Source organism: Streptomyces flaveolus (assembly GCF_044765825.1).
In the GTDB taxonomy this organism is placed as follows: domain Bacteria; phylum Actinomycetota; class Actinomycetes; order Streptomycetales; family Streptomycetaceae; genus Streptomyces; species Streptomyces flaveolus.
The window spans coordinates 1-115,343 of record NZ_JBIWKU010000011.1 but is presented as its reverse complement, the minus strand read 5'-3'; the positions used below and the strand labels follow the sequence as shown (position 1 = coordinate 115,343).

At 71.9% G+C, this 115,343-nt stretch carries 97 protein-coding genes, 2 pseudogenes and 2 riboswitches (1 of these 101 running past the window's edge); of the genes and pseudogenes, 36 read left to right on the top strand and 63 right to left on the bottom strand.

Annotated elements, in window-relative coordinates; translation table 11 throughout:
* The 4 genes from ACIRG6_RS29105 to ACIRG6_RS29090 form a co-directional block, all read left to right on the top strand.
* Nucleotides 1-2,013 carry the 3' portion of a sensor histidine kinase gene (locus ACIRG6_RS29105; RefSeq protein WP_403325002.1) on the top strand. The gene continues 1,266 nt to the left of window position 1, outside the view, so 2,013 of the gene's 3,279 nt are visible here — the last part of the coding sequence; the start codon falls outside the window, past its left edge; it ends in the stop codon at nt 2,011-2,013.
* Nucleotides 2,014-2,023: 10 nt separating this feature from the next.
* Nucleotides 2,024-2,437, top strand: a complete 414-nt coding sequence (locus tag ACIRG6_RS29100) for a roadblock/LC7 domain-containing protein (RefSeq protein ID WP_004983065.1) — start codon at nt 2,024-2,026, stop codon at nt 2,435-2,437.
* Nucleotides 2,438-2,531: 94 nt separating this feature from the next.
* On the top strand, nt 2,532-3,104 hold the full coding sequence (locus ACIRG6_RS29095; RefSeq protein ID WP_239763194.1) for a DUF742 domain-containing protein: 573 nt from the start codon (nt 2,532-2,534) through the stop codon (nt 3,102-3,104).
* Nucleotides 3,085-3,666 (top strand): GTP-binding protein, encoded by a 582-nt coding sequence (locus ACIRG6_RS29090; protein WP_026243582.1) that lies wholly within the window; start codon nt 3,085-3,087, stop codon nt 3,664-3,666. The genes ACIRG6_RS29095 and ACIRG6_RS29090 overlap by 20 nt, the downstream gene beginning before the upstream one ends.
* A 264-nt stretch (nt 3,667-3,930) precedes the next feature.
* Here the strand turns inward: ACIRG6_RS29090 and ACIRG6_RS29085 are convergent, their stop codons facing one another.
* The 3 genes from ACIRG6_RS29085 to ACIRG6_RS29075 all read right to left on the bottom strand — a co-directional run bounded on the left by ACIRG6_RS29085 (nt 3,931) and on the right by ACIRG6_RS29075 (nt 8,235).
* Nucleotides 3,931-4,128 carry an acyl-CoA carboxylase subunit epsilon gene (locus ACIRG6_RS29085; protein WP_318214568.1) on the bottom strand — a complete coding sequence of 66 codons (198 nt, stop codon included), beginning with the start codon at nt 4,126-4,128 and terminating at the stop codon, nt 3,931-3,933.
* 17 nt (nt 4,129-4,145) lie between these two features.
* A complete protein-coding gene (locus ACIRG6_RS29080) occupies nt 4,146-5,729 on the bottom strand; it encodes an acyl-CoA carboxylase subunit beta (protein ID WP_364679893.1) in 1,584 nt (527 codons plus the stop codon).
* Between the two features lie 154 nt (nt 5,730-5,883).
* Nucleotides 5,884-8,235 carry a polysaccharide lyase 8 family protein gene (locus ACIRG6_RS29075; protein WP_403325045.1) on the bottom strand — a complete coding sequence of 784 codons (2,352 nt, stop codon included), beginning with the start codon at nt 8,233-8,235 and terminating at the stop codon, nt 5,884-5,886.
* A gap of 160 nt (nt 8,236-8,395) precedes the next feature.
* Between ACIRG6_RS29075 and ACIRG6_RS29070 the strand changes: the two genes are divergently transcribed.
* Nucleotides 8,396-9,022, top strand: coding sequence for a YceI family protein (locus tag ACIRG6_RS29070; RefSeq protein ID WP_403325001.1), 627 nt, complete (start codon nt 8,396-8,398; stop codon nt 9,020-9,022).
* Here ACIRG6_RS29070 and ACIRG6_RS29065 read toward each other — a convergent pair.
* Nucleotides 9,009-9,584 (bottom strand): cysteine hydrolase family protein, encoded by a 576-nt coding sequence (locus tag ACIRG6_RS29065; RefSeq protein ID WP_364679888.1) that lies wholly within the window; start codon nt 9,582-9,584, stop codon nt 9,009-9,011. The two genes, ACIRG6_RS29070 and ACIRG6_RS29065, sit on opposite strands and share 14 nt — an antisense overlap.
* 228 nt (nt 9,585-9,812) lie before the next feature.
* On the opposite strand from ACIRG6_RS29065, the gene ACIRG6_RS29060 reads away from it, so the two are divergent.
* Nucleotides 9,813-10,982 carry a Cmx/CmrA family chloramphenicol efflux MFS transporter gene (locus ACIRG6_RS29060; protein ID WP_403325000.1) on the top strand — a complete coding sequence of 390 codons (1,170 nt, stop codon included), beginning with the start codon at nt 9,813-9,815 and terminating at the stop codon, nt 10,980-10,982.
* Nucleotides 10,983-11,241: 259 nt separating this feature from the next.
* Here ACIRG6_RS29060 and ACIRG6_RS29055 read toward each other — a convergent pair whose 3' ends face one another.
* The 6 genes from ACIRG6_RS29055 to ureA form a co-directional block, all read right to left on the bottom strand.
* The gene (locus tag ACIRG6_RS29055; protein ID WP_403324999.1) at nt 11,242-12,585 is read right to left on the bottom strand and encodes a hypothetical protein; all 1,344 of its coding nucleotides are present in this window, start codon (nt 12,583-12,585) and stop codon (nt 11,242-11,244) included.
* A gap of 60 nt (nt 12,586-12,645) precedes the next feature.
* The gene (gene cimA / locus ACIRG6_RS29050) at nt 12,646-14,250 is read right to left on the bottom strand and encodes a citramalate synthase (RefSeq protein ID WP_364679881.1); all 1,605 of its coding nucleotides are present in this window, start codon (nt 14,248-14,250) and stop codon (nt 12,646-12,648) included.
* Between the two features lie 309 nt (nt 14,251-14,559).
* A complete protein-coding gene (locus ACIRG6_RS29045; RefSeq protein WP_364679878.1) occupies nt 14,560-15,162 on the bottom strand; it encodes a TetR/AcrR family transcriptional regulator in 603 nt (200 codons plus the stop codon).
* A gap of 10 nt (nt 15,163-15,172) precedes the next feature.
* Nucleotides 15,173-16,192 carry an agmatine deiminase family protein gene (locus ACIRG6_RS29040; RefSeq protein WP_364679875.1) on the bottom strand — a complete coding sequence of 340 codons (1,020 nt, stop codon included), beginning with the start codon at nt 16,190-16,192 and terminating at the stop codon, nt 15,173-15,175.
* A gap of 16 nt (nt 16,193-16,208) precedes the next feature.
* A complete protein-coding gene (locus ACIRG6_RS29035; RefSeq protein ID WP_364679872.1) occupies nt 16,209-17,921 on the bottom strand; it encodes an urease subunit alpha in 1,713 nt (570 codons plus the stop codon).
* A complete protein-coding gene (ureA, locus tag ACIRG6_RS29030; protein ID WP_364679870.1) occupies nt 17,918-18,622 on the bottom strand; it encodes an urease subunit gamma in 705 nt (234 codons plus the stop codon). Before ureA ends, ACIRG6_RS29035 begins: the two co-directional genes overlap by 4 nt.
* 144 nt (nt 18,623-18,766) lie before the next feature.
* Here ureA and ACIRG6_RS29025 point away from each other — a divergent pair, with 144 nt between their 5' ends.
* Nucleotides 18,767-20,221 (top strand): cytosine permease, encoded by a 1,455-nt coding sequence (locus ACIRG6_RS29025; RefSeq protein WP_403324998.1) that lies wholly within the window; start codon nt 18,767-18,769, stop codon nt 20,219-20,221.
* 197 nt (nt 20,222-20,418) lie between these two features.
* Here the strand turns inward: ACIRG6_RS29025 and ACIRG6_RS29020 are convergent, their stop codons facing one another.
* The 3 genes from ACIRG6_RS29020 to ACIRG6_RS29010 form a co-directional block, all read right to left on the bottom strand.
* Nucleotides 20,419-21,507: a branched-chain amino acid aminotransferase gene (locus ACIRG6_RS29020; RefSeq protein ID WP_318214555.1), complete on the bottom strand. Its 1,089-nt coding sequence runs from the start codon at nt 21,505-21,507 to the stop codon at nt 20,419-20,421.
* Nucleotides 21,508-21,767: 260 nt separating this feature from the next.
* Nucleotides 21,768-22,811, bottom strand: a complete 1,044-nt coding sequence (locus tag ACIRG6_RS29015) for a 3-isopropylmalate dehydrogenase (RefSeq protein WP_318214554.1) — start codon at nt 22,809-22,811, stop codon at nt 21,768-21,770.
* Between the two features lie 87 nt (nt 22,812-22,898).
* A complete protein-coding gene (locus ACIRG6_RS29010) occupies nt 22,899-23,030 on the bottom strand; it encodes a hypothetical protein (protein ID WP_302898735.1) in 132 nt (43 codons plus the stop codon).
* A gap of 327 nt (nt 23,031-23,357) precedes the next feature.
* Here ACIRG6_RS29010 and ACIRG6_RS29005 point away from each other — a divergent pair, with 327 nt between their 5' ends.
* The gene (locus tag ACIRG6_RS29005; RefSeq protein WP_239763153.1) at nt 23,358-23,564 is read left to right on the top strand and encodes a DUF5988 family protein; all 207 of its coding nucleotides are present in this window, start codon (nt 23,358-23,360) and stop codon (nt 23,562-23,564) included.
* 64 nt (nt 23,565-23,628) lie between these two features.
* On the opposite strand, the gene pruA is transcribed toward ACIRG6_RS29005, so the two are convergent.
* Both pruA and ACIRG6_RS28995 read right to left on the bottom strand, forming a co-directional pair.
* Nucleotides 23,629-25,260, bottom strand: a complete 1,632-nt coding sequence (gene pruA / locus ACIRG6_RS29000) for an L-glutamate gamma-semialdehyde dehydrogenase (protein ID WP_239763150.1) — start codon at nt 25,258-25,260, stop codon at nt 23,629-23,631.
* A gap of 46 nt (nt 25,261-25,306) precedes the next feature.
* On the bottom strand, nt 25,307-26,233 hold the full coding sequence (locus ACIRG6_RS28995) for a proline dehydrogenase family protein (RefSeq protein ID WP_364679862.1): 927 nt from the start codon (nt 26,231-26,233) through the stop codon (nt 25,307-25,309).
* A gap of 164 nt (nt 26,234-26,397) precedes the next feature.
* Here ACIRG6_RS28995 and ACIRG6_RS28990 point away from each other — a divergent pair, with 164 nt between their 5' ends.
* Nucleotides 26,398-27,636 (top strand): PucR family transcriptional regulator, encoded by a 1,239-nt coding sequence (locus ACIRG6_RS28990; protein WP_364679860.1) that lies wholly within the window; start codon nt 26,398-26,400, stop codon nt 27,634-27,636.
* On the opposite strand, the gene ACIRG6_RS28985 is transcribed toward ACIRG6_RS28990, so the two are convergent.
* On the bottom strand, nt 27,617-28,207 hold the full coding sequence (locus ACIRG6_RS28985; RefSeq protein ID WP_364679858.1) for a TetR/AcrR family transcriptional regulator: 591 nt from the start codon (nt 28,205-28,207) through the stop codon (nt 27,617-27,619). The genes ACIRG6_RS28990 and ACIRG6_RS28985 overlap by 20 nt on opposite strands.
* An 83-nt stretch (nt 28,208-28,290) precedes the next feature.
* On the opposite strand from ACIRG6_RS28985, the gene ACIRG6_RS28980 reads away from it, so the two are divergent.
* Entirely contained in the window at nt 28,291-29,838 is a 1,548-nt protein-coding gene (locus ACIRG6_RS28980) for an MFS transporter (RefSeq protein WP_403324997.1), read from the top strand.
* A gap of 8 nt (nt 29,839-29,846) precedes the next feature.
* Here ACIRG6_RS28980 and serA read toward each other — a convergent pair whose 3' ends face one another.
* The 6 genes from serA to ACIRG6_RS28950 all read right to left on the bottom strand — a co-directional run bounded on the left by serA (nt 29,847) and on the right by ACIRG6_RS28950 (nt 38,531).
* A complete protein-coding gene (gene serA, locus ACIRG6_RS28975) occupies nt 29,847-31,436 on the bottom strand; it encodes a phosphoglycerate dehydrogenase (RefSeq protein WP_364679853.1) in 1,590 nt (529 codons plus the stop codon).
* 267 nt (nt 31,437-31,703) lie between these two features.
* On the bottom strand, nt 31,704-32,702 hold the full coding sequence (ilvC, locus tag ACIRG6_RS28970; protein WP_189234139.1) for a ketol-acid reductoisomerase: 999 nt from the start codon (nt 32,700-32,702) through the stop codon (nt 31,704-31,706).
* 118 nt (nt 32,703-32,820) lie between these two features.
* Nucleotides 32,821-33,345: an acetolactate synthase small subunit gene (gene ilvN, locus ACIRG6_RS28965; protein ID WP_239763114.1), complete on the bottom strand. Its 525-nt coding sequence runs from the start codon at nt 33,343-33,345 to the stop codon at nt 32,821-32,823.
* 21 nt (nt 33,346-33,366) lie between these two features.
* Nucleotides 33,367-35,214, bottom strand: coding sequence for an acetolactate synthase large subunit (locus ACIRG6_RS28960; protein ID WP_403324996.1), 1,848 nt, complete (start codon nt 35,212-35,214; stop codon nt 33,367-33,369).
* A gap of 243 nt (nt 35,215-35,457) precedes the next feature.
* Nucleotides 35,458-37,605 carry a putative bifunctional diguanylate cyclase/phosphodiesterase gene (locus ACIRG6_RS28955; RefSeq protein ID WP_403324995.1) on the bottom strand — a complete coding sequence of 716 codons (2,148 nt, stop codon included), beginning with the start codon at nt 37,603-37,605 and terminating at the stop codon, nt 35,458-35,460.
* Entirely contained in the window at nt 37,515-38,531 is a 1,017-nt protein-coding gene (locus ACIRG6_RS28950) for a 2-hydroxyacid dehydrogenase (RefSeq protein ID WP_403324994.1), read from the bottom strand. Before ACIRG6_RS28950 ends, ACIRG6_RS28955 begins: the two co-directional genes overlap by 91 nt.
* A gap of 74 nt (nt 38,532-38,605) precedes the next feature.
* Here ACIRG6_RS28950 and ACIRG6_RS28945 point away from each other — a divergent pair, with 74 nt between their 5' ends.
* Both ACIRG6_RS28945 and ACIRG6_RS28940 read left to right on the top strand, forming a co-directional pair.
* Nucleotides 38,606-39,604, top strand: coding sequence for an aldo/keto reductase (locus ACIRG6_RS28945; RefSeq protein WP_364679846.1), 999 nt, complete (start codon nt 38,606-38,608; stop codon nt 39,602-39,604).
* A gap of 57 nt (nt 39,605-39,661) precedes the next feature.
* Entirely contained in the window at nt 39,662-40,861 is a 1,200-nt protein-coding gene (locus ACIRG6_RS28940) for a PQQ-dependent sugar dehydrogenase (protein WP_403324993.1), read from the top strand.
* A 10-nt stretch (nt 40,862-40,871) separates the two neighbouring features.
* Here ACIRG6_RS28940 and ACIRG6_RS28935 read toward each other — a convergent pair whose 3' ends face one another.
* The 6 genes from ACIRG6_RS28935 to ACIRG6_RS28910 all read right to left on the bottom strand — a co-directional run bounded on the left by ACIRG6_RS28935 (nt 40,872) and on the right by ACIRG6_RS28910 (nt 48,147).
* Entirely contained in the window at nt 40,872-41,087 is a 216-nt protein-coding gene (locus ACIRG6_RS28935) for a DUF6191 domain-containing protein (protein ID WP_403324992.1), read from the bottom strand.
* A 37-nt stretch (nt 41,088-41,124) separates the two neighbouring features.
* Nucleotides 41,125-44,241 carry a helix-turn-helix transcriptional regulator gene (locus tag ACIRG6_RS28930; RefSeq protein WP_403324991.1) on the bottom strand — a complete coding sequence of 1,039 codons (3,117 nt, stop codon included), beginning with the start codon at nt 44,239-44,241 and terminating at the stop codon, nt 41,125-41,127.
* A gap of 104 nt (nt 44,242-44,345) precedes the next feature.
* Nucleotides 44,346-44,531, bottom strand: coding sequence for a hypothetical protein (locus tag ACIRG6_RS28925; protein ID WP_318214540.1), 186 nt, complete (start codon nt 44,529-44,531; stop codon nt 44,346-44,348).
* A 199-nt stretch (nt 44,532-44,730) separates the two neighbouring features.
* Complete coding sequence (locus tag ACIRG6_RS28920) at nt 44,731-45,312, bottom strand: hypothetical protein (RefSeq protein WP_381686110.1); 582 nt, start codon at nt 45,310-45,312, stop codon at nt 44,731-44,733.
* Between the two features lie 35 nt (nt 45,313-45,347).
* Complete coding sequence (locus ACIRG6_RS28915; protein WP_403324990.1) at nt 45,348-45,923, bottom strand: GNAT family N-acetyltransferase; 576 nt, start codon at nt 45,921-45,923, stop codon at nt 45,348-45,350.
* Nucleotides 45,901-48,147 (bottom strand): MMPL family transporter, encoded by a 2,247-nt coding sequence (locus ACIRG6_RS28910; protein WP_365020769.1) that lies wholly within the window; start codon nt 48,145-48,147, stop codon nt 45,901-45,903. Before ACIRG6_RS28910 ends, ACIRG6_RS28915 begins: the two co-directional genes overlap by 23 nt.
* A 207-nt stretch (nt 48,148-48,354) precedes the next feature.
* Here ACIRG6_RS28910 and ACIRG6_RS28905 point away from each other — a divergent pair.
* Nucleotides 48,355-48,645 (top strand): annotated as a pseudogene (locus ACIRG6_RS28905) (SAM-dependent methyltransferase); the annotation flags it as partial.
* A gap of 111 nt (nt 48,646-48,756) precedes the next feature.
* On the opposite strand, the gene gatB reads toward ACIRG6_RS28905, so the two are convergent.
* The 10 genes from gatB to ACIRG6_RS28855 all read right to left on the bottom strand — a co-directional run bounded on the left by gatB (nt 48,757) and on the right by ACIRG6_RS28855 (nt 60,597).
* Nucleotides 48,757-50,268 (bottom strand): Asp-tRNA(Asn)/Glu-tRNA(Gln) amidotransferase subunit GatB, encoded by a 1,512-nt coding sequence (gene gatB / locus ACIRG6_RS28900; protein WP_364823487.1) that lies wholly within the window; start codon nt 50,266-50,268, stop codon nt 48,757-48,759.
* A gap of 15 nt (nt 50,269-50,283) precedes the next feature.
* The gene (locus ACIRG6_RS28895; protein WP_043504295.1) at nt 50,284-50,523 is read right to left on the bottom strand and encodes a hypothetical protein; all 240 of its coding nucleotides are present in this window, start codon (nt 50,521-50,523) and stop codon (nt 50,284-50,286) included.
* The gene (gatA, locus tag ACIRG6_RS28890) at nt 50,520-52,013 is read right to left on the bottom strand and encodes an Asp-tRNA(Asn)/Glu-tRNA(Gln) amidotransferase subunit GatA (RefSeq protein WP_318214536.1); all 1,494 of its coding nucleotides are present in this window, start codon (nt 52,011-52,013) and stop codon (nt 50,520-50,522) included. The genes ACIRG6_RS28895 and gatA overlap by 4 nt, the downstream gene beginning before the upstream one ends.
* A gap of 5 nt (nt 52,014-52,018) precedes the next feature.
* On the bottom strand, nt 52,019-52,315 hold the full coding sequence (gene gatC, locus ACIRG6_RS28885) for an Asp-tRNA(Asn)/Glu-tRNA(Gln) amidotransferase subunit GatC (RefSeq protein WP_070023066.1): 297 nt from the start codon (nt 52,313-52,315) through the stop codon (nt 52,019-52,021).
* 81 nt (nt 52,316-52,396) lie between these two features.
* Entirely contained in the window at nt 52,397-52,915 is a 519-nt protein-coding gene (locus ACIRG6_RS28880; protein WP_350722699.1) for a cupin domain-containing protein, read from the bottom strand.
* A gap of 514 nt (nt 52,916-53,429) precedes the next feature.
* Nucleotides 53,430-55,649: a putative bifunctional diguanylate cyclase/phosphodiesterase gene (locus tag ACIRG6_RS28875; protein ID WP_364679823.1), complete on the bottom strand. Its 2,220-nt coding sequence runs from the start codon at nt 55,647-55,649 to the stop codon at nt 53,430-53,432.
* Between the two features lie 260 nt (nt 55,650-55,909).
* A complete protein-coding gene (gene ligA / locus ACIRG6_RS28870) occupies nt 55,910-58,105 on the bottom strand; it encodes an NAD-dependent DNA ligase LigA (RefSeq protein WP_403324989.1) in 2,196 nt (731 codons plus the stop codon).
* Between the two features lie 15 nt (nt 58,106-58,120).
* Nucleotides 58,121-59,134, bottom strand: a complete 1,014-nt coding sequence (locus ACIRG6_RS28865) for a methionine synthase (protein ID WP_364679817.1) — start codon at nt 59,132-59,134, stop codon at nt 58,121-58,123.
* A gap of 206 nt (nt 59,135-59,340) precedes the next feature.
* Complete coding sequence (locus ACIRG6_RS28860) at nt 59,341-60,030, bottom strand: SDR family oxidoreductase (RefSeq protein WP_318214531.1); 690 nt, start codon at nt 60,028-60,030, stop codon at nt 59,341-59,343.
* Between the two features lie 27 nt (nt 60,031-60,057).
* Entirely contained in the window at nt 60,058-60,597 is a 540-nt protein-coding gene (locus tag ACIRG6_RS28855; RefSeq protein ID WP_239763039.1) for an LOG family protein, read from the bottom strand.
* 95 nt (nt 60,598-60,692) lie between these two features.
* Between ACIRG6_RS28855 and ACIRG6_RS28850 the strand changes: the two genes are divergently transcribed.
* Both ACIRG6_RS28850 and ACIRG6_RS28845 read left to right on the top strand, forming a co-directional pair.
* Complete coding sequence (locus ACIRG6_RS28850) at nt 60,693-61,016, top strand: DUF427 domain-containing protein (protein ID WP_364679813.1); 324 nt, start codon at nt 60,693-60,695, stop codon at nt 61,014-61,016.
* Between the two features lie 37 nt (nt 61,017-61,053).
* The gene (locus ACIRG6_RS28845; protein ID WP_403324988.1) at nt 61,054-61,833 is read left to right on the top strand and encodes an alpha/beta fold hydrolase; all 780 of its coding nucleotides are present in this window, start codon (nt 61,054-61,056) and stop codon (nt 61,831-61,833) included.
* Between the two features lie 13 nt (nt 61,834-61,846).
* On the opposite strand, the gene mnmA is transcribed toward ACIRG6_RS28845, so the two are convergent.
* Nucleotides 61,847-62,977 carry a tRNA 2-thiouridine(34) synthase MnmA gene (gene mnmA / locus ACIRG6_RS28840; protein ID WP_364679808.1) on the bottom strand — a complete coding sequence of 377 codons (1,131 nt, stop codon included), beginning with the start codon at nt 62,975-62,977 and terminating at the stop codon, nt 61,847-61,849.
* Nucleotides 62,978-63,037: 60 nt separating this feature from the next.
* On the opposite strand from mnmA, the gene ACIRG6_RS28835 reads away from it, so the two are divergent.
* Complete coding sequence (locus ACIRG6_RS28835) at nt 63,038-63,739, top strand: N-acetylmuramoyl-L-alanine amidase (RefSeq protein ID WP_364679805.1); 702 nt, start codon at nt 63,038-63,040, stop codon at nt 63,737-63,739.
* Between the two features lie 17 nt (nt 63,740-63,756).
* Here the strand turns inward: ACIRG6_RS28835 and ACIRG6_RS28830 are convergent, their stop codons facing one another.
* The 3 genes from ACIRG6_RS28830 to ACIRG6_RS28820 all read right to left on the bottom strand — a co-directional run bounded on the left by ACIRG6_RS28830 (nt 63,757) and on the right by ACIRG6_RS28820 (nt 65,504).
* Nucleotides 63,757-64,920, bottom strand: coding sequence for a cysteine desulfurase family protein (locus ACIRG6_RS28830; RefSeq protein ID WP_364679802.1), 1,164 nt, complete (start codon nt 64,918-64,920; stop codon nt 63,757-63,759).
* Nucleotides 64,921-65,011: 91 nt separating this feature from the next.
* Nucleotides 65,012-65,278: a DUF4190 domain-containing protein gene (locus ACIRG6_RS28825; protein ID WP_403324987.1), complete on the bottom strand. Its 267-nt coding sequence runs from the start codon at nt 65,276-65,278 to the stop codon at nt 65,012-65,014.
* Nucleotides 65,279-65,336: 58 nt separating this feature from the next.
* A complete protein-coding gene (locus tag ACIRG6_RS28820) occupies nt 65,337-65,504 on the bottom strand; it encodes a hypothetical protein (RefSeq protein ID WP_225634833.1) in 168 nt (55 codons plus the stop codon).
* Nucleotides 65,505-65,619: 115 nt separating this feature from the next.
* On the opposite strand from ACIRG6_RS28820, the gene ACIRG6_RS28815 reads away from it, so the two are divergent.
* On the top strand, nt 65,620-66,246 hold the full coding sequence (locus ACIRG6_RS28815; protein ID WP_364679799.1) for a TetR family transcriptional regulator: 627 nt from the start codon (nt 65,620-65,622) through the stop codon (nt 66,244-66,246).
* An 87-nt stretch (nt 66,247-66,333) separates the two neighbouring features.
* Here the strand turns inward: ACIRG6_RS28815 and ACIRG6_RS28810 are convergent, their stop codons facing one another.
* The 10 genes from ACIRG6_RS28810 to ACIRG6_RS28765 form a co-directional block, all read right to left on the bottom strand.
* Entirely contained in the window at nt 66,334-67,221 is an 888-nt protein-coding gene (locus ACIRG6_RS28810; protein WP_364679797.1) for a thioesterase family protein, read from the bottom strand.
* Nucleotides 67,222-67,303: 82 nt separating this feature from the next.
* Nucleotides 67,304-67,963 (bottom strand): trimeric intracellular cation channel family protein, encoded by a 660-nt coding sequence (locus ACIRG6_RS28805; RefSeq protein WP_239763022.1) that lies wholly within the window; start codon nt 67,961-67,963, stop codon nt 67,304-67,306.
* Nucleotides 67,964-68,034: 71 nt separating this feature from the next.
* Nucleotides 68,035-69,666 carry an ABC transporter ATP-binding protein gene (locus ACIRG6_RS28800; protein WP_403324986.1) on the bottom strand — a complete coding sequence of 544 codons (1,632 nt, stop codon included), beginning with the start codon at nt 69,664-69,666 and terminating at the stop codon, nt 68,035-68,037.
* Nucleotides 69,663-70,760 (bottom strand): ABC transporter ATP-binding protein, encoded by a 1,098-nt coding sequence (locus tag ACIRG6_RS28795; protein ID WP_225634837.1) that lies wholly within the window; start codon nt 70,758-70,760, stop codon nt 69,663-69,665. Before ACIRG6_RS28795 ends, ACIRG6_RS28800 begins: the two co-directional genes overlap by 4 nt.
* Entirely contained in the window at nt 70,757-71,764 is a 1,008-nt protein-coding gene (locus ACIRG6_RS28790; protein ID WP_161163154.1) for an ABC transporter permease, read from the bottom strand. The genes ACIRG6_RS28795 and ACIRG6_RS28790 overlap by 4 nt, the downstream gene beginning before the upstream one ends.
* A gap of 69 nt (nt 71,765-71,833) precedes the next feature.
* Nucleotides 71,834-73,585, bottom strand: a complete 1,752-nt coding sequence (locus tag ACIRG6_RS28785) for an ABC transporter substrate-binding protein (RefSeq protein WP_450152415.1) — start codon at nt 73,583-73,585, stop codon at nt 71,834-71,836.
* Nucleotides 73,586-73,644: 59 nt separating this feature from the next.
* Complete coding sequence (locus ACIRG6_RS28780) at nt 73,645-74,643, bottom strand: ABC transporter permease (RefSeq protein ID WP_350722732.1); 999 nt, start codon at nt 74,641-74,643, stop codon at nt 73,645-73,647.
* A gap of 356 nt (nt 74,644-74,999) precedes the next feature.
* Entirely contained in the window at nt 75,000-75,797 is a 798-nt protein-coding gene (locus tag ACIRG6_RS28775) for an enhanced serine sensitivity protein SseB C-terminal domain-containing protein (RefSeq protein ID WP_364679787.1), read from the bottom strand.
* Between the two features lie 169 nt (nt 75,798-75,966).
* Entirely contained in the window at nt 75,967-76,767 is an 801-nt protein-coding gene (locus ACIRG6_RS28770) for an enhanced serine sensitivity protein SseB (RefSeq protein WP_364679784.1), read from the bottom strand.
* Nucleotides 76,768-76,847: 80 nt separating this feature from the next.
* Nucleotides 76,848-77,513: an AAA family ATPase gene (locus ACIRG6_RS28765; RefSeq protein ID WP_364679781.1), complete on the bottom strand. Its 666-nt coding sequence runs from the start codon at nt 77,511-77,513 to the stop codon at nt 76,848-76,850.
* A gap of 179 nt (nt 77,514-77,692) precedes the next feature.
* Nucleotides 77,693-77,787, top strand: a riboswitch (glycine riboswitch).
* A riboswitch (glycine riboswitch) is annotated at nt 77,788-77,904 on the top strand.
* 43 nt (nt 77,905-77,947) lie between these two features.
* On the opposite strand from ACIRG6_RS28765, the gene gcvT reads away from it, so the two are divergent.
* The 7 genes from gcvT to ACIRG6_RS28730 all read left to right on the top strand — a co-directional run bounded on the left by gcvT (nt 77,948) and on the right by ACIRG6_RS28730 (nt 85,029).
* On the top strand, nt 77,948-79,066 hold the full coding sequence (gene gcvT / locus ACIRG6_RS28760) for a glycine cleavage system aminomethyltransferase GcvT (protein ID WP_239763006.1): 1,119 nt from the start codon (nt 77,948-77,950) through the stop codon (nt 79,064-79,066).
* 114 nt (nt 79,067-79,180) lie between these two features.
* Nucleotides 79,181-79,558, top strand: coding sequence for a glycine cleavage system protein GcvH (gene gcvH / locus ACIRG6_RS28755; protein WP_189234100.1), 378 nt, complete (start codon nt 79,181-79,183; stop codon nt 79,556-79,558).
* A 14-nt stretch (nt 79,559-79,572) separates the two neighbouring features.
* Entirely contained in the window at nt 79,573-80,835 is a 1,263-nt protein-coding gene (gene glyA / locus ACIRG6_RS28750) for a serine hydroxymethyltransferase (RefSeq protein WP_364823463.1), read from the top strand.
* An 89-nt stretch (nt 80,836-80,924) separates the two neighbouring features.
* The gene (locus ACIRG6_RS28745) at nt 80,925-82,292 is read left to right on the top strand and encodes an L-serine ammonia-lyase (protein WP_318214514.1); all 1,368 of its coding nucleotides are present in this window, start codon (nt 80,925-80,927) and stop codon (nt 82,290-82,292) included.
* 127 nt (nt 82,293-82,419) lie between these two features.
* A complete protein-coding gene (locus tag ACIRG6_RS28740) occupies nt 82,420-82,815 on the top strand; it encodes a hypothetical protein (RefSeq protein ID WP_403324985.1) in 396 nt (131 codons plus the stop codon).
* Between the two features lie 113 nt (nt 82,816-82,928).
* Nucleotides 82,929-84,341 (top strand): MFS transporter, encoded by a 1,413-nt coding sequence (locus ACIRG6_RS28735; RefSeq protein ID WP_364679772.1) that lies wholly within the window; start codon nt 82,929-82,931, stop codon nt 84,339-84,341.
* 130 nt (nt 84,342-84,471) lie between these two features.
* Nucleotides 84,472-85,029 carry a glycoside hydrolase family 25 protein gene (locus ACIRG6_RS28730; RefSeq protein ID WP_318214511.1) on the top strand — a complete coding sequence of 186 codons (558 nt, stop codon included), beginning with the start codon at nt 84,472-84,474 and terminating at the stop codon, nt 85,027-85,029.
* A gap of 7 nt (nt 85,030-85,036) precedes the next feature.
* Here the strand turns inward: ACIRG6_RS28730 and ACIRG6_RS28725 are convergent.
* The 3 genes and pseudogenes from ACIRG6_RS28725 to ACIRG6_RS28715 form a co-directional block, all read right to left on the bottom strand.
* A pseudogene (locus ACIRG6_RS28725) lies at nt 85,037-85,714 on the bottom strand (NADPH-dependent F420 reductase); the annotation flags it as partial.
* A 202-nt stretch (nt 85,715-85,916) separates the two neighbouring features.
* Nucleotides 85,917-86,129, bottom strand: a complete 213-nt coding sequence (locus tag ACIRG6_RS28720; RefSeq protein ID WP_077799447.1) for an EF-hand domain-containing protein — start codon at nt 86,127-86,129, stop codon at nt 85,917-85,919.
* A 59-nt stretch (nt 86,130-86,188) separates the two neighbouring features.
* Nucleotides 86,189-87,103, bottom strand: a complete 915-nt coding sequence (locus tag ACIRG6_RS28715) for a helix-turn-helix domain-containing protein (RefSeq protein WP_364679768.1) — start codon at nt 87,101-87,103, stop codon at nt 86,189-86,191.
* Nucleotides 87,104-87,152: 49 nt separating this feature from the next.
* Here ACIRG6_RS28715 and ACIRG6_RS28710 point away from each other — a divergent pair, with 49 nt between their 5' ends.
* Nucleotides 87,153-87,845, top strand: a complete 693-nt coding sequence (locus tag ACIRG6_RS28710; RefSeq protein WP_364679765.1) for a GNAT family N-acetyltransferase — start codon at nt 87,153-87,155, stop codon at nt 87,843-87,845.
* Here ACIRG6_RS28710 and ACIRG6_RS28705 read toward each other — a convergent pair.
* The 7 genes from ACIRG6_RS28705 to ACIRG6_RS28675 form a co-directional block, all read right to left on the bottom strand.
* A complete protein-coding gene (locus ACIRG6_RS28705; RefSeq protein ID WP_364679762.1) occupies nt 87,799-88,410 on the bottom strand; it encodes an ADP-ribosyltransferase in 612 nt (203 codons plus the stop codon). The two genes, ACIRG6_RS28710 and ACIRG6_RS28705, sit on opposite strands and share 47 nt — an antisense overlap.
* Before the next feature lie 95 nt (nt 88,411-88,505).
* Nucleotides 88,506-89,687, bottom strand: a complete 1,182-nt coding sequence (locus ACIRG6_RS28700) for a YncE family protein (RefSeq protein ID WP_403324984.1) — start codon at nt 89,685-89,687, stop codon at nt 88,506-88,508.
* A complete protein-coding gene (locus ACIRG6_RS28695) occupies nt 89,687-90,466 on the bottom strand; it encodes a polysaccharide deacetylase family protein (protein WP_403324983.1) in 780 nt (259 codons plus the stop codon). Before ACIRG6_RS28695 ends, ACIRG6_RS28700 begins: the two co-directional genes overlap by 1 nt.
* Nucleotides 90,467-90,588: 122 nt before the next feature.
* Nucleotides 90,589-91,092, bottom strand: coding sequence for an ATP-binding protein (locus ACIRG6_RS28690; protein WP_318214505.1), 504 nt, complete (start codon nt 91,090-91,092; stop codon nt 90,589-90,591).
* A 272-nt stretch (nt 91,093-91,364) separates the two neighbouring features.
* A complete protein-coding gene (locus ACIRG6_RS28685) occupies nt 91,365-92,132 on the bottom strand; it encodes an enoyl-CoA hydratase/isomerase family protein (RefSeq protein WP_189234086.1) in 768 nt (255 codons plus the stop codon).
* A gap of 172 nt (nt 92,133-92,304) precedes the next feature.
* Complete coding sequence (locus ACIRG6_RS28680) at nt 92,305-93,564, bottom strand: L,D-transpeptidase (RefSeq protein WP_403324982.1); 1,260 nt, start codon at nt 93,562-93,564, stop codon at nt 92,305-92,307.
* Nucleotides 93,565-93,708: 144 nt separating this feature from the next.
* Nucleotides 93,709-94,947, bottom strand: a complete 1,239-nt coding sequence (locus tag ACIRG6_RS28675; protein ID WP_403324981.1) for a L,D-transpeptidase — start codon at nt 94,945-94,947, stop codon at nt 93,709-93,711.
* A 163-nt stretch (nt 94,948-95,110) separates the two neighbouring features.
* Here ACIRG6_RS28675 and glgX point away from each other — a divergent pair, with 163 nt between their 5' ends.
* From glgX to ACIRG6_RS28625, 10 genes are all read left to right on the top strand, one after another.
* The gene (gene glgX / locus ACIRG6_RS28670) at nt 95,111-97,369 is read left to right on the top strand and encodes a glycogen debranching protein GlgX (protein ID WP_403324980.1); all 2,259 of its coding nucleotides are present in this window, start codon (nt 95,111-95,113) and stop codon (nt 97,367-97,369) included.
* 171 nt (nt 97,370-97,540) lie between these two features.
* Complete coding sequence (locus ACIRG6_RS28665) at nt 97,541-97,636, top strand: putative leader peptide (protein WP_351141556.1); 96 nt, start codon at nt 97,541-97,543, stop codon at nt 97,634-97,636.
* Nucleotides 97,637-97,687: 51 nt separating this feature from the next.
* A complete protein-coding gene (locus tag ACIRG6_RS28660) occupies nt 97,688-99,088 on the top strand; it encodes a sulfatase family protein (RefSeq protein WP_364679743.1) in 1,401 nt (466 codons plus the stop codon).
* A 130-nt stretch (nt 99,089-99,218) separates the two neighbouring features.
* Complete coding sequence (locus ACIRG6_RS28655; RefSeq protein ID WP_403324979.1) at nt 99,219-101,174, top strand: ABC transporter ATP-binding protein; 1,956 nt, start codon at nt 99,219-99,221, stop codon at nt 101,172-101,174.
* The gene (locus tag ACIRG6_RS28650) at nt 101,171-103,039 is read left to right on the top strand and encodes an ABC transporter ATP-binding protein (RefSeq protein ID WP_364679737.1); all 1,869 of its coding nucleotides are present in this window, start codon (nt 101,171-101,173) and stop codon (nt 103,037-103,039) included. The genes ACIRG6_RS28655 and ACIRG6_RS28650 overlap by 4 nt, the downstream gene beginning before the upstream one ends.
* Entirely contained in the window at nt 103,036-104,844 is a 1,809-nt protein-coding gene (locus tag ACIRG6_RS28645) for an ABC transporter ATP-binding protein (protein WP_403324978.1), read from the top strand. Before ACIRG6_RS28650 ends, ACIRG6_RS28645 begins: the two co-directional genes overlap by 4 nt.
* Entirely contained in the window at nt 104,841-106,643 is a 1,803-nt protein-coding gene (locus ACIRG6_RS28640) for an ABC transporter ATP-binding protein (protein ID WP_403324977.1), read from the top strand. The genes ACIRG6_RS28645 and ACIRG6_RS28640 overlap by 4 nt, the downstream gene beginning before the upstream one ends.
* Before the next feature lie 297 nt (nt 106,644-106,940).
* Complete coding sequence (locus tag ACIRG6_RS28635) at nt 106,941-108,968, top strand: M4 family metallopeptidase (RefSeq protein WP_403324976.1); 2,028 nt, start codon at nt 106,941-106,943, stop codon at nt 108,966-108,968.
* A 327-nt stretch (nt 108,969-109,295) separates the two neighbouring features.
* Nucleotides 109,296-110,945 carry a M4 family metallopeptidase gene (locus tag ACIRG6_RS28630; RefSeq protein ID WP_364679726.1) on the top strand — a complete coding sequence of 550 codons (1,650 nt, stop codon included), beginning with the start codon at nt 109,296-109,298 and terminating at the stop codon, nt 110,943-110,945.
* 81 nt (nt 110,946-111,026) lie between these two features.
* Entirely contained in the window at nt 111,027-111,536 is a 510-nt protein-coding gene (locus ACIRG6_RS28625) for a DUF1990 family protein (RefSeq protein ID WP_318214496.1), read from the top strand.
* Between the two features lie 28 nt (nt 111,537-111,564).
* Here ACIRG6_RS28625 and ACIRG6_RS28620 read toward each other — a convergent pair whose 3' ends face one another.
* Entirely contained in the window at nt 111,565-114,183 is a 2,619-nt protein-coding gene (locus tag ACIRG6_RS28620) for a glycosyltransferase family 1 protein (RefSeq protein ID WP_350722784.1), read from the bottom strand.
* 453 nt (nt 114,184-114,636) lie between these two features.
* Between ACIRG6_RS28620 and ACIRG6_RS28615 the strand changes: the two genes are divergently transcribed.
* Nucleotides 114,637-115,343: maltotransferase domain-containing protein (locus ACIRG6_RS28615; RefSeq protein ID WP_403324975.1), on the top strand; the 707-nt coding region annotated here is incomplete at its 3' end.

Genomic DNA, 115,343 nt, shown 5'->3' with positions numbered 1-115,343 from the left:
CGGCTGCCGATGCTGGTCGACCAGCTCTCCCGCACCGACCCCGGCCGGGTCGACACCCGGGTGGCCCCGATCCCGATCAGCTCCACCGACGAGATCGGCGAAGTCGCCCGCGCCTTCGACCAGGTGCACCGCGAGGCGGTCCGGCTCGCCTCCGAGCAGGCCCTGCTGCGGGGCAACATCAACGCGATCTTCACCAACCTGTCGCGCCGCAACCAGTCGCTGATCGAGGGCCAGTTGAGCCTGATCACCGACCTGGAGAACAACGAGGCCGACCCCGACCAGCTGGAGAACCTGTTCCGGCTGGACCACCTCGCCACCCGCATGCGCCGCAACGGCGAGAACCTCCTGGTTCTCGCCGGTGAGGAGCCCGGCCGCCGCTGGGACCAGCCGGTCCCGCTGGTGGACGTGCTGCGCGCGGCCTCCTCCGAGGTGGAGCAGTACGAGCGCATCGAGCTGTCCGGCGTGCCGGAGGCCGAGATCCACGGCCGGGCCGTGACCGACCTCGTGCACCTGCTCGCCGAGCTGCTGGAGAACGCCACCACGTTCTCCTCCCCGCAGACCAAGGTCCGCGTCACCGCGACCCGGCTGCCCGACGGCCGCGTGATGGTCGAGATCCACGACAAGGGCATCGGCCTGACCGCCGAGGACTTCGCGGACATCAACCACAAGCTGGCCAACCCGCCGACCGTGGACGCCGCGATCTCGCAGCGCATGGGCCTGTTCGTGGTCGGCCGGCTGTCCGACCGGCACGGCATCCGGGTCCAGCTGCGCCCCTCCGGCGAGCAGGCGGGCACCACCTCGCTGGTCATGCTCCCGGACGCCATCACCCACGGCGGTGGCGGCGAGCAGCAGCCGCAGCGCGACGAGTTCACCGTCTCGCAGATCATCCCCGAGCAGAACTTCCAGGGCGAGAGCTTCGGCCAGGTCGGCCAGCCCATGCGGACCGCCGCGGAACTGGGCTTCGACGACAGCCGCTACACCGAGGTCCCCGACGACATCCGCGAGCTCGACCCCGTCGGCCGCTCCCTGATGCGCGAGGAACGCCGTGCGGCCCTGGAGGCCCAGGCGCAGCCCGAGCTGCCCGGACCGGCGGACTCCGACGGCCACGAGCGCGCCGAGGCGGCCGGGTACCCGGACCAGTTCACCGGGCAGCAGCCGGTCTACGGCCAGGGCCAGGGCGGTTACCAGGAGCAACAGACCGGCGCGTACGACCAGCAGTCGGCGTACGCCGATCAGCAGCAGGCGTACGAGGAGCCGCAGCAGGCGTCGTACGAGGAGCAGTACTACGCGCCGAACGGCGGCCTGCCCCAGGGCGACGGCTACGCGCCGAACGGCGGCTACGCCGACCCCTCCTACGCGCAGCCGGGCCCGAACGGGCACCAGCCGGCCGGATCCGGCGCCCAGGAGCCCTACTCGGCCTTCGAGCAGCGGCGCTACCAGGACGACTGGCCCCAGCAGGACGGCTACCGGAACGGCTACCAGGACCAGTACCCTGCGGAAGCCCCCGAGGCGGAATCCGCGCAGGCCGCTGACGTGGCCGACGCGGACCGCGTAGGCTTCGACCGTCCGGGACCGGCCCCCTCCGCCGCCCACCGGCTCACCGACGCCGGCCTTCCGCGCCGCGGTTCCACCGCGAGCGGCCCCGGCGACGCAAGGCCCGTGGACCACGAGGCACCGGCTTCGGCGCCGGCGGCGGGCGGCCCCGGCGACTGGCGCTCGGCCAACGACGAGCGCTGGCAGCAGGCCTCACAGCTGCGCAAGCCGAAGGCGGGCGGGGTGACCTCCTCCGGCCTGCCGCGGCGGGTTCCCAAGGCCAACCTGGTCGAGGGCGCCGCCGAAACCACTCCCCAGGGGGGCCCACAGGTCTCCCGCGCCCCGGAGGACGTCCGGGGCAGGCTGAGCAACCTGCGACGCGGTGTGCAACGTGGCCGCACCGCAGGCAGTGAAACGAACGGCCAGGACACAAGGAATGAACACCGTGGTCCTGACAGCACCTACAACCAGGAGCGTTAGTGTGAGCCCGATGAGCCAGGCGGCACAGAACCTGAACTGGTTGATCACCAACTTCGTGGACAACACCCCGGGGGTGTCCCACACGGTGGTGGTCTCCGCCGACGGACTCCTTCTGGCGATGTCCGAAGGGTTCCCGCGCGACCGCGCCGACCAGCTCGCGGCCGTCGCCTCCGGTCTGACCTCGCTGACCGCCGGTGCCTCGCGCATCTTCGAGGGCGGCAGCGTGAACCAGACGGTTGTGGAGATGGAGCGGGGATTCCTCTTCATCATGTCCATCTCCGACGGTTCCTCGCTCGCGGTTCTCGCACACCCGGAGGCGGACATCGGCCTCATTGGGTACGAGATGGCCCTTCTGGTGGACCGTGCCGGCACGGTCCTGACGCCCGATCTGCGGGCCGAGCTCCAGGGCAGCCTTCTCAACTAAAGGACAGACGGTGCGTTTTGGCGTCCCGTGGCCGTAAAGTTTCGGGACGCGGCTCCACAGTGATGGGTGCCAGGCACAGTCGGAGGAGGAGAAAGTGGCAACACCCCCAGGCGGTCCGTCTTCGGGCAACTGGTCGTACGGCCCTGCGCAGGGCCAGAACGACGGCTCGGCGAACGGGTACGGCTTCCCCTCCGCCCCGAGCCACCGGCAGCCGTACGCGCCGCAGGGCCCCGGCCCTTCGCCGTACGACCAGCCGCACGCTCCGCGCATCCAGCCCGTGCAGCCGCAGCGCCGCACCCCTGAGCCGGCGCCCGCGGGCGCGTCGAACAACCCCCTGGTGCGTCCGTACGCCATGACGGGCGGCCGCACCAGGCCGCGGTACCAGCTCGCCATCGAGGCACTGGTGCACACCACCGCGCAGCCGCACCAGATGCAGGGCCAGCTGCCCGAGCATCAGCGGATCTGCAACCTCTGCCGGGAGATCAAGTCGGTGGCCGAGATCTCGGCCCTGCTGACGATCCCTCTCGGCGTGGCCAGGATCCTCGTCGCCGACTTGGCGGAGGCGGGCCTGGTCGCCATCCATCAGCCCGGCGGCGACGAGAACGCCGGCGGCCAGCCAGACGTGACACTGCTCGAAAGGGTGCTCAGTGGACTTCGCAAGCTCTAGCGGAGGGCCTTCCCGCTCCACCACGTCCGCGAAGATCGTGGTGGCGGGCGGTTTCGGCGTGGGCAAGACCACGTTCGTCGGCGCCGTCTCGGAGATCAACCCGCTGCGCACAGAGGCCGTGATGACATCCGCGTCCGCGGGCATCGACGACCTCACCCACACGGGGGACAAGACGACCACCACGGTCGCCATGGACTTCGGCCGCATCACGCTCGACCAGGACCTGATCCTGTACCTGTTCGGCACGCCCGGCCAGGACCGCTTCTGGTTCATGTGGGACGACCTGGTGCGGGGCGCCATCGGCGCGGTCGTGCTGGTCGACACGAGGCGTCTGGCCGACTGCTTCCCGGCCGTCGACTACTTCGAGAACTCCGGGCTGCCGTTCGTCATCGCCCTCAACGGGTTCGACGGGCAGCAGCCGTACAACCCGGACGAGGTCCGGGAGGCGCTGCAGATCGGTCCCGACACGCCGATCATCACGACGGACGCTCGGCACCGGGCCGACGCGAAGTCGACGCTGATCACTCTCGTGGAGCACGCGCTGATGGCGCGCCTCCGCTAGACCCCGGCGCGCGCCTGCGGGACGTCCCGGCGCCGTCCTGCGTCTCTGCCGCCTGAGGGGCGGCACGGGTGGGCGCAGGCGGCACCCCGTTACGCCGGGTTGCGACATGCCCCCTGCGGCCACTGGGCTGCCGGGGGCTGTTGTGTGCCGGGTGCGGGTGCTTCGTGGCTGGTCGCGCAGTTCCCCGCGCCCCTGGGGGGTTGTCCCTGGGGACGTTGCGAAGAGGCCCCCTCCTGGTGGAGGGGGCCTCTTCGTGGTCGGGGGTCAGCGCCAGCTGTGCGGGGCTCGGAAGCCCGGCTCGCGCTCCAGACGGCGCCAGCCCGCGCGGACGCGGCCACCGCCGTGGGTCGGGGCGATCTCGACGGGGCGGGCGGCGGCGCGGGCCACCAGGAGGGCCGTGATGGCGGCGACCTCCTCGGGCCCGGCGGTGCCCTTTTCGACGCGGATGTCGGGAGTGGTCATGGGAGTGGCTCCTCGGGTCACTGCGGCGGGTTGCCGTGTTTGCGGGAGGGCAGGTCGGCGTGCTTGGTGTGGAGCATCGCCAGGGAGCGGATGAGGACCTCGCGGGTCTCGGCGGGGTCGATGACGTCGTCCACGAGGCCGCGTTCGGCCGCGTAGTAGGGGTGCATCAGCTCGGTCTTGTACTCCTTGACCATGCGGGCCCGCATGGCCTCGGGGTCCTCGGCCTCGGCGATCTGGCGGCGGAAGATGACGTTGGCCGCGCCCTCGGCGCCCATGACGGCGATCTCGTTGGTCGGCCACGCGTAGGTCAGGTCGGCGCCGATGGACTGGGAGTCCATGACGATGTAGGCGCCGCCGTAGGCCTTGCGCAGGATCAGCGAGATCCGGGGCACGGTCGCGTTGCAGTAGGCGTAGAGGAGTTTGGCGCCGTGGCGGATGATGCCGCCGTGCTCCTGGTCGACGCCCGGCAGGAAGCCGGGCACGTCGAGGAAGGTGACGATGGGGATGTTGAAGGCGTCGCACATCTGCACGAACCGGGCGGCCTTCTCGCTCGCCTCGATGTCCAGGACGCCGGCCAGGGCCTGCGGCTGGTTGGCGACGATGCCGACGACCTGCCCGTCCAGGCGGGCCAGCGCGCAGATGATGTTGCGGGCCCAGCGCTCGTGGACCTCGAGGTACTCGCCGTCGTCGACGATCTCCTCGATCACCTTGGTCATGTCGTAGGGCCGGTTGCCGTCCGCCGGGACGAGGTCGAGCAGGACGTCGGAGCGGCGGTCGGCGGGGTCGGCCGAGGCGGTCTGCGGCGGGTTCTCGCGGTTGTTCTGCGGCAGCATCGACAGGAGGTAGCGCACCTCGGCGATGCAGGTCTCCTCGTCGTCGTAGGCGAAGTGGCACACCCCGGAGGTCTCGGCGTGCACGTCGGCGCCGCCCAGCCCGTTCTGGGTGATCTCCTCGCCGGTGACCGCCTTGACCACGTCCGGGCCGGTGATGAACATCTGCGAGGTGTCACGGACCATGAACACGAAGTCCGTCAGCGCCGGGCTGTAGGCCGCGCCGCCCGCGCACGGGCCGAGCATCACCGAGATCTGCGGGATGACCCCCGACGCCCTGGTGTTGCGCTGGAAGATGCCGCCGTAGCCGGCCAGCGCGCTGACACCCTCCTGGATCCGGGCACCGGCACCGTCGTTGAGGGAGACCAGCGGCGCACCGGCCGCGATGGCCATGTCCATGATCTTGTGGATCTTCGTGGCGTGGGCCTCGCCCAGCGCACCCCCGAAGATGCGGAAGTCGTGCGCGTAGACGAAGACCGTACGGCCCTCCACCGTGCCCCAGCCGGTGATCACACCGTCCGTGTACGGCTTCTTGGCCTCCAGGCCGAAACCGGTCGCCCGGTGCCGGCGCAACTGCTCGACCTCCCGGAAAGAACCCGGGTCCACGAGCAGCTCGATCCGCTCACGCGCCGTCAGCTTGCCCTTGGCGTGCTGCGCCGCCGTCGCCTTCTCGCTCGGCCCGGCCAGCGCCAGGGCACGGATCTCGTGCAGTTCGGCTACTCGCCCGCGCGCGTCCGTCGGCTCACCCGGCGCCTCATCCAAAACGGTCATGTAGCGACTCTACGAAGCGGACCGAGGAAAGCGAGCCGTCGACTCCGTACAGTCTCCGACGTGTTTTCCTGGTACCACTGAACAGAACCTGGAGAACATGCAGCCGTTTCGACTGCTCAGAGGGCCTGGGCCTTGTAGGGGTCGTACAAAGCCGTCAGCTGAGAGTCACCTCACATTCGTGGGTGGTACATACCACCCCTGGAGTGACACGGAGGTGCAGTCGGCGGCCGGTGGACACGATCCCGACCGTCTCGTCGGCCCTCACGACGCCCCGCACCGGATGGTCCCAGACGATCTCCAGGGGCGCGCCCGTGCGCGGCGGCTCGCTCACGCAGAGCGTAGCGGTACGGCCCCGGCGGCGGACCAGCACGCTCGCCCCCGCCGTCGCGGTGAGCGGACCGGCCGTGCCGGGCTGCCAGAAGTTCGCCGCCGTCAGGCCCAGCGAGGGTACGGCGACGGCCTGGCACCGGCCGTCGTTGGCGAGGACCGTCATCCATCCGCGGTCGGCGGCGCGTCCGGCGACCGTCCGGCGGGAGGCCCCCGGCATGACGACGTAGACGTACCCGGCGCCGTCGGGGTCCGTGCCGTGGTCCAGCCAGAGCGTCTGCCAGCGGCGGGTGCGGCGCTCGGTGGTGCTGGTGGTGTTGATGTCCGACCAGGCGCCGGTGCGGTCCTCTCGCAGGGTCCGCAGGCCGCCGTCGGGCACGATCCAGCCCCCGTGGCCCTCCAGGTGGGCCCAGTCCCGGCCGCGGGTGAGGGCCCCGGTGCCGCCCTCCCCGAGGTTGCGGTTGTCGACGACCGTCTCGACGGGGACGCCGTCCGCGCAGGTGATGCCGGCGCCCAGGCAGACCACGGCGTCGGCGAGGAAGTACCAGGACTTGCGGGCTTCGAGGGTGGAGCCGAGCCCCTTGAGGTGCTGGCCGACGGCGGCGTACTCGCCGTCGGTCGCCCCGCCGACCCAGCGCACGTCGGGCTTGGGCTCGCCCCACTCGCCGCCCGCCCGGTCGGGGAGCCGCCGGGTGGAGACGGTGGTGCCGGGCAGGCGGTACCAGTCGACGGTCGGCCAGAACCAGTCGGTGTACTGGTCGGACCGGCTTCCGTCGGCCCACCAGGTGAGCATCCCGGAGCCCGTGTGCCAGCCGCGGGGGTTCTCGCCGTTGCCGCACTCGTAGTGGGCGATGCGGTCGCTTGCCATGGCGAGGCCCGCGGTGAAAGCGGGCCGGCGGTGGACGGCGCGGTCCATGGCGGCGTAGAGGTGGTGTCCGGTGGGCTCGGGCGCGGCCTCGACGGGCGCGTCGGCGATGGCCCGCAGCCGGGCCAGGTCGGCCACTCCGAACTGGGGTGCGGTGAGGACGGGCGTGACGGTGTCGCGTGCGATCCAGCCCTTGATCCGCGCGTGCCAGCGGTCGCACTCGGCCTCGCTCGCGCCGCCCGCGAGGACCGCCATGGCCGCGATGAGCTGCTGCCCGTGGAAGTGGTCGCTGCGCATGACGTGCAGGTCGTCGCTCGCGAGGTAACCGCGGCTGATGGCGCGCCCGTTGACGCCGTCCATGACCAGCCCGTCGTGGATGAGCGGCGCGTAGGCGCGCTCGACGCTGTCGAGGACGGTCTGCCTGCCCGGATCGGTGACCTCCCACTCCGATCCGGCGAGCAGGGCGAACAGGCGGCCCAGCCCGTCCAGCATGACCTGGCCGTACGTTCCCGAGTAGGCGACCCAGGTGTGCTGGACGAACGACCCGTCGGCGTAGAGGCCGTCGCCCTCGGTGACGTACGGGAAGACGGGCGAGAGGGCATCGCGGGCGAGGGCGATCTTGGCCGGGGCGCGGCCCAGGATGCCGCGCAGGGCGACGGATCGGCACAGGTCGACGCGGTTGGCGCCGGTGGAGGTGCCGGTGTAGTCGCCGAGCATGGTGTCGGGGACGAAGTGGTCGACGGCGGCGCAGGCCGCGGTGACGCGCTCGGGGCCGAGGTGGTCGTACAGGGCGGCCGCGATGTCCATGAGCAGGCGCGGGCTGCCGATCTGCCACTCCCACCAGTTGCCGTAGCGGGTGGTGGCGGGGTGGTAGACGGTGGCGGAGAGGTGGTCGAGGCCGCGCAGGACGTCGGCGAGAAGGGCCGCGTCGCCGGTGGATCCGGTGCCTTGCTGTACGTACGCCTGCGTCATGGTCCACAGCCGGCCGTAGCCGAAGGTGATGCCGGCGGGCGGGTCGAAGGAGTGGCCGGGCCAGAGTGACGTGGGGGTGGGCGCCATGGTGGCGCGGAAGGCGCGGGCGCGTGCGCCGGTCTCGGCGAGGCGCGAGGCGTACGGTTCGGCGGCCGGGTCGTAGCCGGTGCCGAGGGCGATGTCGAGCCAGCGTCGCCGGAGCGTGGCGTAGGCGTCGTCGGCGGCTGCGGCGGGGGCGGTGAGCGCCGGGGGGAGGCCGGCGGCCAGGGCCGCGGCGAGCAGGACGGTGCGTCGGGTGGGAGAGGCGGGGGTCCGGTGCGCGCGGTGCCACGGAGAGGTCATGCTCATGCCGTCTATCACGTCCCCGACTGACGGGGAAGCACGCCGTGCGTGGTGATCCTTCCGAGAAACATCGCGGATGATGTTGAAGATTGAACGGAATAGGTCTACGGTCGTTCTCGTTGGACTGATTGAACATTCAACGAAAACCAAGGAGAACGTCATGGGCCTCTTCGGCAACAAGTCCGCCGCCCCCGCCGCCGCCCCCGCCGCCACCCCCGCCGCCACCCCCGCCGCGGCCAACCCGGACCTCGCCGCCCTCACCGGCGACTACGCGATCGACCCGTCCCACACCACGATCGGTTTCGTCGCCCGGCACGCCATGGTCACGAACGTCAAGGGCAAGTTCCTCGACTTCACCGGCACGCTGCACCTGGACGGCACCGCCCCGGCCGAGTCCACGGCGTCCCTCGACATCACGATGGACAGCATCGACACCGGGTCCGCCGACCGCGACGGCCACCTGAAGAGCGCGGACTTCTTCAAGACGGACGAGTTCCCCAAGATGACCTTCCGCTCCACCAAGGCGGAGGCCCTCGGCGGTGGCGACTACCGCATCACCGGTGACCTGACGATCCTCGGCACCACCAAGCCGATCACCATCGACCTGGAGTTCAACGGCGCCGCCAAGGACCCCTTCGGCAACGAGCGCGTCGGCTTCGAGGGCAAGGCGGAGATCCTGCGCTCCGAGTGGGGCCTGACCTGGAACGCGGCCCTGGAGACGGGCGGCGTCCTGGTGTCCGACAAGATCAAGCTGAACTTCGACATCTCGGCGATCAAGCAGGCGTGAGGCCCCCGCCCCCCTCGGGGGCGGTGAAGTCCACGTCGGCGGCGGCCCGGACCCGGATACGGCGGCCGGGCCAGCCGATCGTCCGGTAGATCGCGTTGCACTGGGCGATCGAGCGGTCCGCCGGGACGAGATCGGCGTCCGCCTCACCGCGCAGCGAGGTGGTGTGTCCGTCGGCCACGACGACCAGGTCGTAGCCCCGGCTCAGCGCCTGGCGCGCCGTGGTGTCCACGCAGACCTCCGTGGCGAAGCCGGTCACGATCAGCTCGGTGACGCCGAGGGTCTTGAGCGTCCTGTCGAGATCGGTGTCCAGGAAGCTGTCGGGCGTTCTCTTGTCGACGACGGCCTCGCCCTCGCGGGGCGCCAGCTCCGGCACGACCCGCCACCCCTCGGTGCCGGGCACCAGTTCCTCGTCCCCCTGCCGCACCGTCACCACGGGCACACCGGCGGCCCGGGCCCGTTCGCTCAGCCCCGCGATCGCGGCGACGGTCTCCGCGGGCCGGTGGGCGATGCCCATCAGCGCGTTCTGCATGTCGATGACGAGGACGGCGGAGGAGTGCGGCATGGGGTCACGTTAATCGCTCGTGCCGCGGCGGGAAACGGGATAGCCTTCCCTCCGTGAACAGCCCCGAAGCGTCCAGACTCCGGCCACCGGTTCTCCGGTGGCTGTTCGTGATGTCGGACTGAGGGGCGCGCTCCGCGCGTACCCGGAGCCGTCGTTGTCGTGACCGCCGCCGGACAGCCGTCCGCCGTGTCGTGTTCGATGTCGACTTCCGGGGTGCGGAGTTTTTTCATGCCGTTCGCTCTTCTTCTGCTGGGCCTTGCCGTGTTCGCCCAGGGAACGTCCGAGTTCATGCTGTCCGGGCTGGTGCCGGACATCGCGAGAGATCTACAGGTCACCGTCCCCGCGGCGGGGGCCCTGACCTCCGCCTTCGCGGTGGGGATGGTCGTCGGGGCGCCGCTGATGGCGGGCCTCGCACGGCGGTGGTCGCCGCGCGGGGCCCTGCTCGGGTTCCTGGCCGTCTTCCTCGCCGCCCATGTGGTCGGTGCCGTCACCGACAGCTTCGGGACGCTGCTCGTCACCCGCGTGGCCGGTGCGCTCGCCAACGCCGGGTTCCTGGCCGTCGCCCTGGTGACCGCCGCCGGCATGGTGCCGCCGCACGCCAAGGGGCGGGCCACGTCCATGCTGCTGGGCGGGGTGACGCTGGCCTGCGTGGTCGGGGTGCCCGCCGGGGCGCTCCTCGGGCAGGTGTGGGGCTGGCGGTCGGCCTTCTGGGCCGTGGCCCTGCTGTCGGTGCCCGCCGTGCTCGCCGTCGCCCGGTCGGTGCCGGCCGGGGCCGCCGATGCCGCCGCTCCCCCGCTGCGGGGTGAGCTGGAGGCCCTGCGCAGCCCGCGCCTGTCGGCCACGCTGCTGCTGGGGGCGCTGGTGAACGGGGCGACCTTCTGCACCTTCACCTACCTGGCGCCCCTGGCCACCGAGGTCGGCGGGCTGGACGACGCGTGGACGCCCGGGGTGCTCGCGCTGTTCGGTGCGGGGTCGTTCGTCGGGGTCAGCGCCGGGGGACGGCTCGCCGACCGGCGCCCGGGACCGGTGGTGACGGCCGGCGGGGTCGCGCTGTGCGCCGGGTGGGCCCTGCTCGCGCTCGGCGCCGGGCACCCGGTTCTCGTGCTCGGGCTGGTGTTCGTCCAGGGTGCGCTGTCCTTCGGCGTCGGGTCCACGCTGATCGCGCAGGCCCTCTACGCGGCGCCGGGCGCGCCCACGCTGGCGGGCGGCTTCGCGACGGCCGCGTTCAACGTGGGCGCGGCGCTGGGTCCGTGGGCCGGGGGTACGGCGATCGGCGCGGGATTCGGTTACCGGTCGCCGGTGTGGGTGAGCGCGGGCCTCGCGGCATGCGCCGTCGCCCTCGCCCTCGCCGCCCCGGTCGGGGACACGGCCCGCTCGTGGCGCCCGAGGCGCGCCTGACCGGGCCACCGCCGGCCTACGCGGTGGGGTGAACGCGGGCCCGCGGCTGACGCCATCCCCCTCACCGCCCCGGCCACGGGCACGGGTCCGGTCGTGGCGCCCGAGGCGCGCCTGACCGGGCCACCGCCGGCCCACGCGGTGGGGTGAGCGGGGCCCGCGGCTGCCGCCCCCGCCCCCGGTCGGGGCCACGCCCCGGTCGTGGCATGCGAGGCAGGGCTGATCGGGTTACCGCCGATCGGGACGGTGGGGGCGGGCTGTGTCAGAAGCCCCCGCCGAAGTCCCCTCCGCCGCCTCCGCCGCCGAAGTCGCCGCCGCCGAAACCGCCCCCGAAGTCGCCGGGGTCGAAGTTGCCGCCGGACACGTCACCCCCGTCGTACCCGCCGAAGTCGCCGTACCCGGCGCCGTAGTCGGCCGCGTAGGCCGGGGTGGCCATCATGCTGCCCAGCACCGTGCCGACCAGCAGGCCGGGCAGGATGCCGCCGCCGAAGTAGCCGCCCGCCCAGGGGCCGTAGGCCGGGCCCGCGTCCCAGTACGGACGGCGGCCGTAGTCGGTGTCCACCTCGCGGACCATGGGATCCCGGCCGTCGGACAGGCGGGCCCGGTCGGCCGCGCAGACCGGCACCTCGCGAGTGGCGCCGCCCGGCGGGGTCCAGGAGGCGTCGGCGACGGACGGACCGTGGCGCGGGTCGAAGAAGCAGGGCGGGCGGCGCTCGGGCAGGGGCCTGCCCTCGCGGCGGGCGGAGAGCTGCGCGAGGGAGAAGCGGCCGTCCTCCAGGGACTCGGTGACGGCCCGGACGTCCTCCGGCCGGCGGGCGTCGGCCATGTACGTCTTCGCCTGGTCGTAGGAGTCCAGGGCGCGTTCGTAGTCGGCGCGCATCGCGTCGTCCGCGCGAGGCTCGGCGGGGTGGAAGTCCAGGCGGTCCAGTTCCTCGCCGAACGCCGTGATGTCCTCGTCGACCACCACCCGCAGCCGCTCCAGCGCCGCCCGCTGCTCCTCCTCGCGGCGGTGCCGGTTGCGCCGCACCAGCGCGTAGGCCCCCGCGCCGCCGACCACCACGACCGCGCCGGCGCCGATCAGCGCGCCCGTCGAGACCCCGGAACCGCCCGCGTCCCAGGAGGCGGGGGCCGAGCCGCGCACGCTGCGCAGCGCGTCGTCGACGAAGTCGTTCAGCTGGGCCTTGGGGTCACCGGCCCCCTGCACGGCCGTGACCAGGTTGTTCACTCCCTGCCGGCTCAGCACACTGCTGTCGGCGCGCGCGTCGAAGCGGTCGCCGAGGCGGATGCCGTACAGACCGGTGATGCCGGTCTCCGTGCGGAGGTTCTGGAAGAGGTTCTGCGTCGGGTAGTCCGCCGGCAGGACCACCACGAAGACCGGCTCGTCAGCGCTCTTGATCTTGTGGGCGAGCGCGTCGGCGTCCGCAGCGGACAGCAGGTCGGAGGCGGCCGGGTCCACGTACACGGGACTCTCGCGCAGGGCCGCGCCGATCTCGGACACGTCCGTGGCCGCGCGGGCGCCGGGCGCACCGGCCATCAGCACCGCGAGGGCGGCAACGACCGGCACGACCAGCAGGCGTATGAGGACTTGCATGCGGACGTCCTTCATACGTTCGAAAATACCCGAATCCCCCTCAATGAGACATCAGTGAGGAGCGGCGGACCCCGCTCATCGGGCCGGTGCGACTCCCGCGCGCAGCAGGCCGTACGTGTACGCGTCCTCCAGCGCCTGCCAGGACGCGGCGATGACGTTCTCCGCGACGCCGACCGTGGACCACTCGCCCGCCCCGTCGGACGTGGAGATGAGGACCCGGGTCGTGGACTGGGTGCCGTGCACGCCCTCCAGGATGCGGACCTTGTAGTCGACCAGGTCGAGCTTGGCGAGCTCCGGATAGATCTTCTCCAGGGCGACCCGCAGGGCGCGGTCCAGGGCGTTGACCGGGCCGTTGCCCTCGGCCGTGGCGACGATGCGTTCGCCCTTGGCCCACAGCTTCACGGTGGCCTCGTTGGCGTGGGTACCGTCGGGGCGGTCCTCGACGATCGCGCGCCAGGACTCGACCTCGAAGTACTCCAGTTTCCGGCCCTCGGCCTCCGTGCGCAGGAGGAGTTCGAAGCTGGCGTCCGCGGCCTCGTACGTGTAGCCCTTGAGCTCGCGCTCCTTGACCCGCTCGACGACCCGGCCGACCAGCTCCCGGTCGCCGCCGAGGTCGATGCCGAGCTCCTTGCCCTTGAGCTCGATGGAGGCGCGGCCGGCCATGTCGGAGACCAGCATGCGCATGGTGTTGCCGACCAGCTCGGGGTCGATGTGCTGGTACAGGTCCGGGTCGACCTTGATCGCGGAGGCGTGCAGGCCGGCCTTGTGCGCGAAGGCGGAGACGCCGACGTAGGGCTGGTGGGTGGAGGGGGTGAGGTTGACGACCTCGGCGATGGCATGGGAGATCCGCGTCATCTCGCGCAGCCGGCCCTCGGGCAGCACCTTCTTGCCGTACTTCAGCTCGAGGGCGGCCACGACGGGGAACAGGTTGGCGTTGCCGACGCGCTCGCCGTAGCCGTTCGCCGTGCACTGGACGTGGGTCGCGCCCGCGTCGACCGCCGCGAGGGTGTTGGCGACCGCGCACCCGGTGTCGTCCTGGGCGTGGATGCCGAGCCGGGCGCCGGTGTCGGCCAGCACCGTGGCGACCACGGCCTGGATCTGCGCCGGGAGCATGCCGCCGTTGGTGTCGCACAGGACGACGACGTCGGCGCCCGCGTCGGAGGCGGCGCGGACGACGGCCTTCGCGTACTCGGGATTGGCGCGGTAGCCGTCGAAGAAGTGCTCGCAGTCGACGAAGACCCGGCGGCCCTGGGCCTTCAGGTGGGAGACGGTGTCCGCGACCATGGCCAGGTTCTCGTCGAGCGTGGTGCGCAGCGCCAGTTCGACGTGCCGGTCGTGGGACTTGGCGACCAGCGTGACCACCTGGGCCCCGGACTCCAGCAGGGCCCTGACCTGGGGGTCCTCGGCTGCGGTCGTTCCGGCGCGGCGGGTGGAGCCGAAGGCGACCAGCTGGGCGTGCTGGAAGTCGATCTCCTGCTGGGCGCGGGCGAAGAACTCGGTGTCGCGGGGGTTCGCGCCGGGCCAGCCGCCCTCGATGAAGCCCACACCGAAGTCGTCCAGGTGCCGGGCGATGGCCAGCTTGTCCGCGACCGTGAGGTTGATGCCCTCGCGCTGCGCGCCGTCGCGCAGGGTGGTGTCGAAGACGTGGAACGAATCGTCGAGTTCGCTGGTTGCGGTCATGATCTGAAGGCTCCTGTAGGGGATCTCGGTCAACCGGAATGACCGGCTCCACCGTCCATCTATGATCCCTCGCGCTCTCTTCCCGGCTGGGGGTGGGCCAGGAAAACGAAAAACCTCTCGCGGGTGCGAGAGGTCTGCGCGCGGGTCGAGGACGACGGTGTCCACCCGTACCTGGTCGTACGTGGTGGTCACTGCGGACCGGCGCGCCTGCTGCCAATAATCATGGCGAACGAGAGCACGGCGGAAGTCTGGCACAGTCCGTGCCCCTTCTCACCGTCCGTCTCAGGATGCGAGCGGAGAGCGTCCGCGTCAGGCCTTCGCGTAGAGGCCGTCGGTGAGGAACTCCCCCACGTGGCCGAGGACCTGCCCCCGGTCCGTCCCGCGCAGCCCGATCGCGACGTGGATGGCGAAACCGTCGAGGAGAGCGCGCAGCCGGGCCGCGAAACGGTCGGGGTCGACCGGGCGGAACTCGCCGCGCGAGACGCCCTCGGCGAGCAGGGCGACGAGGTCGCGGTGCCAGGCGCCCTCGATGGCGGCCTGCCGGTCGCGGGCGGCGTCGTCGGCGTTCTGCGAGCGGTTCCACACCTCCAGCCACAGCGTCCAGTGCGGGTCGCGGTGGCCGTCGGGCACATACAGGTCGACGTAGGCGTCGAGGCGTTCGCGGGCCGTGCCGGCCCGGGTGAGCAGGCGGGCGCGCTCCGCGCCGAGGCGGCCCTCGCTCCACTCCAGGGTGCGCAGCAGCAGCTCGTCCTTGGAGTGGAAGTAGTAGAGGAGATGGCCGCTGCTCATGCCGACCTCACGGCCGAGCGCCGCCATGGTGAGCTTCTCCAGGCCGCGCTCGGCGATCATCTCCATGGCGGCGGCGAGCACGTTCTCGCGCGGCGGGGCCTGCCTGCGCCCACCACCGGCCATGTCCCCGCTCCTAGATCTTCGGCTGCTGCTGTGTGATGCAGTGGATGCCTCCGCCGCCCGCGAAGATCGTACGCGCGTCCACCAGGGTCACCGTGCGCTCGGGGAACAGACGGCGGAAGATGCCCGCCGCGAGTTCGTCGTTCGGGTCGTCGAAGGCGCAGAGGACGACGCCGCCGTTGCACAGGTAGTGGTTGATGTACGAGTAGTCGACCCAGTCGCCCTCCTCGTCCTTCAGGACCGTCGGGGCGGGGATCTCGACGACCTCCAGGCGACGGCCCTTGGCGTCGGTCTGGCCACGGAGGATGTCGAGGTACATCTGTGAGCGGGCGTGGTCGGGGTGGCCGGGGTCGCGCTGGCTGTGCACGACGACGGTGCCCGGCCGCGCGAAGGCCGCGACGATGTCGACGTGGCCCTGGGTGCCGTACATGCCGTAGTCGCCGGCCAGGCCGTGCGGGAGCCAGATCGCCTTGGTGGTGCCGAGCTTGGCGTGGATCTCCGCCTCGACCTCCTCGCGGCTCCAGCCGGGGTTGCGGCCGGAACCGAGCTGGACGGTGTCGGTCAGCAGGACCGTGCCCTCGCCGTCGACGTGGATCGCGCCGCCCTCGTTGACGAGCCTGCTGCTCAGTACGGGGACACCCGCGAGATCCGCGACATGGCGGCCGATCTTGGAGTCGTGCTCCCAGCGGGCCCAGTCCTGGGCGCCCCAGCCGTTGAACACCCAGTCCACGGCGGCCAGACCGCCCTGCCCGTCCGTCACGAAGGTCGGGCCGATGTCCCGCATCCAGGCGTCGTCCAGCTCGCGTTCCACCAGGTCGACGTCGGGGCCGAGCAGCTCCCGCGCGGTGTCGCCCTGGCCGGGCCCGTGCACCATCGTCACCGGCTCGAAGCGGCGCACCGTGCGGGCGACGGACGCCCAGGCCGCCCGGGCCTCGGCCAGCTCCTCGTCGTTCGTGAACGTCGGGTTGGGGCCGGGCCAGGCCATCCAGGTGCGTTCGTGCGGGGCCCACTCGGGGGGCATGCGGAAGGTCATGGAGGTGTCCCAGGAGTCAGAGGAAGTAGAGACGGTTGAGGGAGACGGAGTCGGCCGGTTCCGAGCGCAGCGGGTCGCCGTCGAGGGTGACCAGACCGGTGCGCTGGTCGACGTCGACCTGTCCGGTACGGGAGTTCAGGCGCAGGTCGGCCGGTCCGATGCCGCGGGTGCCGCGTACGGCGACCCTGCGCCTGCGGGTCGGCATGGTGTCGTTGCCCTGGTCGAGGGCGGCCTGCGCGACGAAGGCCACCGAGATGTCGGCCGGTGTGGCGCCGTGCGCGCCGAACTGCGGGCCGAGGACGAGGGGTTCGCAGGTGTCGGTGGCCGCGTTCGGGTCGCCGACCACGCCGTAGGCCGGGAAGCCGGACTTGAGGACCAGCTGCGGCTTGGCGCCGAAGTACTCGGGGCGCCACAGGACGATGTCGGCGAGCTTGCCGGCCTCGATCGAGCCGACCTCGTGGGACAGCCCGTGGGCGATGGCGGGGTTGATGGTCAGCTTGGCGATGTAGCGCAGGACGCGTTCGTTGTCGTTGTCGTCGTCGGGGGCGCCGAACTCGGCCTTCATCTTGCCGGCCATCGCGAAGGTGCGGCGTACCGTCTCGCCGGCCCGGCCCATGCCCTGCGCGTCGGAGGAGGTGATGCCGATCGCACCCAGGTCGTGCAGCACGTCCTCGGCGCCCATGGTCCCGGCGCGGATGCGGTCGCGGGCCATGGCGGCGTCGCCCGGCAGGTCGGTCTTGAGGTCGTGGACGGAGACGATCATGCCGTAGTGCTCGGCGACCGCGTCCCGGCCGAAGGGCAGGGTGGGGTTGGTGGAGGAGCCGATGACGTTGGGGACGCCGGCCATCTTCAGCACGTTGGGGACGTGTCCGCCACCGCAGCCCTCGATGTGGAAGGCGTGGATGGTGCGGCCCTCCAGGACGCGGAGGGTGTCCTCCACGGAGAGGCACTCGTTCAGGCCGTCGCTGTGCAGGGCGACCTGGACGTCGTGCTCCTCGGCGACGCGCAGCGCGGTGTCGAGGGCGCGCGTGTGGGCGCCCATGTCCTCGTGCACCTTGAAGCCGCTGGCCCCGCCCTCGGCCAGGGCCTCGACGAGCGGCGCCTCGTGGGACGAGGAACCCCGGCCCAGGAAGCCGATGTTGACGGGCCAGGCGTCGAACGCGCCGAACGCGTGCTTCAGGGCCCAGGGCGAGTTGACGCCGACACCCCAGACCGGGCCGAACTCCTGTCCGATGATCGTCGTCACGCCGGACGCGAGCGACGCCTCCATGATGCGCGGGGAGAGCAGGTGGACGTGGGTGTCGACGGCACCGGCGGTGGCGATGAGCCCTTCGCCGGAGACGATGGACGTGCCCGTGCCGACCACGACGTCGACGCCGTCGAGGGTGTCGGGGTTGCCGGCCCGGCCGATGGAGCAGATCCGGCCCTCGCGGATGCCGATGGAGACCTTCCGGATCCCCTGCGCGGCGTCGATCACGACGACGTTGCTGATGACGACGTCGCAGGTCTCGCGGACGGCGGCGGCCTTGAGGTGGAGTCCGTCGCGGGCGGTCTTGCCGAACCCGGCGAGGAACTCGTCGCCGTACCGCTGGGCGTCGGACTCGACGCGGACGGTCAGTCCCGAGTCGCCGAGGCGGACGCGGTCACCGGCGCGGGGACCGTGGGTCGCGGCGTACTCGTACGGGGTGAGGCGGCGGGCCTCGGCGGGGTGGCCTCCTGGACGGCTCATCGCTCGACCTCCTGCTCAGGTGTTTCCGTGACGCCGAGGTAGCCGCAGGCGGCGGCCCGGCGCAGGGCCTCCTCCCTCGCGCCCGGCGCGTCCAGCGGGCCGTCGACCAGCCCGGCGAACCCGATCGCGACGCGGAGCCCGCCGATCGGCACGAGCCCGACCTCGGCGCTCTCCCCCGGCCCGAAGCGGACGGACGACCCGGCGGGCACGGCCAGGCGCATGCCATAGGCCCGTTCGCGGTCGAAGTCCAGGCGCGGGTTGGCCTCGAAGAAGTGGAAGTGGGAGGTGACGGAGACCGGGACGGTGGCGGTGTTGGTGACGGTCAGCCGGATCACCGCCTCGGGCTCGGCGTGCTGGGGGCCGGGCAGCAGCGCGCCCGGGGCCCGCTCCCCCAGGCCGCCACCGATGGGGTCGGAGACGACCGCGAGCCGGGAGCCGTCGTCGAAGACGGCCTCCACGTGCACCTCGGTGACCACGTCCGCGACACCGGGCAGCACGTCGTCGGGTCCGAGCACGGACCGGGCGCGCTCGATGGCCTCCGCGAGCCGGGCACCGTCGCGGGCCGCCTCGCAGACGGTGTCCGCGATCAGGGCCGTCGCCTCCGGGACGTTCAGCCGGAGCCCTCTGGCCCGGCGGGCACGGGCCAGTTCGGCCGCCCCGAAGAGCAGCAGCCGGTCACGTTCCGTGGGAGTCAGTCTCACGACGCGGCACCTCCTTGCCTTCCACGCATTAGAGCATCACTCTAAACGTCGAATACATGGAACGGAAACGTTGACGGACGGCCTTGGCGGACGTCACATTGAACGTCGCTCTAAACATCAGGCGGCCGTCGAAGGAGACCAGCCATGCCGATAGAACAGCGCGGTGTCGACACCATCCCCGAAGCCGAACGCACCAGCGGGCCCCGGGACCTGATCTCGATCCTGCTCGGGTCCAACCTCTGCCTGGGCGTGATCGTCTTCGGCTGGCTGCCGCCGTCCTTCGGCCTCGACTTCTGGGGCTCGGTCGGTTCGGTGGTGGCGGGAACGGTCGTCGGCACGCTGTTCACGGCCCCGCTCGCACTGGTCTCGCTGCGCACGGCCACCAACCTGTCGACGTCCTCCGGCGCCCAGTTCGGCGTGCGCGGCCGGCTGGTCGGCTCGGTGGTCGGCCTGCTGCTGGCCCTCGGCTACACCGCGCTGACCGTGTGGATCGGCGGCGACGTCATGGTGGGCGTGCTCGGCCGGCTGTTCGGACTGCCGGACGGCGGGGCCTCGTACGCCGTCGTCTACGGGCTGCTCGCGGCGGCGACCGTCGCGGGCGCGGTCTACGGCTACCGGGTGCTGCTCGCCATGTCGCGGGTGCTGGCCTTCGGCATGACGGCGCTGCTGGTGCTGGGCGTGATCGCCTACGCCCCCGACTTCACGACCGCCGCCCTGCCGGACGCGGGCGGCTATCTGCTGGGCGGGTTCTGGCCGACCTGGCTGCTGTCCGCCGTGGCCGCCGGACTGTCCGGGCCGATCGCCTTCATCACGCTGCTCGGCGACTACACCCGCTACATCTCCCCGGCCCGCTTCTCCTCCCGCCGGGTCCTGCACGCGACCTGGCTGGGGCTGCTGCTGGGCCTGCTGGTGCCGCAGCTCTTCGGCACCTTCACGGCGTACGCGGCGCGCGGCGCGCTCGACTACGCGGGCCCGCTGGTCGACGCCTCCCCCGGCTGGTACCTGGTGCCGCTGCTGCTCGCCGCCTCCGCGGGGTCGGTCGGCAACGCGGGTCTCATGCTGTACTCGATGGGCCTGGACCTGGACGCCATCCTGCCGCGCGCCTCCCGCGCCCGGGCCACCTGCACGGTGGCCGTCGTCGCCACGGTCTGCGTCTTCGTGGGCCACTACGCGTGGGACGCGCAGTCGGCGATGACGTCGTTCGTGCTGCTGCTCACGGCGATCGGCACGCCCTGGGCGGTCATCACCCTCATCGGCTTCGTCCGCTCCGGCGGACAGTACGACGCCGACGCCCTCCAGGTCTTCAACCGGCGGGCGCGGGGCGGCGTCTACTGGTACCGGGCGGGCTGGAACCTCCCGGCCACGGTCGCCTGGGCGGCGGGCGCGCTCGTCGGCGTACTGGCGGTGTCCCTGCCGACGTACGAGGGCCCGCTGCTGGCGTTCACGGGCGGGGTGGACTGCAGCTTCCTGCTGTCGGGCCTGGTGGGCGGGGTGGTGTACGTGCTGTCGACGCAGGGCGCGGTGGCGCCTGCGGCACCGGCCACCGGGGCGGCGACGCCCGCCTCCGCCCCGGCCGACTCGCGCGCCGAGCGCGCCTAGCCAACGGCCCGCCCGCGGCGCCGGAGCGGACGGGGGGCGCCCGCTTCCTGGCTCACCGAGTCGCACGACGGGCGCGGAGAGCCGACGTCCCGCCCCGCGGCCCCGCTTCCCGGCCCGCCGAGTCGGGTGGTGGGTGGGCGTAGGCCGGGGGTCCGGGGGCGGAGCCCCCGGCGGGCTCACCCCCGGCGCCCGGTGCCTTACGCCAGGCGGTGCATCCAGCCGTGCTTGTCCTCGACCGTCCCACGCTGGATGTCGAGCAGGGCCGCCCGCAGCCGCTGCGTCACCTCACCCGGCTCACCCCCGCTCTGCTGCCACTGGGCACCCTCCCGCTTCACCGTGCCGACCGGCGTGATCACGGCCGCCGTCCCGCAGGCGAAGACCTCCGTGAGGGTGCCGTTCTCCGAGTCGCGCTGCCACTGCTCCACCGAGACGCGGCCCTCCTCGGCCTCGTACCCGAGGTCGCGGGCGACGGTGAGCAGGGAGTCGCGGGTGACGCCCTCCAGGATGGAGCCGGTGAGGGACGGGGTGATGATCTTGTTGCCGTACACGAAGTACAGGTTCATCCCGCCGAGTTCCTCGACCCACTTGCGCTCGATCGCGTCGAGGTAGCAGACCTGGTCGCAACCCTTCGCCGCGGCCTCGGCCTGCGCCAGCAGCGACGCGGCGTAGTTGCCGCCGGTCTTGGCGTCGCCCATGCCGCCGGGGACGGCGCGGACGCGGTCCTCGGAGACCCAGATGGAGACCGGCTTGACGCCGCCCGGGAAGTACGCGCCGGCCGGGGAGGCGATGACGAGGAAGAGGTACTCGTTGGCCGGCTTCACGCCCAGGCCGACCTCGGTCGCGATCATGAAGGGGCGCAGGTAGAGGGACTCCTCGCCGCCGTGCTCCGGAACCCAGTCCTGGTCCTGGCTCACCAGCGCGTCGCACGCCTCGATGAACGTCTCCACCGGCAGCTCGGGCATGCCGAGGCGGCGCGAGGAGGCCTGGAAGCGCTGCGCGTTCTTCTCCGGGCGGAAGGTGGCGACGGATCCGTCGGGCCGGCGGTAGGCCTTCAGGCCCTCGAAGATCTCCTGCGCGTAGTGCAGGACCATGGTGGCCGGGTCGAGGGACAGCGGGGCGTACGGGACGAGCTGGCCGTCGTGCCAGCCGCGTCCCTCCGTCCACTTGATCGTCACCATGTGATCGGTGAAGTGGCGGCCGAACCCCGGGTTGGCCAGGATCGCCCCCCGCTCGGCGTCGGATAGCGGGTTGGCGGACGGCTTGAGCTCGATCGTGGGCGTCGTCATGGGTTGATGTCCTTCACCGGTTGTCGTGACGGGCCGCGTTCACGCCCGTACGGCCGGTGGCCGGTGCTAGGACGTCCGAGCATTCCCTCATGTCGCGGCTTCGCGTTCGATTATCGCGCGCGGGTGGCGACGGATGAAACAGGGTGAATGCGGCCCAGGATTCGATGGTCGCACCTGGCGGACGCAGGAGAAAGCCGCCGGGTGCCTTGTTTCTCGGACCCGGCGGCTTCGAAAGGTTGTGTTTCGAGTGCGCGGCCCGGTCAGCCGGCTACTCGTCCGGCGAGCGCGTCGCCGATCTCGGAGGTGCTGCGGGCGGGCTTGCCGACGCGCTCGCCGAGGTCGGCCGCGACGGCCTCCTCGATCCGGGCCGCCTCGTCCTCGTGGCCGAGATGACGCAGCAGCAGGGCGACGGACAGGACCGTGGCGGTCGGGTCGGCCTTGCCCTGGCCGGCGATGTCGGGCGCGGAACCGTGCACCGGCTCGAACATCGAGGGGAATTCGCCGGACGGGTTGATGTTCCCGCTGGCGGCGACGCCGATGCCGCCGGAGACGGCCGCGGCGAGGTCGGTGATGATGTCGCCGAACAGGTTGTCGGTGACGATCACGTCGAAGCGCTCGGGCTGCGTGACGAGGTAGATCGTCGCCGCGTCCACGTGCATGTACTCGGTGGTGACCTCGGGGAACTCCTCGGCCACCTTGTTGAAGACGTTGGTCCACAGGTGACCGGCGAAGGTCAGCACGTTGTTCTTGTGAATCAGCGCCAGCTTCTTGCGCGGGCGGGCCTGGGCGCGGGCGAAGGCGTCGCGGACGACGCGCTCGACACCGTAGGCCGTGTTGACGGAGACCTCGGTGGCGACCTCGTGCTCGGTGCCCTTGCGGATGGTGCCGCCGTTGCCCGTGTACGGGCCCTCGGTGCCCTCGCGGACGACGACGAAGTCGATCTCCGGCTGGCCGGCGAGCGGGGTGGCGACACCGGGCAGGAGCTTCGACGGGCGGAGGTTCACGTGGTGGTCGAAGGCGAAGCGGAGCTTGAGCAGGAAGCCGCGCTCCAGCACGCCGGACGGCACCGACGGGTCGCCGATCGCGCCGAGCAGGATGGCGTCGTGCGCCTTGAGGGCGTCGAGGTCGGCGTCGGTGAGGGTCTCACCGGTGGCGTGGTAGCGCCGGGCGCCGAAGTCGAACTCCTTGGTCTCCAGCTTCACATCCTGCGGAAGGACGGCGGAGAGGACCTTGAGACCTTCGGCCACGACCTCCTGGCCGATGCCGTCACCCGGGATCACTGCGAGATTGAGGCTGCGAGACATGACCGCACCCTACTCCTCGTCCCACGGGATGACATGCGGTGTCCGGCATGCGGACACCGCGGGTGCCGGCCCGGGGCTCGCCCGTCCTCAGTGGCCGGTGGAGCCGCCGTTGTCCCGGCGGTCGAGGGCGCGCTGGAGGGCGGCGGCGGCGTTCTTGCGGTCGGAGTCGCTGGTACGGGAGATGTGGCGGACTCGGCGGCGGACGGTCGTCTCGGCCATGGGGAATCGACTCCTTCGACACAGATGCGGAGTGCGGAAAAGGGGTTACGAGACGCCGGAAGGGCGGGGAGCCGTGGGCCGCAGGGATTGCCTGCACGGGGCCTGGCTCACGACCGCCATTCGCTTGATCGAGCGAGACGTTCGGCTCCTACAAAACTAGGGGAGCGGCGCGCTCCTGTCTGCACAATTACTCGGACTTCCTACTATCTGAGACGGCGGAGCGGGTCGCACGGCACCGACCTGCGATGTCGCACGAGTACGGCTCCACACGACTGATCCTCCGCACGGCGTGTGGCACAGGGCTCCGGGCGAGGGAACGGTGAGGGCATGAGCGACACGGCCAGAGCACTTCTCGAGGGCGGCCCGCAGGATCTGCCCGCCCGGGTTGTCCCGATCACGACGCCCGGAGAGGACCTGAAGATCGAGCTGCGGAACGGCTACGAGCACTTCAGGCCCACCGACCGCCACGCGGACACGTCCGAGGGCAGGCTCCGGGTGTACGAGTGGTGGGAGCGCACCGAGATGCCCGGCTAGGCCGGGAAACACGCGGACGGGCCAGGTCCGAAGACCTGGCCCGTCGGGCGTTCGCGTGCGGGTGTCAGCCCATGTGCGGGTACGTGTAGTCGGTCGGCGCGACCAGCGTCTCCTTGATGGCGCGGGTCAGCGTCCAGCGCATCAGGTTCTGCGGGGCACCGGCCTTGTCGTTGGTGCCGGAGGCACGGCCGCCGCCGAAGGGCTGCTGGCCGACGACGGCGCCGGTCGACTTGTCGTTGATGTAGAAGTTGCCGGCCGCGTAGCGCAGCTTCTCCATCGTGTACGCCGCCGCCGCGCGGTCGTTGGAGATGACCGAGCCGGTCAGGGCGTAGTCGGACACCGACTCCATCTGGGTCAGCATCTCGTCGTACTTGTCGTCCTCGTAGACGTGCACGGCGAGGATCGGGCCGAAGTACTCGGTGCGGAACACCTCGTTCTCCGGGTCGGCGCACTCGATGACGGTCGGGCGGACGAAGTAGCCGACCGAGTCGTCGTAGGAGCCGCCGGCGACGATCGTGCAGGAGTCGTCCTCCTTGGCGCGGTCGATGGCGGCCTTGTTCTTGGCGAAGGACCGCTCGTCGATGACGGCGCCGATGAAGTTCGACAGGTCGGTGACGTCACCCATGGTGAGGTAGTCGACCTCGGCGGCGAACTCCTCCTTGAACCCGTCGTTCCAGATGGACGCCGGGATGTACGCGCGGGAGGTGGCGCTGCACTTCTGGCCCTGGTACTCGAAGGCACCGCGGGTCAGGGCGGTCTTGAGCACCGCGCGGTCGGCCGACGGGTGGGCGACCAGGAAGTCCTTGCCGCCGGTCTCGCCGACCAGACGCGGGTAGGTGCGGTACTTCTCGATGTTGTTGCCGACCGTCTTCCACAGGTGCTGGAAGGTCTTGGTCGAGCCGGTGAAGTGGATGCCGGCCAGGTCGCGGTGGTTCAGCGCGACCTCGGAGACCTCCAGGCCGTCACCGGTGACCAGGTTGATGACGCCCTTGGGCAGACCGGCCTCCTCCAGCAGCTCCATGAGCAGCACGGCGGCGTGGGTCTGCGTCGGGGACGGCTTCCAGACCACCACGTTGCCCATCAGGGCCGGGGCGGTGGGCAGGTTGGCCGCGATCGCGCTGAAGTTGAACGGCGTGATCGCGTAGACGAAGCCCTCCAGCGGGCGGTGGTCCATGCGGTTCCACACGCCGGGCGAGTTGGCCGGGGGCTGCTCGGCCAGGATGTTCCGCGCGTAGTGGACGTTGAAGCGCCAGAAGTCGACGAGCTCGCAGGGGCTGTCGATCTCCGCCTGCTGGGCCGTCTTGGACTGGCCGAGCATGGTGGAGGCGGCGATGGTCTCGCGCCACGGGCCGGACAGCAGCTCGGCGGCGCGCAGGATGATCGCCGCGCGGTCGTCGAAGGACATCGCGCGCCACGCCGGGGCGGCGGCCAGGGCGGCGTCGACCGCGTCCTGGGCGTCCTGCTGGGTGGCGTTCGCGTACGTGCCCAGGCGGGCCTTGTGGTTGTGCGGCTGCACGACGTCGAAGCGCTCGCCGCCGCCCATCCGCTTGACCCCGCCGATGGTGCAGGGCAGGTCGATCGGGTTGTCGGCCAGCTCCTTGAGCTTGGCCTCCAGCCGGGCGCGCTCGGGCGAGCCGGGGGCGTAGCCGTGCACCGGCTCGTTGACGGGGGCGGGGACCTGGGTCACAGCGTCCATGGGTTCCGTAACTCCTTTAACTGAGCGGTCTTGCGAGCGGGTGGGCTCAGCCCTTGCTGACCATCGAGCGGACGAAGAACCGGAGGTTCGCCGGCTTCTCCGCCAGACGGCGCATGAAGTAGCCGTACCAGTCGGTGCCGTAGGCGGTGTAGACGCGCATACGGTGGCCCTCGGCGGCCAGTCGCAGGTGCTCGTCGCTCCGGATGCCGTACAGCATCTGGAACTCGTACTCGTCGAGCTTGCGTCCGGCGGACCGGGCCAGCTCCTGGGCGATGGAGATGAGGCGGGGGTCGTGGGACCCGATCATCGGGTAGCCCTCGCCCTCCATCAGCGTGCGCAGGATGCGGACGTACGCCTTGTCGATCTCGTGCTTCTGCTGGTAGGCGACCTCTGCGGGCTCCTTGTAGGCGCCCTTCACCAACCGTACGCGACTGCCGCTGTCGGCGAGGCGGCGTGCGTCGGCCTCGGTGCGGAAGAGGTAGGCCTGGATGACGCAGCCGGTCCCCGGGACGTCCTTGCGGAGCTCCTCGTGGATGGCGAACATCGAGTCGAGGGTGGTGTGGTCCTCGGCGTCCAGGGTGACCGTGGTGCCGATCTCGGCGGCGGCCTCGACGACCGGGCGGACGTTCCTCAGGGCCAGCTCGTGGCCGCCGTCCAGCGCCTGGCCGAACATCGACAGCTTCACGGACATCTCGGCGCGGGTGCCGAGGTCGAGCGGCTTGAGCCGGTCGATCAGCTCCAGGTAGGCGTCGCGGGCGGCCTCGGCCTGGGCGGGGTTCGTGATGTCCTCGCCGACGACGTCCATCGTCAGCTCCAGGCCCTTGCCGGTGAGGTCCCGGATGATCGGCACGATCTCGTCGACCGTCTCGCCGGGGATGAACCGGTCGACGACCGGCTTGGTCACCGGCGCGGCCGAGACCAGACGTCGCATCTTGTCGCTGCGCGACGCGGCGAGAATCACGGGACCCAGCACGGGGCACCTCCACTTACCAAGCAACACAAGGCCAATACCCGACGTTTCGGGAACGGCACGGAGAACCACCGTGAAATCTAAGGACCTCCCCGATCGTCGGCCATCGACAGCTGTCACGCATCCGTACCACGGTTCTCAGACAGATGTATGAAGCGTCGGCGCATATGCGGCAGAATGCCCGGGTGACGTCGGATTCCAGAGGTGCGGCAGGTCCCGGGGGCTCCCGGGGCGACTACCAGGAACTGGTCGACGAGATCTCCGAGCTGCTGGGCGCGCCGGCGACCCTGGAGAACCGCGACTTCGAGCTGATCGCCTTCGGCGCGTACGACAGCGAGGGGGAGCTGGACCCCTCCGCCCTGGACCCGGTGCGCACCCGCTCGATCCTCACCCGCCGTTCGACGGCGGCCGTGAGGGCGTGGTTCGAGGGCTTCGGCATCACCCGGGCGACCGGCCCGGTGCGCATCCCGCCGACCCCCGAGGCGGGGGTGTACCGGGGGCGCACCTGCCTGCCGGTCCGGCACCGGGGCGTCGTCCTCGGGTACGTATGGCTCCTGGACACCGACCCGGGTCCGACGGAGCGGCAGCTCGCGGCGGCCATGGAGGTGACCGCCCGGATCGGCGCGCTGCTCGCGGACGAGGCGCAGCACGGCGCCGATCTCAGCCGGGAGCTGCGGGCCGTCCTGACCGCCGAGCGCGACTGGCAGCGGGACATGGCCGTGACCGAGCTGCGCACCGCCCTCGGCTCCCGCGCGGACACCCTGCACACCGTGGTGTGCGTGGCCCCCTGGCCCTCCGCCGATCCCGACGACGCGCCCTCGGTGCGTACGGTGCCGGGGGCGACGGCGCTGTGCACGGTGCCGTGGAGCGGGGCGGCCAGGTCGCTGGCGCTGCTGGTCCGGCTGCGCTCGACGGACGTGCTGACCCCGGCGACGTCGGCGGCGGGGCGGCTGCTGGAGCGGGCGCGCGGGACGGCGGGGGCCGCCGCGGCGGCGGGGGTCGCGGCGGGCGTCGCCGCCCCGCGCACCGGGCTGGGTGAGCTGGCGGACGCCTGGTGGGAGGCGTCGGCGGCGGCCCGTGCGGCGCTCGCCGAGACCCGGTTCGGACCGGTCGCCGAGTGGGCGTCCATCGGCCCGTTCCGTCTGCTGGCCGCACTGCCCCCGCGGTCCGCGCACGACCCCGCCGTCCGGGCGCTGCTCTCCCCCGCCCACCACGAGCTGGCCCGCACCGCCGAGGTGTACCTCGACCGCGCCGGCCAGGCCGGCCGCACCGCCGCCGAGCTGGGCATACACCGGCAGACGCTGTACTACCGGCTCTCCCGTGTGGAGCAGCTCACGGGCCTGGACCTGGACGACGGCGAGGACCGGCTGCTGCTGCACATGGCGCTCAAGGCCTACCGGCTGTAGCGGCCTCGATCACCTGGCGGAGGCCCGCGGTGAGGGCGTCGGCGTCGGGTGCGCTCTTCGGGTCGAAGGTCCACTGGGCGATGAGGCCGGTCATCAGGGTGACGTAGAACGCGCCCAGGGTGTCCGTCGTCTCGTCCGTCACGTCCTCCTCCCTGCCGCCCATGAGCAGGGGGATGATGCCGCGTCCGGCCTCGCGCTGGGCGCGGCCGAGGTGGTCGCGCAGCTCGGGCATTCGGTCGCCCATGACCAGCACTTCCATGCTGAGGCGCCAGATGGAGCCGGGCTCCCGCATGGTGCCGATGATGTTGGACCACACCTGCTGGAACCGCTCGACCGAGCCCGGTTCGGTGCCGTCCAGAGCCGGCCCCTTCCCTTCGAAGGCGCCCCCCATCCCCTCGATCAGCGCGATGTACGCCTGCGCGAGCAGGACGTCCTTCGAGCCGTAGTGGTAGCCGATGGACGCCAGGTTGGTCCCCGACTCCTTGACGATGTCCCGCGCGGTCGTACGCGCGAACCCCTTCTCCAGCAGGCAGCGCTTGGCGCCCTCGAGCAGATCCTCACGGTGTCCCATGCCGCCACCTTACCCGCCTTTCCATACGACTGTCTTAAACAATGTTCTAGACAGTCGTATAAGACGTGCGTACAGTCGCCGTCATGACAACGAACCCGCCCCGCGCCGGGCGCCGTGAGTGGACGGCGCTGGCCGTCCTGATGCTCCCGCTCCTCCTGGTCTCGATGGACGTCTCGGTCCTGTACTTCGCGATCCCCTCGATCAGCGCCGATCTGGAACCGAGCGGCACGCAGCAGCTGTGGATCTTCGACATCTACGGATTCGTCCTGGCCGGCCTGCTGATGACGATGGGGTCGCTGGGCGACCGCGTCGGGCGGCGCAGGCTGCTGCTGATCGGCGCGGCGGCCTTCGGCGCGGCCTCCGCGGTGGCCGCCTACGCACACAGCGCCGAGACCCTCATCGCGGCCCGTGCGGTCCTCGGCATCGGCGGCGCGACCCTGATGCCGTCGACGATGGCGCTGATCCGCACGATGTTCTCCGACCCCTCGCAGCGGGCGAAGGCGATCGGGCTGTGGTCCGGGGTGATGACGGCGGGCATCGCGCTCGGCTCGGTGATGAGCGGCGTGCTGGTCGAGTACTTCTGGTGGGGCTCGGTCTTCCTGGTCAACCTGCCCGCGATGGCCCTGCTGCTGGTCCTCGGCCCGGTGCTGCTCCCCGAGTCGAAGAACCCCTCCCCCGGCCGCTTCGACCTGCTCAGCGTTCCGCTGTCGATGGCGGCGGTCCTGCCCGTGATCTACGGCCTGAAGGAGATCCCGACCGAGGGCTGGCACGTGGAGTACGTGATGTCGGTGACCGTCGGCCTGCTCTTCGCGGCACTGTTCGTGCACCGCCAGCGCACCGCCGCGTCCCCGCTGATCTCACCGCAACTGTTCCGCACGCGCGGCTTCACCCCGGCCGTCGTCCTCAACCTGGTGTCGGCCTTCGGGATGATGGGCTCCTCCTACTACACCACCCAGTACCTCCAGTCGGTGCTGGACAAGAGCGCGCTGGAGGCCGCGCTGTGGGCCCTGCTGCCGTCGGTGCCGATCGGTCTCGCCGCGCCGCTCGCCATGCGGCTGGTCCAGCGGGGCGTGGAGCGGGCGTACGTCGTTGCGGGCGGATTCGTGGTCGCGGCGGCCGGGTACGGCCTGCTGGCCCTCTCCGGCACCGACTCCCTGTGGCTGCTGCTGGGTGCGTGCGCGGTCATGGCGAGCGGCATCGTCGCGGTGATGTCCCAGCTCGCCGACCTGGCGCTCAGCTCCGCACCGGTCGAGAAGGCAGGCGCGGCATCCTCCCTGATGGAGACCGGCACCGAGTTCGGCGGCGCCCTGAGCCTGGCCGTCCTCGGCTCGGTCGGCACGGCCGTGTACCACCGCGAGATGCCGGCGGCGGCGCCGGACGCGGCCCGGGAGACTCTGGGCGGCGCGCTGGCCGTCGCGCGTGACCTTCCCGGGACCGCGGGAGAGGCGCTGGCGACGGCGGCGCGGGCGGCGTTCACCCATGGGATGCAGGGCGCGGCCGTCGCGGGCGCGGTGCTGCTGTTGGTGGCGGCCGTCCCCGCGGCGCGAGCACTGCGCGGAATCCGGGTGCGCGAGGAGGCGGAGACGGCAAACGCCGGACAGACCGACTCGCTCGGCCCGTCCGGCGTTTGAGAAAGATGTCAGACCAGGTTCACCGACCGGGCCGACGCGGCCCCGATCTCCGCCGCGACCTCCGCCAGCACCCCGGAGGGCACCGTGTCGTCGACGGTCAGCACCGCGAGGGCCTCGCCGCCGACGGTCGCACGGGCGACCTGCATGCCGGCGATGTTGAGACCCGCCTCGCCGATGATCCGGCCGACGGTGCCGACGACGCCCGGACGGTCCTCGTAGCGCAGCACCACCATGTGGTCGGCGAGGGCGAGGTCGACGTCGTACTCGCCGATGGCGACGATCTTCTGCACGTGCTTCGGGCCGGCCAGCGTGCCGGAGACCGACACCTCCTGGCCGTCGGAGAGGGTGCCGCGCACGGTGACCACGTTGCGGTGGTCGGCCGACTCGGAGCTGGTGGTCAGGCGGACCTCGACACCGCGCTCCTGCGCGAACAGCGGGGCGTTGACGTAGGACACGGTCTCGTCGACGACGTCCTCGAAGACACCCTTGAGGGCGGAGAGCTCCAGCACCTTCACGTCGTGCTGGGTGATCTCGCCGTAGACCTCGACGTCGAGACGGACGGCGACCTCGCCGGCCAGCGCGGTGAAGATGCGGCCGAGGCGCTCGGCGAGCGGCAGACCCGGCTTGACGTCCTCGGCGATGACGCCGCCCTGGACGTTCACCGCGTCGGGGACCAGCTCACCGGCGAGGGCGAGGCGCACCGACTTGGCGACGGCGATGCCGGCCTTCTCCTGGGCCTCGTCGGTGGAGGCACCGAGGTGCGGGGTGCAGACGACCTGGTCGAACTCGAACAGCGGCGAGTCGGTGCACGGCTCCTTGGCGTACACGTCCAGGCCGGCACCGGCGACGCGGCCCTCCTTCAGCGCCGAGTACAGCGCCTCCTCGTCGACGATGCCGCCGCGCGCGGCGTTGACGATGCGGACGCTCGGCTTGACCTTGCGCAGCGCCTCGTCGCCGATCAGGCCGAGGGTCTCGGGGGTCTTGGGCAGGTGGACGGTGATGAAGTCGGAGACCTCGAGGAGCTCGTCCAGCGACAGCACCTTGACGCCCATCTGCGCGGCGCGCGCGGGCTGCACGTAGGGGTCGTAGGCGACGACCTTCATGCCGAAGGCGGACATGCGCTGCGCGACGAGGGCGCCGATGCGGCCGAGGCCGACGACGCCGAGGGTCTTCTCGGCGAGCTCGACGCCGGTGTACTTGCTGCGCTTCCACTCGCCGTTCTTGAGCGCGGCGTTGGCCTGCGGGATGTTGCGGGCGGTGGCGACGAGCAGACCGCAGGCCAGCTCGGCGGCGGTGACGATGTTGGAGGTCGGGGCGTTCACGACCATCACGCCGGCCTTGGTGGCGGCGGAGACGTCCACGTTGTCCAGACCGACGCCGGCTCGTGCGACGACCTTCAGCTTCTTGGCGGCGGCGATGGCCTCGGCGTCGACCTTGGTGGCGGAGCGGACCAGGATCGCGTCCACGTCGGCGATGGCGGGCAGCAGTTCGGCCCGGTCCGCGCCGTTGCAGTGGCGGATCTCGAAGTCGGGGCCAAGCGCGTCCACGGTCGCGGGCGACAGCTCTTCAGCGATGAGTACGACGGGTTTCGAGCTCACGTGAGTCCTCACAAGTCCAATGCGGACGGCCGTCCCGACGGCCGCAGGCGGTGGAGGGTTGAGTGGCCGCGTGGAAGACGCACGACGCTGTGAGCCTGACGCGTATGTTCTGCAGCAGTCTAGTGGCGTGGCGGAGGTCGTCCTGCGCCTCTGCGGAAGGATCACCCGTCCGTGGCTGGACGGGATGGACAACGCCGTACGTACGACGTTACCCCGGGTTCGCCGAAGGGGCCGGAGCGATGTGCTCCGGCCCCTCGGCCGTGAGGCTTACGCCTCCTCGTCGACCCAGCTCATGAGCTTGCGCAGCTCCTTGCCGGTGGTCTCCAGCAGGTGCTCGGAGTCCTGCTGCTTGTACTCGTTGTACTTCTTCAGACCGCCGTGGTACTCGTCCATCCAGTTCTTGGCGAACGTGCCGTCCTGGATCTCGGCGAGGACCTTCTTCATCTCGGCCTTGGTGGCGTCGGTGATGATCCGCGGGCCGGTGACGTAGTCGCCCCACTCGGCGGTCTCGGAGATCGACCAGCGCATCTTCTCCAGGCCGCCCTCGTACATGAGGTCCACGATCAGCTTCAGCTCGTGCAGGCACTCGAAGTAGGCGATCTCCGGCTGGTAGCCCGCCTCGGTCAGCGTCTCGAAGCCCGCCTTGACCAGGGCCGCGGTGCCACCGCAGAGGACGGCCTGCTCACCGAACAGGTCGGTCTCGGTCTCCTCGGTGAAGGTCGTCTTGATGACGCCGGCGCGGGTGCCGCCGATGCCCTTCGCGTACGACAGGGCCAGCGCGAAGGCGTTGCCGGTCGCGTCCTGCTCGACGGCGGCGATGCACGGAACGCCGCGGCCCTCCTCGTACTGACGGCGCACCAGGTGGCCCGGGCCCTTCGGGGCGACCATGCAGACGTCCACGCCGGCCGGGGGCTTGATGAAGCCGTAGCGGATGTTGAGGCCGTGACCGAAGAACAGCGCGTCGCCGTCCTTCAGGTTGTCCTTGATGTGCTCCTCGTAGACCTGGGCCTGGATGGGGTCCGGGACGAGGATCATGATGACGTCGGCCTCGGCGGCGGCCTCGGACGGGCTCACCACGCGCAGGCCCTGCTCCTCGGCCTTGGCCTTGGACTTGGAGCCTTCGTGCAGACCGACGCGCACGTCGACGCCGGAGTCGCGCAGCGACAGGGCGTGGGCGTGGCCCTGGCTGCCGTAACCGATGACCGCGACCTTGCGGCCCTGGATGATGGACAGGTCGGCGTCGGCGTCGTAGAACAGCTCGGCCACTGGGTTCTCTCCTTGTGTGCAGGTGTTGCGTCCCACCGTATGCCGGTGAGGGGAAGGGAAGTTTCGGGGTCTCGGAATGCGGGCGGCCGGGCGTGGCGCCGCCCGCCCGCTTCCGTCGTTATGCGGACCGGTCGAGTGCGCGCAGCGAGCGGTCCGTGATCGAACGGGCGCCGCGGCCGATGGCGATCGTGCCGGACTGGACGAGTTCCTTGATGCCGTACGGTTCCAGCATCTTGAGCATGGCGGACAGCTTGTCGCTGCTGCCGGTGGCCTCGATGGTGACGGCCTCCGGGGAGACGTCGACCGTCTTGGCGCGGAAGAGCTGGACGATCTCGACGATCTGGGAGCGCGTCTCGTTGTCGGAGCGCACCTTCACCAGAACGAGTTCGCGCTGCACGGCCTGGGCCGGCTCCAGCTCGACGATCTTGAGCACGTTGACCAGCTTGTTGAGCTGCTTGGTCACCTGCTCCAGCGGGAAGTCCTCGACGCTCACGACGATGGTGATGCGGGAGATGTCGGGGTGCTCGGTGACGCCGACGGCGAGCGAGTCGATGTTGAAGCCGCGGCGGGAGAAGAGGGCGGTGATCCGCGCCAGGACGCCGGGGGTGTTCTCCACCAGGACGGAGAGCGTGTGCTTGGACATGGTCTCTTCGGTCTCTCTCGCTCAGTCGTCTTCGTTGTCGCCGAAGTCGGGGCGGACGTCCCGGGCGGCCATGATCTCGTCGTTGGAGGTGCCGGCGGCGACCATCGGCCAGACCATCGCGTCCTCGTGGACGATGAAGTCGACGACGACGGGGCGGTCGTTGACGGAGTTCGCCTCCTCGATGACCTTGTCGAGGTCGGCGGGGTCCTCGCAGCGGATGGCGTAGCAGCCCATGGCCTCCGACAGCTTGACGAAGTCGGGGACGCGGGTGCCGCGGGCGTCCGGGTTGATGTCCTCGGGACCGGAGTGCAGCACCGTGTTGGAGTAGCGCTGGTTGTAGAACAGGGTCTGCCACTGGCGGACCATGCCGAGGGCGCCGTTGTTGATGACGGCGACCTTGATCGGGATGTTGTTCAGGGCGCAGGTGGTCAGTTCCTGGTTGGTCATCTGGAAGCAGCCGTCGCCGTCGATCGCCCAGACGGCCCGGTCGGGCACGCCGGCCTTGGCACCCATGGCGGCCGGGACGGCGTAGCCCATGGTTCCGGCGCCGCCCGAGTTCAGCCAGGTGGCGGGCTGCTCGTACTGGACGAAGTGCGCGGCCCACATCTGGTGCTGGCCGACGCCGGCCGCGAAGATCGTGCCCTCGGGCGCGAGCTGTCCGATGCGCTCGATGACCGCCTGCGGGGAGAGCGAGCCGTCCTCGGGCTGGTCGTAGCCCAGGGGGTAGGTGTCGCGCCAGCGGCTGAGGTCCTTCCACCAGGCGGTGTAGTCGCCCCGGTTGCCCTCGCTGTACTCCTTCTGGACGGCCTGGACCAGGTCGGCGATGACCTCGCGGGCGTCGCCGACGATCGGCACGTCGGCCTCGCGGTTCTTGCCGATCTCCGCCGGGTCGATGTCGGCGTGGACGATCTTGGCGTACGGGGCGAAGCTGTCCAGCTTGCCGGTGACGCGGTCGTCGAAGCGGGCTCCGAGGGCGACGATCAGGTCGGCCTTCTGCAGCGCGGTGACGGCGGTGACCGCACCGTGCATGCCCGGCATTCCCACGTGCAGCGGGTGGCTGTCGGGGAATGCGCCGAGCGCCATCAGGGTGGTGGTGACGGGCGCTCCGGTGAGTTCGGCGAGGACCTTCAGCTCGGCGGTGGCCCGGGCCTTGAGGACGCCGCCGCCGACGTAGAGCACGGGGCGCTTCGCGGCGGTGATCAGCTTGGCCGCCTCGCGGATCTGCTTCGCGTGCGGCTTGGTGACCGGGCGGTAGCCGGGCAGGTCCATGACCGGCGGCCAGGAGAAGGTCGTCTGCGCCTGCAGCACGTCCTTCGGGATGTCGACGAGGACCGGACCGGGGCGGCCGGTCGAGGCGATGTGGAACGCCTCCGCGATCGTCTTCGGGATGTCCTCGGCCTTGGTGACCAGGAAGCTGTGCTTGGTGATCGGCATCGTGATGCCGACGATGTCCGCCTCCTGGAAGGCGTCCGTGCCGATCGCCTTGGTGACGACCTGCCCGGTGATCGCGACCAGCGGCACCGAGTCCATGTTCGCGTCGGCGATCGGCGTCACCAGGTTGGTGGCGCCGGGGCCCGAGGTCGCCATGCAGACGCCGACCTTTCCGGTCGCCTGCGCGTAACCGGTGGCCGCGTGGCCCGCACCCTGCTCATGACGGACGAGCACGTGGCGCACCCGGCTGGAGTCCATCATCGGGTCGTACGCGGGGAGGATCGTGCCCCCGGGAATGCCGAATACGGTGTCGACCCCGACCTCCTCAAGCGAGCGGATGAGGGACTTCGCACCCGTGACGTGCTCGGGAGCGGACTGGTGTCCTCCGGATCGGGGCCGCGGCTGCGGGTGATGGGCCCCGGTGGCCTGCTCGGTCATCGGCATTCTCTTCTCGATGCTGAGGGTTTTTGCGAGGATTGGGCGATCTGCGGCTGCTGCTCGGCAGGTGCCTGTGCAACAAAAAACCCCTCGTGCCATAAGGCAAGCGAGGGGAGCGCGCCGGGTGTGGGTCGCTGGGAGTCCGGGTCGGTCCGGACGTCACCAGCTTCAGCCGACGCGCTTTCCAAGTACGAGAATTCGGGTGCGCATGGCACTGACCCTCCCCCCGGCACGCACTCACTGTCAAGTGGGTGGGACGGGCGTCTCATCATGTGAGCGGAGTGCCGTTCCACCTCCCAGGACGGCCGGCATCCCGACGCCCACGCCACCGGCGACCGGTCCGGCGGGAGCCTTGCCGACGCCCGCGCCTACGGTGTTGGTGTACACCCCCGCGCCCCCGCCGGCGAACACCGGTTCGGCCGGTCCGTGCGGCACCGAGTAGTGGCCGGTTCCGAGCGCTCTGCGCAGCCGGTGCTCGTCCAGCGGCCCGGAGAAGGCCATGCCCTGCCCGTGCGTGCAGCCCATCGCCCGCAGGGCGACGATCTGCTCGGGCAGGTCCACTCCGTCGGCCACGGACGCGAGCCCGAGGTCGGCGGCGATGCGGAGCAGCCCACTGGTGATCTTGTGCAGCCGCGCGGACTCGACGACGCCCTCGACCAGGCTGCGGTCCAGCTTGAGGACGTCGACGGGGAGCCGCCTGAGGGCGGTGATCGCCGCGTAGCCGCTGCCGAAGCCGTCGAGGGTGATCCGGACGCCTACCCGCCGCAGGGCGTTGAGCCGGCGCTCCAGCTCGTCCAGGCCGACCCGGGGGTCGGTGTCGGACAGCTCGATCACCAGGGAGCCCGGCGGCAGCCCGTGCCGGGTCAGCAGGGCCTCCGCGGAGCCCAGCGGCATGGAGCGGTCGAGCAGCCGGCGGGCGCCGATGCGCACGGCCACCGGCACCGACAGACCCGCCGCCGCCCGTTCCGCGGCCTGCTCGACGGCCTCCTGGAGCACCCAGCGGTCCAGCTCGGCGGTCTTGTCGCCGTCCTCGGTGACCCGCAGGAACTCGGCGGGGGTGAACAGCACGCCCTGGGACGAGCGCCACCGTGCCTGCGCGCAGACGGATGTGATCCTGCCGTCCGTCAGGGACACCACCGGCTGGTGCAGCAGGGCGAACTCGCCGTCGTGCAGCGCGGCCCGCAGCCGGCCCGCCAGCTCGGCCTTGCGTACGACGTCCTGCTGCATCTGCGGGCGGTACAGCTCGACGCGCCCCTTGCCGCCCGCCTTGGCGCGGTACATGGCGAGGTCGGCGTTGCGCAGCAGCTCGCCCGCGCCGAGGCCCGGTTCGGCGAACGCGACGCCGATGGAGGCGTTGACGCGGACATCGTTGCCGTCGATGAGGTAGGGCTGCGAGAGCGTCGTCCTCAGGCGGTCGGCGAGCTCCAGGATGTGGCCCTCGCGTGCGGTCCGGTCGCGGGTGCCGTCCCCGGCGATCAGGGCGGCGAACTCGTCGCCGCCGAGCCGGGAGGCGGTGTCCCCCTTGCGGACGGCCTCCTGGAGTCTGCGCGCGGCCTGGACGAGGAGCTCGTCCCCGGCCTGGTGCCCGATGGTGTCGTTGACCGCCTTGAAGCCGTCGAGGTCGATGAAGAGCACCGCCGTGCCGCGCAGGGCGGCGCCGCGGTCGGAGGCGCGGCGGCCGGACAGGGCCTGCTGGACGCGCCGGGTGAACAGGGCGCGGTTGGGCAGGTCGGTGAGCGGGTCGTGTTCGGCGTTGTGCTGGAGCTGCGCCTGGAGGCGCACTCTTTCCGTCACGTCCCGGCTGTTGAAGATGAGGCCGCCGTGGTGCCGGTTGACGGTCGACTCGACGTTGAGCCAGCCGCCGTCCCCGGAGCGGAAGCGGCACTCGATGCGCGTGGTGGCTTCCTCGACCGGGTCGGCGGCGAGGAAGCGGCGCACCTCGTGCACCACGCAGCCGAGGTCCTCCGGGTGGATGAGCCCCGCCAGTTCGCTGCCGACGAGGTCCTCGGCCGGGCGGCCGTAGACACCGGCGGCGGCCGGGGAGACGTAGCGGAGGATGCCGTTGGGCGCGGCGATCATGATGACGTCGCTGGAGCCCTGCACCAGGGAGCGGAAGTGGTTCTCCTTCTGGGCCAGTTCCTGGGTGAGGGTGATGTTGTCGAGCAGCATGATGCCCTGGCGTACGACCAGCGCGAGCACCACCGTGCCGCAGGTCAGCAGCACCACGCGGTCGACGCTGCGGCCGTTGAGGACGTTGTAGAGGATCCCCAGGGTGCAGACCGCGGCGGCGAGGTAGGGCGTCAGCGCGGCCAGCGACCCGGCGATGGGCCGGGCGGCCGGGTAGCGGCTGTGCTCGTCACCCGGCGCGGGGGCGGGCTCGGCGGCGGGCACCGGACGAGGGTCCGCCGGGCGCCGGCCCGGCACGTGCTCGTGGACCACCCGCGTGTGTCCGCCGGCTCCGTCCTCGCCCTGCGGCCGTCCGCGCCACGACGTCGCCCAGGGGGCGTACGCCAGCGAGCCTGCCACAGGGGGTGGCCCGGGGGCAGCGGTTCGGGGTCGGTGACGTCGAGGGCGGCGGTGACGCGTCCGCTCTCCAGTTCGGCGAGCAGCGCCTTGGTGTCGACGACCGGGCCGCGCGCCACGTTGACGAGCAGGGCCCCGTCCTTCATCCGGGCCAGGAAGTCCGCGTTCACGAGGCCGCGGGTCGCCTCGGTGAGCGGCGTGGAGAGGATGACGACGTCCGCCTCCGGGAGCAGGGCGGGCAGTTCGGTGAGCGGGTGCACCGGACCGCGCGCCGTGGTGCGAGCGGAGCGCGCGACGCGCGCCACCCGCGCGACCTCGAACGGCACGAGCCGGTCCTCGATCGCGGCGCCGATCGACCCGTATCCGACGATGAGCACGTTCCGGTCGGCGAGCGCCGGCCGGAAGCCGCCGAGCCACTCGCCCCGGTCCTGCGCGCGCACGAAGTCGGGAACACCGCGCAGCGACGCCAGGATCAGGGTCAGGGCCAGCTCCGCGGTACTGGCCTCGTGCACACCGCGCGCGTTGCACAGCCGCACGCCCGCGGGCAGGTGACCGAGTCCGGGCTCCACGTGGTCGATGCCGGCGGAGAGCGTCTGGACGACCTGCACCGACCGCATCTGCGGCAGCGGGCGTATCCCGAGCCCGCTGGGCTTCATGTAGGGGACGACGTAGAACGCGCAGTCGGCCGGGTCGGCGGGGAAGTCCTCCTCGCCGTTCCAGTAACGGTATGCGGGGCCCTCGGGGAGGCCCTCGATCTCGTCCGGCGGGATGGGCAGCCACACGTCAGCAGTCATGTCAGGAGGCTATGTCAGGACCGTGGAACGCAGAGGTTAGGTTGGGTGGCCTGACGAGGGAGGGTCACGACCAGGTGGAGCGCAGGACGATCGGCGCGACGGCACTCGCTGTGGGGGCCGTCGGACTGGGGTGCATGCCGATGAACTGGGCGTACAGCGCGTCGCGGCAGCGGGGGGACGAGTCGGTCAGGGCGGTGCACCGGGCCCTCGACCTCGGCGTCTCCCTGCTGGACACGGCGGACATGTACGGCCCGTTCACCAACGAGCTGCTGCTGGGGCGGGTGTTGAAGGAGCGGCGCTCCGATGCGTTCGTGTCGACGAAGGTCGGACTGCTCGTCGGTGATCAGCACATCGTGGCCAACGGCCGTCCCGGCTATGTGAGGCGTGCCTGCGACGCCTCCCTGCGCCGGCTGCAGACGGACGTCATCGACCTCTACCAACTGCACCGGCCGGACCCGGAGGTGCCCGTCGAGGAGACCTGGGGCGCGATGGCGGAGCTGGTGAGGGCCGGGAAGGTGCGGGCGCTCGGCCTGTGCGCGGTCGGTGCCCGGTCGGCCCGGCGGCCGGGGGCGCGGCTGCACGACGCGACCGTGCGGCAGCTGGAGCGGGTGCAGCAGGTCTTCCCGGTGAGCGCCGTGCAGGCCGAGCTGTCGGTGTGGTCGCCGGAGGCGCTGCGGACGCTGCTGCCGTGGTGCGAGAGCAGGGGCGTCGGTTTCCTCGCCGCGATGCCGCTGGGCAACGGCTTCCTCACCGGCACCCTGACCCCCGGGCAGGGCTTCGAGCCGGAGGACCTGCGGGCCCGGCATCCCCGTTTCACCGCCGAGATGATGGCCGCCAACCAGCCGATCGTGGCCGGGCTGCGCCGGATCGCGGCCCGGCACGGCGACGACGTCACTCCGGCGCAGGTTGCGCTGGCCTGGGTGCTGGCACAGGGGCGGCACGTGGTGCCGGTGCCGGGCACCAAGCAGGAGCGCTGGGTGACGCAGAACGCGGGGGCGGCCTCGCTGCGGCTGACCGGGCCGGACCTTGCGGAGGTCGGCGGCCTGCCGACGGCGCAGGGCTCGTGGGACTGAGGCGGTGGTCCGGGTGCGGGATTCCGTGATGGGGAACCTGGAGAGGCCCGGCGGTGTATGACAGGGAGAACCCGCTGCGTCGAAGGGACTCCGATCGTGCGACGTCGATCCGTGACGGCCGTGCTGGCCGCCGCCCTCCTGCTGACGGCCGGCTGCTCCTCCGGTGACGGGGAGCCGTCGGGCGCGGACGGGAGCGCCTCCGCCGGACGAACGACGGCGGGGTCGTCGCCCCCGGGCCCGGCCGCCGAGGAGACACCGCCCGCGAAGGGCTCCGTGAAGGTGGTCCGCACGGTCACCACGGGCCTGAAGAGTCCGTGGGGTCTGGCACCGCTGCCGGGCGGTGGCCTGCTGGTGTCCTCGCGTGACGAGGCCACCATCACGCGGGTCGACGAGAAGACGGGCCGCAAGACGGAGCTCGGCGAGGTGCCCGGGGTGTCGCCCGCAGGGGAAGGCGGCCTGCTGGGCATCGCCCTTTCCCCCGACTACGCGTCGGACCACCTGGTCTACGCCTACTTCACCTCGGCCTCGGACAACCGCATCGTGCGCATGCTGTACGACGCGAAGAAGCCGCCGGGAGAGCAGCTGGGCGCCCCGGACACGGTGTTCAAGGGCATTCCCAAGGGCGTCATCCACAACGGCGGCCGGATCGCGTTCGGGCCGGACGGGATGCTGTACGCCGGCACGGGCGAGACCGGTGAGAGGGGCCTGTCGCAGGACAAGGAGTCCCTCGGCGGCAAGATCCTGCGCCTGACGCCGGAGGGCGAGCCGGCGCCCGGCAACCCGTTCCCGGACTCCCCGGTGTACTCGTACGGGCACCGCAACGTGCAGGGGCTGGCCTGGGATGCGAAGCAGCGGCTGTTCGCCTCGGAGTTCGGGCAGGACACCTGGGACGAGCTGAACGCGATCAGGCCCGGGGGCAACTACGGCTGGCCGGAGGCGGAGGGCAGGTCCGGCGACTCCGCCTTCGTGAACCCCGTCGCCCAGTGGAGCACCGACGAAGCCTCGCCCAGCGGCGTCGCCTTCGCCGAGGGTTCCGTGTGGATGGCGGGCCTGCGGGGCGAGCGGCTGTGGCGCGTCCCGCTGAAGGGGACGCAGACCTCGGCCGACCCGCAGGCGTTCCTGAAGGGCGAGTACGGCCGGCTGCGCACGGTGGCCGCGGCGGGCGGCGACAAGCTGTGGCTCGTGACCAGCAACACGGACGGCCGGGGCGACGCGAAGGACGGGGACGACCGGATCCTGGAGCTGCAGGTGACGTAGGGGGCGCCCGTCACGCCTCCGGCGGTTCCACGGTGGACGCCCGCGGCCCGGCCCCGGGCGTCCCGGAACTCGCCCGGTGGACCACGACCTTGCCCGAGGCGAGGTCTATCGGGCCGCGGCCCGGGTCGCCGTCGCCGACGTCCTTCCGGGTCAGTTCGAGCCGGTTCTGCTCGTCGCTGGTGTGCTTGCGGCCGGGGGCGAACAGCTCCTGGAAAGCGTCGAACACGTGTCCTCCCTCGATCGGCGTCCCTCCAGCGTAGGCCTCACTCGGCCGAACGGGTGGTGAGCGCCCCGGCCGGGAACAGCGCCAGCCGGTGCGCCAGCGCCGCCGCCTCGCCGCGGCCCGAGACGCCGAGCTTGGCCAGGATGTTGGAGACGTGGACGCTGGCGGTCTTGGGCGAGATGAAGAGCTCCTCGGCTATCTGGCGGTTGGTGCGGCCGTCGGAGACCAGGCGCAGGACGTCGCGTTCCCGGCTGGTGAGACCGAGTGCGCCGGCCGGGTCGTCGGGGGCGGTGGCCGGTTCGGCGGCGCGGCCGAGGACGAGCCCGGCGCGCAGGGCGAGCCGGTCGACGGCGTCGCCGAGCGGGCGGGCGCCGAGGTGGCCGGCGACGGTGCGGGCGAGGCGGAGCAGTTCCGTGGCGCGGGCCCGCTCGTCGTCGCCGCCGGCGGCCAGCAGGGCGCCGGCCAGCCGGTGGCGGACGCGGGCGAGGTCGTAGGGCCGCTCCAGGCACTCGAACGCGGTGACCGTCTCCGACCAGGTCCGTACGGTGTCCCGGCCCCGGGCGCGGTCGAGTTCGGCGCGGACCCACCGCTCGTGGGCGAGCCAGACCGGGGCGCCCGTGGTGAGCGACTTGGCGGCCCGTTCGAGGCGTTCGAGTACCCCGGCGCGGCCCTGCTCGGTGGCGGGCAGTTCGTGTGCGTCGGCCTCGGCCTCGGCGGCGGCCAGCAGCAGGGGCCAGCCGTAGCGCTGGGTGCCGGGCGGGAAGCCGGCCGTCAGGACCCGGTCGAGTTCGGCCCGGGCGTCGAGGACACGGCCCTCGGCGGCGGCGACGCCGATGGTGAGGGTGGCGAGCGGCAGATGGTACTGCGGCGTGACGTTGTGCGTGCCGTAGGCGGCGCGGGCCTCGGCGAGCAGCCGGGCGGCCTCGGTCGTCTCACCGCGGGCGAGCGCGACGACGGCGCGCTTGAGGCAGGCGCCGCCGCGTGGTGCGGGCCCCCTGCCCGGGGCCGCGGCGGTGAGCGCGGCCTCGATCGCCTCGTCCCAGCGGCCCAGGGAGATGAGGGACTCGGCGAGGTTGCCCCACACCCAGGCCTCGGACTCCAGCAGGCCCGTGCGGCGGGTGAGCTCGATGCCCTCGCGCAGGATGCCGACCGCCTCCTCGGAGCGGCCGATGCTCTCCAGGACCGAGGGCAGGTTGACATGGCTGCGGGCCACCACGACGGACTGCCCCTGCGCCACGACCCGGTCCCGGACCTGGTACATCTCGGCGAGCCCCGCGTCGATGTGGCCGGAGTCGACCATCAGTCCGCCGAGGGTGAGCCGGGCGTTGAGTTCGATGTCGGCGGCGCCCACCATCCGCGCGTACTCCACGGCGCGCTCCGCGGCGGTCACCGCGTCCGGGCCGGGATTGTGGAGCATCGACCAGTTGGCCGCCATGGCCAGCACCTCGGCGTGCACCTTGGACGGTGGCAGCCCGCGGACCAGTTCCTGGGCGATGCCGAGCTCACGCCAGCCGTCGCCGCGGCCCTGGGCCTGGACCAGCAGGGAGCGCTGCGTCCAGAACCAGGCGGCGCGCTGCGGGTCCCGTCCGCTCGGCCGGGCGTCGGGGCCGGATTCCTGCTCCTCCTCCAGCAGGCGCAGCGCCCGCTTGGTGATCTTCAGGGCGCGCTCGCGCTCCCCGCACAGCCGTCCGGCCACGGCGGCCTCGGCCATCAGGTCGAGGTAGCGCAGGGGCGCGGTCTCCGGGTGGCAGCCGCAGGGCGGATAGACCTCGGTGTAGTCGACGGGGCGCAGGGTGGCGCGTACGTCGTCGGGGGCGGCGTCCCACAGTTCCATGGCCCGTTCCAGCAGCCGGAGCTGCTCGGAGTAGGCGTGGCGGCGGCGGGCCTCGACGGAGGCGTCCAGTACGGCGGGCAGGGCCCTGGCCGGGTCGTGGGCGTGGTACCAGTAGCTGGCCAGGCGCATCACGCGCTCGGCGGCGGGCACCAGCGTCGGATCGGCGTCCAGGGCCTCGGCGTAGCGGCGGTTGAGGCGGGAGCGCTCGCCGGGGAGCAGGTCGTCGGCGACGGCCTCGCGGACCAGGGAGTGGCGGAAGCGGTAGCCGTCGCCGTCCGGCGCGGGGAGCAGGAGGTTGGCGTTCACGGCGGCCCGCAGCGCCTCGATGAGGTCGTCCTCGGCGAGCCCGGCGACGGCGGCGAGCAGCCGGTACTCCACCGTGGAACCGCCCTCGGCGACGATCCGGGCGACGCGCTGCGCGCTCTCGGGCAGGGCCTCGACGCGGACCAGGAGCAGGTCGCGCAGGGAGTCGGTGAGGCCGGTGCAGCAGCCCTCGTGGGCGGCGACGGCGAGTTCCTCGACGAAGAAGGCGTTGCCGTCGGAGCGCTCGAAGATCTCGTCGACCTGGAGCTGGTCGGGTTCGTGGGCGAGGATGCCGGCGATCTGGCGGCCGACCTCGTCGCGGGTGAAGCGGCCGAGTTCGATGCGGCGGACGGTGCGCAGGCGGTCGAGTTCGGCGAGCAGGGGGCGCAGCGGGTGGCGGCGGTGGATGTCGTCGGAGCGGTAGGTGGCCAGGACGACGAGGCGGCCGGTGCGCAGGGTGCGGAAGAGGTAGGCGATCAGGTGCCGCGTGGAGGCGTCGGCCCAGTGCAGGTCCTCCAGGACGAGGACGACGGTGTGCCGGGCGGCGACGCGCTCCAGCAGGCGGGCGGTGAGTTCGAAGAGGCGGGCCATGCTCTCCTCGTCGTGCCGTCCGCCGCCGGCGCCGGGGACGGTCTCGCCCAGTTCGGGCAGCAGCCGGGCCAGTTCCTCCTCCTGCCCGGCGGCAGCGGCGGCCAGCTCCGCGGGCAGTTCGCGGCGCAGGGCGCGCAGCGCGGTGGAGAAGGGGGCGAAGGGCAGCCCGTCGGCGCCGATCTCGACGCAGCCGCCGAGTGCGACGACGGCGCCCTGCCGGCGTGCGGCGGTGGCGAACTCCTCGACGAGGCGGGTCTTGCCGACGCCCGCCTCGCCGCCGAGCAGCAGTGCCTGCGGCTCTCCGGCGCCGGACGACTGGGGGGTGCCCCCGCCGGCGGCGCGGACGAGTGAGTCGTGCAACGTGTCCAGTTCGCCTGCGCGGCCGATGAACACGGGACTGACGGACCTGGTCTCCACGTGCCCGAGCATCGCACGCGGGTCCGGCGGCGGGGCACCGGTTTTCGGAAGCAGGGCGGTGGGCGGCACGACGGCGGGGAGGGAGGCCGTGCGGCCTCCCTCCCCGGTCCCCCCGTTCACGCGGCCCGGGCGAACCGGTGCCTGCGCAGCCGGGACGTATGGCTCTCCGCCGGGGCCGCGCCGTGGCGGGCGTCCCGGCGGGCGGCGCGACGGGCCCGGACGGCCTCGCGGGCCAGCCTGGCCTGGTCGGCCCGGCGGATCAGTTCGGCGGCGCGGAGCTGCTGGATCTCGTACTCGTACATGGTGTGTCCCTCGGTGAGAGGCCGGTTTCGGATTCGCTCGCTTGCGATGCCTCTACCTTCGTCTCCCAGGGGGGTGGGCCACATCGGGTAAGTTCCGCATCTTCGGTGCCCGCGCGGGGCCTTAGACACGGGTGAGGGGTCTTAGGGCGCGCGCCGGGGGCGCGCTGATGCCCTAAGACCCCTCACGGGTCGCGGAACGTCAGCCCACGGACGGCACGGCCATCATGACGTCGGTGTACTTGAGCACGGCGAGGATCAGGCCGATCACGCCCAGCGCGACGCCGGCCCAGGAGACCGACTTGATCCAGGCGGCCTGCGGCTTGCCGGGCGCGCCGAACGCGGGCCGGACCAGCACCACGACGCCGACGATCAGTGCGACCAGCGCGAAGGCGCCGCCCCACAGCGCCGTGGCCTGCCAGGCGTCGCCGTAGCCCTTCTCGAGCATGGTCTGGACGTTGGAGGACTGGGTCGTCTCCAGCTGCCCGAAGACCGCCTCTCGGGCGGAGGCCACCGTGCCGACCCAGCTCCCGGTCAGCGACACGATGCCCAGCCCGGCGGAGACGACGGCGCCGGCGCCCTGGCCGACACCCGTCGGGCCGTCCTTCTCGACGGCACCCGCGTCGGCATACGTCCCGGCGTCGGTCTCGTCCACCGCGGGGTCCTCGACCGCGGTGGAGTCACCGTCCACGGCCGTGTTCTCGGTGGCCTCGGTCTTCGCCACCTCGTCCACCTTGTCCTGGTCGGTCTTGCCGGCGGTCTCGTCCACTGTCTTCGTTCCCATGCCTCGCACCGTACGGACGCTCTCTGAGAGGTCCCTTAATGATCGTTGTGAGCCCCGCGCGCGCGTGCCGCACGCCACTCGGGCGCCAGCACGGCCCACACCTCCATGTCCTGGCGGGCGCCCCGATAGGGGAAGCTCTCGCGCAGTATGCCCTCCCGCACCATGCCGAGCCGCCGGGCCGCGTTGACACTGGGGGTGTTCGCGGACGACGCGTGCCACTCCACGCGGTGCATGCCGCGCTCGTCGAAGGCCCAGTCGATCAGGACGCGGGCGCCGCGGGTGACGAGGCCCCGGCCCGTTCCGGCCGGCTCCAGCCAGCAGCCGATCTCGCAGACGCCGGTGGCCGCGTCGAAGACGCGGAAGAGCAGCCCGCCGACGAGCTTGCCGTCCAGCCACAGCCCGTGCAGGAAGCCGCTGTCGGCGGCGTGCCGGTCGGCGTAGGACTGGAGCAGTTCCCGGGCGGAGCCGACGTCGGTGGCCTTCGCGCCGAAGGGGATGTGCCGGGTGATGAAGTCCCTCCCCCGGTCCAGATGGGCCAGGAACTCCTCGGCGTGCCAGGTCTCCAGGGGGCGCAGTTCGGCTCCGTCGTCACCCAGTGATATCGCGTACATCGCGCTGCCGTTCCTCCTCCGCCAGGACGTCCGCCGCTTCGGCGTCCGTCGCCGCGGCCAGCCTCTCATGGGCGGCGCGGCACTCGGGCGGCTCGATGCTGAGGCGGGGCAGCCAGGCGTCCAGCCGGCGCGGCAGCCACCAGTTGGCCCGGCCGAGCAGGTGCATCAGCGCGGGCACCAGGAGCGTGCGGAGCACGAAGGCGTCCAGGGCGACGGCGGCGGCGAGCGCGATGCCGAACATGGCGATCACCCGGTCGCCGCTGAGCACGAAGGCGAGGAACACCGAGATCATGATGACCGCGGCGGAGTTGATCACGCGGCTGGTCTCGGCGAGGCCGACGCGCACGGCCCGGCGGTTGTCGCCGGTCTCCAGCCACTCCTCGTACATCCGGCTGACCAGGAAGACCTGGTAGTCCATGGAGAGCCCGAAGAGCACCGACACCATGATCACGGGCAGGAAGGGCTCGATCGGGCCCGCGCTGCCGAGCCCGAGCAGTTCGCTGCCCCAGCCCCACTGGAAGATCGCGACGACGATCCCGAAGGAGGCGGCCACGGCGGCGACGTTCATCGCCGCGGCCTTGACCGGGATGCCGACGGAGCGGAAGGCCAGCAGGAGCAGCAGGCAGCCGAGCCCGACGACGACCCCGACGAACAGGGGCAGCTTGCCGACGATGACCCCGGCGAAGTCGTCGTAGCCCGCCGTCACTCCGCCGACGTGCACGTCGAGCGAGGTGCCGGTCTCGGCACGCGGCAGCACCTCGGAGCGCAGCCGCTCGACGAGGTCGCTGGTCGTCCGGGACTGCGGGGCCGACTCGGGCACGACGGCGAGGTACGCGGTGTCGCCGCCGGAGTTGTACGTCACCGGCGTCACCGAGGAGACCCCCTCGGTGGTGCGCAGGGAGGCGTCCAGGTTGTCCAGGGCGAGCCGGTCCTCGGCGCCGCCCACCTCGGTGACCAGGGTGAGGGGTCCGTTCACGCCGGGTCCGAAGCCGTCGGCGAGCAGGTCGTAGGCCTGGCGGGTGGTCGTGCCCCGGGGGTCGTTGCCCTGGTCGGAGGTGCCCAGGCGCAGTCCGAGGGTGGGCAGGGCGAGGACCGTGACGACGACCAGGGCGAGGACGCCGAGCAGCTTGGGGTGGCGCTCGACGAACGCCGACCAGCGGGCGGCGAGCCCGGTCGGCAGCTCGGGTTCGGGCCCGTGCTCGGCGAGTCTGCGCCGCTCGCGGCGGCTCAGGGCGCGCGGGCCGATGTACGACAGCAGGGCCGGCAGCAGCGTCACGGAGGCGGCGACGGTGAGCACGACGGTCAGCGAGGCGGCGATGGCCACGCCGTTGAGGAAGCTGAGCCGGAGGATCAGCATGCCGAGGAGGGCGATGCAGACGGTGGCGCCCGCGAAGACGACCGCGCGTCCCGTGGTCGCGACGGCACTGGTGGCGGCCTCGGTGACGGACAGGCCGCGCTTCAGTCCGCGCCGGTGCCGGGTGACGATGAACAGCGCGTAGTCGATGCCCACGCCGAGTCCGATGAGGGTGCCCAGCATGGGCGCGAAGTCGGCGACGGTCATGGCGTGGCCGAGCAGGGTGATGCCGGCGTAGGCGGTGCCGACGGAGACCAGTGCCGTGGCGATGGGCAGCAGGGACGCGGCGAGGGACCCGAAGGCGAGGAACAGCACGACCGCGGCGACGGCCACGCCGACGGCCTCGGCGAGGTGGCCGCCGGAGGACTCGGTGAGCGCGACGGCGCTGCCGCCCAGTTCGACCTCGAGCCCGTCGGCCTCGGCGGCCCTGGCGGTGTCGACGACCGCGCGCGCCTGGGCCGCGTCGATGTCCTGGGCCGGGGCGCCGAAGGTGACCGTGGCGTACGCCGTCTGGGCGTTCTCGCTGATCAGGCCCGAGTCGGGATCGTCGTAGGGGTTGGTCACCGTGGCCACCCCGGGCAGCTCCGCTATGCGGTCCAGGGTGCGGGTCATGGTCTGTTCGACGTCGGCCGCACGGACCGTCCCGGACGTGGTGTGCCAGACGACGGTGTCGCTGTCGCCGCCGAGTCCGGGGAAGCCCGACGCGAGCAGCCGGGAGGCGCGGTCGGAGTCGGTGCCGGGAACGCCGTAGTCGTTGGAGTAGGCGGAGCCGGAGACGACCGCGGCCGTGGCGACCCCGCCGAGGGCGAGGAGCCAGAGCAGAACGGCGACGAGGCGGCGCTGGACACACCAGCGTGCGAGGGCTGCCACGAAACGTGCTCCCGGATGTCTGATTGTGGATCTTTGTCAGGGAACAGTCGTTCATGGTGTGAACAGCCCGCAAAGAACGCATGAGCAATGCGAAGCCACTCTTGCAGTCGGACGTGATCATTTGCGTATTTCGTGGTCTTCTTCACAACACCGGGAGACGGGTCCCCGGACAATCAGGTGAACTCCGCCGTGTCGCGCGGCCGGAAATCCCGGCTGCTCAAGCCCGGCGGGCGGATCGGCGTCGTCGTACCGGCGCTGCGTGAGGAGCCGGAGGGCGTGGAGCCGCGGCACTGGACGCGCGGTGGCGCCGTGGAGGTCGAGGCCGCGGACTGGCAGCCGGACGGCCGGCGGGACCGGCCGCGGTGGAGCGAGGTATGTGCGAAGGAGAGCCCGAGCGAGTTCATGGCGGGGATGGCACGCGGCTCGGTGGAGCTGCTGCGCACCGACGAGGGGCGCGCGCTGGGCTTCGCACGGGTCGTGGGGCGCCGTACGGCGTGACACCGTGCCGTGCGCCGTGACGGACACGGTGCGACCCACCGCCCCACGGCGGGACACGCCGAGGGGGATGCACCGTGACCGGTGCATCCCCCGAAGCGGTGAGAGCCGGCGTCAGCCCTCGACGCCCAGCTTCTCCAGGATCAGCTCCTTGACGCGGGCCGCGTCCGCCTGACCCCGGGTCGCCTTCATGACCGCGCCGACCAGGGCGCCGACCGCGGCCACCTTGCCACCGCGGATCTTGTCGGCGACGCCCGGGTTGCCGGCGATGGCCTCGTCGACGGCGGCGGTCAGCGCGCCCTCGTCGGAGACGACCTTCAGGCCGCGCTTGTCGACGACCTCGTCCGGCGTGCCCTCACCCGCGAGGACACCCTCGATGACCTGGCGGGCCAGCTTGTCGTTCAGGTCGCCCTTCGTGACCAGCTCGGTCACCCGGGCCACCTGCTGCGGCGTGATCGCCAGCTCGTCCAGCGACTTCTGGGACTCGTTGGCGCTGCGGGCCAGCTCGCCCATCCACCACTTGCGGGCCGAGGCCGCGTCGGCACCGGCGTCGATCGTGGCGACGATCGGGTCCAGCGCACCGGCGTTGAGGATGGCCTGCATGTCGGTGCCGGAGATGCCCCACTCCTCGCGGAGCCGGTTGCGGCGCACCAGCGGCAGTTCGGGAAGGGCTGACCGGATCTCCTCGACCCACTCGCGGGACGGGGCCACCGGCACCAGGTCGGGCTCTGGGAAGTACCGGTAGTCCTCGGCCTCCTCCTTCACGCGGCCCGAGGTCGTGGACCCGGTGTCCTCGTGGAAGTGGCGGGTCTCCTGGATGATCGTGCCGCCGCTGTTCAGGACCGCCGCGTGCCGCTGGATCTCGAAGCGGGCCGCGCGCTCCACGGACCGCAGCGAGTTCACGTTCTTGGTCTCGGAGCGGGTACCGAACTTCTCGGTGCCGTTCGGACGCAGCGACAGGTTGACGTCGCAGCGCATCTGGCCCATCTCCATCCGGGCCTCGGACACGCCGAGCGCGCGGATGACCTCGCGCAGCTCGCGGACGTACGCCCGCGCGACCTCCGGCGCACGCTCCCCCGCGCCCTCGATCGGCTTGGTGACGATCTCGATGAGCGGGATGCCGGCGCGGTTGTAGTCCAGCAGGGAGTGGGACGCGCCGTGGATACGGCCGGTGGCGCCGCCGACGTGCGTCGACTTGCCGGTGTCCTCCTCCATGTGGGCGCGCTCGATCTGGACGCGGAAGGTCTCGCCGTCCTCCAGCTGCACGTCGAGGTAGCCGTTGAAGGCGATCGGCTCGTCGTACTGGGAGGTCTGGAAGTTCTTCGGCATGTCCGGATAGAAGTAGTTCTTCCGGGCGAAGCGGCACCACTCGGCGATCTCGCAGTTGAGCGCGAGGCCGATTTTGATCGCCGACTCGACGCCGGTCGCGTTGACGACCGGGAGCGCGCCGGGCATGCCGAGGCAGACGGGGCAGGTCTGGGTGTTCGGGTCGGCGCCCAGTGCGGTCGAACAGCCGCAGAACATCTTGGTCCGGGTGCCGAGTTCGACATGGACCTCGAGGCCCATGACGGGGTCGTACGACGCCAGCGCGTCCTCGTACGACACCAGGTCGGTCGTGGTGGTCACGGTGAAACTTCCCTCTCAGCCCAGCAGGACGTCGTCGTCGCCCAGCCGCTTCAGCTCGCGGTAGAGGATGGCGAGGCCGGTGACGATGGCGGCGGCGGACACGGCGGCGTCGACCAGACGGAGCGTGTCGCTCTCGGCGCGGGCGAGCTTCGCCTGCTTGGCGACGCTGAACGCACCGAACGCGGTGGTGGCCATGGACAGGTACAGGCCGTTCTTGGACTTCTTGAAGCCCTTGGCCTTCGACAGCTTGCTCACAGCGACGGAGCCTCCTCCAGCAGCGGGTGGCCCCACTTTTCCACGAAGGCGGCCTCGACGGCGGCGCCGACCTTGTACAGCCGGTCGTCCTTCATGGCGGGGGCGATGATCTGCAGGCCCACCGGCAGGTTGTCCTCGGGGGCGAGGCCACAGGGCAGCGACATGGCCGCGTTGCCCGCCAGGTTGGTGGGGATGGTGCACAGGTCGGCCAGGTACATCGCCATCGGGTCGTCGGCGCGCTCGCCGATCGCGAAGGCGGTGGTCGGGGTCGTCGGGGAGACGATCACGTCGACCTGCTCGAACGCCTTCTCGAAGTCCCGCGTGATGAGGGTGCGGACCTTCTGGGCGCTGCCGTAGTACGCGTCGTAGTAGCCGGAGCTCAGGGCGTACGTGCCGAGCATGATGCGCCGCTTGACCTCGGGGCCGAAGCCGGCCTCGCGGGTCAGCGAGGTGACCTCCTCGGCCGAGTGCGTGCCGTCGTCGCCGGTCCGCAGGCCGTAGCGCAGGCCGTCGAAGCGGGCGAGGTTGGAGGAGCACTCGGAGGGCGCGATCAGGTAGTACGCGGAGAGCGCGAGGTCGAAGGACGGGCAGTCCAGCTCGACGATCTCGGCGCCCAGCTCCTTGAGCAGCTCGACGGACTCGTCGAAGCGCTGGATGACGCCGGCCTGGTAGCCCTCGCCGCGGAACTGCTTGACGACACCGACGCGCATGCCCCGCACGCTGCCGTTGCGGGCGGCCTCGACGACCGCGGGGACCGGGGCGTCGATGGAGGTGGAGTCCATCGGGTCGTGCCCGGCGATCACCTCGTGCAGCAGGGCCGCGTCCAGGACCGTGCGGGCGCAGGGGCCGCCCTGGTCGAGGGAGGAGGAGAAGGCGACCATGCCGTAGCGGGAGACGCCGCCGTACGTCGGCTTGACGCCGACCGTGCCGGTGACGGCCGCGGGCTGGCGGATGGAGCCGCCGGTGTCGGTGCCGATGGCGAGCGGGGCCTGGAAGGCGGCGAGGGCCGCGGAGGAACCGCCGCCGGAGCCGCCGGGGATCTTGGTGAGGTCCCAGGGGTTGCCGGTCGGGCCGTACGCGCTGTTCTCGGTGGAGGACCCCATGGCGAACTCGTCCATGTTGGTCTTGCCGAGGATGACGACGTCGGCGGCCTTGAGGCGCTTGGTGACGGTCGCGTCGTACGGCGGGATCCAGCCCTCGAGGATCTTCGAACCGACGGTCGTGGGCACGCCCTCGGTGGTGAAGATGTCCTTGAGCGCGAGCGGGACGCCGGCCAGCGGGCCGAGCTTCTCGCCGCGCTCGCGCTTCTCGTCCACGGCACGGGCCTGGGCGAGGGCGCCCTCGCGGTCGACGTGCAGGAAGGCGTGCACCTTCTCGTCGACGGCCTCGATGCGGGCCAGGTGGGCCTCGGTGACCTCGACCGCGGTCAGCTCGCCGGAGGCGATCTTCGCGGCGATCTCGGCCGCGGTGAGCTTGATGATGTCGCTCATGGCGGTTACTCCTCCCCCAGGATCTGCGGCACCTTGAAACGCTGCTGCTCCTGGGCCGGGGCGCCGGAGAGCGCCTGCTCGGGCGTGAGCGACGGACGGACCTCGTCCGCGCGCATGACGTTCGTCAGCGGGAGCGGGTGAGAGGTCGGCGGTACGTCTTGGTCGGCGACCTCGCTGACGCGGGCGACCGCGCCGATGATGTCGTCCAGCTGTCCCGCGAAGTGCTCGAGCTCTTCGGGCTTCAGCTCCAGACGCGCCAGCCGGGCGAGGTGGGCGACCTCCTCGCGCGTGATGCCAGGCATGCAGCGTTCCTCTGGGGTGAGTGCGTGTGTTTCGGGCCGATCGGTTCGGGCCCAATCCTATGGGGCCGGGCCGGGTGGCCGTTAAACGGTTTCCCCCGGCGCCGCTCCCCGGCGCCGCGCCTCCCAGGCCTCGCTGCTCAGGAAGTGGTTGTCGTACAGGTCCTGCACGTCGAGGATGCTCTCCGGCGGGACCTCGCCGAGGCGGATGCGCTGCAGGTGACGGAAGTACTCGAAGCGTTCGACGCCCGGCGTGAGGACGATGAGCAGGTCGGCGTCGGCTCCGGGCACGGCGGCGAAGGCGTGCGGCTTGCCGGGCGGGACGACGACGAGGTCGCCGGGGCCCGCGGTGACGACCTCGTCGCCCGAGAGGATGTCGGCGGCGCCGTCGAGCAGGAAGAACATCTCGGCTGAGTTGTCGTGCCAGTGCGGCTTGGCGCCGTCGGCGCCCGCCGTGAGGGTGACGCGCTGGGTCGACAGGGCTCCGCCGGTCGCGCTGCTGTCGGCCAGCAGGCGCACGGTGGTGGGCGCGCGGCCGACGACCTCGGCCTCGGCCGCGCGGACGATCACGGTCTCGTCGGACTTCGGAACGAACAGCGACATCGTCGGCTCCCTTGGCGACGGTACGGGTGGTGCTCGGTGCGCGGACGGCTCGGGGCAGCCCGCACCGATCAAACCACCGCGAAGGCACTGGGCGGCGCCGCACACACGGGGACCCGGACGCGCGGCACCCGCCTCCGGACGACGCGCATGCCCTCGACGACGCGTGCGGCCGGGCCACCTGGTCATCCACCGCGCACCACGGAACCCTCCGCCCCGCACCGGGCGGCCCGCAGTGCTGTGCAGCCGCCGGCGCTGTTCAGCCGCCGGCGGACGCCTTCCGGGGGGCCAACGGCCGTGCGGCGCGCCGCCGGCACCCTCGTCGATCGCCCACGGTGAGGCTCCTCGCCGGTCACCGCCGCAAGCGGTGTCGCCATGGACCCACGGCACGCCGCCCCGCGGGCGCAGTCATGCCGGGACGCGCTGGCGAGGCACCCCGACGGCCGTGCCGTGCCGCGGGCGCGTCGGCCCTTGAACGGCGCCCTCACCGTGGGTCACGGCCGTACCCGCGGGCACGTCACTCGTCGGTCGCCGCGGCCGGCAGCGCCGCGGCGGGGCGGACCCAGCCGCGTGAACCCCGGGCGCGCAGCCACGCCGTGGTCTCCTCGGGCGGCATCGCCGCCGCGACCAGCCAGCCCTGTACGGCGTCGCAGCCCAGGTCACGCAGACGTTCCCAGGTCTCGTCGTCCTCGACGCCCTCCGCGACGACCAGCAGGCCGAGGGAGTGCGCGAGGTCGACGGTGCAGCGCACGATCTCGGCGTCCTCGGTGTCGACGGCCAGCCGGGCCACGAACGAGCGGTCGATCTTGAGTTCGCTGACCGGGAGCCGGCGCAGGTGCACGAGGGAGGAGTAGCCGGTGCCGAAGTCGTCCAGGGACATCTTCACGCCGTGCGCGGTCAGTCCGGCGAGGGTGTCGGCGGCGCGCTGCGGGTCCTCCAGCAGGACGTGCTCCGTGATCTCCAGCTGGAGCGCCCCCGCCGGGACTCCGTGCCGGGCCAGCCGCGCGGCGACCGAACCGGCGAAGCCGGGGGTGTGGACGTCGCGCGGGGAGACGTTGACCGCGACCGGCACGAACAGGCCCTGGGCCCGCCACCGGGCGACCTGTCCGAGCGCCGTCTCCAGCACGTACTCCGTCAGATGGGGCATCAGCCCGGAGGACTCGGCGATCGCGATGAACTCGTCGGGCGGCACGCTGCCCCGCTCGGGGTGCACCCAGCGGACCAGTGCCTCCAGGCCGGCCACCTGTCCGTCGAAGCGGACCTTGGGCTGGTAGTGCAGCCGGACCTCGTGGGCGTCCAGGGCCCGGCGCAGATCGCCCAGCAGCCCGAGCCGGTCCGGGGTGTTGGAGTCGCGCTTGGACTCGTAGACCTCCACGCCCGTGCGGTCCCGCTTCGCCTGGTACATCGCCACGTCCGCCCGGCGCAACAGCCCCTCGGCGTCCAGCGCGTGGTCGGGGAAGACGGCGACCCCGGCGCTGGCCTCGAGGACGAGGGTGAGCCCGTCCAGGTCGAGCGGCGAGCTGAGCGCGGCGACGAGTCCCCGGGCGACCCGGGTCGCCGAGGTGGTGGAGTCGGCGACCGGCAGCAGGACGGCGAACTCGTCACCGCCCAGCCGCGCGGCCTCCGCCCCGCGCGGCAGTGCCAGCCGCAGCCGGTCGGCGGTCTGCAACAGCAGACGGTCACCGGCGAGATGTCCGAGGGTGTCGTTGACCGACCGGAAGCGGTCCAGGTCGATCAGCATCAGGGCGGCGCGGGCGCCGACCCGTTCGGCGTCGTCCAGAGCGGTCCAGGTCCGCTCCAGCAGCCACTGCCGGTTGGGCAGTCCGGTCAGCGGATCGCGCAACTGCTCCTCCGCCCGGGCGCGGGCGATCCACAGCGTGGAGTCGAGAGCGATCAGCGGGATGGAGAACAGCGGCAGCAGCAGCGGCTTGGCGACGGCGACCACGCAGACCAGCGGCGCGATGCCGAGCAGCGCGACGGCCACCAGGCCGTGCCTGACCAGGGCGGTGCGGGCGACGGTGGGCAGCCCGGCCCGCGGGGTGTGCAGGTACCAGAGCAGGGCGCGGGTGACGGCGAGGTAGGCGACGGCGACGAGCACCACCTTGGGGGCCGCGTACACCCCCCAGGTGTTCGGGTCCCAGGGGTGCTCCACGGACGGTACGGAGCCGCAGACGCCGAGCAGCAGGGCACCCGCGGCGATGCCGAGGATGTCCACCGCGCCGTGCAGGACGCCCTGCCGCCAGCGGCCCCGGCGGGCTATGCCGACCAGGACGACGACGGTGAGGCTGACCATGCCGGCCGGGATCCAGCCGTAGAGCAGCAGGACGGCGAGGGTGAGGGCGGCGCCCGAGCCGGTGCCGCCCCACCAGCGGGAGCGGCCGAGCATGACCAGGTGGCCGACGACGATGCCGGTCAGCACGGCGAGGGACCAGCCGGCGGTGCCGGACGGGAAGAGGGCGTGGCCCTCGGCGAACGCCCGGTAGAAGCCGGCGCCCAGGACGAATCCGGCCGCGGCCACGACCGCCGCGGGCAACGCGGGCCAGGACAGGTGCCGTTCGGCGTCGGCGCCGGACATCGCGGGCGCGCCGGCGGCGGGCGGCGCGCTGCCCGGGGCGTCCGCCGCGGGGTGCCGTGCGCCACCACCGCGCTGCCCGAGCCGCCGGCTCACGTGCCACGTCCCCACCAGGTGACGCAGGCGCGGCCGTGAGCCCGCGGCGGCGCTCTCGGTCGGTTCCATTCCCGTCCCTCTCACAGCCGGCGGGTGCCCACGCCACGCGGCCCTGCGCCCGACAACCCTCAACGGCTCCGCGTTGGAGAACCCTTCCCCCTGTTCCTTGGGGCAGGGGGATGCCCCCGACCGCAGCTGGGCACGGCAGGCGCACCCCTCAACAGTAGGCCGCGGAAGGCTTCCAGGGGCACCGGTCGCCGACGGTTGCCCGAATGCGACCCGGCCACCCGTATGCATCTGGTATGCGCCGATCGGGTGGCCTTCAACCGCTATTCCTCGGCCGAAAGCGCGGCGTCGGTGGCCGCTTCGGGACCTTCCTCGAGCAGGACGGTGAAACCGTCCTCGTTCAGGACGGGCACCTTGAGTTGCATCGCCTTGTCGTATTTGGACCCGGGGTTGTCGCCCGCCACCACGAACGACGTCTTCTTGGACACCGATCCGGTCACCTTGGCGCCCCGGCTCTGCAGGGCGTCCTTGGCTCCGTCCCGCGTGTAGTTCTCCAGGGTGCCGGTGACGACGACGGTGAGTCCTTCGAGCGGGCGCGGGCCCTCGTCCTCGCCGGTCGACTGCTCCTCCAGCGGAACTCCGGCCGCCTTCCACTTCCGGACGATCTCGCGGTGCCAGTCCTCGGCGAACCACTCCTTGAGGGAGGCGGCGATGATGGGGCCGACGCCGTCGGTGTTCGCCAACTCCTCCTCGGTGGCCTGCTCGATGCGGTCGACGGAGCGGAACTGGCGGGCGAGTTCCTGGGCAGCGACCGGGCCGACGTGCCGGATGGAGAGGCCGTTGAGGAAGCGGGCGAGCGGACGGCTCTTGGCCTCCTCGATGTTCTTCAGCAGGGCGAGGGTGTTCTTCTTCGGCTCGCCCTCCTTGTTGGCGAAGACCCTGGCGACCTTCTCCTCGCCGGTCTTGGGGTCGCGCTTGGGCAGCCCGCTGTCCGGGTCGAGGACGTACGCCTTGATGGGCAGCAGCTTCTCGACGGTGAGGTCGAAGAGGTCGCCCTCGTCGACGAGCGGCGGATCGGCCGGCTCCAGCGGCCGGGTGAGCGCGGCCGCGACGACGCCGCCGAAGTGTTCGATGTCCAGGCACTCCCGGCCGGCGAGGTAGGAGACGCGCTCGCGCAGCTGGGCCGGGCAGGTACGGGCGTTGGGGCACCGGAGGTCGATGTCGCCCTCCTTCATGGCCTTCAGCGGCGTCCCGCACTCGGGGCACTCGGCCGGCATGACGAACTCCCGCTCGCTGCCGTCCCGCAGGTCGGCCACCGGCCCGAGGATCTCGGGGATCACGTCACCGGCCTTGCGCAGCACCACCGTGTCGCCGATGAGGACGCCCTTGGCCTTGACGACCTCCTGGTTGTGCAAGGTGGCGAACTCCACCTCGCTGCCGGCCACGGTGACCGGCTCGACCTGCGCGTACGGCGTGACGCGGCCGGTGCGCCCGACGCCCACCTTGATGTCGACGAGCTTGGTGTTGACCTCCTCGGGCGCGTACTTGTAGGCGATGGCCCAGCGCGGGGCGCGCGCGGTGGAGCCGAGGCGTCCCTGGAGGCGGATCTCGTCGAGCTTGACGACGACGCCGTCGATCTCGTGCGCCACCGAGTGCCGGTTCTCGCCGTAGTACGCGATGAACTCCCGTACGCCGTCGAGGCCGTCGACCACCCTGTTGTGCGGGGAGGTGGGCAGGCCCCAGGTCGCCAGGAGGTCGTACGCCTGGGAGAGGCGGGTCATGCCCGTGTAGCCCTCCAGGGCGCCGATGCCGTGGACGACCATGTGCAGCGGGCGGGAGGCGGTGACGCGCGGGTCCTTCTGGCGCAGTGAACCGGCCGCCGCGTTGCGCGGGTTGGCGAAGGGCTTGTCACCGGCCTCGACCAGCCGGGCGTTGAGTCCCTGGAACTTCTCCATCGGGAAGTAGACCTCGCCGCGGATCTCCACGAGGTCGGGGACCTCGTCGCCCGTGAGGCGCTCGGGGATCTCGGTGATGGTGCGGACGTTGGGCGTGATGTCCTCGCCGGTGCGGCCGTCGCCGCGGGTGGCCGCGCGGACCAGCCGGCCGCGCTCGTAGGTGAGGTTGACGGCCAGCCCGTCGACCTTCAGCTCGCACAGGAAGTGGTACTTCTGCTCGCCCAGCTCCTTGGCGATGCGCTCGGTCCAGGCGGCGAGCTCGTCGTCGTTGAAGGTGTTGTCGAGGGAGAGCATGCGCGAGCGGTGCTCGACGGCCGTGAACTCCGTCTCGTAGGAACCGGCGACCTTCTGGGTCGGCGAGTCCGGGGTGCGCAGCTCCGGGTACTCCTCCTCCAGCGCCTCCAGGGAACGCAGCAGCCGGTCGAAGTCCGCGTCGCTGATGACGGGGGCGTCCTTCACGTAGTACCGGAAGCGGTGTTCCTCGATCTGCTCAGCGAGCTGCACGTGCTTCTCGCGCGCCTCGGCGGGCACACTCGTCGTCTCCGCCTGCTTGTCGCCGGCCACCGTGTCGTCCTCCCGTTACTCTGGGTTGTCCGCGAGGGATCTCGCCGCCCGGACGCAGTGGGCGAGCGCGCGGCGGGCGTACTCGGGGGACGCGCCCGCGAGTCCGCACGACGGCGTCACCGTGACCGCCTCCGCGAGAAGCCCCGGATGCAGCCCCAGCCTGCGCCACAGCGTCCTGACACCCATGACGCTACCGGCAGGGTCTGACAATGGGCCGTCCGTCCCCGGCACGACACCGGTGAACAGCCGGGTGCCGCCCTCCACCGCCTCACCGATCGCGTCGTCGTCACGCTCGGTGAGGAGGGAGAAGTCGAAGGAGATGCCCGCGACGCCGGCCCGGCGCAGCAGGGCGAACGGGACGTCGGGTGCGCAGGAGTGGACCACGACGGGGCCCTCGCCGTGCACCCCGACGGTGTCGCGCAGGGCCGCCTCCACGACCTGCCGGTCCACGGCCCGGTACGTGCGGTAGCCGCTGGCGCTGCGCACCTGGCCGCGCAGCACCGCGGTGAGGGAGGGCTCGTCGAGCTGGAGCACGAGCGTCGCGCCGGGGACGCGGCGCCGGAGCTCGGCGAGGTGCAGGCGCAGGCCCTCGGCGAGGGAGGCGGCGAGGTCGCGGGTGGCACCGGCGTCGGACAGGACGGCCTCACCGTTTCGCAGTTCCAGGGCGGCGGCCAGCGTCCAGGGGCCGACGGCCTGGACCTTCAGCGGCCCCTCGTAACCCTGCGTGAACTCCTCGAGCGCGTCGAGGTCCTCCCCCAGCCAGGCCCGGGCCCGTTTGGTGTCGCGGCCCGGGCGGTCGCCGAGGCGCCAGCCGCTGGGCTCCACGCGCGCGTACAGCTCGACGAGCATCCCGGCGCTGCGGCCGATCATGTCGGCGCCGGGGCCGCGGGCGGGCAGCTCGGGCAGGAAGGGGAAGTCCTCGAAGGAGCCGGTGGCGGTCTTGACGGCCTCGCGCGCGTCGTCCCCCGGCAGGGAGCCGACGCCGGTCGCGGGGCCGAAACGCGGGCTGGTCTGGCTGTTGTCGCTCACCCGGCCAGCCTAGGGCCTGTCGTTCGGATCAGGTCGGCTGAGCGGGCTCAAGCCTTTCAGCCGGCCTGAGCGGGGCGTGGTGCGTGCAGCTGCAAGGCGGAGGAGGGCGACAGGGCGGAGCCCTGGCAACCGGCGACAACGCCGCAGATGCGCGTGCCACGCCCCGCGACGCGGGCATGATCCGAACGACAGGCCCCAAGCCGCCGTCACCGCCCCGGGCGCACCGTCAGGTCGTTGACCTCCGCGTCCCTGGGCAGGTCCAGGGCCATGACGATCGTCGTGGCGACCGACTCGGGGTCGATCCACTTCGCGGGGTCGTACTCCTTGCCCTCCTGCTGGTGGACCTTGGCCTGCATGGGGCTGGCGGTGCGGCCGGGGTAGACGGAGGTGACGCGGACGCCGTTCGCGTGCTCCTCCTGGCGCAGGGAGTCGGCCAGGGCCTTCAGGCCGTGCTTGGATGCGGCGTACGCGGACCAGCCGGCGTGGGCGTTGAGTCCGGAACCGGAGTTGACGAAGACGACCTGGCCCTGGGCGACGCGGAGCTGGGGCAGGAAGAGGCGGGTCAGCTCGGCCGGGGCGACCAGGTTGACGTTGAGCTGGTGGCGCCAGGTCTTCGGGGTGAGGTCGCCGACGGGACCGAGGTCGACCACGCCCGCGATGTGCAGCAGGGAGTCCACGCGGTCGGGCAGCGTCTGGTGCGAGAAGGCCCAGGAGAGCTTGTCCGGGTCCGCCAGGTCGCCGACCAGCGTCTTCGCGCCGGGGAACGCGGCCGCCAGTTCCTTCGCGCGGCCCGCGTCGCGCGCGTGCAGCACGACCTCGTCGCCGCGCTCGTGCAGGCGGCGGGTCACGGCCGCGCCGATGCCGGAGCCCGCTCCGGTGATCACATGTGTAGCCATGACCGCCATGCTCGCATCACCGCGGGCTCACTCCACGCCCCGGCTCTCCTCCAGGTAGGCCAGCGCGCCGACCGGCTCCTCGGCGAAGAACACCAGCTCGGTGAGGGGGCGCGGCAGGAAGCCCTCGTCCTCCATGCGGCGGAACTGCTCCTTGAGCCCGTCGTAGAAGCCCGCCGTGTTGAGCAGGACGACCGGCTTGTCGGTGTGCCCGTGCTTCTTCAGCTCCAGGATCTCCGTCGCCTCGTCCAGGGTGCCGGTGCCGCCCACCATGATCACCACGGCGTCGGCCTTCTCCAGCAGCAGCCGCTTGCGCTCGGCGAGGTCCTTGGCGATCACCATCTCGTCGGCGCCCTCGCGCGCCTTGGCCGCCAGGAAGTCCACGGAGACGCCCAGGAGCCTGCCTCCGGCCTCGTGCACGCCGTCGGCGACGACCTTCATCAGCCCGGTGTCCGAACCGCCCCACACGAGCGTGTGCCCGCCCTTGCCGAGGAGGGTGCCGAACTCCTTCGCGGGGCGCGTGTAGCGCTCGTCGAGATCGGCGGCGGAGAGGAAGACGCAGATGTTCATGGGACCACGGTACGGGGGGCGCGCCGGCCGGGAAGAACTCGGCCCGGGCGCACGCTGTACCGAAGACGTGGGCCACCCGAGGAGGATCGATCATCGTGACGAAGGGTCATCGCATCACCATCGAGCGGAGCGACCGGCACGTGCGCGTGGTGCACGGCGGGCAGGTCCTGGCGGAGAGCGACGGGGCACTGGTCCTGCACGAGACGGGCTGTCCCGACCGGTACTACCTTCCCGCCGACGACGTACGCCTGGACCTGCTGACGCCGTCCGCCACGCACACGCACTGCCCGTTCAAGGGCGACGCGTCCTACTGGTCGCTGCCGGACGCGACGGACCTCGTCTGGTCCTACCCGGACCCGAAGCCGGACGTGGCGGAGATCAAGGACCATCTGTGTTTCTACGACGTCGAGGTGTCCTGAGGGATGAAACGCGTGCCGTAGGGCAGTCTGCACAAGCATGGACAAGAAGACCTTTTCGCGTGACGGCACGCGCATCGCGTACGAACGTACCGGGCAGGGGCCGGCCGTCGTCCTGGTCAGCGGCGCGATGTCCACGGGGGCCACGCTGGCGCCCCTGGCCGCGGAGCTGTCGGACCGTTTCGACGTCACCGTGTACGACCGCCGGGGCCGCGGCGAGAGCGGGGACACGGCGCCCTACGCGGTGGAGCGCGAGGTCGAGGACCTGGCGGCGCTGATCGAGGAGGTCGGCGGCGAGGCGTCGCTGTACGGCATCTCGTCGGGCGGCGCGCTGGTGCTGCGGGCGGCGGCAAGCGGGCTGCCGGTGCGCCGGGCCGCCGTCTACGAGGTGCCGTACGCCATGGACGACGACTCCGCGCGGGCCCGCGCGGAGTACACCGAGCGGCTCGGCGAAGCGCTCGGGCAGGGGCGGCGCGGGGACGCGGTGGAGCTGTTCCTGCGGCTCACCGGCCTGGGCGAGGAGATGATCCGGGGCGCCCGCCAGTCGCCGATGTGGGCCGGCATGGAGTCGGTCGCGCCGAGCCTCGCGTACGACGACGCGGTGATGGGCGACGCCCGGGTGCCGCGGGCCCGGCTGGCGGAGATCACCGCGCCCGTGCTGGCCCTGGCGGGCGACGCGGGGGCCGAGTGGATGCGCGAGGCGGCGCGGGCCGTCGCCGATGCCGTGCCCGAGGGCACGTACCGGACCCTCGGGGGCCAGAGTCACATGGTGGAGCCGGGCGTCCTGGCGCCGGTGCTGGCGGAGTTCTTCGCTGCGTAGGAAGGCGCCGGGTTCAGGCCACGCCCGCCGTCGCGCGCGTCGTCGACGCGATGGTCGCCGAGCCCACCACGCGGGTGCCGTCGTACAGCACGATCGCCTGGCCGGGGGCGACGCCGCGCACCGGCTCGGCGAACGACACCTCCAGCGTGCCGTCGACCAGGCCGGCGGTGACCTCGGTCTCGCCGCCGTGGGCGCGGAGCTGGGCGGTGTAGGTGCCGGGGCCGGTCGGGGCGGCGCCGCACCAGCGGGGCTTGATCGCGGTGAGCGCGGTGACGTCCAGCGCCTCGGCCGGGCCCACCGTGACGGTGTTGTTCACCGGGGAGATGTCGAGGACGTAGCGGGGCTTGCCGTCGGCCGCCGGCGTGCCGATCCGCAGGCCCTTGCGCTGGCCGATGGTGAAGCCGTAGGCGCCCTCGTGGGTGCCGAGCCGGTTGCCGGCCTCGTCGACGATGTCGCCCTCCGCCCGGCCCAGCCGGCCGGCGAGGAAGCCCTGGGTGTCGCCGTCGGCGATGAAGCAGATGTCGTGCGAGTCGGGCTTCTTGGCGACGGCGAGCCCCCGGCGCTCGGCCTCCGCGCGGATCTCGTCCTTGGTGGTGAGCGTGTCGCCGAGCGGGAACATGGCGTGGGCGAGCTGCCGGTCGTCCAGCACGCCGAGGACGTAGCTCTGGTCCTTGGCCATGTCGGAGGCGCGGTGCAGTTCGCGGGTGCCGTCCTCGCGCAGGATCACCTTCGCGTAGTGACCGGTGCAGACCGCGTCGAAGCCGAGCGCGAGGGCCTTGTCGAGCAGCGCGGCGAACTTGATCTTCTCGTTGCAGCGCAGGCACGGGTTGGGGGTGCGGCCGGCCTCGTACTCGGCGACGAAGTCCTCGACCACGTCCTCACGGAAGCGGTCGGCGAGGTCCCAGACGTAGAAGGGGATGCCGATGACGTCCGCGGCGCGGCGGGCGTCCCGGGAGTCCTCGATGGTGCAGCAGCCCCGGGCGCCCGTGCGGAAGGACTGCGGGTTGGCGGAGAGTGCCAGGTGGACGCCGGTCACGTCGTGCCCCGCCTCGGCCGCGCGGGCGGCGGCGACGGCGGAGTCGACTCCGCCCGACATGGCGGCGAGGACGCGGAGGGGGCGGGTGCGCTGCGGGGTGTCAGTCATAACCCTTCCAGGGTACGGGTGCGCGGGAACCGGAGCGCGCGAGTATGCGTTGAAGATCGCATGGGGGCGAAGAGCGGGTCCACGGGCGGATCCAGGGACGCGGACCGGCACATCGGGCGCCGGGCGCTGCTCGTCGGCGGCACGGCGGCGGCCGTGGGCACGGCGGTGCTGGCGCGCGACGAGCTGGCGCGGCTGTGGTGGCGTACTCCGGGCGTGGAGAAGCCGCGCGAGAAGGGCGCCGTCGACTACGCGGGCGCCCGGTGGGTGTCGGCGTCGGACGCCAACTGGCGGCGCGCGGACCGGCCCGACGACTTCGGCATCGACATGGTGATCGTCCATGTCACGCAGGGCAGCTTCGCGAGCGCCGTGAAGGCGTTCCAGGACCCCGGTCACAAGGCCGCCACGCACTACATCGTCGGCCAGGACGGGCACGTCACGCAGATGATCCGCGAGCTGGACGTGGCGTACCACGCGGGCAACCGGGACTACAACGAGCGCAGTGTCGGCATCGAGCACGAGGGTTTCGTGGACCGGCCGCAGGACTTCACGGACGCGATGTACGCCGCCTCGGCCCGGCTGACCGCGGGTATCTGCGCGCGGTACGAGATACCCGTGGACCGCGAGCACATCATCGGCCACGTGGAGGTGCCGGGCGCCGACCACACCGATCCGGGGCCGCACTGGGACTGGGACCGGTACCTGAAGCTGGTCCGGCGGGCGGCGACGAGCGGTCCGTCCGCCGGCGCCTCGACGAGCGCCTGACCCCTGCCGCCCGCCCCCTACGTCAGCCCCGCCGCCCGCGCGCGTTCCACCGCCGGGCCGATCGCCTTGGCGAGCGCCTCGACGTCGGCCTCCGTGGAGGTGTGGCCGAGGGAGAAGCGCAGGGTGCCCCGGGCGAGGTCGGGGTCGGTTCCGGTGGCCAGCAGGACGTGGCTGGGCTGGGCGACGCCGGCGGTGCAGGCGGAGCCGGTGGAGCACTCGATGCCCTGGGCGTCGAGCAGCAGGAGCAGGGAGTCGCCCTCGCAGCCGGGGAAGGTGAAGTGGGCGTTGGCCGGCAGCCGGTCCACCGGGTCGCCGCCCAGGACGGCGTCCGGGACCGCCGTACGCACCGCGTCGACCAGGTCGTCGCGCAGGGAGCCGATCTCCCGTGCGAACCACTCGCGCTGCTCGGTGGCGAGGCGCCCGGCCACCGCGAAGGAGGCGACGGCGGGCACGTCGAGGGTGCCGGAGCGGACGTGGCGTTCCTGGCCGCCGCCGTGCAGGACGGGTACGGGCGTGTACTCGCGGCCCAGCAGCAGCGCGCCGATGCCGTAGGGGCCGCCGATCTTGTGGCCGGAAACCGTCATCGCGGCGAGCCCGGAGGCGGCGAAGTCGACCGGGAGCTGGCCGACGGCCTGGACCGCGTCGGCGTGCAGGGGAACGTCGAACTCGGCGGCCACGTCGGCGAGTTCACGGACCGGCATGATCGTGCCGATCTCGTTGTTGGCCCACATGACGGTGGCGAGGGCGACATCGTCGGGATCGCGGGCGATGGCCTCGCGCAGCGCGTCGGGGTGGACGCGGCCGTACGCGTCGACCGGCAGGTACTCGACGGTCGCCCCCTCGTGTTCGCCGAGCCAGTGGACGGCGTCGAGGACGGCGTGGTGCTCGACGGGGCTGGCCAGCACCCGGGTGCGGGCCGGGTCGGCGTCGCGGCGGGCCCAATACAGGCCCTTGACGGCGAGATTGTCGGCCTCGGTGCCGCCGGAGGTGTAGACGACCTCGCTGGGGCGGGCGCCGAGGGCGTCGGCGAGGGTCTCGCGGGCCTCCTCGACGGTGCGCCGTGCGCGGCGGCCGGACGCGTGGAGGGAGGAGGCGTTGCCGGTGGCGCCCACGTGCGCGGTGAGTGCCTCGACCGCCTCGGGGAGCATCGGGGTGGTCGCGGCGTGGTCGAGGTAAGCCATGGTGGGGCCGATTCTACGGGGCGGCCCCGCCCGGCCTCGGATCAAGGCCGGTCTCTTCGGCGAACCGGCACCCGGCCGCAGGGCGGGCGGCTCACAGATTCCACGACATCGTGTTGTCCGCGGACATGACCGCCACCAGGACCAGCAGGTCGGCGACGCCCAGGCCGAGGCCGAGGAGGGCCCGGCCGCGGCGGGCGGTGCCCCGCCACAGGGCGACGCCGGCCAGCGCGATGGCGACGGGGCCCAGGAAGACGTTGAGGACGAGCAGGCCGAGGAGGCCGAGGACGAAGGACGCGACGGCCATGCCGTCGGTGTCCCGGATACCGGTCCGGCGGGTGGCCGGTGCGGTGAGCTGCACGGTGTTCTCCTTACGGTGCGTCGGTGGGCCGGACGGTGCGTCGACGGACCGGCGGCGGTCAGTGGGCGGAGCTGCTCCGGCGGCGGCCGTGCCGCTCGCGGACCGCGAAGACGCCGAGCCAGACGGCGATGACCAGGCCGACGGCGACGGACAGGGTGAGCGGCGCGTGGGCGACGGTGCCCAGGACGGCGCCGAAGAGCAGAAGTGCGACGACGAGAAACAGCATGGCGCGGATCCCCCAACCTTCGGTGAACGGTTGTAGTCACAGTTGTTCACTGACTTCCCAGTCTAGCGCGCGTCATGGCTTTTCAATTCCGGAGAACAGTTGTTAACTGCATGGTATGAGTCACACCCTCGGCGTTCGGCAGGCCCAGAAGCAGAAGACCCGTCAGGCGCTCCTGGACGCGGCGCTCGCGCTGCTGGAGGAGCAGAGCCTGAGCAGCCTGGGCCTGCGCGAGGTCACCCGTGCCGTCGGCGTGGCCCCGACCGCCTTCTACCGGCACTTCCGCTCCACCGCCGACCTCGGCGTGGCGCTGGTGGAGGAGGCGCTGGGCAGCCTGCATCCGATGATCCGGACGACGGTGTCGCCCGCGGAGGACAGTGAGGAACGGATCGCCCGGGCCGTGGAGTTGATCGCCGGTCACGTGGCCGCGCATCCCGCCCACGTCCGGTTCATCGCCCGGGAGCGCCACGGCGGGGTGCAGCCGGTGCGGGAGGCGATACGCGACCAACTGGCCCGGTTCGCCGAGGAGGTGCAGACCGAGCTGGCCAAGGACCCGCAGTCGGCGGGCTGGCACGACGACGACCTGCTGATGCTCGCGGGCCTCTACGTCGACCAGATGCTGATCACGGCCTCGCTGTTCCTGGAGACGCTGGAGGCTCCGGAGGAGGAGCGCCGGCGCGTCGCCGCGGTCGCGACCCGCCGGATGCGGCTGATCAGCATCGGCCGCCGGCACTGGCTGGACTGACCGGGGCAGGAAAAAGCGACACGCACGCCGGGACCTGTCGGTCCCGGCGTGCGGTGACGAGCGGGCGCGCACCGCCCGCGGGGCGCGTCAGCCGAGCCGGACCCGGGCCAGCTGACGGGACTGGGCGACCAGGCGGTCGGCGCTGTCCCAGACCTCGGCGTCCTCCTCGAGGAAGCCGCCGGCGAGGTTGCGGGTGGTGATGGAGACGCGCAGCGGGCCCGGTGCCGGGCGGCAGCGTACGTGCACGGTCAGCTCGACCGTCGGCACCCAGCCCTTGAGCCCGAGCTCGAAGGCGGTCGGGGGCAGCGCGTCCACCGCGAGGAGCAGCGAGAGGGGGTCGGCGTCGCGGCCGTCGGCGAGCCCGAACCAGGCCCGCATCTCCCCCCTGCCCGAGGGCTGCCCGAGGGCCCAGCCCAGGGTGGCGGGGTCCAGCTTGAGCATCAGCCGGTCGGCGATGGCGGAGCTGCCCTCCACGGGGGCGGGACCACCCGACGGTAGTCGGACATCAGATGCAGTCTCCGGGCCGAAGCACTGGTCCATGGGCGGGATCGCGGGCGGCTTCGCCGAGGTGCGGACGTCGTCGGGCAGCGTCCCGAGGTCGCCGTAGGAGGCGAGGACACGGATGCGCTCGACCTCGTTGCCCTCGTCGTCGTACTGGAAGAGGGACGCCTGGCCGGTGGAGAGCGTACGGCCGGTGCGGACCGTCTCCGTGCGGACGACCGCCGGACCGGGCCGGGACGCGGTGAGGTAGTGCGCCGAGATGGTGAAGGGGTCGGGGTGCGGCAGGGCGTCCCCGAGGGCGCGGCCCAGGACGGCCAGCAGGTAGCCGCCGTTGACGGCACTGATGATCGTCCAGCCGGCGGAGAGGTCGATGTCGTAGACACCGGGTGCGCGCCGGGTGACGCTGGTGTCCCGGTCGAACTCGCTGTCGCCGATGGTGGCCCGGGTGGCCGGTGCGGAGGCTGCTTCTGGCATGGCTGCACGGTACAACAGGAAACTACTAAGCGGTAGCTTTTCTCTGTTACCGCTGCCCCCCCGGGAGCGGACGGAAGACCTCTCACTCCCCCTCGACGACCGTCGACCGACGGTTCCACGCGCGCGGTGCCCGCCAGTGGAAGCGCAGGGCCAGCAGGCGCAGCACGAAGGCGGTGACCACCGCGAGGCCGCTGGTGAAGGAGCTCAGCGCGTCGAAGCGGATGCACAGGACGACCATGGTGGCGCCGACGATGGCCGGGACGGCGTACAGGTCGCGGTCCCAGCGCAGCAGCGACGGCACCTCGTTGGCCAGGACGTCGCGCAGCACACCGCCGCCCACCGCGGTGGCCATGCCCAGACAGGCGGAGGCGGTCAGGCCGAGCCCGTAGTCGTACGCCTTGGTCGTGCCGGCGACGCAGAACAGGCCGAGGCCGGCCGCGTCGAAGACGTTGACGCCGGTCTGGAGGCGCTCGACGTGGGGGTGGAGGAAGAAGACCAGCACCGTGGCGAGCAGCGGGGTCAGGAAGTACCCCAGGTCCGTGAACGCGGCGGGCGGCACCGCCCCGATGATCAGGTCCCGGAACAGCCCGCCGCCCAGCGCGGTGACCTGGGCGAGGACGGCGATGCCGAACACGTCGAAGTTCTTGCGGACGGCGAGCAGCGCGCCCGAGATGGCGAAGACGAAGATGCCGATCAGGTCGAGCGTGTGCTGCACGGTGGGGCTGAAGAGTTGCTCGTACACCCTGCCATTCTCACCTGCCGGTGAGCCCCCGCCTTACAAACGAAGGCGGGGGCTCACGGACCGGGCCGGGTTTACTTCTTCTTCTTGGCCGGAGGTTCGGCGTCGGCTTCGGCGTCGGTCTCGGCGGCGTCCGTCTCCGACGGCTCGGGCACGGCGGCCTCGGCCTCCGCCGGACCGGCCTCGGCCTGGGCCGGCTCCGCCTCGGAACCGGCCTCCGCCGCGGGCCCGGACGCCTCGGTCTCCACGTCCGCGGTCTTCGCGTCGCCGGCCTCCGCCTCCGGGACGTCCGCCTTCGCGGCCTCCGCGTCCCCGGCCTCCGCCTTCGGAGCGTCCACCTCCGGGACGTCCGCCTTCGCGGCCTCCGGGTCCGCGGCCTCCGCCTCCTGGGCTTCCGCCTTCGCGGCCTCCACCTTCGGAGCCTCCGCCTTCGGAGCCTCCGCCTTCGAAGCCTCCGCGTCCGCGGCTTCCACCTCCGGCGCCTCCGCCTTCGCGGTGTCCACCTTCGGTGCGTCCGCCTCCGGGACGTCCGCCTTCGCGGTCTCCGCGTCCGCGGTCTCCGTCGCCGAGGTCTTCGCGGGCTTCGCCAGGACCTCGGCCGAGACCGTCTCCGCCGCCTCCTTGGCGGCGGTGAGCAGGACGACGTCCTGCGGGGCCTGGTCCTCGAAGTTCTCCGGGTGGTGGCAGGCCACCTGCTGGCCCGGCCGCAGCTCCTTCAGCGGCGGCTCGGTGGTCTTGCAGATCTGCGTCGCCTTCCAGCACCGCGTGTGGAAGCGGCAGCCGCTCGGCGGGGAGATCGGCGAGGGCACGTCGCCGCGGAGCAGGATCCGCTCGCTCTTGGCGCCCCGGCGCTTCGGGTCCGGCACCGGCACCGCCGACATCAGCGCCTTGGTGTACGGGTGCATCGGCGCCTCGTACAGCGACGTACGGTCGGCGAGTTCGACGATCTTGCCCAGGTACATCACCGCGATCCGGTCCGAGACGTGCCGGACGACGGACAGGTCGTGCGCGATGATCACGTACGTCAGGCCGAGCTCCTCCTGGAGGTCGTCCATGAGGTTGACGACCTGCGCCTGGATGGAGACGTCCAGCGCGGAGACCGGCTCGTCCGCCACCACCAGCTTCGGCTTCAGGGCGAGCGCGCGGGCGATGCCGATGCGCTGGCGCTGACCGCCGGAGAACTCGTGCGGGTAGCGGTTGTAGTGCTCGGGGCTCAGACCCACCAGCTCCAGGAGCCGCTGGACCTCCTTCTTCACCCCGCCCTCGGGCTCCACGCCCTGGAGGCGGAACGGCGCCGAGACGATGCCGCCGATGGTGTGACGCGGGTTCAGCGAGCCGTACGGGTCCTGGAAGATCATCTGGATGTCCCGCCGCAGCGGACGCATCCCGGCCGTGTTCAGCCGCGTGATGTCCTTGCCCTCGAAGTGGATCGAGCCGCCCGTCGGGTCCTGGAGCCGGGTGATGACCCGGCCCATGGTCGACTTGCCGCAGCCCGACTCACCGACCACGCCGAGGGTCTCGCCCTTGCGCACCTCGAAGTCGATGCCGTCGACGGCCTTGACCGCGCCGGCCTGGCGCCGGAGAACACCCTTGTGGATCGGGAAGTGCTTCTGCAGGCCCTCGACCTTCAGCAGCACCTCGCGCTCCTCGGGAGAGGATGCCTGGGCCGGGACCGTCGTCGCGTCCTTCTTCTTCGTATCGCTCACAGCTTCGGCGCAATCTCTTCGGTCCAGATCCGCGTGCGGTCCTCCGGCGAGAGGTGGCAGGCGGAGAAGTGCCCGCTGCCGACCACCTGGAGCTCCGGCCGCACGGTACGGGTGACATCGCCCTTGGGGATGTCCGCGTACGGGCAGCGGGGGTGGAAGGCGCAGCCCGAGGGGACGTTGATGAGGCTCGGCGGCGAGCCCTTGACCGGGATGAGCCGCTCGGAGGTCTCGCGGTCGATGCGCGGCATCGAGCCGAGCAGGCCCCAGGTGTACGGGTGCTGCGGCCGCTCGAAGACGTCGTCGACCGAACCGCGCTCCACGCACCGGCCGCCGTACATCACCAGGACGTCGTCGGCGATCTCGGCGACCACGCCGAGGTCGTGGGTGATGAGGACGACCGCGGAGCCGAACTCCTTCTGCAGGTCCCGGATCAGGTCGAGGATCTGCGCCTGGACGGTCACGTCCAGGGCGGTCGTCGGCTCGTCCGCGATGAGCAGTTCGGGGTTGTTGACCAGGGCCATCGCGATCATCGCGCGCTGGCGCATACCGCCGGAGAACTCGTGCGGGTAGCTGTCGACGCGCTTGCCGGGCTCGGGGATGCCGACCCGGTCGAGCATCTCGATCGCCCGCTTGCGCGCGGTCTTCTTGTTGACGTCGTGGTGGACCCGGTACGCCTCCACGATCTGGTTGCCGATCGTGTAGTACGGGTGCATCGCGGACAGCGGGTCCTGGAAGATCATCGCCATCTCGCGGCCGCGCAGCCGGCGGACCTCGTCCGGGTCGGCGGAGACGAGCTCCTTGCCGCCGAGCCAGATCTCGCCGGACATCTGCACGTTCTTGCCGCGCGAGCCGAGCCGGTGCAGGCCCATGATCGCCAGCGAGGTGACGGACTTGCCGGATCCCGACTCTCCGACGATGCAGAGGGTCTTGCCCTTCTCCACCTGGAAGCTGAGCCCGTCGACGGACTTGACCAGTCCGTCGTCGGTGGGGAAGTGCACCTTGAGGTCGCGGACCGCGAGGAACGCGTCGGGCGCGTTCGAGGGCGAGCTCGTGGGCTCACCCACGGCGGCCCCGGTCTTGGAGAGTTCGGTCACGAGAGCCTCACGCGTGGGTCGGCGGCGGCGTACAGCAGGTCCACCAGGAGATTGGCGATCACGACGAAGAAGGCTGCGAGCAGGGTGACGCCGAGGATCGGGGGCAGGTCGTTGTCGGTGATGCCCTGCACCGCGTACTGGCCGATGCCGGGCAGCGAGAACACCTTCTCGGTGATCACGGCGCCGCCGAGCAGCAGGCCGAGGTCCATGCCGAAGACGGTGATGATCGGCGTCAGCGCGGCTCGCAGCCCGTGCCGGGCCACGACCCTGCGCTCCCGCAGGCCCTTGGCGCGGGCCGTGCGGATGAAGTCCTCGTTCATCGTCTCCAGCATGCCCGAGCGGGTGAGCCGCGCGTAGATGGCGGAGTACAGCAGGGCCAGCGAGCACCACGCCGGGAACAGCGTGTTGGCCCATTGGGCCGGGTTCTCGGTGAGCGGCACATAGGTGCGTCCGAAGATCGGCCACTGGAAGGTGAACAGCAGGAGCAGCAGGTTGCCCGTGAAGAACATGGGCAGCGAGACACCGGCGAGCGCGACGCCCATGAAGGTGCGGTCGAAGACGCTGCGGGGCTTGAGCGCCGAGATCACGCCGATCAGGACACCGGAGACCAGCCACAGCACGGCGGCGCCGCCGGCCAGCGAGAGGGTCACCGGGAGGCGGGAGGTGAGCTGCGGCCACACCTCGACGTGGTTCTTGAAGGAGTAGCCGAAGCAGGGCGCGTCACACTGCGCCGTGGTGGGGCCCAGGTTGTAGGTGGCGCCGCTGACGATCCCCTTGATGAAGTGCCAGTACTGGACGTACAGGGGCTCGTCCAGACCGAGGTTCTGCTTGACCGCGAGGATGTCTGCCTTCGTCGGACTCTTTCCGATGTACTGCTGCGCGAGCTGGTCGGCGGTCTGACCGGCGAGCCGCGGCAGCAGGAAGAAGATCGCGAAGGTGACCGCGGTGACGACCAGCAGCAGGATCACTGCCGCGAACGTCCGACGGAGGATGTACGAGATCACGGGGACCGGCGCTGGTGCCCGCGGGCCGCGAAGCCCGCGGGCACCAATGCCTTCACCTGCCTTCCGGGGCTACTTCTTGGTCGTGCCGATGTTGAGGTAGTCGTACTGACCGCTGAAGGCCGCCGTGGACACCAGGTTGGTGTAGGTGGTCGGGCGGTACAGCAGGACCTTGAAGTAGGTCAGCGGGACGAGGGTGGCCAGGTCCATCGCACGCTTGTCGATCTGGGCGTACAGCGCGTTGCGCTCGGTGTCGCCCTCGGTGGCGATGGCCTTCTCGAGCGTCTCGTTGATCTGCTTGTCGTTGATGTACGACAGGTTGGTGTTGCCCGAGGCGCCGATCGCGTCACCGTGCAGGATCTGCTGCAGGAAGCCGTAGCCGGAGGGCCAGTCGGCACCCCACTGCATCATGTGCAGACCGATGTTCTGCTTCTTGTCGAACGTCGGCACACCCGCGTAGTCGGTGAAGTACTTGCCCGACGGGTACTGCTTCAGGCTGGCGTTGATGCCGACCTTCTTCAGCGAGGCGATGATCGCGGTGGCCGCGTCGATCTCCTGCGGGCGGTCGCTGCGCGCCGAGATGTTGGTGTTGATGGCCGTCTTGCCGCAGGCCTTGAGCTGGTCCTTGGCCTTGGCGACGTCGCCCTTGTTGCCGTCGGTGGCGTAGACGTCCGACTTCTCGTAGCCGGTGATGTCCGGCGGCAGGACGGTGGTGGCGACCTCACCGCGGATCGGGCCGCCGAGGGCGGTCTGCACGGAGACCTTGTCGATGGCGTACTCGACGGCCTTGCGGCACTCGACCTTGTCGAACGGCGCGACCTGCGAGTTGATCGCCATGTAGACCAGGCGGCCACCGTAGGTGTTGTCGGTGTTGGCCTTCAGGGCGGCGTCGTTGACGACCTTCGCCTGCGTCGCGGCCTGGACGCCCGTGCCGCCGAGGTCGATCGCGGTGCCGGCCTGGACGTCCTGGTCGATCGTCTCGGCGTTGACCTTGAGCTTGACGACGATCTTGTCCGGGTACTGCTTGCGCAGCGGGTCCGTCTTCGGGTCCCAGTTCTCGTTGCGGACGAGGACGGCCTGCTTGCCCTCCTCGTAGCTCTCGAACTTGTACGAGCCGGAGGACACGATGTTCTTGACGTAGTCGATGCCCTTGTCCTTGGACTGGGGCACCGGAGCCGTCTGCGGCGTCGCGACCAGGTAGTCGAACTCCTGGAAGGAACGGTTGAGGTGGAAGACGATCGTGGTGTCGTCCGGCGTCTCGATGGACTTCAGTCCCTCGGGGCTCTTGTCCTTGTACGGACCCTTGTACTTGTCGCCGTCCTTCATGAACTGCTGGAAGTAGTTCGGACCGAGGGAGAGCACGTCACGCGCGAAGTTGGAGCGCTCGACGGCGTACTTGACGTCCTTCGAGGTGATCGGGGTGCCGTCCTGGTACTTCAGACCCGCGCGCAGCTTGTACGTCCAGGTCTTGCCGCCTTCGCTCGGCACGCCCTTGCCGGCGGCGAGGTCCGGGACCAGGGTGTTGCCCTTCTCGCCCGCGCCGGGCTGGAAGGTCATCAGCGGGCGGGCGTAGAGCCGGCTGAGGTTGTACATGTACGCGTAGTACGTGTTGCCGGGGTCGAAGGAGTCCGGGACGTCCGAGTACTCGTACGTGACCGTTCCACCCTTCTGGGTGGAGGCGTTGACGACACCCTTGGTCGCTGCGTTGGCCTCAGCCGACTTCTTACCGTTGTTGTCCGAGTTGTCATCGGCTTTGCTGCAAGCCGAAAGCAGCAGGCTTGCACTGCCGATGGCCGCGACCGCGGCCAGCGCTGACCTTCGCATGATGGTCTGCTTCCCCTCCATTGTTGGCAAATCTTTGGGACTCTCGTGGCAGTCGCCGGTCAGCGGCTGCGCGGGTCGAGAGCGTCACGGAGACCGTCGCCGAGCAGGTTGAACGCCAGGACGGTCACGAAGATGGCGAGACCGGGAACGATCATGAACTGGGGGTCGACCTGGTAGAAGGCGACCGCCTGGTTGATCATGCCGCCCCACGAGGCCTGCGGGGGCTGGATGCCCACGCCGAGGAAGCTCAGGGACGCCTCGAAAATGATGTTGGTCGGGATGAGCAGCGTCGAGTAGACGATGATCGGGCCGACGAGGTTCGGCAGCAGCTCCTTGAAGAGGATGTACGGGCCCTTGGCCCCCATCCCCCGGGAGGCGTCGACGAACTCCCGTTCGCGCAGGGCCAGCGTCTGGCCGCGGACGATGCGCCCCAGATAGGGCCAGTTGAAGAAGCCGATGACGAAGACCAGCACCAGGATGTGCAGCGGCAGGCCCTCCAGTCCGAAGGCACCGCCCTGCAGGGTCGCCGAGATGGCGATCGCGAACAGCAGGAGGGGGAAGGCCAGGAAGGTGTCCATCAGCCGGCTGATGACCGTGTCGACGCGTCCGCCGTAGTAGCCGGCCACCACGCCGAGGATCGCGCCGATGGTGTTGGACAGGATCGTGGCGCCGAAGGCGACGACCAGCGAGACCCAGGAGCCCTCGAGGATGCGGGTGGCGATGTCCCGGCCGAACTTCGGCTCCACACCGAGCGGGTGGTCCCAGCTCATGCCGCCGAAGTCGCCCTTGGGCAGCGAGGTGTTGGGGTCGATCAGGTCCTGGTTGAGGGCGTTGGGGTCCAGACCGAAGATCGCCTGTATCGGACGGGAGAGGATCGCGAGGAGGATCAGCAGGATCACGACGACCCCGCCGGCCACGGCGACCTTGTCCTTCTTGAAACGGGACCAGGCGATCTGCCCCAGGGAACGGCCCTCGATCTGCCCCTTATCGGCACCGACGAGGACAGCCTCGGGCTGTGCCTCGGCTTGCGCCCCGGTGGTCTCGATCGGTGCGGTCACAGTGACCCGACCCCTCTCGCCGGTGGTGACCGGCCTACACCCGCCGTGGATTACGGCTTTGTCGACTTGCTCTCGATCACGGGATCGAACGATCCGGTGTCTGTCTCGGGAGTCTTCAGCGTCGTCAGGATCACCCGCCAGGTCTGACCGGGAAAGTATGCGCAACCGTGATGCATTGCTGGGGATTCCGTTATCCGAACAGTGGGTAACGGCCTTCGGACGAAGGACAGTTGGGACACAACGGCGAAATCGCCGACCTTCGCGACCTTCCGCCGCCGTCTACGCGCGAAGAAATGTGTGCGTGACGTGAAGATCACGGAGCGTCGCCGGTACGGGCGACCCGACCTCACGCTCCGTCAGAAGCTGCCGCGGGCCGGAGGGTAGCCGTACCCGGCGGCGGGCGCATGGGCGGGGGCCGCGTGGGCCTCGCGGTCGTAGAAGGGGCGGGCGTGGGCACGCAGCCACATGGCGACCGGGTCGTGCGCGTCGGTCATCGCCACCGTCGACACCGGCAGTCCCTCCGGCACCGCGCCGACGGACTGCTGCATCATCGCCCGCACCGCGTCCACGGCCGGCGGCGACGTGTCGTACACGTCCAGGCCGATGGCGAGGTAGGGGGCGCCGAGCGACGGCTGCACCCAGGCGCGGCGCAACGCGCGGACCGCCGGGGTGCGGTGGGCGTTCTGCGCGAGCAGGGCGTAGAACTGCGGGATCTCGATGGCCGGTTCGGACAGGCGCAGGGGCCCGGCGGGCTGGCGGTCGAGACCGGAGGCGATGCGGCGCAGGTCGAGCCAGGGGATGCCGACGCCGCCGCCGGGGGCGTGCGGATTGAGCCAGAGGCCGTAGTGGTCCGGGTAGAGGGCGCGGGCCACTTCCAGGCCGTCGACCACTTCGTACGACCGGTTCCAGCCGCTGGCGGAGAGCTCCTGGGCGGAGGTGACGCAGGGCGCGTAGCCGCAGCCCTCGACCTCCATGCGCCCGTACTGGGCGTCCGGGGAGCCGGCCTGGCCGTGCCACAGCAGCATCCAGACCTGGCCGGTGGCGGGGGCGGCGAGGGCGCGCAGCAGGGCCTCGTAGGCGTCGTAGCGTCCGGGCGTCACCTGGCGCAGCATGTGCTCGACCTGCCCGGTCGCGGCAGTACCGCTCGCGCTCACCTTTTACCGACCCTTCGAGAATCGTCCCCTGTTCGTGAACCCAGCTTAGGGCTCCGCCGGGTGCAGTGGCTCTGGAGCTCGGGGGTTGTTGTCGGTCGACGGGTGCGGGGGCCGTCGTGGCCGGTCGCGCCGTTCCCCGCGCCCCTTCGGTGCGCTTCCCGGCCGGCGTTCACCGGTCTTGGTCGTAGAACGGGCGGACGTGTGCCCGCATCCAGTCGCAGACCGGGTCCTGGGCTGCTTCCAGGAGGACCAGGTTGACCGGCCACTTGACCGGGACCGTGCCGAGGGCGCGGCCGAGGGCGTCGAGGGGGAGGGCGCGGGCGTCGCCCTCCCAGTGGGTCAGTTCCACGCCGACGAACAGCATCGGGTCGGCGGTCTCGACGGCGGCCAGGCAGCGGCGGGCGGTGCGGACGACGCCGGTGGCGGCGAACTCGGCGGAGGCCGCGGCCAGGAAGTCCACCGGGTCGTCCTGCCAGTCGGGTTCGAACAGGCGGACCCGGCCGCCGGACGCGGGCCCGTCCAGCGGGGTGCGCCCGGCCCGGCACAGCTCGGCCACGGCGGCCGGCGGCAGCGGGATGCCGACCGTGCCGTCCGGGTTCACGGCGATGCCGACCTGCGGGGGCAGGCCGCGGGCGAACTCGGCGGCGGGGGCGACGGTGTAGCCCATGTGGGGGCCGGCGACCCGGCGGAGCTGCTCCTCGGAGCTGAACACCGGCACATGGGCCTGGCCGTCGATCTCCACCGTGGGCAGGTCGAGGGGGCCGGTGTCCGGGCCGCCGCCGTTGGGCAGCGGGACCCAGACGAAGCTGCGGCCGAGCACCTCCACGATCCGGCCGCCGGCGCCCGGCACGCCGAGGGAGGCGGACAGCACCTCCTCCAGCTCGTTGCCGGGCCATCCACCGTGCGGGTGGGGATGCGCCTGCGCCGGGAACTCCGGTGAGAGGTCCGCGAAGTCCGCTGGGAAGTCCATCTGCCTACCGCCTGCCTGGTACCGCTGCTGTGGCTGAAAAGGCTAACCCGTTCGGCCCCAGCGGCACACGGTCCGTCACCTCAGCCCGTGAAGGCGATCCGGTGCAGTGTGTCCGCCGACACGCGGTCGAGGAGGACCGCCGAGGCGCAGCCGGCGGGCAGGGTGCCCCCGGTCACGGAGGCGAGCAGGCGGTCGGTCGCCGCGCGGTGCCGCAGGAACGCGTACCGGGAGACGCCCCGGCCGCGCTCGCGCTGGCCGGCCAGGGCGTCGTCGGCGCCGACGTCGAGGAGCAGCAGGTGCAGGGTGCCGCCGCGGCGGCGGGCCTCGCGGGCCAGCCAGCCGCGCACCCAGGCCTGCGTGCCGCAGTCGTGCACGACGACGCCCTCGCCCGAGCGCAGGGCGCGGCGCAGCCCGGCGTAGTGGGCGAGGCGGACCAGGGGCCGGTAGAGGGCGTACGGGAGGAGGCGCGGCATGCGGCGGTCCCAGCGGTCGCGGGTGTCCTGGGAGTCGATGCGCAGGCCGCGCACCGTGCGCCGCATCAGGGTGGACTTGCCGCTGCCGGGCAGGCCGGTGATCACCACGACGTCGCGGGGCCCGAAGAGCAGGGCGTGCGGGCTGCGGCCGTCGCGGTCGCGCAGATCGCGGACGACGGGTGCGGGCATGTCGGCACACGCCCCCTCGGTCGGGGCGGGCCGCTTCGGCAGCGCGATGCCCGAGGTCGTTGCGTAAGCCGTGGTCCTGTTCACCGTGATCGTCCTCCCCTGGGGCGGTTCACGAGTTCCCGTCCCCGTCGAGTGTAAAGAGAAGGTAATGCGGCGGTCTCGCGTTTTCGTGCGCTTACTGCCACAAGCCGGTTACAGATCACGGTCTGCCACGAACAGGCCGGGCGTGCAATGATGGCGGCGCCAACTGCATACCGGCCGTTTGAATCCGCGCGGGAGAGTCCCCGGCCATCGCCGGGGCGCCGAAGGAGCAAGTCCCTCCCTTGAATCTCTCAGGCCCCGTTACCGCGCGGGCGAGGCACATCTGAAAAGCGGGCCGCCGTTCGACGGCTGCCCCACCCAAGGTGCAAGTCCTGACCGCCGTACCGCGGTGGTCATGGCGAACCTCTCAGGTTCCGATGACAGATGGGGAGGACCGCCCTCGCCCGTCCTGTCCTGTCCTGGGAGACGAACGACCGATGAGCAGTACCGAACTCCGCCGTACCGCGCTCGATGCCACGCATCGCGCGCTGGGCGCGACGATGACCGACTTCGCCGGCTGGGACATGCCCCTGCGCTACGGCTCCGAGCGTGACGAGCACGTCGCGGTGCGCACCCGGGCCGGGCTCTTCGACCTCTCCCACATGGGCGAGATCACCGTCACCGGCCCGCAGGCCGCCGGCCTGCTGAACTTCGCACTGGTCGGGAACATCGGCAGCGTGAAGCCGGGCCGTGCCCGCTACACCATGATCTGCCGCGAGGACGGCGGCATCCTGGACGACCTGATCGTCTACCGCCTGGGCGAGACCGAGTACATGGTCGTCGCCAACGCCTCCAACGCCCAGGTCGTGCTGGACGCGCTCACCGAGCGCGCCGCCGGATTCGACGCCGAGGTCCGCGACGACCGCGACGCCTACGCGCTGCTGGCCGTGCAGGGCCCGGAGTCCCCCGGCATCCTCGCGTCGCTCACCGACGCCGACCTGGACGGCCTGAAGTACTACGCGGGTCTGCCCGGCACCGTCGCCGGCGTCCCCGCGCTCATCGCGCGCACCGGGTACACCGGCGAGGACGGCTTCGAGCTGTTCGTGAAGCCGGAGCACGCCGTGGAGCTGTGGCAGGCGCTGACCAAGGCCGGCGAGGGCGCCGGGCTGGTCCCGTGCGGTCTGTCCTGCCGGGACACGCTCCGCCTGGAGGCGGGCATGCCGCTGTACGGGCACGAGCTGACGACGGCGCTGACGCCGTTCGACGCCGGGCTCGGCCGGGTGGTGAAGTTCGAGAAGGAGGGCGACTTCGTGGGCCGGGCCGCCCTCCAGGAGGCCGCTGCCCGGGCCGAGGCGAACCCGCCCCGCGTGCTGGTGGGCCTGGTCGCCGAGGGCCGCCGGGTCCCGCGCGCCGGGTACCGGGTCGTCGCCGGCGGCGAGGTGATCGGCGAGGTCACCTCCGGCGCCCCGTCCCCGACGCTGGGCAAGCCGATCGCCATGGCGTACGTCGACGCGGCGCACGCGGCCGAGGGCACCGCAGGGGTCGGCGTGGACATCCGGGGCACCCACGAGCCGTACGAGGTCGTGGCCCTGCCCTTCTACAAGCGCCAGAAGTAGACACTGGGCGTGCGGGGCCCTTCGGCGCCCCCGTACGCGTCCGGCGCTTCCCAGCCAGCAGTTCCGTAGTCCCCCCGTCACCACCACTCCCCCGCGTACAGGAGAATTCAGGCCATGAGCAACCCCCAGCAGCTGCGCTACAGCAAGGAGCACGAGTGGCTGTCGGGCGCCGAGGACGGCGTCTCGACGGTCGGCATCACGGAGCACGCGGCCAACGCGCTCGGTGACGTCGTCTTCGTCCAGCTCCCCGAGGTCGGCGCCACCGTGTCCGCGGGCGAGACCTGCGGCGAACTGGAGTCGACCAAGTCGGTCTCCGACCTGTACTCCCCCGTCTCCGGCGAGGTCACCGACGTCAACGAGGACGTCGTCAGCGACCCGTCGCTGGTGAACACCGCGCCGTTCGAGGGCGGCTGGCTGTTCAAGGTGCGGGTCAGCGAGGAGCCGGGCGACCTGCTCTCCGCCGACGAGTACACCGAATTCGCCGGCGCCTGAGGAGACACGGACGCATGTCGCTTCTGAACACCCCCCTGCACGAGCTCGACCCCGACGTCGCCGCCGCCGTCGACGCCGAGCTGCACCGCCAGCAGTCCACCCTCGAGATGATCGCCTCCGAGAACTTCGCGCCCGTCGCGGTCATGGAGGCCCAGGGCTCGGTCCTCACCAACAAGTACGCCGAGGGCTATCCCGGCCGCCGCTACTACGGCGGCTGCGAGCACGTCGACGTGGTCGAGCAGATCGCGATCGACCGGGTCAAGGCGCTCTTCGGCGCCGAGCACGCCAACGTGCAGCCCCACTCGGGTGCCCAGGCCAACGCGGCGGCGATGTTCGCGCTGCTCAAGCCGGGCGACACGATCATGGGTCTGAACCTCGCCCACGGCGGGCACCTGACCCACGGCATGAAGATCAACTTCTCCGGCAAGCTCTACAACGTCGTCGCCTACCACGTCGGTGACGACGGCCAGGTCGACATGGCCGAGGTGGAGCGCCTCGCCAAGGAGAACCGGCCGAAGCTGATCGTGGCGGGCTGGTCGGCCTACCCGCGGCAGCTCGACTTCGCCGAGTTCCGCCGCATCGCGGACGAGGTCGGCGCGTACCTGATGGTCGACATGGCGCACTTCGCCGGTCTGGTCGCGGCGGGCCTGCACCCGAACCCGGTCCCGCACGCCCACGTGGTGACCACCACGACCCACAAGACGCTGGGCGGCCCGCGCGGCGGTGTGATCCTCTCCACGGCCGAGCTGGCCAAGAAGATCAACTCTGCCGTCTTCCCCGGTCAGCAGGGTGGGCCGCTGGAGCACGTGGTGGCCGCCAAGGCCGTCGCCTTCAAGGTCGCGGCGAGCGAGGACTTCAAGGAGCGCCAGCGTCGTACGCTGGAAGGCGCCCGGATCCTGGCCGAGCGCCTGGTGAAGGACGACGCGAAGGCGGCGGGCGTGTCCGTCCTGACCGGCGGCACGGACGTCCACCTGGTCCTGGTCGACCTGCGCGACTCGGAGCTGGACGGCCAGCAGGCCGAGGACCGTCTCCACGAGGTCGGCATCACGGTCAACCGCAACGCCGTCCCGAACGACCCGCGCCCGCCGATGGTGACGTCCGGCCTGCGCATCGGTACGCCGGCCCTGGCGACCCGCGGCTTCACGGCCGAGGACTTCGCCGAGGTGGCGGACGTGATCGCCGAGGCGCTCAAGCCGTCGTACGACGCGCAGGCGCTGAAGGCCCGGGTGAAGGCCCTGGCGGACAAGCACCCGCTGTACCCGGGTCTGAACAAGTAACCAACAGCATCACCCAGGGGCGCCGCGCAGGCCACGAGCGAGCACGGCGCCCCACCCTCTCCGCATCACCCCCGTTCTGAGGAGTTCCCGTGGCCATCTCGGTCTTCGACCTGTTCTCGATCGGCATCGGCCCGTCGAGTTCGCACACGGTCGGCCCGATGCGCGCGGCGCGCATGTTCGCCCGGCGCCTGCGCAACGAGGAACTGCTGGACTCGGTGGCCTCGGTCCGGGCCGAGCTGTACGGCTCGCTCGGCGCCACCGGCCACGGCCACGGCACGCCCAAGGCGGTGCTGCTCGGCCTGGAGGGCGAGTCGCCGCGCACGGTGGACGTGGAGACGGCCGACGATCGCGTCGAGACGATCAGGACCTCGGGCCGCATCCGGCTCCTCGGCGAGCGCGAGATCGCCTTCTCCTACGACGACGACATGGTCCTGCACCGCCGCAAGGCCCTCCCGTACCACGCCAACGGCATGACGCTGTGGGCGTACGACGCGGCGGGCACGGAGGTGCTCTCCAAGACGTACTACTCGGTAGGCGGCGGCTTCGTCGTGGACGAGGACGCGGTGGGCGCCGACCGCATCAAGCTCGACGACACCGTGCTGAAGTACCCCTTCCGCACCGGCGACGAGCTGCTGCGCCTGACCGAGGAGACGGGTCTGTCGATCTCCGCGCTGATGCTGGAGAACGAGCGGGCCTGGCGCGACGAGGACGAGATCCGCGAGGGCCTGCTGGAGATCTGGCGCGTGATGCAGGCGTGCGTGGCCCGCGGCATGTCCCGGGAGGGCATCCTGCCGGGCGGCCTGAAGGTCCGCCGCCGCGCCGCGAACACCGCGCGCAAGCTGCGCTCCGAGGGCGACCCGCAGGCCCTGGCCATGGAGTGGATCACGCTCTACGCGATGGCCGTGAACGAGGAGAACGCGGCCGGCGGCCGGGTCGTCACGGCGCCGACGAACGGCGCGGCGGGGATCATCCCGGCGGTCCTGCACTACTACATGAACTTCGTCCCCGGCGCCGACGAGGAGGGCGTGGTCCGCTTCCTCCTGGCGGCCGGCGCGATCGGCATGCTCTTCAAGGAGAACGCCTCCATCTCCGGTGCCGAGGTCGGCTGCCAGGGCGAGGTCGGCTCCGCCTGCTCGATGGCGGCGGGCGCGCTCGCCGAGGTGCTGGGCGGCTCCCCGGAGCAGGTGGAGAACGCCGCCGAGATCGGCATGGAACACAACCTCGGCCTCACCTGCGACCCCGTCGGCGGCCTCGTCCAGATCCCCTGCATCGAGCGCAACGGCATGGCCGCGGTGAAGGCGGTCACGGCGGCCCGGATGGCGATGCGCGGCGACGGCTCGCACAAGGTCTCCCTCGACAAGGTCATCAAGACCATGAAGGAGACGGGCGCCGACATGTCGGTGAAGTACAAGGAGACGGCCCGGGGCGGCCTGGCGGTGAACATCATCGAGTGCTGAGGGCTCAGGGGCCGGTGCCGTGAGCCCGTGCGAAGCCCCGCCGTGTGGCGGCTCCCGGACGGGGCAGCACACAGGAGGTCGCGCTGGGCGCGGCGCGCAGAGGCACGGTACGAGCGGAGGTTCACGCGTGGACTGGCTGTTCATCGTCAAGCTCGCGGCTGCGGCCCCGGACGGCGGATCGTCCGCCAAGAGGCACCTGCTGGAACTCGCCGAGACCGAGCCCCGCCGGGAGTGGTGCCTGTCCAGGTGGCGCCGGATGGCCGCGGGCGACCGCCTGTGGATCTACGTCGCCAGTCCGGTGCGGGAGGTCGCCGCGGTGGCCGAGATCGAGGGCGAGCCGTTCGAAGCGGCCGGGAACCCCCGTCAGCCGTGGCGCGTCCGAGCGACGCTCAGCCCGGCGGCGACACGCCGGCTGCACAACGACCCTGTCCCGCTGCACCTGCTGGCCAACCGGCACCCGCAAGGGGTCACCCGCGTGAAGGACGCCGACCTGGCGCTTCTGCTGCGGCGCGCCGGCCTGTAGTACCTCTTCCCCGAGGCTCCCTCGTCTCACATCGTGGCATCGACTTTCCGTCAAGTAAGACGCCTGAGATCGTTTCAAGGCACACACATGTTCCACGCGTGAAAGACCGAGCCATGTCCGCATCCGTCGCCGGTTCAGCCGGGGCACCCGTCAATCCGCGGTCCCGTGTTCTCATCGCCAGCCTCATCGGCACCACGATCGAGTTCTACGACTTCTACATCTACGCGACCGCCGCCGTTCTGGTCTTCCCGGCGCTCTTCTTCCCGAACAGCGACCCGACCACGGCGCTGCTGTCGTCCTTCGCGGTCTTCGGTGCCGCGATGGTCGCCCGCCCGATCGGAGCCGTCTTCTTCGGGCACCTCGGTGACCGGCTCGGCCGCAAGAAGACGCTGGTGGTCTCGCTCCTCACCATGGGCATCGCCACCTTCCTCATCGGCGCGCTGCCCACCTACGCGCAGGCAGGCTGGGTCGCCACCGCGCTGCTGGTGCTGATGCGGCTCGCGCAGGGCTTCGCACTCGGCGGCGAGTGGAGCGGTGCCGCGCTGGTCGCCACCGAGAACGCGCCCAAGGGCAAGCGGGCGCTGTACGGCACCTTCCCGCAGCTGGGCGCCCCGCTCGGCTTCATCATCGGCAACGGCCTGTTCCTGATCATCGGCGCGCTGCTGCCGTCCGCGGCCGGCGCCGACCCCACCCAGCCCTCCGAGGCCTTCACCAGCTGGGGCTGGCGCATCCCGTTCCTGTTCTCCGCCGTGATGGTCGCGATCGGGCTGTGGGTGCGGTCGCGGCTGGTGGAGTCGGCGGTGTTCACCAAGACCCAGGAGACCGGGAAGGTGCGCAAGCTGCCGCTGGCCACCGTGGTCCAGGGCCACTGGAAGCAGCTGATCCTGGGCACCTTCATCATGCTGGCCACGTACGTGCTCTTCTACCTGATGACCACGTTCTCGCTGAGCTACGGGCGCACCGCCGAGGACGCCGCCGTGCCGGGTCTGGGGTACAGCTACACCACGTTCGTCCTGATGATGATCTTCGGTGTGCTGTTCTTCGCCGTGTTCACCCTGGTCTCCGGACCGCTCGCCGACAAGTACGGACGGCGCACCACTCTGATCTGGATCACCGCCGCGATCGTGGTCTTCGGCCTGGTCTGGGTGCCCCTGATCGACCTGGGCACGCTCGGCGTGGTGCTGTGGCTCGTGCTCGGTTTCACGCTGATGGGCATGACCTTCGGCCCGATGGGCGCGCTGCTGCCCGAGCTGTTCCCGACGAGCGTGCGCTACACCGGTTCCGGTATCTCGTACAACGTCAGTTCGATCCTCGGGGCGGCCGTCGCGCCGTTCATAGCGGTGGCGCTGTGGGAGGCGGGAGACGGCTCGCCGTGGCTGGTCGGCGTCTACCTGTCCGCGATGGCCGTGCTGACGCTGACCGCGCTGCTCCTCGGCAAGGAGACCAAGGACGTCTCCCTGGACGACGACGAGGCCGCCTCCGCCGACGACGGCACCCGCGCCCCGGCCGCCTCCTCCGCCTCCTGAACCGACCGGCGCACGCCACCGCCGTACGCCGAGCGCCCTCGCGCCCGGCGTACGGGACGCCGATCCCGGGCATAACAACAACTCCCGCCCCCAGGGCACTTCAGCCCCACCGGCATCCGAGGGAGTCCTCATGCTGCGCGGCATCGACGTGAGCGCGTACCAGTCCTCCAGCTACGGCACGGACGGCCTGTCCTTCGTCTTCATCAAGGCGACGGAGGGCCGTTCGTACGTCAACCCCAAGCTCGCCGCCCAGACGGAACGGGCCCGCGACGCCGGGCTCGTCGTCGGCTTCTACCACTTCCTGTGGCCGGGCAACCTCACCGCCCAGGCCGAGTACTTCCTGTCCAGGACACCGGAGAGGAAGGGCGACATCCTCGCCGTCGACTGGGAGTCGACCGGCGAGGGCACCCATGCGAGCAACGCCGAGAAGGACCGCTTCATCCGGAAGCTGAGGGAACTGCGGCCGGACAACCGGGTGATCCTTTATTGCAACCGCCACTTCTGGCTCAACGTCGACACCACCTCGTACGCCGGCGACGGTCTCTGGATCGCCGACTACGTGACGGCGGGCAAGCCGCGCATCCAGGCCACGTGGCGCTTCCACCAGTACACCGACGACCCGGTGGACACGAACGTCGCGGACTTCGCGAGCAAGGCCACGCTGACGCAGTGGGCGCAGAGCGCCTGAGCGGCCGTCAGCCCCGGAAGTCCGCGGTGCGCTCGGCGGACGCCTGCGCCAGTGCCTTGGTGACGTCGTCCACGCCCGCGCGCAGGCCGTACACCGGGGTGCCGGGCTGCTGGCGCCAGGAGTCGTCGATGCCGCCGGCGTCCACGGTGTCGAAGCCGAGCTCGTCGATCAGGGCCCGCACCTTCGCCTTGGCCGCCTCGTCGTCGCCGGCCACCGGGAGGGCCATGCGGCCGGGGTCGCCGGCCGGGCGCGGTCGGTCCAGGAGGTCCTGGGCGTAGGTGCCGTTGAAGGCCTTGATCACCGGGTGGCCGAGGTGGCGCTCGGTCCAGCGGCTCTCGGTGAGGCCCTCGTCCTCGATGCCGGCGATCCGGCCGTCGCGCTGCTGCGGGTAGTAGTTGCCGGTGTCGATGACCGCGACGTCGTCGGCGGCCCCGTCCAGGACGCCGGACGGCAGGTCGGGGATCGCCTTGAGGGGGATCGTGACGACCACGATCTCCGCGCCGCGTGCCGCCTCCCCGACCGGTACGGGGGTCGCCCCGGTCTCCTCGGCCAGCGCGGTGAGCGTGTGCGGGCCGCGGGAGTTGGCGACGGAGACGTCGTGCCCGAGGGCGGTCAGCCGCCTGGTGAGGTTGCCGCCGATGTTGCCCGCGCCGATGATGCCGATCTTCATGGTCCTGACTCGCCTGGCCTTCCGGAGGTCGTGTCCTGCGGGTCCGGCGCGGGTCGGCCGCGCCGGTGGTCAGCGGCAACCTCCGGCCGCGGCGGACTATTCCGGCACCGGCCGTCCTTCACCTCTCCGGAGCAGCGCGGGCGTCTCCTCCGGCTCCCGGCGCATGCCGAGGGGGCGCACGACCGGTCGACCGGACGTGCGCCCCCTCGGACGTCGCCTACTTGTTGAGGTGCGCCCAGAACTCGTCGAACGACAGCATCTTGTCGCCGTTGAGGTCACGGCCGGCGATGATCGCCTCGGCCACCGACTCGGTGACGTTCCAGTCACCGCCCTGGGCCAGCGCGGTCTTGAACTCGGCAGCGGTGATGAACCCGTCACCGTCCGTATCGATCCGCTCGAACTGCTTGCGCGCTTCCTCGATGTCCGCCACCGATCAGCCCCTCATCCGTGCTCCGGTCGTGCTGTCGCACGCCACTGACGCAGGTCAGATTAGCTGCCCGCCCGGGCCTCCAGTGCGGCGACCACCCACCCGAACTCCTGCTCGTACGTCGGCTGGGGCCCGAGGCCGTTGACGACGGCCGACAGCTCGCGGTACCGGCCGACCCGGCTGTTCGTCATCGCGGTCAGGCGTTCGCGTACGGCGGCGGCGTCGGCGTCGCCGAGCAGCCGGCGCAGGACGTCCCCGGCCTCGGGCGCCTCGGGGGCGACGCCCCGGAGCAGCGCGTCACCCGCGAGCCGCACGAGACGGCTGACGAACCACATGGACGTGCCGGCGGGGACGTCCGGCCCCCGGTCGGCCGCGTTGAACTCCACCATCGAGCGCATCAGCGCCCGGAAGCCGGGGTCCTGGATCAGCTCGGCCAGTTCCACCCACGCGTCCACCTGCTCCGGCGTCGGATCGTCGGGCAGCGTGGCCGCCGTGAACCGCAGCCGCCTGCGGACGTCGGGATCCGCCGTGTCGATCCCGTCGAAGAGCTCCGTCATGAAGTCGTCGACGATCCGCCTGCGCTCGGCGGCGGACAGCCGCGCCAGTTTGTTCATCAGGGTCGTCTCCTTGGCGGTCGAGCCGCGTCGCGCCACGGTCGACAGCACCGCACGGGTCACCTTCAGCGACGCGATCTGCGCGTCCAGCGCGCTCACGTGCGCCGCCGCGACCTGCGCGACCGTCGTCTCGCCGGACAGGATCCGGCGCACGTCGTCCAGGCCGAGGCCCAGTTCGCGCAGGGTGCGGATCAGCTCCAGGCGGGCCGTCGAGGCCGCGTCGTAGAGCCGGTAGCCGCCGGCGGAGCGGGTCACCGGGGGCAGCGCGCCCTCGTCGGACCAGTAGCGGATGGTGCGCACGGTCAGTCCGGTGGTCCGCGCCAGTTCACCGATGGTCATGAGTCCGGTGCCGTCGTCGGTCATGTCTGGGAGTGTGGACCTTCCAGTGGGTGGAGACTCAAGGGGCACGGTGATGGAGAGCCTGCGGGAGATCCTGGACGCGGCGGCGCGGGGCGTCTTCCCGCCGCCGGACGGCGGGACGACGGTGGTCGCGCCGCCCGGTCCGCGGGACGCGGGCGTCATCGCCTTCACGGCCCACTCGGTCGTCTTCACGGACGAGGACGAGGGATGGGTGCGCGGGACGCTGGGTGCTCTGGAGTGCGACGCGCTCGCCGCGACGATGAACGCGCGGTTCCTGGCGGCCCTGATGGAGCGGACGGGGCGGACGACCGACACGATCGACGTGCTGCTGACCGGGGCGCCGCTCGCGGGGCGCCCGCGACTCGCGCTGACGGAGGTCGCCGACCCCGCGCATCCGCGGGTGGTCTCCGCGCGCCGGCGGCGCGACGACGTACGGGTGTGGGCGGCGGACGGCGGGGTCCTCGTGCTGGGCCGCGGGGTCGCCGGGCGGCTGGAGGTCGCGGTGGAGGTGGCGGAGGGCGCGCGGCACCGGGGGCTGGGGCGGCGGCTGGTGACGGCGGCGCGGCAGCTGGCCGGGGGCGAGCCGGTGTGGGCCCAGGTGTCGCCGGGGAACGCCCGCAGTCTGCGGGCGTTCCAGGCGGCGGGCTACCGGCCGGTGGGGTCGGAGGCGCTGTTCCTCCTCCCCCGCGGGCGGGCGGTCAGTGCCAGGGCTCGTAGTGCGGGTTGCTCTCGCACTCGCTCATGATCTCGGTCTTGGTCTGCTTGTCGACCGGGCAGACCCCGATGACGTACTGCCGCTGGATGCCGCCCGGGAAGGCGACCTCGACCTGGTCGGCCCACTTGTGGGTGTCGCCGATGGTCTTGTTGACGTCGACGCCGCCGGGCGCGTCGATGTAGTAGTTGTAGCCGGACTTGTACCAGGTCTTGTACAGGTCGTGGTCGTAGGTCGTCGACACGTACGGCGAGGGCTGGTTGACCAGGACGTACTTCTCGATGTCGTACTGGCCGTTGCGCACGTCCTTGGCGTGGAAGCCCTCCTCGAAGACGATCCGCGGGCCCCGGCTGTCGCTGCGGTAGAGGGTGCCGCAGGTGGTGCGCCAGACCGGCCGGGGCGTGATGCGGGCGACGTCGACGTCCCGGTCGGCGGCGGCCTTGACCTTGTCGTCGAACTGGGGGCAGGCGGGGGCGGCCTTCGCGGGTGCCGCCGCCGGGGCCGCCGCGCCGGGGACGGCGGCGGCGGAGGTGGCGAGGACGGCGGAGAGGGACAGGACGGCGGCGGCGGCCCGGCGCCGCAGGCGTGTGGTGATCATGCGCGTACGATCCCGGCTCCGCGGCGACGGGCCGCGGATCATCACCCGATGGTGGCGTGTTGGCCGAACTCCCTTGCCGTGTACCCCCCTTGTGGTCAGCGGAAGATGCCGGTGTGGCCGAGCGAGTAGCGGCCGGGCTGCGGGTAGACGGCGAGGCCGTGCGGGCCGCTGCCGACCTTGATGCGGGCGAGCTGTTTGCCGGTGCGGGTGTCGATGGCGTACACCTCGGCGTCGTAGCGGCCGGAGAGCCACAGGACCTTGCCGTCGGCGGAGACGCCGCCCATGTCGGGGCTGCCGCCGCCGGGCAGGCGCCACTTCTTGGTCAGCTCGTCGCGGGTGAAGTCGAAGACGGAGACGGTGCCCTCGCCCCGGTTGGAGACGTACATCTCGCGGGAGTCGCGGCCGACGTAGAGGCCGTGGGCACCCTTGCCGGTGGGCAGGAGGGTGGGCGTGGTGAACGCGTCGCCGTCGAGCACCCACATGCCGTCGGCCTTCATGTCGGCGATGTAGAACTTCTTGCCGTCGGGCGAGACCTTGACGTCCTGCGGCATCGCGCCGCCGAAGGGGAGGCTCTGCTGGGCGACGACCTCCATCTTCCGGGTGTCGACCTTGAGCAGTTCGCCGCTGAACTCGCAGGAGACGATGAAATAGCGCCCGTCGAGGGAGAAGTCGGCGTGGTTGACGCCGTAGCAGGTGACGGGGACGGTCTTCTCGACCTTCATGGTGTGCGGGTCGCGGAAGACGAGTTGCCGGTCGAGGGAGGCCATGACGACCGCGTACTTGCCGTCGGGCGTGAAGTAGAGGTTGTACGGGTCGTGGACGTCGACCGGTGTGCCCGCCGTGCCCGTCCTCGGGTCGATGGGGGTGAGGGTGTTGCCCCGGTCGTTGTTGACCCACAGGGTCTTCAGGTCCCAGGACGGCACCACGTGCTGGGGCTGCCGGCCGACCGGGATGGTGTCGATGACCTCGTAGGTCTTCGGGTCGATGACCGTGACGGTGTCGGACTCGGTGTTGGGGACGTAGATCCGGGAGGGGAAGTCCTTGACCACCGGGGACAGCTTGTTCGGGCGGTCGGCGGCGTAGACGTCCTTCGGGTCGAGGACGGGCGGCATGCCGGGCAGGCCGTCGACGGCGGGTTTCCGCTCGGCGGGGGTGGCCTTGGCGGCACGGGCGCTCGGGTCCGTCCCGCCGGACCGCTGCTGTCCGTCACCGCAGGCGGCGAGGGCGACGAGGGCGAGGCCCGCGATCAGGGCGCGGGTGAGGGTTCTGGCGTGCATCAGCCGATCAGCTCCGTGGTGGTCACCGCGTGCAGTCCGCGGCGGTCGAGTTCTTCGAGCAGGGCGGGGAGCGCGGCGACCGTGTCCGCGTAGCCGAAGTGCAGGCTCACCACGGACCCGCCGCGGACCGCGCCGAGCACGGTGCGGGTGACGGCGGCGGCGCCGGGCGAGGTGAAGTCGAGGGAGTCGACGTCGTAGGAGAGGACGTGCGGGTAGCCGGCGCGGACGGCCAGCTGTTCGAGGAGCGGGGAGGCGCGGGCGGCTCGGGAGGGCCGGAACCAGGTGCCGATGGAGCCGGTGAGGCGCTTCAGGCGCCGGGCGCAGTCGGTGATCTCGGCGTATGCCTCCGCCTCGGTCATGGCGTTGACGTCCAGGTGGCGCTGGGTGTGGTTGCCGAGGTCGTGGCCGCCGTCGAGGATGCGGCGGGCCAGTTCCGGGTGGGCGTCCAGCCAGGTGCCGACGGCCAGTACGGTGACGCGGGCGCCGTGCCGTTCGGCCTCGGTCAGGATCGCGCGGGCGGTGGCGGGGTCGCCCTGGCCGTGGAAAGTGAGGGCGACACGGGCGCGGTCGCGGGGGCCGTGGGCGATCTGGACGGGGCGGCCGGGGAAGCGGCGGGGCGCGGGCGCGGCGGGCGTGCGGGGCGGGGCCGGCGTGGAGCCGGAGGCGCGCGCGGCGGGGTGGGCGGCGGCGCCCTTCGTGCCGCATCCGGTGGTCAGCGCTCCCGCGGCGACGAGTCCGGCGCACGCGGCCAGTGCGGTTCGGCGGTCGGTCGTGGTCACCGCACCATTTAAGGTGCGTCGCGCCCGAAAACGGGTGATTCGCCCGAACGGTGGCCGGTCCCGCGGTCGGCCCCTCGGCCGGCGGTGCGGTGCGGTGCGGGATCAGCGGGCGCGGCGCGGGCTCAGCGGTCCGTCACCCGCAGCTCGAACCAGGTGGTCTTGCCGCGCGGCAGCAGATCCACCCCCCAGCGGTCGGACAGCTTGTCGACCAGGAAGAGGCCGCGTCCGCTGATGTCCGTCTCCTGGACCGGCATCAGACACGGCAGCCCCCGGGAGGGGTCGCGGACCTCGACGCGGATCCAGCCGGGGCGGCGGCGCATGTGGAGGCCGAAGACGCGGGCGCCGGTGTGACGTACGGCGTTGCCCACCAGTTCGGAGACGAGCAGGACGGTGTCCTCCGTCACCTTGGGGGACACCTTCCACTGGCGCAGGGCCACCACCTGGGCCAGTCGGCGGGCGGTGGCGGCGGACTCGGGGCGGGACGGCAACGGAACCTCGCACTCCGTGGGATTGCCGAACAGCTCCAGTGCCTTGAGCCCGTATTCGTCCTCGACCGCCGGCGACCAGCGCGCCGCGGTCGCACGTCCGGCTCCCCGCGGCTGTTCCGTACCCTCCAGCCCCGCCATGCCCCCATCATGGCCGCCGCCGGCGGCCTCCGGGGCCGTTCCCGGTGAATGCGCCGGCGCAGAGCCGGGGCCGCCCAGGAGGCGCCTGACATGTGCCAGGGGCAGTTCGGTACCCCGAACGGCGTCGCTGACCTGCGCGGACTGCTCGGCCGGAGACAAGCGGGGGACTCCCTCGACAAGGCGCGCTTAATGGTGCGTTAAGGCTGCCATAAACCGCCCCATCGAGGGACCCGGATCAGACATCACGTCAATGGTCCAAGGAGGAACCGGTGTCAGACGAACTTCGCCTTGCCGGGGCCCTCCTCCACGAAGCTGCGCATGCCGCGCTCGCGGTCCTCGGTGGCGAACAGGCCCGCGAACCAGTTCCGTTCGACGGCGAGGCCGGTCTCGATGTCCGTCTCCAGACCGGTGTCGATCGCCTCCTTCGCCGCGCGCAGCGCGATCGCGGGGCCCTTCGCGAGGCGGGCGGCCCAGGCGTGCGCCTGCTCGTAGACCTCGGCGGCGGGCACCACGCGGTCCGCCAGGCCGATCGTCAGCGCCTCGTCGGCCTTCACCTGGCGGCCGGTGAAGATCAGGTCCTTGGCCTTGGAGGGACCGACCAGCCGGGACAGGCGCTGGGTGCCGCCGGCTCCCGGGATCAGGCCGAGCAGGATCTCGGGCTGGCCGAACTTGGCGTTGTCCGCGGCGATGCGGAAGTCGGCGCAGAGGGCGAGTTCGCACCCGCCGCCCAGCGCGTACCCCGTCACGGCGGCGACGACCGGCTTGGGGATGCGGGCCACCGCGGTGAAGGAGTCCTGCAGGGCACGGGCGCGCAGGATCATCGCCGCGTGGTCCATCACCTGCATCTCCTTGATGTCCGCGCCCGCCGCGAACACCTTCTCGCCGCCGTAGATCACGACGGCGCGCACGTCCTCGCGCCGCGTGGCCTCCTCCGCGAGTTCCTTCAGCCGGTCCTGCGTGGCGACGTCCAGCGCGTTCATGGGCGGGCGGTCCAGGCGCAGCGTGCCGACGCCGTCCGCGACTTCGAGATGTACGGTCATGCACAGCAGGTTAACGGCGACTAACGACTGTCGTCGGTGCCGTCGCTCACACTCGGCCGGGGGTCTGCGGATTGCCGCCAGGCAGGCACAGTGCGGGGGCCAACGGCTGCGGCCCCGGTGCCGTACCTCGCATCGAGGACACCGGGGCCGCACGCGGGTTGCGCCGGGAGGCTCAGGCCTTCCACTGCTCCCAGGACATGTTCCAGCCGTTGAGGCCGTTGTCCGGGGCGATGGTCTCGTCGTTCGAGTTCTTGACGACCACCACGTCGCCGATGAGGGAGTTGTCGAAGAACCAGGCGGCCGGCGTCTTGCCGTCCCAGCCGCCCTGCACGTCGCGCAGGCCGACGCAGCCGTGGCTGGCGTTGCGGTTGCCGAAGGCGTCGCCGCCCCAGTAGTTGCCGTGGATGAAGGTGCCGGAGGTGGACAGGCGCATGGCGTGCGGGACGTCCTTGATGTCGTACTCGCCGCCGTAGCCGACCGTCTCGCCGTTCATGCGGGTCACGTCGAGCTTCTCGGTGATGACCATCTTGCCGTTCCAGGTCTCGTACCCGGGGGCGCCCGTGGTGACCGGGACGGTCCTGAGGACCTTGTCGTCCCGCACGACCTGCATCGTGAGCTTCTTGGCGTCCACGACGGAGACCTGCTTGCGGCCGACGGTGAAGGAGACGGTCTTGGTCTGCTTGCCGTAGACGCCCTCGCGGCCCTCGACGCCGTCCAGGGCGAGGTCGACGGTGACCTTGGTGCCGGCCTGCCAGTACTGCTCCGGGCGGAAGTCCAGGCGGTCGTTGCCGAACCAGTGGCCCTCGACCTCGACGGCCGGCTCGGTCTTGATGCGGATGGCCTTCTCGACGTCCTCGGGGTGGGTGATGCCCCGGCTGAAGCGGATCGAGAACGGCATCCCGACGCCGACCTTCGAGCCGTCCTCGGGAGTGAAGGTGCCGGTGAAGGTGTTCTTCGGCGTCAGCGTGGTGAAGCGGGAGTCCTCCGCCGCGGTGCGGCCCTCGGAGTCCTCGGCGACGGCGTGCACGGTGTACGCGGTGGAGGCGGCCAGGTGGGTGGACGGCGTCCAGGTGGCGCCGTCCCCGGATATCCTGCCCTCGACCGGGTCGCCCTCGGCGTCCTTGACCACGACCTCGGTCAGCTTGCCCTTGGCGGCGCCGACCTTGAGGGCGCCGCTGGTGTCGACGGCCTTCGCCCCGTTGGCCGGCGCGATGGTGACGACCGCCTCGGACTGCTTGCTCTGTGCCGCGGTGGCGTCCTTGGCGTTGCCGCCCTTGCCGTCCCCGGACCCCGAGTCCGCACCGCCTCCGCCGCACGCACCGACCGCCAGCAGCACGCCGAGCATCAGCGCCGGCAGCCCCCTGCCGGTCCTCCTGCCGCTCCGCCCCCGGATGCCGGCCGACGACGTCCCCGATATCGGACGCACGTTCACCTTGTCTCCCCTCGCCGGGCCTGGTCCGGCCCGCGCCCCAGTGCGCACACTCGCGCATCGGCGCATCGTAACCGCAGGCCAGGGACGTTGCGGCCAAGGGAATTGTCACTGTTCCGTACCGAGTTGGCGCCGTGCGGCCCCGCGTCACCGGACCTCGCTGCCCGCCTTCCACGCCGTCCAGCTCATGTTCCACCCGCCGAGGCCGTTGTCGGGGTCGACCTCCTTGTCCTTGCTGCGGACGACTTCGACGACGTCGCCGATCAGGCTGCGGTCGAAGAACCAGCCCGCCGGGGTGTCGGACCCGCCGCCCTTGACGTCGCGCAGGCCGACGCAGCCGTGGCTGACGTCGGCCCGGCCGAAGGTGTCGGCGGGCGCCCAGTAGTTGCCGTGCAGGAAGGTGCCGGAGCTGGTCAGGCGGATGGCGTGCGGCACGTCCGGGATGTCGTACTCGCCGCCGAAGCCGACCGTGCGGCTGTTCATGCGGGTCACGTCGAGCATCTCGGTGACCACCATCTTGCCGTTGTAGGTGGGCGTCGAGGGCGCCCCGGCGGTGATCGGCACGGTGGCCAGCAGGGTGCCGTCCCGGCGCACCTCCATGGTCCGCTCGACCGCGTCGACCAGTGAGACCTGGCTGCGGCCGACGGTGAAGGAGAACGTCTTGTGCTGGAGCCCGTAGACGCCGGGTGCGCCCTCCACGTCCCGCAGCTTCAGGGCGACGGTGACCTTCGTGCCGGGCTTCCAGTACTTCTTGGGCCGGAAGTCGAGGCGGTCCTTGCCGAACCAGTGGGGGCGGACGTCGGTGGCGGGCTTCGCGGTCACGGAGACGGCGCGCTCCACGGCGGCACGGTCGGTGATCTCCCGGTTGAACTCCAGCGAAACGATCATGCCGGTGCCGACGACCGAGCGGTTCTCGGGGGCGACGTACCCGATGAACCGTTCCTCGGGGACGTAGGTGGTGAAGGTGGTGTGCCGGGCGGAGCGGCGCCCGTGACCGTCCAGGGCCACGGCGTCGACGGTGTACTTCGCGGCGAGCGCGAGGCGGTCGCCGGCGGGCTTCCAGCTGAGACCGTCGGCGGAGATCCGGCCGGGGACCGGGGTCTCCTGCGCGTCCTGCGACTTGACGACCTTCACCGATTCCAGGCGCCCCTCGGGCACCCGCACCGACAGTTCCCTCTCCGGCCGCACCCCCTTGCTCGCGTCGTCCGGGGTGACGCGGATGACGTCCTCGGGAGCGGGCGGCTTGCCGAACACCTCCCCGTTGCCGGAGCCGATGCCGCTGCCGCCCGAGGTGCATCCGGCGGCTCCGGCCAGCAGTACTGCCCATGTCATGACGGCGGCCGGCGCGGCCCCCGCGCGCCGCGCGCGCCCATGTACGTGCCTCACACCCACCCGTAACGACCGGCCGGCCCTGGGGAAACGTGAGTGCGAGCCACGTGGTGGGCAGAACAGTGGGGAGGACGACGCGACGGGGAGCAGCGGTCGGGACACCGTGCGCCCATTTTCCCGTCACTGCGACGTCGTTCCACGAGCCGCAGGAGGCTGACAGGTGTCCAGCGCAGCCGAGCAGGAGGCGGTGGCCGGCAAGCGGGCCGCCGAGGACGGGCGCCCCGCCGTCGTGGTGAACGGCGCGCGGCGTGCCGCGCCGCCGCCCGCCCAGCCGGCCTGGCCGGGCACGCCGGTGCCGCTGGGCGCCCGCTTCCGGGCGGGTCCGGACGAGGCGGCGGGGACCAACTTCGCGCTGTGGGCGGGCGGGGCGGAGGCCGTCGAGCTGTGCCTGTTCGACGAGCGGGGTCCCGGCGGTGCGGAGCGGCGGGTGCGGCTGACCGAGCTGACGCACGAGATATGGCACGGCTTCGTGCCGGGCGTGCTGCCCGGGCAGCGCTACGGCTACCGGGTGCACGGCCGCTGGGACCCGTGGACCGGCGCCCGCTGGAACCCGGCGAAGCTGCTGCTCGACCCGTACGCCCGCGCGGTGGACGGCGAGTTCGGGCTGCCGCCCGAGGTGTACGGGCACGTCCGCGACTGGCCCGAGCAGCGTGTGGCGGACACCGTGCGCGACAACCGGGACTCGGCGCCGTACGTCCCCAAGGGCGTCGTTGTCCACGACGACGACGACTGGTCGGACGACCGCAGGCCCAAGACACCGTGGGCGGACTCCGTCATATACGAGCTCCACGTGCGCGGTTTCACCAAGCGGCACCCCGGCATCCCCGAGGAGCTGCGCGGCACGTACGCGGGTCTGGCGCACCCGGCGGCGACAGAGCACCTGGTGAAGCTGGGCGTGACCGCCGTCGAGCTGCTGCCGGTGCACCAGTTCGCGCACGAGGACCATCTGCTGAAGCGGGGCCTGAAGAACTACTGGGGCTACAACTCGATCGGCTACTTCGCCCCGCACGCCGCCTACGCCGCCTCCGGCACGACGGGACAGCAGGTCGGCGAGTTCAAGCGGATGGTGCGCGCCCTGCACGCGGCGGGCATCGAGGTCATCCTCGACGTGGTCTACAACCACACGGCCGAGGCCGGCGAGCTGGGCCCGATGCTGTCCCTGAAGGGCATCGACAACCGCGGCTACTACCGCCTCCAGCACGACGCCCGCCGCTACGCCGACTACACCGGCTGCGGCAACACCCTGCACGTCGTCCAGCCGCACGTCCTGCGCCTGATCACCGACTCGCTGCGGTACTGGGTGACGGAGATGGGCGTGGACGGCTTCCGTTTCGACCTGGCGGCGGCGCTGGCCCGCTCGATGCACGACGTCGACATGCTCTCCCCGTTCCTCGCGGTGATCGCGCAGGACCCGGTGCTGCGCCGGGTGAAGCTGATCGCCGAGCCGTGGGACGTCGGCTCGGGCGGCTACCAGGTGGGCGCGTTCCCGCCGCTGTGGACGGAGTGGAACGACCGCTACCGGGGCGCCGTACGCGACTTCTGGCGGCATGCCCTGCCGGACGTCCGGGAGATGGGCTACCGCCTGTCCGGCTCCAGCGACCTGTACGCCTGGGGCGGACGGCGGCCGTACGCGTCGGTCAACTTCGTCACCGCGCACGACGGGTTCACGCTGCGCGACCTGGTGTCGTACGAGCGCAAGCACAACGAGGCCAACGGCGAGGGCAACCGGGACGGCGCGGACGACAACCGGTCCTGGAACTGCGGCGCGGAGGGCGAGACGGACGACGAGGACGTCCGCGCGCTCCGGCGGCGCCAGTTGCGCAACCTGCTGACCACGCTGCTGCTGTCGACCGGTGTGCCGATGCTGGTCGCGGGCGACGAGATGGGACGCACCCAGCGCGGCAGCAACAACGCCTACTGCCAGGACAACGAGATCAGCTGGGTGGACTGGAGCCTGCTGGACGACCCGGACTGGCGGCCCCTGTTCGAGCTGACCTCCCGGCTGATCGCGCTGCGCCACCGGCACCCGGTGCTGCGCCGCCGCGCCTTCTTCTCCGGCCGGGCCCACTCCGCGGACGGCCTGCGCGACCTGGCCTGGTTCACCGCCCGGGGCACGGAGATGACGGAGGACGACTGGTACGCCCCCGCCGCCACCCTCGGCATGTACCTGTCCGGGCGGGACATCCCCGGCCGGGACGAGCGCGGCGAGCCGATCACCGACGACAGCTTCCTGGCCGTCCTGCACGCCGGCGGCCGGCCGGTGGACTTCGTGCTGCCGGCGGCGCCGTGGGCGGAGCGGTACGAGGTGGTCGTGGACACCGGCAGGGAGGAGCAGTCGCGGGCGCCGGGCGAGGAGTACGCGGCGGGGGCCCCGATCACGGTGCCGGGCCGGACGGTACTGCTGCTCAGGGCGGGCTGAGCCGGTCCGCCGAGGGCTCGGCCCGGTGGCCCGTCCCCTCCCGGGGCACGGCCGTGCGGATCTCGGCGTGCGCGGCGGCCGTGCCCGTGTGTTGCGGCTCCTTGTCGGCTTCGTGAACGCGTCGGCGATCTTCTTGACCGGGGACCGGCCCGGCTGACAGCGTCCCAGGTCATGAGGCCCACCGCCGCCCGCCGGTGCGTGCGCGCCGCGCTCGTGGCGCGGCGCCATGTCGACCTGTGCCGCCAGTCCAGCGCCGTCTGTCGCTGACCCGCGCCCCGCGCCTCTCCTTCTCCCTCTCTTCTCTCCCCTGGATCACGCATGCCCGAGATATCCCGTCGTGTCTTCGGTGGCCTGGTCGGCGGCGGGGCGGTGACGGCTGTCGCCGGTACGTCCGCCACCGCCTCGGCCGCTCCCGCCGAACGCCCGTTCCGGTCCCGTCCCGCCTCCGCCCGTCCGCGCAGACGCCCGAACATCCTGTTCATCCTCGGCGACGACCTCGGGTGGGCCGACCTGTCGTCGTACGGCGCCCCGCACATCCGGACACCGAACCTGGACCGGCTCGCCGCGCAGGGAGTGCGGTTCACCGACGCCTACTCCGGCTCGGCGACGTGCTCACCGACCCGGTTCAGCCTCTACACGGGCCGCTATCCGGGCCGCACGAAGGGCGGTCTCGCCGAGCCCATCGGCAATCGCACCCAGGGCCTGGACCCGAACCACCCGACCCTCGCCTCGCTGCTGAAGAAGGCCGGCTACGCGACCGCCCTGATCGGCAAGTGGCACTGCGGCTGGCTGCCGGACTACAGCCCCACCAAGTCGGGCTGGGACGAGTTCTTCGGCAACTTCGGCGGCGCCCTGGAGTACTTCTCCAAGCTGGGCCAGCTCGGCGACTACGACCTGTACGAGGGCGACGCCACCTACCAGGACCTGCGGTACTACACCACGGTCCTCACCGAGCGCGCCGTCGAGTACGTCGGCCGCGACCACGACAAGCCGTGGCTGCTCAACCTCAACTTCACCACCCCGCACTGGCCGTGGCTGACCGAGGACGACGCGGAGACCGGCGCGGAGATCGCCGCGAAGATCCGGTCGGGGAACGTGCTGGGCGCGCTGCTGCACAACGACGGCGGCTCGGTGGAGAAGTACCGGGAGATGGTCGAGAACCTGGACGCCTCGGTCGGCCGGGTGCTCGCCGCGCTGCGCCGCTCGGGCCAGGAGGAGAACACGCTCGTCGTCTTCGCCAGCGACAACGGCGGCGAGCGCTTCTCGTACCAGTGGCCGCTCAGCGGCGGCAAGTCCGAACTGCTGGAGGGCGGCATCCGGGTGCCGACCGTCCTGCGCTGGCCGGCCGGCGTCGACGCCCGCCAGGTCAGCCACGAGCCCGTCTGCTCCCCCGACTGGACGGCCACCCTGCTGGAGCTGGGCGGCGCCCGGCCGGACCCGGCGTACCCGCTCGACGGGCACAGCTTCGCCGGCTATCTGCTGCGGGGCGAGAAGGTGCCCGAGCGTGACCTGTTCTGGCGGGTGCGGGGCAACCGGGCGCTGCGGCGCGGCGACTGGAAGTACTACCGCGACGCGGACGGCCGGGACCACCTGTTCGACCTGGCGGCCGACGCCCGCGAGCAGGCCGACCTCGCCGCCGACCGGCCGGAGCTGCTGGCCGAGCTGAAGGCGGCCTGGGAGAAGGTGGACGGCACGCTGCTGCCGTACCCGGCGGGCTGACGCGGGGGTACGGCGCATCGGCCGGTGCGCCCGACGGCGCACCGGCCGGCCGGTCGGTGCCTCCGTACGACCCCCGGGGCGACGAAAACTCGGTGGGCACTGTCAGTGGTGAACCGTAGGCTCGCTGCTGATGTCCACGACACCTGCCCCCGCCCCGGACTCCGTCGGCAAGCGTTCCGCCGTACGTTCCCTGCTGCGGCTGTGGCCGTACGTCCGCCCCGTGCGGGCGCGGCTGTCCACCGCCGCGTTCGTCGCGATCCTCGCCTCCTGCGTGGGGCTGGTGATCCCGCTCGTCCTGAAGTGGATGGTGGACGGGCCGGTCGCCGACCGGGACCCGGCGGGCGTGTGGCTCGGCGCACTGTACCTGCTGCTCCTGGGACTGGCGGAGGCGCTGCTGTTCGGGCTGCGGCGCTGGCTGGTGGCCCGGCCGCTGGCGGGCGTCGAGGCGGGGATGCGGGCGGATCTGTACCGGCATCTGCAGCGGCTGCCGGTCGCCTTCCACGACCGGTGGGCCTCGGGCCAGCTGCTGTCGCGCGGGACGACGGATCTGATGCTGCTGCGCATGTTCCTGGCCTTCCCGCTGACGTTCCTCCTGGTCAACGGCGTCACGATCCTGGTCGGCGTGGGCATCATGCTGGTGCAGGACTGGACGCTGGGGCTGGTCGTCCTCGGGCCGGCCATCCCCGTGATGATCACCTGCGCGGTCTTCGAGAAGAAGTACTCGGAGGTGGCGCGGCGCGCGCAGGACCAGGTCGGGGACCTGACGACCGTGGTCGAGGAGAGCGTTCTCGGCATCCGCATCATCAAGGGCTTCGGGCGGCACCGCAGTCAGGCCCGCGCCTTCCACGAGCTGTCGCACACGCTGCGGGGGACGGAGCTGCGCAAGGCGCGGCTGCTGGCGGCGATCTGGGCGGTCATCGTGACGCTGCCGGAGCTGGCGATCGGTGCGGCGCTGGTGGTCGGGGCGGTGCAGGTGGCGGACGGGGCGTTGTCGGCAGGCACGCTGGTGGCGTTCCTGTCGACGGCGCTGGCGCTGCGGTGGCCGGTGGAGTCCATCGGGTTCCTGCTGGCGATGAGCCAGGAGGCGGCGACGGCCACGGACCGGTACTTCGAGGTGATGGACGCGGAGGTCGAGGCGCCGGGGGCTGTCGGTGGCCCTGCGTCGGTGCCGGGGGGCAAGGACCGCGGCCCGGCGCCACGGGGTGCCTCCCCCACGCTCGGCTGCGCTCGCGCGGGGGGACCCCCACGCGCGGGGGGATCCCCACCGCCCACCCGTGCCGCCCCTGGTCAGGCTCTGGGGGAGGCACGGCTGCCCGCAGCTGAGCGGGGTGGCGGAGGGCTGCGGTTCGAGGGGGTCCGGTTTCGCTATCCCGACGCGCCCCCCGATTCCCCGCCCCTCCTCGACCGGGTCGACCTGCACATCCGGCCCGGCGAGTCCATGGCCCTCGTCGGCGCCACCGGCAGCGGCAAGACCACGCTGACCGCGCTGATCCCCCGGCTGCACGAGGTGACCGAGGGACGGATCACGCTGGACGGCGAGGACATCGCCGCCCTGCCCCGCGAGGAGCTGCGCGCCCTGGTTGCCGTGGCCTTCGAGGAGCCCACGCTCTTCTCGGCGAGCGTCGGCGAGAACGTGCTGATGGGGGCCGGTGAGGACGCAGGCCCCGACGCCCTTGGGCGGGCGCTCGCCGTCGCGCAGGCCGACTTCGCGCACGCCCTGCCGCAGGGCACCGACACCCAGGTCGGCGAGCAGGGCCTCAGCCTGTCCGGCGGGCAGCGGCAGCGCCTCGCGCTCGCCCGGGCCGTGGTCGGGGGGCCGAGGTTCCTCGTCCTCGACGACCCGCTGTCCGCGCTGGACGTGCACACGGAGGCCGCCGTCGAGGCCGCCCTGCGCCGGGTTCTCGCGGACACCACCGCGCTGATCGTGGCGCACCGCCCCTCCACGGTCCTGCTCGCCGACCGGGTGGCCCTGCTGTCCCAGGGCCGGATCGCCGCCGTCGGCACCCACCACGAACTGCTGCGCACGAACGCCGAGTACGCCCATCTGATGTCCGGCGCGGGCGAACAGGAGGAAGACCGGCGATGACGGCCCCCATCACGTCCCCGCCCGCTCCCGGCGAGGCGGAGGATCCGCCCCGGTCCGGGGGCGCGGAGCGCACCGGCGACGACTTCGACCGCGACGTCCTGCCCAGCCCGCCGGGCGCCACCGCGGCCCTGCTGCGCTCGCTGCTGGCGCCCATGCGGGTCCGTGTCGCGGTCACGGTCCTGCTCCTGCTGCTCCAGCAGGCGGCCGTGCAGGCGGGACCGCTGCTGGTGGCGTACGCCATCGACCGTGCCGTGCCGGCCTTCCGCGACCACGACCACGGGCCGCTGATCGCGGTCGGTGCCGGATACCTGCTGTGCTCGCTGACCGCCGGCGCCCTGCAGTACGCGTTCATCGCCGCGTCCGCCCGCGTCAACCAGGACGTGCTGCTGGACCTGAGGGGCCGGATCTTCCGGCACGCGCAGGCGCTCAGCGTCGACTTCCACGAGCGCTACACGTCGGGGCGGCTCATCTCCCGCTCCACCACGGACGTCGAGTCGCTGCGGGAGCTGCTCAGCGAGGGGCTGCAGGAGCTGATCACGGTCATCCTGTCCTTCGTCTACATCTCGGTGATGCTGCTGTGGCTGGACCTCGGCCTCGGCGCGGTCGCGGTCGCCTCGTTCGTGCCGCTGTACGGGCTGGTGCGGATGTACCAGCGGCGCGCGGGGCGCGTGTACCGGCAGCGGTCCACGGCGATCGCGGCGGTGATCGTGAAGTTCGTGGAGACGATGAACGGCATCCGGCCGGTGCGCGCCTTCCGCCGGGAGGCCGCCAACGACGCCGACTTCGCCGTGCTGAACCGGCGTCACGAGCGCACCAACGGCAACGCGTTGCTGGAGATGGCCCGTTACGTCGTCGGCTCCCGGCTGGTCGCCAACACGGCCGTCGCGGGAATCGTGCTGTGGGGTGCCTACCGGGTCGCGGACGGCACGCTGGCGCTCGGTGTGCTGGCGGCGGCGGTGCTGTATCTGCGCCGGCTGTACGACCCGATCGACCGGCTCGGCATGTTCCTGAACTCCTACCAGTCGGCGGCGGCCTCGCTGGAGAAGATCGCCGGGCTGCTGGCCCAGACGCCGTCCGTGCCCGAGCCGGCCACGCCGAGGGAGCTGCCGCCGCCGGCGTCGGAGCACCCGGGACGCGAGGTCGTCTTCGACGGGGTCCGCTTCGGCTACCGCACCGGCGGTGAGGTGCTGCCCCGCTTCGACCTGACGATCCCGGCCGGGCAGACCGTCGCCGTGGTCGGCTCGACGGGCGCGGGCAAGTCGACGCTGGCCAAGCTGCTCGCCCGCTTCTACGACCCCTCCGACGGGCGGGTCCTGCTGGACGGCACCGACCTGCGCGACCTCGCCGTGCCCGAACTGCGGCGCGGGGTGGTGATGGTGACGCAGGAGGCGTTCCTGTTCTCCGGCACGGTCGCCGAGAACATCGCCATCGGGCGTCCGGAGGCGACGCGGGAGGAGATCGAGCGGGCCGCGAAGGCGATCGGCGCCCACGACTTCATCGCCGCGCTGCCCGACGGCTACGACACCGACGTCCGCAAGCGGGGCGGCCGGATCTCCGCCGGGCAGCGGCAACTGGTGGCGTTCGCGCGGGCGCTGCTCGCCGACCCGGCGGTGCTGATCCTGGACGAGGCGACCAGCTCGCTGGACGTCCCCGGTGAACGGGCGGTGCAGCGGGCCATGGCGACGGTGCTGAAGGGCCGTACGGCGGTGGTGATCGCGCACCGGCTGTCGACGGTGGAGATCGCCGACCGGGTGCTGGTGATGGAGCACGGCCGGATCGTGGAGGACGGCGCCCCGGCCGAACTGATCGCGGGAACGGGCCGGTTCGCGGACCTGCACCGGGCGTGGCGGGACAGTCTCGCGTGAGCGACGCCGGGGGGTGGCGGGCCGGCGGCACCTCGATCGACGCGTACGAGGATCCCGGCACGCCCGACCGCCGGGGCGGCTGGCGGTATCTGTGGTGGCTGGTCGGGCGGCAGTGGCGGCGCTGCGCGGCGGGGGCGGTGCTCGCCAGCGCCTGGATGGTGCTGCTGGCGGCGACGCCGTACCTGATGGCCCGGGCGGTCGACCACGGGCTGGAGCCGGGTGACCTGGGCGCGCTGGCGCTCTGGACGGGTGCGCTGGCCGCGGCGGGGGTGGTCAACGCCTGGCTGGGCATCCTGCGGCACCGCACGATGACGCGGATCCGGATGGACGCCAACTTCCGCACGGTCAAGGTCGTCGTCGGGCACGCGACGCGGCTCGGCGCTGCGCTGCGGCGGCAGGTGGGGACCGGCGAGGTCGTCACCATCGGGGTGGGCGACGTGCAGACGATCAGCCAGTCGCTGACGGCGGTCGGGCCCGGAGTCGGGGCGATCGTCGCGTACGCGGCGGTCGGTGGTCTGATGCTGTCGGTGTCGGCGCGGCTGGCCCTGGTGGTGCTGCTCGGCGTACCGGCCCTCGGAGTGCTGCTGGGGCCGCTGATGGGCCGGTTGCAGGGCCGGGAGACCGAGTACCGGGAGCGGCAGGGCGTGCTGACGGCGCGGATCGGCGACCTGGCGGGCGGGCTGCGGGTGCTGAACGGGCTGGGCGGCAAGAACCTGGTCGCGGACGCCTTCCGGCGGGACTCGGCGCGGCTGCGCGAGCAGGGGTACCGGGTCGGGGCGGTGACCAGCTGGATCCAGGCCATCGGGGTGGGGCTGCCGATGCTGTTCCTGGGGCTGGTGACCTGGCTGGGCGCCCGGCTGGCCGCGCGCGGGGAGATCAGCGTGGGCGAGCTGGTGTCGGTGTACGGCTATGTCGTGGCGCTGGGCTGGCCGGTGGCGTTCCTGATCGAGATGAGCCACCAGCTCAGCCGGGGCGTGGTGGCCGCCCGCCGCGTGGTCGCGTTCCTGCGGCTGGACCCCGAGCCGGACGAGGGCACGTGCGACGCCCCGGCGGAGCCGTCGGTGCTGTACGACCCGGCGTCCGGGGTGCGGGTGCCGCCGGGGCGGCTGACCGTGCTGGCCGGGGCCCGGCCGGCCGACGCGGCCGCCGTGATCGACCGCCTCGGCCGGTACGCCCCCTCCGACGTCACGTGGGGCGGCATCCCGCTGGCCGACATACCGCTGGCGCGGGTACGGGAGCGCGTCCTGGTGGCGGAGGCGGAGGCCGACCTGTTCGCGGGCACCCTGCGCGAGGTGATCGGCGCCGCCGGTTCGCGCTCGACGGGCGCGAGCGGTCACGGCGAGTCCGCGGACGCCCGACGCCCTGCCGGGGCGCACGCGGAGGCGCGCCTGGCCCGGGCCGTCGATGCGGCCGCCGCCGACGACATCGTCCGGGGTCTGCCCGAGGGGCTGGACACGGTCGTGGCCGCGCAGGGCCGCGATCTGTCGGGCGGCCAGCGGCAGCGGGTGCGGCTGGCGCGGGCCCTGGCGGCGGAGCCGGAGGTGCTGCTGGCCGTGGAGCCCACGTCGGCCCTGGACGCCCACACCGAGGCGGCGGTGGCGGACCGGCTGCGGGCGGCGCGCGCGGGCCGTACGACCGTGCTGGCCTGCACGTCGCCGCTGGTGCTCGGCCGGGCGGACGTCGTGCACTACCTCGTCGAGGGCAAGGTCGCGGCCAGCGGAAGCCACCGGGAACTGCTCGACGCCGAGCCGGGCTACCGGGAGCTGGTCGAGCGGGACGCCGAGGAAGAGGAGGCCGTGCGATGACCTCGCCGCAAGAGGGGACGCCGGGACAGCTCCCCGTCGCCGAGCGCGCCGCCGTGCGTCGGGCGATGGCCGGCCTGGTGCGCGCCGACGGGCGGGCGTTCGCCGCGCTGCTCGGCCTGAACGCGCTGGCGGCCCTGGCCGGGCTCGCCGGTCCGTGGCTGCTGGGCCGGATCGTCGACGAGGTGCGGGCCGGGGGCGGGGTGGACGCCGTGGACCGGATGGCGCCGGCCATCCTGGTGTGCTCGGCGGCCCAGTTGCTGCTGGCCCGCTGGGCCCGGTACGTGGGGCACCGCTTCGGTGAGCGGACGCTGGCCCGGGTGCGGGAGCGGTTCGTGGACCGGGCGCTGGGGCTGCCCGCGTCCGTGGTGGAACGGGCGGGCACCGGGGACCTGACGACGCGGGGCACGGCCGACGTGACCACCGTCGGCACCACGCTGCGCGACGCCGGACCGGACCTGCTGGTCAACGCCGTGCAGACGCTGTTCCTCACCGTCGCGCTGTTCGTGCTCTCCCCACCGCTCGGCGCCGTCGCGCTGGTGCTGCTGATGCCGATCCGGTGGGCGCTGCGCTGGTATCTGCGCCACGCCCGCGACGGCTATCTCGCCGAGGGGGCGGCCAATTCCGACGTCGCCGAGATCGTCGCCTCGACGGTGGCGGGCGCCCGCACGATCGAGGCCTTCCGGCTGGCCGGGCAGCGGGTCGAGGCGAGCCGCCGGGCGCTGGCCCGCTCGCGGCGCGCCCGGTTCCACACGCTGTATCTGCGCAGCGTGCTCTTCCCGGTGGTCGAGGTGTCGTACGTCGTGCCCGTGGCGGGCGTGCTGCTGACCGGCGGGCTCATGCACGCGCACGGGATGGTGAGCGTGGGCGCCGTGGTGGCCTGTGCGCTGTACCTCCAGCAGCTGACCGTGCCGCTCGACGAGGTGCTGATGCGGTTCGAGGAACTCCAGCGCAGCGGCGCCTCCTTCGCCCGGGTGGAGGGGCTCGCGCTGGCTCCGCGGGCCGCGGCGGACGACGCGGCGGTACCGGCGGACGACCGTGTCGACGTGTCCGGGGTGCGCTACTCGTACGACCGGGGCGGCGAGGTGCTGCGCGGCGTGGACCTCACTGTGCGGCCGGGTGAGCGGCTGGCCGTCGTCGGGCCGTCCGGGGCGGGCAAGACCACGCTGAGCCGGCTGCTCGCGGGGGTCGACGCGCCGGACGAGGGCTCGGTGACGGTGGGCGGGGTGCCGGTGGTCGCGCTCGCTCCGGAGCGGCTGCGCCGTCAGGTCGTGCTGGTCACCCAGGAGCACCACGTCTTCCTGGGCACGGTTCGCGACAATCTGCTCATCGCCGAACCGGACGCGACCGACGACGAGTTGTGGGCCGCCCTCCGCGCGGTCGGCGCCGAGGAGTGGGTGCGGGAGCTGCCGGACGGTCTGGGCACCGAGCTGGGCGGCGACGGCAGCCGCGCCGACGGCTCCCGGGCCCAGCAGCTCGCCCTCGCCCGGGTGGTACTGGCCGACCCGCACACGCTGATCCTGGACGAGGCCACCGCCCTGCTGGACCCGACCACGGCCCGGCACACCGAGCGCGCGCTCGCCGCCGTACTGGAAGGCCGTACGGTCATCGCCATCGCGCACCGGCTGCACACCGCGCACGACGCCGACCGCGTGGCCGTGATGGAGGACGGCCGGCTGACCGAACTCGGCACGCACGACGAGCTGGTGGCGGCCGGTGGAGCGTATGCGGCGCTGTGGAAGTCCTGGCACGGAGAGGCCCGGGAGGCGCCCTCCGCCGGCGGTTCGGCGACGGCCGGCTGACTGAGCGGGCGGTCAGTACGGGCCCCCACGGCAACCAATCCGTATATCGAACATGAACGCCCGGACAACGAACGATTTCCGGCCAAGTTGCTGACGCGGTCCTGACAAGGGTCGAGATCTCCTGCCACTCTTCCCACGGCCGCTCCACAGCGTCCCCACAGCTTCCTCATCAGCGCTGTGCCGCGGCCAGCTCCTTGCACGTGGTTTCTGCGTACCGCCTAGCTCTGCCCGGCCGGCTCACCCGCCGCCCGGTCTCCCCTGGCCGCGCGACCCGCGGCCGCGCAGAAGGAGTCAGTGTTGAGCAACAACACTCCCCACAGACGCACCTCCCACACCACGCACCGCCGCGCGGCGGGCGTCGCCCTCGCCGGTGTCGCCGCGCTGATCGCCACGGCCTTCCAGGCCGGCGGCGCCACCGCCGCCCCGCGGCCGGCCCCCGCGCCGGGCGCCGAGTCCGTCAAACTCACCCCGGCCCAGCGCGCGGAGCTGATCCGGGACGCCGACGCCACCAAGGCGGAGACGGCCGAGGACCTGGGTCTGGGCGCCAAGGAGAAGCTGGTCGTCCGGGACGTGGTCAAGGACCGCGACGGCACGCTGCACACCCGCTACGAGCGGACCTACGACGGGGTGCCCGTCCTCGGCGGCGACCTCGTCGTCACCACCGCCGCGTCCGGGAAGACCGAGCAGGTCGTGAAGGCCACGGCCAAGGCCATCAAGCCGGCCACCGTGACGCCGAAGATCACCGCCGCCAAGGCCGAGCAGCAGGCGGTCTCCGCCGCGAAGGCCGCCGGCGCCGGGCAGCCGGACGCCGACCGCGCCCCGCGCAAGGTGATCTGGGCGGGCAACGGCACGCCGGTCCTGGCGTACGAGACGGTCGTGGGCGGCCTCCAGGAGGACGGCACGCCGAACGAGCTGCACGTCGTCACCGACGCGGCCACCGGCGCCAAGCTGTACGAGTACCAGGCGATCCACGAGGGCACCGGCAACACCATGTACAGCGGCACGGTGACGCTGGGCACCGCGCAGTCCGGGTCGTCGTACACGCTGACCGACACGGCGCGCGGCAACCACAAGACGTACAACCTCAACCGCGGCACCTCCGGCACCGGCACGCTCTACTCCGGCTCCGACGACACGTGGGGCAACGGCAGCGCGTCCGACACGGAGACCGCCGCCGCCGACGCCCACTACGGCGCCGCGCTGACCTGGGACTACTACAAGAACGTCCAGGGCCGCTCCGGCATCCGCGGTGACGGCGTGGGCGCGTACTCCCGGGTCCACTACGGCAACAACTACGTCAACGCCTTCTGGTCGGACAGCTGCTTCTGCATGACGTACGGCGACGGTTCGGGCAACACCCACCCGCTGACGTCCATCGACGTGGCCGCGCACGAGATGACCCACGGCGTCACGTCCAACACCGCGGGCCTCAACTACAGCGGCGAGTCCGGCGGTCTGAACGAGGCCACCTCGGACATCTTCGGCTCCTCGGTCGAGTTCTACGCGAACAACTCCTCGGACGTCGGTGACTACCTCATCGGCGAGGAGATCGACATCAACGGGGACGGCAGCCCGCTGCGCTACATGGACAAGCCGAGCAAGGACGGCGCGTCCAAGGACTCCTGGTACTCCGGGCTCGGCGGGATCGACGTCCACTACTCGTCCGGACCGGCGAACCACTTCTTCTACCTGCTGAGCGAGGGCAGCGGCACCAAGACCATCAACGGTGTCACCTACAACTCGCCCACCTCGGACGGCCTTCCGGTCACCGGCATCGGCCGCGCCAAGGCGGAGAAGATCTGGTTCCGCGCGCTGACGACGAAGTTCACGTCGACCACCAACTACGCGGGCGCCCGCACCGGCACCCTCGCGGCGACCGGTGAGCTGTACGGCACCGACAGCGCCGAGTACAAGGCGGTCCAGGACGCGTGGGCGGGCATCAACGTCGGCTCGCGTTCGGGCGGCGGTGGCGGCGGCGGCACGACCGTCGAGAACACCGCCAACGTGAACATCCCCGACTACGGGTCCGCGGTGACCTCCTCGATCACGGTCTCCGGCCGCACCGGCAACGCGCCGAGCAACCTCCAGGTGGGCGTGGACATCGTGCACACCTGGCGCGGTGACCTGCAGATCGACCTGGTGGCCCCGGACGGGTCGACGTACCGCCTGAAGAACAGCGGCTACGACCCGGCGGCGGACGTGCACGAGACCTACATGGTCAACGCCTCGTCGGAAACGGCCAACGGCACCTGGAAGCTGCGCGTCCAGGACCTGGGTCCGGCGGACACCGGCTACATCGACGCCTGGCGCCTCACCTTCCCGTAGGCCCGCCGGCCCGTCCGCGGGTCCGCACCGTCCCACCACAGTCAGGGCGCCGTCCCCGGAGGTTCGACTCCCGGGGGCGGCGCCCTCCCCACGACCGCCCTCTTTTTGCCAAGCCCATACGCGGACGGGGTTGCGGTTTTGCCGAGGTCACACGGGTTCACGTTTCCGCAACATTCACCCGAACGTCGATTTCCGGCCAACATCATTCGACCCTCCTGACATGTACGCGGCACGGGTGCCACTCTTCCCTCACCCGCCGCACAACTTCGCAGTCAACGCCGGCCGGCCACCCCATGCCGACCGGACTCCCCCACCGAAGGAGCTTGTGTGTCCTCCCTCTTCGCTCGCCACAAGCGCAGCACTCTGGCCGTCGCCACCGCCGTCGCGGCCGGCGCCCTGCTCACCACCGGCCTGACCGCCGGCAGCGCCACCGCCGACACCTCCGCGCCGAGGGCCCTGCCGGGCGCCCCGGTGCTGCTGTCGGACTCCGCCCGCACCGCGCTCATCCAGGAGCAGCAGCACTCCGCCGCCGCGACGGCGCAGCAGATAGGCCTCGGCGCGCAGGAGAAGCTCGTCGTCAAGGACGTCGTCCGGGACGTCGACGGCACCGTCCACACCCGCTACGAGCGCACCTACGCGGGGCTGCCCGTCCTCGGCGGCGACCTCGTCGTGCACCAGGCGAAGTCCGGCGCGGCCCAGGGCGTGACCAGAGCGACGAACGCCGCCATCAAGGTCGCCACCGTGACGCCGAAGATCGCCGCGGCCAAGGCCGAGCAGCAGGCGCTGGTCGCCGCGAAGGACGCCGGGTCGTCCAAGACCGCGGCCGACTCCGCGCCCCGCAAGGTGATCTGGGCGGCCGACGGCAAGCCGGTCCTCGCCTACGAGACCGTCGTCGGCGGCCTCCAGGACGACGGCACGCCCAACGAGCTGCACGTCATCACCGACGCCGCCACCGGCGCCAAGCTGCACGAGTACCAGGGCATCGAGACGGGCTCGGGCAAGAGCCTGTACTCGGGCACGGTCACCCTCGGCACCTACCAGTCGGGCACGACGTACCAGCTGTACGACACGGGACGCGGCGGCCACAAGACGTACAACCTGGCCCGCAAGACCTCCGGCACCGGCACCCTGTTCACCGACGCCGACGACGTGTGGGGCACCGGCACCGCCTCCAGCTCCTCCACCGACCAGACGGCCGCCGTGGACGCCGCCTACGGCGCGCAGGTCACCTGGGACTTCTACAAGAACACCTTCGGCCGCAACGGCATCAAGAACGACGGCAAGGCCGCCTACTCCCGGGTCCACTACGGCAACCAGTACGTCAACGCCTTCTGGTCCGACAGCTGCTTCTGCATGACCTACGGCGACGGCTACGGCAACACCAGCCCGCTGACCTCGCTGGACGTGGCCGGACACGAGATGAGCCACGGCGTCACCTCCAACACCGCCGGCCTCAACTACAGCGGCGAGTCCGGCGGCCTCAACGAGGCGACCAGCGACATCTTCGGCACCGGCGTGGAGTACTACGCGGCCAACTCCGCCGACAAGGGCGACTACCTCATCGGCGAGAAGATCAACATCAACGGCGACGGCACCCCGCTGCGCTACATGGACAAGCCCAGCAAGGACGGCGCGTCCAAGGACTACTGGTCCTCCACCCTCGGCAGCGTCGACGTGCACTACTCGTCGGGCCCGGCCAACCACTTCTTCTTCCTGCTCGCCGAGGGCAGCGGAGCGAAGACCGTCGACGGGGTCAGCTACAACTCCCCGACGTACAACGGCTCCACCGTCACCGGCATCGGCCGCGCCAAGGCGCTGCAGATCTGGTACAAGGCGCTGACCACGTACATGACGTCGACGACCAACTACAAGGCCGCCCGCACGGCGACCCTGAACGCGGCCTCGGCCCTGTACGGCTCGACCAGCACCGAGTACAAGGCGGTGGCCGCGGCCTGGACCGCGATCAACGTGAGCTGACCGGCACCGGCACGAGCACCGGCACCCACGGGCGGCACCCGGAACCACTGGTTCCCGGGTGCCGCCCTACCCTTGGTGCCCATGTCCTTCACGTACGACGACGTCGGCGCCACCCGCGAGCAGGGCCACTGCCCGCCCGGCTTCCGCCCCATGCACGTACGCACGCGCCTCGGGGAGGGGGAGCCGGTGTTCCGGCGGGCGGCCGAGGCCGTGCTCACCTGGGAGATGCACCGGGCGATGGGCGTCGGCATCGACGCGAGCGCGGACCGTGCCGCACCCGGCGTCGACGTCACCGTCACCCTCGCCGGGATGATCAAGGCGCCCTGCCGGGTGGTGTGGACGCTGGAGGAGCACCGCCGGGCCGGCTGGGCGTACGGCACCCTGCCCGGCCATCCCGAGTCCGGCGAGGAGGCCTTCGTCGTGGACCGCACCGGCGACGGCACGGTCTGGCTGACCGTGACCGCCTTCAGCCGCCCGGCCAAGTGGTACGCGAAGGCCGGCGGACCGGCGACCCGCGGTTTCCAGCACGCCTACGCCCGCCGCTGCGGCACCGTCCTGCGGCGGCTGAGCGGCGGCGAGGACGAGGACTGAGCCCCGCCCCCGCCGCCGCCCCGGGCGCTCACCTCATCAGCAGTCCCGCCGCCTCCCCCAGCTCGTCCGACGGCACCGCGACCAGCCCCGCCTCCGCACCGGACGCCAGCAGCCGGTGCGCGGGCAGGATGCGGACCGTGTAGCCGAAGGGGCCGGTGCGGTCCAGGGCGAGCGGGCCCTCGTACACCCAGCGGCCCTCCAGGTCGGGGCCGCCCACCGGTTTCAGCGGCACGGTCGCCGCGTCCGTGATGCGGTCCTCGGAGTCCACCCGGCCGGACACCGCCTGGACTTCCACGTCGTCCGGGGCGAGGTCGCCGAGGTTCACCCGCACCCGCAGGCCGAGCGTCGTGCCGAGCTCCGCCGTGGCGGCCGGCGCGGACGTCTCGACGTGGTCGACACTCACGCCGGGCCAGGCCGCCCGCAGCCGGGTCTTCCACTCGGCGAGCTCCCGGGCGGAGTCCGGGTCCATCGCGCGGTGCGCCTCGGCCGCCGGGGCGTACAGCCGCTCGACGTACTCCCTGACCATGCGGCCGGCCAGCACCTTCGGGCCGAGCAGGCTCAGGGTCCTGCGGACCATCTCGATCCACCGGTCGGGCAGCCCGCTCGCGCCCCGCTCGTAGAAGCGGGGGGTGATCCGCTGCTCCAGCAGGTCGTAGAGGGCGGCGGCCTCTATGGCGTCGCGCCGGTCGGCGTCGGTTCCCGCACCGTCGGCGGTGGGGATCGCCCAGCCGAAGTCCGGCCGGTACCACTCGTCCCACCAGCCGTCCAGCACCGACAGGTTGAGGCAGCCGTTGAGCGCCGCCTTCATGCCGCTGGTCCCGCACGCCTCCAGGGGCCGCAGCGGGTTGTTCAGCCAGATGTCGCACCCCGGGTAGAGCTTCTGCGCCATCGCCATGCCGTAGTCGGGCAGGAAGACGATGCGGTGCCGCACCCGCGGGTCGTCCGCGAACCGCACCAGCTCCTGCACCAGCCGCTTGCCTCCGTCGTCCGCCGGGTGCGCCTTGCCGGCGACGACGATCTGGATCGGCCGCTCGGGATGCAGCAGCAGCTCCATCAGCCGGTCCCGGTCGCGCAGCATCAGCGTGAGGCGCTTGTACGACGGGACGCGCCGCGCGAACCCGATGGTGAGCACGTCCGGGTCGAGGACGTCGTCGATCCAGCCCAGCTCGGCCGTCCCCGCGCCGCGCTGCCGCCAGGAGGCGCGCAGCCGCTCGCGCACCTCGGTCACCAGCTGCTCGCGCAGGGTGCGGCGCAGCTCCCAGATCTCCTGGTCGGGGATGTCGGCGACGGAGTCCCAGCGGTCCGAGCCGCCGACGGTCAGGGCGTCCTCGGCGCGCTGCACGCCGATCTGCCGGGCGCCGAGCCGGAACACCTCGGGCGCGACCCAGGTCGGGGCGTGCACGCCGTTGGTGACGGAGGTGATCGGCACCTCCTCGGCGTCGAAGCCGGGCCACAGTCCGGAGAACATCTCCCGGCTGACGCCGCCGTGCAGCAGCGAGACGCCGTTGGCGCGCTGGGCCAGGCGCAGGCCCATCACGGCCATGTTGAACAGGTTGGGCTCGCCGCCGGGGTAGGTCTCCATGCCGAGCCGCAGGACGCGCTCGACGTCGATGCGCGGGAGTTCGGAGCCGGGGCCGAAGTGGCGGGCGACCAGTTCGCGGTCGAAGCGGTCGATGCCGGCCGGGACGGGCGTGTGCGTGGTGAAGACGGTGCCCGCCCGGACCGCCTCCAGGGCGGAGTCGAACTCCATTCCCTGGTCGCAGAGTTCGGCGATGCGCTCCAGGCCGAGGAACCCGGCGTGGCCCTCGTTGGTGTGGAACACCTCCGGTTCGGCGTGGCCGGTGAGCCGGCAGTACGTCCGTACCGCCCGGACACCTCCTATGCCGAGCAGCATCTCCTGGAGGAGGCGGTGTTCGCTGCCGCCGCCGTAGAGCCGGTCGGTGACGCCGCGTTCGCCGAGGTCGTTCTCCTCGACGTCCGAGTCGAGGAGCAGCAGCGGCACCCGGCCGACCTGGGCCAGCCAGATCCGGGCCCGCAGCTCCCGGCCGCCGGGCAGGGCGAGGGCGACACGGGCGGGGGTGCCGTCGGGCTCCTTGAGCAGGGCCAGCGGCAGCTCGTGGGGATCGAGGACGGGATAGTGCTCCTGCTGCCAGCCGTCCCGGGACAGGGACTGCCGGAAGTAGCCGTGCCGGTAGAGCAGGCCGACCCCGATGAGCGGCACCCCGAGGTCGCTGGCCGCCTTCAGGTGGTCGCCGGCCAGGATGCCGAGACCCCCGGAGTACTGGGGCAGGGCGGCGGTGATGCCGAACTCGGGTGAGAAGTAGGCGACGGCGGCGGGCAGTCGGCCCGGCTGGACCTGGTACCAGCGGTCGCCGGTCATGTAGTGGTCGAGGTCGTCGGCCACCGCGGCCAGCCGGCGCAGGAACCGGCGGTCCTCGGCCAGCTCCGCCAGGCGTGCGGGCGGAACGGTGCCGAGCAGCCGCACCGGATCGCGGCCGGACTCGGCCCAGCACCCGGGGTCGACGGACTGGAAGAGGTCGCGGGTCTCCGCGTGCCAGGACCAGCGCAGATTGCGGGCCAGATCGCTGAGGGGCCTCAGGGGGTCGGGGAGAACGGGACGGACGGTCAGTCGACGGATCGCCTTCACACTCCACCTCTGCGCGTTCGCTCGATTGGACGGGGTGTGTGTTACCTCGTCGCTTATGACGTTACCGGCGTTGCTCCGTCCCCCGCTGGGAGCTTCGCCCCGTGACCCCCCGATCGGCTTGAACGGCCTCGCCCCCGAACACCGGACGGGCTGACGCGTACCGGCGTGTCGATATGGCCGGATCTTTCCCCATCGGCCTTCTTGTGACATGTCGCCCCGCACGAAAAGCTGCACATGTCGCGGAGGCACTGATTGCGGGAGCGGCGCGCGGGAAGGCGTTCGAACGGGACCCGCCGCATGTGTCGACATACGCGCGAGTAGTTAACAAAGTGCCGGATTGCCCACCCGAACAGCAGGGGAAGGCTCCTGCGGTACACCCCACAAGGCACACCCCCGCAGGCCCACCTCCCCAGAGTCATCCGCCCACCCTCGTTGACGCGGACAGGAGCGGTCATGCCCGCCACGCACCACTCGTCATCCCCCACCGCACCCGGCACCGGAGCGGTCCCCGTGCACCCGGCCGAGGCCGGCCCGCCGGCCCCGGAACCACCCTCGGCCGAGGATTCCCCCGTCGTCGGGCGCATCCCCGTCCTCGACGTGCGCCCCGTCGTCCGGCAAGGACGCCGGCCCGCCAAGGCCGTGACCGGCGAGGCGTTCGAGATATCGGCCACCGTGTTCCGGGAGGGGCACGACGCGGTGGCGGCCAACGTCGTCCTCAGGGATCCACGGGGCCGGCCGGGTCCGTGGACGCCGATGCGGGAGCTGGCCCCGGGCACCGACCGCTGGGGGGCCACGGTGAGCGCCGGGGAGCCCGGCCTGTGGTCGTACACCGTCGAGGCGTGGGGTGATCCGGTCACCACCTGGCGGCACCACGCGCAGATCAAGATCCCGGCCGGCATCGACACGGAGCTCGTCCTGGAGGAGGGCGCGCGGCTGTACGAGCGCGCCGCGGCGGACGTGCCGGAGAGCCGGGGGCGCACCCAGCTCCTCGCCGCCGTCGACGCGCTGCGGGACGACACACGCCCGGCCGCGTCCCGGCTGGCGGCGGCGTTGACGCCGGAGGTCGACGCGGTGCTGGCCCGGCATCCGCTGCGGGAACTGGTCACCACCTCCGACCCGCTGCCCCTGCTGGTGGAGCGGGAACGCGCCCTGTACGGGTC

Coding starts and splice junctions, on each gene's coding strand:
- ACIRG6_RS28685 (WP_189234086.1), bottom strand. CDS start 92,132: ATGACCGTACATCTCGAAGTCGCGGACGGCGTCGGCACGCTGCGCCTG.
- ACIRG6_RS28660 (WP_364679743.1), top strand. CDS start 97,688: ATGCCCGAGATATCCCGTCGTGTCTTCGGTGGCCTGGTCGGCGGCGGG.
- ACIRG6_RS29100 (WP_004983065.1), top strand. CDS start 2,024: ATGAGCCAGGCGGCACAGAACCTGAACTGGTTGATCACCAACTTCGTG.
- ACIRG6_RS28845 (WP_403324988.1), top strand. CDS start 61,054: ATGGACAAGAAGACCTTTTCGCGTGACGGCACGCGCATCGCGTACGAA.
- ACIRG6_RS28785 (WP_450152415.1), bottom strand. CDS start 73,585: ATGCGAAGGTCAGCGCTGGCCGCGGTCGCGGCCATCGGCAGTGCAAGC.
- ACIRG6_RS28985 (WP_364679858.1), bottom strand. CDS start 28,207: ATGGGACACCGTGAGGATCTGCTCGAGGGCGCCAAGCGCTGCCTGCTG.
- ACIRG6_RS28715 (WP_364679768.1), bottom strand. CDS start 87,103: ATGACCGACGACGGCACCGGACTCATGACCATCGGTGAACTGGCGCGG.
- ACIRG6_RS29045 (WP_364679878.1), bottom strand. CDS start 15,162: ATGGCCGGTGGTGGGCGCAGGCAGGCCCCGCCGCGCGAGAACGTGCTC.
- ACIRG6_RS28925 (WP_318214540.1), bottom strand. CDS start 44,531: ATGTACGAGTACGAGATCCAGCAGCTCCGCGCCGCCGAACTGATCCGC.
- ACIRG6_RS29005 (WP_239763153.1), top strand. CDS start 23,358: ATGAGCGACACGGCCAGAGCACTTCTCGAGGGCGGCCCGCAGGATCTG.
- ACIRG6_RS29020 (WP_318214555.1), bottom strand. CDS start 21,507: ATGACGACGCCCACGATCGAGCTCAAGCCGTCCGCCAACCCGCTATCC.
- ACIRG6_RS29085 (WP_318214568.1), bottom strand. CDS start 4,128: ATGACCACTCCCGACATCCGCGTCGAAAAGGGCACCGCCGGGCCCGAG.
- ACIRG6_RS28835 (WP_364679805.1), top strand. CDS start 63,038: ATGGGGGCGAAGAGCGGGTCCACGGGCGGATCCAGGGACGCGGACCGG.
- ACIRG6_RS28855 (WP_239763039.1), bottom strand. CDS start 60,597: ATGAACATCTGCGTCTTCCTCTCCGCCGCCGATCTCGACGAGCGCTAC.
- gcvT (WP_239763006.1), top strand. CDS start 77,948: ATGAGCAGTACCGAACTCCGCCGTACCGCGCTCGATGCCACGCATCGC.
- ACIRG6_RS29065 (WP_364679888.1), bottom strand. CDS start 9,584: ATGCCGCACTCCTCCGCCGTCCTCGTCATCGACATGCAGAACGCGCTG.
- ACIRG6_RS28915 (WP_403324990.1), bottom strand. CDS start 45,923: ATGTACGCGATATCACTGGGTGACGACGGAGCCGAACTGCGCCCCCTG.
- ACIRG6_RS28665 (WP_351141556.1), top strand. CDS start 97,541: ATGAGGCCCACCGCCGCCCGCCGGTGCGTGCGCGCCGCGCTCGTGGCG.
- ACIRG6_RS28875 (WP_364679823.1), bottom strand. CDS start 55,649: ATGGAACCGACCGAGAGCGCCGCCGCGGGCTCACGGCCGCGCCTGCGT.
- ACIRG6_RS28810 (WP_364679797.1), bottom strand. CDS start 67,221: ATGCCAGAAGCAGCCTCCGCACCGGCCACCCGGGCCACCATCGGCGAC.
- ACIRG6_RS28730 (WP_318214511.1), top strand. CDS start 84,472: ATGCTGCGCGGCATCGACGTGAGCGCGTACCAGTCCTCCAGCTACGGC.
- gatC (WP_070023066.1), bottom strand. CDS start 52,315: ATGCCTGGCATCACGCGCGAGGAGGTCGCCCACCTCGCCCGGCTGGCG.
- ilvN (WP_239763114.1), bottom strand. CDS start 33,345: ATGTCCAAGCACACGCTCTCCGTCCTGGTGGAGAACACCCCCGGCGTC.
- ACIRG6_RS29015 (WP_318214554.1), bottom strand. CDS start 22,811: ATGTCTCGCAGCCTCAATCTCGCAGTGATCCCGGGTGACGGCATCGGC.
- ACIRG6_RS29055 (WP_403324999.1), bottom strand. CDS start 12,585: ATGAAGGACGTCCGCATGCAAGTCCTCATACGCCTGCTGGTCGTGCCG.
- ACIRG6_RS28830 (WP_364679802.1), bottom strand. CDS start 64,920: ATGGCTTACCTCGACCACGCCGCGACCACCCCGATGCTCCCCGAGGCG.
- ACIRG6_RS28880 (WP_350722699.1), bottom strand. CDS start 52,915: ATGTCGCTGTTCGTTCCGAAGTCCGACGAGACCGTGATCGTCCGCGCG.
- ACIRG6_RS29060 (WP_403325000.1), top strand. CDS start 9,813: ATGCCGTTCGCTCTTCTTCTGCTGGGCCTTGCCGTGTTCGCCCAGGGA.
- ACIRG6_RS28655 (WP_403324979.1), top strand. CDS start 99,219: ATGTCCACGACACCTGCCCCCGCCCCGGACTCCGTCGGCAAGCGTTCC.
- ACIRG6_RS29080 (WP_364679893.1), bottom strand. CDS start 5,729: ATGACCGTTTTGGATGAGGCGCCGGGTGAGCCGACGGACGCGCGCGGG.
- ACIRG6_RS28650 (WP_364679737.1), top strand. CDS start 101,171: ATGACGGCCCCCATCACGTCCCCGCCCGCTCCCGGCGAGGCGGAGGAT.
- ACIRG6_RS28940 (WP_403324993.1), top strand. CDS start 39,662: ATGACAGGGAGAACCCGCTGCGTCGAAGGGACTCCGATCGTGCGACGT.
- gcvH (WP_189234100.1), top strand. CDS start 79,181: ATGAGCAACCCCCAGCAGCTGCGCTACAGCAAGGAGCACGAGTGGCTG.
- ACIRG6_RS28950 (WP_403324994.1), bottom strand. CDS start 38,531: ATGACTGCTGACGTGTGGCTGCCCATCCCGCCGGACGAGATCGAGGGC.
- cimA (WP_364679881.1), bottom strand. CDS start 14,250: ATGACCGCAACCAGCGAACTCGACGATTCGTTCCACGTCTTCGACACC.
- ACIRG6_RS28815 (WP_364679799.1), top strand. CDS start 65,620: ATGAGTCACACCCTCGGCGTTCGGCAGGCCCAGAAGCAGAAGACCCGT.
- ACIRG6_RS28700 (WP_403324984.1), bottom strand. CDS start 89,687: ATGCACGCCAGAACCCTCACCCGCGCCCTGATCGCGGGCCTCGCCCTC.
- ACIRG6_RS28920 (WP_381686110.1), bottom strand. CDS start 45,312: ATGGGAACGAAGACAGTGGACGAGACCGCCGGCAAGACCGACCAGGAC.
- ACIRG6_RS28980 (WP_403324997.1), top strand. CDS start 28,291: ATGACAACGAACCCGCCCCGCGCCGGGCGCCGTGAGTGGACGGCGCTG.
- ACIRG6_RS29025 (WP_403324998.1), top strand. CDS start 18,767: ATGCCGATAGAACAGCGCGGTGTCGACACCATCCCCGAAGCCGAACGC.
- ACIRG6_RS29035 (WP_364679872.1), bottom strand. CDS start 17,921: ATGAGCCGTCCAGGAGGCCACCCCGCCGAGGCCCGCCGCCTCACCCCG.
- ACIRG6_RS28860 (WP_318214531.1), bottom strand. CDS start 60,030: ATGGCTACACATGTGATCACCGGAGCGGGCTCCGGCATCGGCGCGGCC.
- ACIRG6_RS28710 (WP_364679765.1), top strand. CDS start 87,153: ATGGAGAGCCTGCGGGAGATCCTGGACGCGGCGGCGCGGGGCGTCTTC.
- ACIRG6_RS28705 (WP_364679762.1), bottom strand. CDS start 88,410: ATGATCACCACACGCCTGCGGCGCCGGGCCGCCGCCGCCGTCCTGTCC.
- ACIRG6_RS28735 (WP_364679772.1), top strand. CDS start 82,929: ATGTCCGCATCCGTCGCCGGTTCAGCCGGGGCACCCGTCAATCCGCGG.
- pruA (WP_239763150.1), bottom strand. CDS start 25,260: ATGGACGCTGTGACCCAGGTCCCCGCCCCCGTCAACGAGCCGGTGCAC.
- ACIRG6_RS29010 (WP_302898735.1), bottom strand. CDS start 23,030: ATGGCCGAGACGACCGTCCGCCGCCGAGTCCGCCACATCTCCCGTACC.
- ACIRG6_RS28930 (WP_403324991.1), bottom strand. CDS start 44,241: ATGCTCGGGCACGTGGAGACCAGGTCCGTCAGTCCCGTGTTCATCGGC.
- ACIRG6_RS28960 (WP_403324996.1), bottom strand. CDS start 35,214: ATGACCGAGCAGGCCACCGGGGCCCATCACCCGCAGCCGCGGCCCCGA.
- ACIRG6_RS29075 (WP_403325045.1), bottom strand. CDS start 8,235: ATGACCTCTCCGTGGCACCGCGCGCACCGGACCCCCGCCTCTCCCACC.
- ACIRG6_RS28770 (WP_364679784.1), bottom strand. CDS start 76,767: ATGGACTTCCCAGCGGACTTCGCGGACCTCTCACCGGAGTTCCCGGCG.
- ACIRG6_RS28640 (WP_403324977.1), top strand. CDS start 104,841: ATGACCTCGCCGCAAGAGGGGACGCCGGGACAGCTCCCCGTCGCCGAG.
- glyA (WP_364823463.1), top strand. CDS start 79,573: ATGTCGCTTCTGAACACCCCCCTGCACGAGCTCGACCCCGACGTCGCC.
- ACIRG6_RS28690 (WP_318214505.1), bottom strand. CDS start 91,092: ATGGCGGGGCTGGAGGGTACGGAACAGCCGCGGGGAGCCGGACGTGCG.
- ACIRG6_RS29040 (WP_364679875.1), bottom strand. CDS start 16,192: ATGACCTTCCGCATGCCCCCCGAGTGGGCCCCGCACGAACGCACCTGG.
- ACIRG6_RS28990 (WP_364679860.1), top strand. CDS start 26,398: ATGCGGCAGAATGCCCGGGTGACGTCGGATTCCAGAGGTGCGGCAGGT.
- ACIRG6_RS29070 (WP_403325001.1), top strand. CDS start 8,396: ATGGGCCTCTTCGGCAACAAGTCCGCCGCCCCCGCCGCCGCCCCCGCC.
- ACIRG6_RS28820 (WP_225634833.1), bottom strand. CDS start 65,504: ATGCTGTTTCTCGTCGTCGCACTTCTGCTCTTCGGCGCCGTCCTGGGC.
- mnmA (WP_364679808.1), bottom strand. CDS start 62,977: ATGACTGACACCCCGCAGCGCACCCGCCCCCTCCGCGTCCTCGCCGCC.
- ACIRG6_RS28625 (WP_318214496.1), top strand. CDS start 111,027: ATGTCCTTCACGTACGACGACGTCGGCGCCACCCGCGAGCAGGGCCAC.
- gatA (WP_318214536.1), bottom strand. CDS start 52,013: ATGAGCGACATCATCAAGCTCACCGCGGCCGAGATCGCCGCGAAGATC.